The 113024-nt window shown below is 71.9% G+C and carries 108 protein-coding genes and 1 riboswitch (1 of these 109 running past the window's edge); of the genes, 59 read left to right on the top strand and 49 right to left on the bottom strand.

The window, feature by feature from the left end; translation table 11 throughout:
- Window positions 1–660, bottom strand: the 5' portion of a protein-coding gene (locus ACGFW6_RS34050) for a LysR substrate-binding domain-containing protein (protein WP_393518749.1). The gene continues 192 nt to the left of window position 1, outside the view; 660 of the gene's 852 nt are visible here — the first part of the coding sequence; its start codon is at window positions 658–660; its stop codon lies beyond the left edge, outside the window.
- An 82-nt stretch (window positions 661–742) separates the two neighbouring features.
- On the opposite strand from ACGFW6_RS34050, the gene ACGFW6_RS34045 reads away from it, so the two are divergent.
- Window positions 743–1681, top strand: coding sequence for an MBL fold metallo-hydrolase (locus ACGFW6_RS34045; RefSeq protein ID WP_393518746.1), 939 nt, complete (start codon window positions 743–745; stop codon window positions 1679–1681).
- Between the two features lie 113 nt (window positions 1682–1794).
- Entirely contained in the window at window positions 1795–2679 is an 885-nt protein-coding gene (locus ACGFW6_RS34040) for an endo alpha-1,4 polygalactosaminidase (RefSeq protein WP_393518743.1), read from the top strand.
- Window positions 2680–2697: 18 nt separating this feature from the next.
- Here the strand turns inward: ACGFW6_RS34040 and ACGFW6_RS34035 are convergent, their stop codons facing one another.
- Complete coding sequence (locus tag ACGFW6_RS34035) at window positions 2698–3105, bottom strand: RidA family protein (protein WP_393518740.1); 408 nt, start codon at window positions 3103–3105, stop codon at window positions 2698–2700.
- A gap of 131 nt (window positions 3106–3236) precedes the next feature.
- Here ACGFW6_RS34035 and ACGFW6_RS34030 point away from each other — a divergent pair, with 131 nt between their 5' ends.
- The 9 genes from ACGFW6_RS34030 to ACGFW6_RS33990 all read left to right on the top strand — a co-directional run bounded on the left by ACGFW6_RS34030 (window position 3237) and on the right by ACGFW6_RS33990 (window position 10038).
- Window positions 3237–3626 (top strand): winged helix-turn-helix transcriptional regulator, encoded by a 390-nt coding sequence (locus ACGFW6_RS34030; protein WP_393518737.1) that lies wholly within the window; start codon window positions 3237–3239, stop codon window positions 3624–3626.
- Between the two features lie 83 nt (window positions 3627–3709).
- Window positions 3710–4030 (top strand): DMT family transporter, encoded by a 321-nt coding sequence (locus ACGFW6_RS34025; RefSeq protein ID WP_393518735.1) that lies wholly within the window; start codon window positions 3710–3712, stop codon window positions 4028–4030.
- Window positions 4030–4566, top strand: a complete 537-nt coding sequence (locus ACGFW6_RS34020; protein WP_393518732.1) for a TetR/AcrR family transcriptional regulator — start codon at window positions 4030–4032, stop codon at window positions 4564–4566. Before ACGFW6_RS34025 ends, ACGFW6_RS34020 begins: the two co-directional genes overlap by 1 nt.
- 145 nt (window positions 4567–4711) lie before the next feature.
- The gene (locus tag ACGFW6_RS34015) at window positions 4712–5305 is read left to right on the top strand and encodes an RNA polymerase sigma factor (protein WP_393518729.1); all 594 of its coding nucleotides are present in this window, start codon (window positions 4712–4714) and stop codon (window positions 5303–5305) included.
- Complete coding sequence (locus tag ACGFW6_RS34010; RefSeq protein ID WP_393518726.1) at window positions 5302–6276, top strand: CU044_5270 family protein; 975 nt, start codon at window positions 5302–5304, stop codon at window positions 6274–6276. Before ACGFW6_RS34015 ends, ACGFW6_RS34010 begins: the two co-directional genes overlap by 4 nt.
- Window positions 6277–6650: 374 nt before the next feature.
- Complete coding sequence (gene dapD, locus ACGFW6_RS34005; RefSeq protein ID WP_393518723.1) at window positions 6651–7640, top strand: 2,3,4,5-tetrahydropyridine-2,6-dicarboxylate N-succinyltransferase; 990 nt, start codon at window positions 6651–6653, stop codon at window positions 7638–7640.
- Window positions 7641–7845: 205 nt separating this feature from the next.
- Window positions 7846–8085, top strand: coding sequence for a hypothetical protein (locus ACGFW6_RS34000; protein ID WP_393518720.1), 240 nt, complete (start codon window positions 7846–7848; stop codon window positions 8083–8085).
- Between the two features lie 178 nt (window positions 8086–8263).
- Complete coding sequence (locus tag ACGFW6_RS33995) at window positions 8264–8827, top strand: SigE family RNA polymerase sigma factor (RefSeq protein ID WP_393518717.1); 564 nt, start codon at window positions 8264–8266, stop codon at window positions 8825–8827.
- On the top strand, window positions 8824–10038 hold the full coding sequence (locus ACGFW6_RS33990) for a WD40 repeat domain-containing protein (RefSeq protein WP_393518714.1): 1215 nt from the start codon (window positions 8824–8826) through the stop codon (window positions 10036–10038). The genes ACGFW6_RS33995 and ACGFW6_RS33990 overlap by 4 nt, the downstream gene beginning before the upstream one ends.
- Before the next feature lie 15 nt (window positions 10039–10053).
- Here the strand turns inward: ACGFW6_RS33990 and dapA are convergent, their stop codons facing one another.
- On the bottom strand, window positions 10054–10962 hold the full coding sequence (gene dapA / locus ACGFW6_RS33985; RefSeq protein ID WP_393518712.1) for a 4-hydroxy-tetrahydrodipicolinate synthase: 909 nt from the start codon (window positions 10960–10962) through the stop codon (window positions 10054–10056).
- Window positions 10963–11037: 75 nt separating this feature from the next.
- Between dapA and lipB the strand changes: the two genes are divergently transcribed.
- The 8 genes from lipB (at window position 11038) to ACGFW6_RS33945 (ending at window position 16189) form a co-directional block, all read left to right on the top strand.
- The gene (lipB, locus tag ACGFW6_RS33980; protein WP_393518709.1) at window positions 11038–11682 is read left to right on the top strand and encodes a lipoyl(octanoyl) transferase LipB; all 645 of its coding nucleotides are present in this window, start codon (window positions 11038–11040) and stop codon (window positions 11680–11682) included.
- A gap of 85 nt (window positions 11683–11767) precedes the next feature.
- Window positions 11768–11908, top strand: a complete 141-nt coding sequence (locus ACGFW6_RS33975) for a hypothetical protein (RefSeq protein WP_393518707.1) — start codon at window positions 11768–11770, stop codon at window positions 11906–11908.
- Entirely contained in the window at window positions 11905–12597 is a 693-nt protein-coding gene (locus ACGFW6_RS33970; RefSeq protein WP_393518704.1) for a hypothetical protein, read from the top strand. Before ACGFW6_RS33975 ends, ACGFW6_RS33970 begins: the two co-directional genes overlap by 4 nt.
- A 53-nt stretch (window positions 12598–12650) precedes the next feature.
- Window positions 12651–13070 carry a phage holin family protein gene (locus tag ACGFW6_RS33965; RefSeq protein ID WP_393518701.1) on the top strand — a complete coding sequence of 140 codons (420 nt, stop codon included), beginning with the start codon at window positions 12651–12653 and terminating at the stop codon, window positions 13068–13070.
- On the top strand, window positions 13067–13579 hold the full coding sequence (locus ACGFW6_RS33960) for a DUF3618 domain-containing protein (protein ID WP_393518698.1): 513 nt from the start codon (window positions 13067–13069) through the stop codon (window positions 13577–13579). The genes ACGFW6_RS33965 and ACGFW6_RS33960 overlap by 4 nt, the downstream gene beginning before the upstream one ends.
- A 440-nt stretch (window positions 13580–14019) precedes the next feature.
- A complete protein-coding gene (locus ACGFW6_RS33955) occupies window positions 14020–14721 on the top strand; it encodes an antibiotic biosynthesis monooxygenase (protein ID WP_393518695.1) in 702 nt (233 codons plus the stop codon).
- Between the two features lie 78 nt (window positions 14722–14799).
- Window positions 14800–15429 (top strand): ArsR/SmtB family transcription factor, encoded by a 630-nt coding sequence (locus tag ACGFW6_RS33950; RefSeq protein ID WP_393518692.1) that lies wholly within the window; start codon window positions 14800–14802, stop codon window positions 15427–15429.
- 16 nt (window positions 15430–15445) lie between these two features.
- Window positions 15446–16189, top strand: a complete 744-nt coding sequence (locus tag ACGFW6_RS33945; RefSeq protein ID WP_393518689.1) for an SRPBCC domain-containing protein — start codon at window positions 15446–15448, stop codon at window positions 16187–16189.
- A 13-nt stretch (window positions 16190–16202) separates the two neighbouring features.
- Here the strand turns inward: ACGFW6_RS33945 and ACGFW6_RS33940 are convergent, their stop codons facing one another.
- On the bottom strand, window positions 16203–18029 hold the full coding sequence (locus ACGFW6_RS33940) for an endonuclease/exonuclease/phosphatase family protein (RefSeq protein ID WP_393518686.1): 1827 nt from the start codon (window positions 18027–18029) through the stop codon (window positions 16203–16205).
- Window positions 18030–18350: 321 nt separating this feature from the next.
- On the opposite strand from ACGFW6_RS33940, the gene ACGFW6_RS33935 reads away from it, so the two are divergent.
- The 6 genes from ACGFW6_RS33935 (at window position 18351) to ACGFW6_RS33910 (ending at window position 26341) form a co-directional block, all read left to right on the top strand.
- A complete protein-coding gene (locus tag ACGFW6_RS33935; RefSeq protein WP_393518684.1) occupies window positions 18351–19784 on the top strand; it encodes a hypothetical protein in 1434 nt (477 codons plus the stop codon).
- Between the two features lie 178 nt (window positions 19785–19962).
- Entirely contained in the window at window positions 19963–21408 is a 1446-nt protein-coding gene (locus ACGFW6_RS33930) for an alkaline phosphatase PhoX (RefSeq protein WP_393518682.1), read from the top strand.
- Between the two features lie 360 nt (window positions 21409–21768).
- Window positions 21769–23352, top strand: coding sequence for a TROVE domain-containing protein (locus tag ACGFW6_RS33925; RefSeq protein WP_393518680.1), 1584 nt, complete (start codon window positions 21769–21771; stop codon window positions 23350–23352).
- A gap of 114 nt (window positions 23353–23466) precedes the next feature.
- Window positions 23467–24129, top strand: a complete 663-nt coding sequence (locus ACGFW6_RS33920) for a GntR family transcriptional regulator (RefSeq protein WP_393518678.1) — start codon at window positions 23467–23469, stop codon at window positions 24127–24129.
- A 13-nt stretch (window positions 24130–24142) separates the two neighbouring features.
- Complete coding sequence (locus ACGFW6_RS33915; RefSeq protein WP_393518676.1) at window positions 24143–25159, top strand: 1-aminocyclopropane-1-carboxylate deaminase; 1017 nt, start codon at window positions 24143–24145, stop codon at window positions 25157–25159.
- Between the two features lie 144 nt (window positions 25160–25303).
- On the top strand, window positions 25304–26341 hold the full coding sequence (locus ACGFW6_RS33910) for a LacI family DNA-binding transcriptional regulator (protein WP_393518674.1): 1038 nt from the start codon (window positions 25304–25306) through the stop codon (window positions 26339–26341).
- Window positions 26342–26439: 98 nt separating this feature from the next.
- On the opposite strand, the gene ACGFW6_RS33905 is transcribed toward ACGFW6_RS33910, so the two are convergent.
- The 7 genes from ACGFW6_RS33905 to ACGFW6_RS33875 form a co-directional block, all read right to left on the bottom strand.
- Complete coding sequence (locus ACGFW6_RS33905) at window positions 26440–27648, bottom strand: TerD family protein (protein ID WP_393518850.1); 1209 nt, start codon at window positions 27646–27648, stop codon at window positions 26440–26442.
- Between the two features lie 91 nt (window positions 27649–27739).
- Window positions 27740–28729, bottom strand: a complete 990-nt coding sequence (locus ACGFW6_RS33900; RefSeq protein WP_393518671.1) for a zinc-dependent alcohol dehydrogenase family protein — start codon at window positions 28727–28729, stop codon at window positions 27740–27742.
- Complete coding sequence (locus ACGFW6_RS33895) at window positions 28726–29574, bottom strand: carbohydrate ABC transporter permease (RefSeq protein WP_393518669.1); 849 nt, start codon at window positions 29572–29574, stop codon at window positions 28726–28728. The genes ACGFW6_RS33900 and ACGFW6_RS33895 overlap by 4 nt, the downstream gene beginning before the upstream one ends.
- The gene (locus tag ACGFW6_RS33890) at window positions 29571–30509 is read right to left on the bottom strand and encodes a carbohydrate ABC transporter permease (RefSeq protein ID WP_393518667.1); all 939 of its coding nucleotides are present in this window, start codon (window positions 30507–30509) and stop codon (window positions 29571–29573) included. The genes ACGFW6_RS33895 and ACGFW6_RS33890 overlap by 4 nt, the downstream gene beginning before the upstream one ends.
- Complete coding sequence (locus ACGFW6_RS33885; RefSeq protein WP_393518664.1) at window positions 30506–31876, bottom strand: ABC transporter substrate-binding protein; 1371 nt, start codon at window positions 31874–31876, stop codon at window positions 30506–30508. Before ACGFW6_RS33885 ends, ACGFW6_RS33890 begins: the two co-directional genes overlap by 4 nt.
- Before the next feature lie 118 nt (window positions 31877–31994).
- On the bottom strand, window positions 31995–32765 hold the full coding sequence (locus ACGFW6_RS33880; RefSeq protein ID WP_393518662.1) for a DeoR/GlpR family DNA-binding transcription regulator: 771 nt from the start codon (window positions 32763–32765) through the stop codon (window positions 31995–31997).
- Window positions 32766–33026: 261 nt separating this feature from the next.
- Window positions 33027–33836 (bottom strand): NAD-dependent epimerase/dehydratase family protein, encoded by an 810-nt coding sequence (locus ACGFW6_RS33875; RefSeq protein WP_393518660.1) that lies wholly within the window; start codon window positions 33834–33836, stop codon window positions 33027–33029.
- Between the two features lie 174 nt (window positions 33837–34010).
- Between ACGFW6_RS33875 and ACGFW6_RS33870 the strand changes: the two genes are divergently transcribed.
- Together ACGFW6_RS33870 and ACGFW6_RS33865 are read left to right on the top strand one after the other, a co-directional pair.
- Window positions 34011–34964, top strand: a complete 954-nt coding sequence (locus ACGFW6_RS33870) for a 5-dehydro-4-deoxyglucarate dehydratase (protein WP_393518657.1) — start codon at window positions 34011–34013, stop codon at window positions 34962–34964.
- A complete protein-coding gene (locus ACGFW6_RS33865; protein WP_393518654.1) occupies window positions 34961–36124 on the top strand; it encodes a hypothetical protein in 1164 nt (387 codons plus the stop codon). The genes ACGFW6_RS33870 and ACGFW6_RS33865 overlap by 4 nt, the downstream gene beginning before the upstream one ends.
- On the opposite strand, the gene ACGFW6_RS33860 is transcribed toward ACGFW6_RS33865, so the two are convergent.
- Window positions 36061–37302: an MFS transporter gene (locus tag ACGFW6_RS33860; protein ID WP_393518651.1), complete on the bottom strand. Its 1242-nt coding sequence runs from the start codon at window positions 37300–37302 to the stop codon at window positions 36061–36063. The two genes, ACGFW6_RS33865 and ACGFW6_RS33860, sit on opposite strands and share 64 nt — an antisense overlap.
- Window positions 37303–37519: 217 nt before the next feature.
- Between ACGFW6_RS33860 and ACGFW6_RS33855 the strand changes: the two genes are divergently transcribed.
- The 16 genes from ACGFW6_RS33855 (at window position 37520) to ACGFW6_RS33780 (ending at window position 55411) form a co-directional block, all read left to right on the top strand.
- Window positions 37520–37987, top strand: a complete 468-nt coding sequence (locus ACGFW6_RS33855) for a DUF6010 family protein (protein ID WP_393518648.1) — start codon at window positions 37520–37522, stop codon at window positions 37985–37987.
- 114 nt (window positions 37988–38101) lie between these two features.
- Window positions 38102–38695: a TIGR03086 family metal-binding protein gene (locus tag ACGFW6_RS33850; protein ID WP_393518645.1), complete on the top strand. Its 594-nt coding sequence runs from the start codon at window positions 38102–38104 to the stop codon at window positions 38693–38695.
- A gap of 575 nt (window positions 38696–39270) precedes the next feature.
- Window positions 39271–39939 (top strand): GntR family transcriptional regulator, encoded by a 669-nt coding sequence (locus tag ACGFW6_RS33845; RefSeq protein ID WP_393518642.1) that lies wholly within the window; start codon window positions 39271–39273, stop codon window positions 39937–39939.
- Window positions 39936–40844: a dihydrodipicolinate synthase family protein gene (locus ACGFW6_RS33840; protein WP_393518639.1), complete on the top strand. Its 909-nt coding sequence runs from the start codon at window positions 39936–39938 to the stop codon at window positions 40842–40844. The genes ACGFW6_RS33845 and ACGFW6_RS33840 overlap by 4 nt, the downstream gene beginning before the upstream one ends.
- Window positions 40841–42571: an L-arabinonate dehydratase gene (araD, locus tag ACGFW6_RS33835; RefSeq protein WP_393518636.1), complete on the top strand. Its 1731-nt coding sequence runs from the start codon at window positions 40841–40843 to the stop codon at window positions 42569–42571. The genes ACGFW6_RS33840 and araD overlap by 4 nt, the downstream gene beginning before the upstream one ends.
- A 128-nt stretch (window positions 42572–42699) precedes the next feature.
- The gene (locus ACGFW6_RS33830; protein ID WP_393518633.1) at window positions 42700–43635 is read left to right on the top strand and encodes a carbohydrate ABC transporter permease; all 936 of its coding nucleotides are present in this window, start codon (window positions 42700–42702) and stop codon (window positions 43633–43635) included.
- Window positions 43632–44528 carry a carbohydrate ABC transporter permease gene (locus tag ACGFW6_RS33825; protein ID WP_393518630.1) on the top strand — a complete coding sequence of 299 codons (897 nt, stop codon included), beginning with the start codon at window positions 43632–43634 and terminating at the stop codon, window positions 44526–44528. Before ACGFW6_RS33830 ends, ACGFW6_RS33825 begins: the two co-directional genes overlap by 4 nt.
- 127 nt (window positions 44529–44655) lie before the next feature.
- Window positions 44656–45813 (top strand): Gfo/Idh/MocA family protein, encoded by a 1158-nt coding sequence (locus ACGFW6_RS33820; RefSeq protein WP_393518627.1) that lies wholly within the window; start codon window positions 44656–44658, stop codon window positions 45811–45813.
- Entirely contained in the window at window positions 45813–46658 is an 846-nt protein-coding gene (locus tag ACGFW6_RS33815; protein ID WP_393518624.1) for a PmoA family protein, read from the top strand. Before ACGFW6_RS33820 ends, ACGFW6_RS33815 begins: the two co-directional genes overlap by 1 nt.
- Window positions 46655–48163 (top strand): family 43 glycosylhydrolase, encoded by a 1509-nt coding sequence (locus ACGFW6_RS33810; protein ID WP_393518621.1) that lies wholly within the window; start codon window positions 46655–46657, stop codon window positions 48161–48163. The genes ACGFW6_RS33815 and ACGFW6_RS33810 overlap by 4 nt, the downstream gene beginning before the upstream one ends.
- 42 nt (window positions 48164–48205) lie before the next feature.
- The gene (locus ACGFW6_RS33805; protein ID WP_393518618.1) at window positions 48206–49288 is read left to right on the top strand and encodes a polysaccharide lyase family 1 protein; all 1083 of its coding nucleotides are present in this window, start codon (window positions 48206–48208) and stop codon (window positions 49286–49288) included.
- Window positions 49289–49340: 52 nt separating this feature from the next.
- Window positions 49341–50690 (top strand): ABC transporter substrate-binding protein, encoded by a 1350-nt coding sequence (locus ACGFW6_RS33800; RefSeq protein WP_393518615.1) that lies wholly within the window; start codon window positions 49341–49343, stop codon window positions 50688–50690.
- 132 nt (window positions 50691–50822) lie between these two features.
- The gene (locus ACGFW6_RS33795) at window positions 50823–51617 is read left to right on the top strand and encodes a rhamnogalacturonan acetylesterase (protein ID WP_393518612.1); all 795 of its coding nucleotides are present in this window, start codon (window positions 50823–50825) and stop codon (window positions 51615–51617) included.
- Between the two features lie 27 nt (window positions 51618–51644).
- Window positions 51645–52958 carry a polysaccharide lyase family 1 protein gene (locus tag ACGFW6_RS33790; RefSeq protein ID WP_393518609.1) on the top strand — a complete coding sequence of 438 codons (1314 nt, stop codon included), beginning with the start codon at window positions 51645–51647 and terminating at the stop codon, window positions 52956–52958.
- Between the two features lie 88 nt (window positions 52959–53046).
- Window positions 53047–54180 (top strand): pectinesterase family protein, encoded by a 1134-nt coding sequence (locus tag ACGFW6_RS33785; protein ID WP_393518606.1) that lies wholly within the window; start codon window positions 53047–53049, stop codon window positions 54178–54180.
- 115 nt (window positions 54181–54295) lie between these two features.
- Window positions 54296–55411, top strand: coding sequence for a dienelactone hydrolase family protein (locus ACGFW6_RS33780; RefSeq protein WP_393518603.1), 1116 nt, complete (start codon window positions 54296–54298; stop codon window positions 55409–55411).
- 73 nt (window positions 55412–55484) lie between these two features.
- On the opposite strand, the gene ACGFW6_RS33775 is transcribed toward ACGFW6_RS33780, so the two are convergent.
- From ACGFW6_RS33775 to ACGFW6_RS33750, 6 genes are all read right to left on the bottom strand, one after another.
- A complete protein-coding gene (locus tag ACGFW6_RS33775; protein WP_393518600.1) occupies window positions 55485–57752 on the bottom strand; it encodes an ABC transporter permease in 2268 nt (755 codons plus the stop codon).
- Complete coding sequence (locus ACGFW6_RS33770) at window positions 57749–58411, bottom strand: ABC transporter ATP-binding protein (protein WP_393518597.1); 663 nt, start codon at window positions 58409–58411, stop codon at window positions 57749–57751. Before ACGFW6_RS33770 ends, ACGFW6_RS33775 begins: the two co-directional genes overlap by 4 nt.
- A 122-nt stretch (window positions 58412–58533) precedes the next feature.
- Window positions 58534–58932: a hypothetical protein gene (locus ACGFW6_RS33765; protein WP_393518595.1), complete on the bottom strand. Its 399-nt coding sequence runs from the start codon at window positions 58930–58932 to the stop codon at window positions 58534–58536.
- Between the two features lie 311 nt (window positions 58933–59243).
- Window positions 59244–60080 carry a pectate lyase gene (locus ACGFW6_RS33760; protein ID WP_393518592.1) on the bottom strand — a complete coding sequence of 279 codons (837 nt, stop codon included), beginning with the start codon at window positions 60078–60080 and terminating at the stop codon, window positions 59244–59246.
- 86 nt (window positions 60081–60166) lie between these two features.
- Window positions 60167–61024, bottom strand: a complete 858-nt coding sequence (locus ACGFW6_RS33755) for a hypothetical protein (RefSeq protein WP_393518589.1) — start codon at window positions 61022–61024, stop codon at window positions 60167–60169.
- On the bottom strand, window positions 61021–61590 hold the full coding sequence (locus ACGFW6_RS33750) for a SigE family RNA polymerase sigma factor (RefSeq protein WP_393518586.1): 570 nt from the start codon (window positions 61588–61590) through the stop codon (window positions 61021–61023). The genes ACGFW6_RS33755 and ACGFW6_RS33750 overlap by 4 nt, the downstream gene beginning before the upstream one ends.
- A 259-nt stretch (window positions 61591–61849) precedes the next feature.
- Between ACGFW6_RS33750 and ACGFW6_RS33745 the strand changes: the two genes are divergently transcribed.
- On the top strand, window positions 61850–63301 hold the full coding sequence (locus ACGFW6_RS33745) for an NCS2 family permease (protein ID WP_393518583.1): 1452 nt from the start codon (window positions 61850–61852) through the stop codon (window positions 63299–63301).
- Between the two features lie 41 nt (window positions 63302–63342).
- Here ACGFW6_RS33745 and ACGFW6_RS33740 read toward each other — a convergent pair whose 3' ends face one another.
- The 6 genes from ACGFW6_RS33740 to ACGFW6_RS33715 all read right to left on the bottom strand — a co-directional run bounded on the left by ACGFW6_RS33740 (window position 63343) and on the right by ACGFW6_RS33715 (window position 69098).
- Window positions 63343–64788 (bottom strand): peptidoglycan D,D-transpeptidase FtsI family protein, encoded by a 1446-nt coding sequence (locus ACGFW6_RS33740; RefSeq protein ID WP_393518580.1) that lies wholly within the window; start codon window positions 64786–64788, stop codon window positions 63343–63345.
- Window positions 64789–64843: 55 nt separating this feature from the next.
- On the bottom strand, window positions 64844–65506 hold the full coding sequence (locus ACGFW6_RS33735; RefSeq protein WP_393518577.1) for a response regulator: 663 nt from the start codon (window positions 65504–65506) through the stop codon (window positions 64844–64846).
- Window positions 65503–66759 carry a sensor histidine kinase gene (locus ACGFW6_RS33730; RefSeq protein WP_393518574.1) on the bottom strand — a complete coding sequence of 419 codons (1257 nt, stop codon included), beginning with the start codon at window positions 66757–66759 and terminating at the stop codon, window positions 65503–65505. The genes ACGFW6_RS33735 and ACGFW6_RS33730 overlap by 4 nt, the downstream gene beginning before the upstream one ends.
- The gene (locus ACGFW6_RS33725) at window positions 66756–67769 is read right to left on the bottom strand and encodes a hypothetical protein (protein ID WP_393518571.1); all 1014 of its coding nucleotides are present in this window, start codon (window positions 67767–67769) and stop codon (window positions 66756–66758) included. The genes ACGFW6_RS33730 and ACGFW6_RS33725 overlap by 4 nt, the downstream gene beginning before the upstream one ends.
- An 80-nt stretch (window positions 67770–67849) precedes the next feature.
- On the bottom strand, window positions 67850–68320 hold the full coding sequence (locus tag ACGFW6_RS33720; RefSeq protein ID WP_393518568.1) for a GNAT family N-acetyltransferase: 471 nt from the start codon (window positions 68318–68320) through the stop codon (window positions 67850–67852).
- 4 nt (window positions 68321–68324) lie between these two features.
- Window positions 68325–69098 carry an IclR family transcriptional regulator gene (locus ACGFW6_RS33715; protein ID WP_030956770.1) on the bottom strand — a complete coding sequence of 258 codons (774 nt, stop codon included), beginning with the start codon at window positions 69096–69098 and terminating at the stop codon, window positions 68325–68327.
- A gap of 131 nt (window positions 69099–69229) precedes the next feature.
- On the opposite strand from ACGFW6_RS33715, the gene ACGFW6_RS33710 reads away from it, so the two are divergent.
- The gene (locus ACGFW6_RS33710) at window positions 69230–70759 is read left to right on the top strand and encodes an aldehyde dehydrogenase (NADP(+)) (RefSeq protein ID WP_393518564.1); all 1530 of its coding nucleotides are present in this window, start codon (window positions 69230–69232) and stop codon (window positions 70757–70759) included.
- A 169-nt stretch (window positions 70760–70928) separates the two neighbouring features.
- Here the strand turns inward: ACGFW6_RS33710 and ACGFW6_RS33705 are convergent, their stop codons facing one another.
- Window positions 70929–71591 carry a response regulator gene (locus ACGFW6_RS33705; RefSeq protein ID WP_393518561.1) on the bottom strand — a complete coding sequence of 221 codons (663 nt, stop codon included), beginning with the start codon at window positions 71589–71591 and terminating at the stop codon, window positions 70929–70931.
- Window positions 71592–71683: 92 nt separating this feature from the next.
- Window positions 71684–73408 carry a sensor histidine kinase gene (locus ACGFW6_RS33700; protein WP_393518558.1) on the bottom strand — a complete coding sequence of 575 codons (1725 nt, stop codon included), beginning with the start codon at window positions 73406–73408 and terminating at the stop codon, window positions 71684–71686.
- Between the two features lie 219 nt (window positions 73409–73627).
- On the opposite strand from ACGFW6_RS33700, the gene ACGFW6_RS33695 reads away from it, so the two are divergent.
- Both ACGFW6_RS33695 and ACGFW6_RS33690 read left to right on the top strand, forming a co-directional pair.
- Window positions 73628–74224 carry a hypothetical protein gene (locus ACGFW6_RS33695; protein ID WP_393518556.1) on the top strand — a complete coding sequence of 199 codons (597 nt, stop codon included), beginning with the start codon at window positions 73628–73630 and terminating at the stop codon, window positions 74222–74224.
- Window positions 74225–74277: 53 nt separating this feature from the next.
- Window positions 74278–74889 (top strand): DUF1349 domain-containing protein, encoded by a 612-nt coding sequence (locus ACGFW6_RS33690; protein ID WP_393518554.1) that lies wholly within the window; start codon window positions 74278–74280, stop codon window positions 74887–74889.
- On the opposite strand, the gene ACGFW6_RS33685 is transcribed toward ACGFW6_RS33690, so the two are convergent.
- Complete coding sequence (locus tag ACGFW6_RS33685; protein ID WP_393518552.1) at window positions 74849–76252, bottom strand: MFS transporter; 1404 nt, start codon at window positions 76250–76252, stop codon at window positions 74849–74851. The two genes, ACGFW6_RS33690 and ACGFW6_RS33685, sit on opposite strands and share 41 nt — an antisense overlap.
- 70 nt (window positions 76253–76322) lie before the next feature.
- On the opposite strand from ACGFW6_RS33685, the gene ACGFW6_RS33680 reads away from it, so the two are divergent.
- The 6 genes from ACGFW6_RS33680 to ACGFW6_RS33655 all read left to right on the top strand — a co-directional run bounded on the left by ACGFW6_RS33680 (window position 76323) and on the right by ACGFW6_RS33655 (window position 81491).
- A complete protein-coding gene (locus ACGFW6_RS33680) occupies window positions 76323–77318 on the top strand; it encodes a GlxA family transcriptional regulator (protein WP_393518549.1) in 996 nt (331 codons plus the stop codon).
- A complete protein-coding gene (locus ACGFW6_RS33675; RefSeq protein ID WP_393518546.1) occupies window positions 77315–77824 on the top strand; it encodes a GNAT family N-acetyltransferase in 510 nt (169 codons plus the stop codon). The genes ACGFW6_RS33680 and ACGFW6_RS33675 overlap by 4 nt, the downstream gene beginning before the upstream one ends.
- 85 nt (window positions 77825–77909) lie before the next feature.
- Window positions 77910–78626 (top strand): DsbA family oxidoreductase, encoded by a 717-nt coding sequence (locus tag ACGFW6_RS33670; RefSeq protein ID WP_393518543.1) that lies wholly within the window; start codon window positions 77910–77912, stop codon window positions 78624–78626.
- A gap of 95 nt (window positions 78627–78721) precedes the next feature.
- The gene (locus ACGFW6_RS33665; protein WP_393518540.1) at window positions 78722–79771 is read left to right on the top strand and encodes an aminotransferase class V-fold PLP-dependent enzyme; all 1050 of its coding nucleotides are present in this window, start codon (window positions 78722–78724) and stop codon (window positions 79769–79771) included.
- A gap of 40 nt (window positions 79772–79811) precedes the next feature.
- Window positions 79812–80417 (top strand): RNA polymerase sigma factor, encoded by a 606-nt coding sequence (locus ACGFW6_RS33660; RefSeq protein WP_393518537.1) that lies wholly within the window; start codon window positions 79812–79814, stop codon window positions 80415–80417.
- A 72-nt stretch (window positions 80418–80489) separates the two neighbouring features.
- Window positions 80490–81491 carry a maleylpyruvate isomerase family mycothiol-dependent enzyme gene (locus tag ACGFW6_RS33655; RefSeq protein ID WP_393518534.1) on the top strand — a complete coding sequence of 334 codons (1002 nt, stop codon included), beginning with the start codon at window positions 80490–80492 and terminating at the stop codon, window positions 81489–81491.
- A gap of 18 nt (window positions 81492–81509) precedes the next feature.
- Here the strand turns inward: ACGFW6_RS33655 and thpD are convergent, their stop codons facing one another.
- The 6 genes from thpD to ACGFW6_RS33625 all read right to left on the bottom strand — a co-directional run bounded on the left by thpD (window position 81510) and on the right by ACGFW6_RS33625 (window position 86890).
- Window positions 81510–82412, bottom strand: coding sequence for an ectoine hydroxylase (gene thpD / locus ACGFW6_RS33650; protein ID WP_393518531.1), 903 nt, complete (start codon window positions 82410–82412; stop codon window positions 81510–81512).
- 7 nt (window positions 82413–82419) lie between these two features.
- Window positions 82420–82824 carry an ectoine synthase gene (locus ACGFW6_RS33645; RefSeq protein ID WP_393518528.1) on the bottom strand — a complete coding sequence of 135 codons (405 nt, stop codon included), beginning with the start codon at window positions 82822–82824 and terminating at the stop codon, window positions 82420–82422.
- A 100-nt stretch (window positions 82825–82924) separates the two neighbouring features.
- Window positions 82925–84196: a diaminobutyrate--2-oxoglutarate transaminase gene (gene ectB, locus ACGFW6_RS33640; protein ID WP_393518525.1), complete on the bottom strand. Its 1272-nt coding sequence runs from the start codon at window positions 84194–84196 to the stop codon at window positions 82925–82927.
- Between the two features lie 30 nt (window positions 84197–84226).
- A complete protein-coding gene (ectA, locus tag ACGFW6_RS33635; protein ID WP_393518523.1) occupies window positions 84227–84733 on the bottom strand; it encodes a diaminobutyrate acetyltransferase in 507 nt (168 codons plus the stop codon).
- Between the two features lie 306 nt (window positions 84734–85039).
- A complete protein-coding gene (locus tag ACGFW6_RS33630; protein ID WP_393518520.1) occupies window positions 85040–85573 on the bottom strand; it encodes a DinB family protein in 534 nt (177 codons plus the stop codon).
- A 213-nt stretch (window positions 85574–85786) separates the two neighbouring features.
- A complete protein-coding gene (locus ACGFW6_RS33625; RefSeq protein WP_393518517.1) occupies window positions 85787–86890 on the bottom strand; it encodes a pyridoxal-phosphate-dependent aminotransferase family protein in 1104 nt (367 codons plus the stop codon).
- A gap of 205 nt (window positions 86891–87095) precedes the next feature.
- Between ACGFW6_RS33625 and ACGFW6_RS33620 the strand changes: the two genes are divergently transcribed.
- From ACGFW6_RS33620 to ACGFW6_RS33600, 5 genes are all read left to right on the top strand, one after another.
- The gene (locus tag ACGFW6_RS33620) at window positions 87096–87944 is read left to right on the top strand and encodes an ABC transporter substrate-binding protein (protein ID WP_393518514.1); all 849 of its coding nucleotides are present in this window, start codon (window positions 87096–87098) and stop codon (window positions 87942–87944) included.
- Between the two features lie 5 nt (window positions 87945–87949).
- A complete protein-coding gene (locus ACGFW6_RS33615; protein WP_381576351.1) occupies window positions 87950–88783 on the top strand; it encodes an amino acid ABC transporter permease in 834 nt (277 codons plus the stop codon).
- Window positions 88780–89589 carry an amino acid ABC transporter ATP-binding protein gene (locus tag ACGFW6_RS33610; protein ID WP_393518511.1) on the top strand — a complete coding sequence of 270 codons (810 nt, stop codon included), beginning with the start codon at window positions 88780–88782 and terminating at the stop codon, window positions 89587–89589. The genes ACGFW6_RS33615 and ACGFW6_RS33610 overlap by 4 nt, the downstream gene beginning before the upstream one ends.
- A 21-nt stretch (window positions 89590–89610) precedes the next feature.
- A complete protein-coding gene (locus ACGFW6_RS33605; RefSeq protein ID WP_393518508.1) occupies window positions 89611–90702 on the top strand; it encodes an amidohydrolase family protein in 1092 nt (363 codons plus the stop codon).
- A gap of 255 nt (window positions 90703–90957) precedes the next feature.
- A complete protein-coding gene (locus ACGFW6_RS33600) occupies window positions 90958–91866 on the top strand; it encodes an SCO1860 family LAETG-anchored protein (protein ID WP_393518505.1) in 909 nt (302 codons plus the stop codon).
- A gap of 34 nt (window positions 91867–91900) precedes the next feature.
- Here the strand turns inward: ACGFW6_RS33600 and cobC are convergent, their stop codons facing one another.
- The 16 genes from cobC to ACGFW6_RS33520 form a co-directional block, all read right to left on the bottom strand.
- Window positions 91901–92962 (bottom strand): Rv2231c family pyridoxal phosphate-dependent protein CobC, encoded by a 1062-nt coding sequence (cobC, locus tag ACGFW6_RS33595; RefSeq protein WP_393518502.1) that lies wholly within the window; start codon window positions 92960–92962, stop codon window positions 91901–91903.
- Window positions 92952–93884, bottom strand: coding sequence for a sirohydrochlorin chelatase (locus ACGFW6_RS33590; RefSeq protein WP_393518499.1), 933 nt, complete (start codon window positions 93882–93884; stop codon window positions 92952–92954). Before ACGFW6_RS33590 ends, cobC begins: the two co-directional genes overlap by 11 nt.
- Window positions 93881–94471 (bottom strand): precorrin-8X methylmutase, encoded by a 591-nt coding sequence (locus ACGFW6_RS33585; RefSeq protein WP_393518496.1) that lies wholly within the window; start codon window positions 94469–94471, stop codon window positions 93881–93883. The genes ACGFW6_RS33590 and ACGFW6_RS33585 overlap by 4 nt, the downstream gene beginning before the upstream one ends.
- Window positions 94468–96168 carry a precorrin-3B C(17)-methyltransferase gene (gene cobJ / locus ACGFW6_RS33580; RefSeq protein ID WP_393518493.1) on the bottom strand — a complete coding sequence of 567 codons (1701 nt, stop codon included), beginning with the start codon at window positions 96166–96168 and terminating at the stop codon, window positions 94468–94470. Before cobJ ends, ACGFW6_RS33585 begins: the two co-directional genes overlap by 4 nt.
- Window positions 96165–97403 (bottom strand): precorrin-6y C5,15-methyltransferase (decarboxylating) subunit CbiE, encoded by a 1239-nt coding sequence (gene cbiE, locus ACGFW6_RS33575; protein WP_393518490.1) that lies wholly within the window; start codon window positions 97401–97403, stop codon window positions 96165–96167. The genes cobJ and cbiE overlap by 4 nt, the downstream gene beginning before the upstream one ends.
- Window positions 97400–98218, bottom strand: a complete 819-nt coding sequence (cobM, locus tag ACGFW6_RS33570) for a precorrin-4 C(11)-methyltransferase (protein ID WP_393518488.1) — start codon at window positions 98216–98218, stop codon at window positions 97400–97402. The genes cbiE and cobM overlap by 4 nt, the downstream gene beginning before the upstream one ends.
- A gap of 62 nt (window positions 98219–98280) precedes the next feature.
- Complete coding sequence (gene cobI / locus ACGFW6_RS33565; RefSeq protein ID WP_393518485.1) at window positions 98281–99012, bottom strand: precorrin-2 C(20)-methyltransferase; 732 nt, start codon at window positions 99010–99012, stop codon at window positions 98281–98283.
- Entirely contained in the window at window positions 99009–100508 is a 1500-nt protein-coding gene (locus tag ACGFW6_RS33560) for a cobyrinate a,c-diamide synthase (RefSeq protein ID WP_393518482.1), read from the bottom strand. The genes cobI and ACGFW6_RS33560 overlap by 4 nt, the downstream gene beginning before the upstream one ends.
- Complete coding sequence (cobO, locus tag ACGFW6_RS33555) at window positions 100508–101116, bottom strand: cob(I)yrinic acid a,c-diamide adenosyltransferase (RefSeq protein WP_393518479.1); 609 nt, start codon at window positions 101114–101116, stop codon at window positions 100508–100510. Before cobO ends, ACGFW6_RS33560 begins: the two co-directional genes overlap by 1 nt.
- A complete protein-coding gene (locus ACGFW6_RS33550; RefSeq protein WP_393518476.1) occupies window positions 101116–103125 on the bottom strand; it encodes a putative cobaltochelatase in 2010 nt (669 codons plus the stop codon). The genes cobO and ACGFW6_RS33550 overlap by 1 nt, the downstream gene beginning before the upstream one ends.
- The gene (cobN, locus tag ACGFW6_RS33545; protein ID WP_393518473.1) at window positions 103122–106778 is read right to left on the bottom strand and encodes a cobaltochelatase subunit CobN; all 3657 of its coding nucleotides are present in this window, start codon (window positions 106776–106778) and stop codon (window positions 103122–103124) included. The genes ACGFW6_RS33550 and cobN overlap by 4 nt, the downstream gene beginning before the upstream one ends.
- Window positions 106775–108286 (bottom strand): cobyric acid synthase, encoded by a 1512-nt coding sequence (locus ACGFW6_RS33540; RefSeq protein ID WP_393518470.1) that lies wholly within the window; start codon window positions 108284–108286, stop codon window positions 106775–106777. The genes cobN and ACGFW6_RS33540 overlap by 4 nt, the downstream gene beginning before the upstream one ends.
- Entirely contained in the window at window positions 108283–109224 is a 942-nt protein-coding gene (locus tag ACGFW6_RS33535; protein ID WP_393518467.1) for a cobalamin biosynthesis protein, read from the bottom strand. The genes ACGFW6_RS33540 and ACGFW6_RS33535 overlap by 4 nt, the downstream gene beginning before the upstream one ends.
- A gap of 100 nt (window positions 109225–109324) precedes the next feature.
- Window positions 109325–109467: riboswitch (cobalamin riboswitch) on the bottom strand.
- Between the two features lie 200 nt (window positions 109468–109667).
- Complete coding sequence (locus ACGFW6_RS33530) at window positions 109668–109889, bottom strand: hypothetical protein (protein WP_393518465.1); 222 nt, start codon at window positions 109887–109889, stop codon at window positions 109668–109670.
- Between the two features lie 36 nt (window positions 109890–109925).
- Window positions 109926–111158, bottom strand: a complete 1233-nt coding sequence (locus tag ACGFW6_RS33525; RefSeq protein ID WP_393518462.1) for an anion permease — start codon at window positions 111156–111158, stop codon at window positions 109926–109928.
- Between the two features lie 153 nt (window positions 111159–111311).
- Window positions 111312–112058, bottom strand: a complete 747-nt coding sequence (locus ACGFW6_RS33520) for a lysozyme (protein ID WP_393518459.1) — start codon at window positions 112056–112058, stop codon at window positions 111312–111314.
- A 208-nt stretch (window positions 112059–112266) separates the two neighbouring features.
- Here ACGFW6_RS33520 and ACGFW6_RS33515 point away from each other — a divergent pair.
- The coding region (locus ACGFW6_RS33515) for a class II aldolase/adducin family protein (protein WP_393518456.1) at window positions 112267–113024 on the top strand (758 nt) is incomplete at its 3' end.

Raw genomic sequence — 113024 nt, 5'->3', positions numbered from 1 at the left:
CTCCTGGACCCCGCGCACCACGGGACCCTCGCGGCGCTCACCACCGTTCCAGTACGCGTGCCAGAGCGGGTCGGTGTCCGCCGGGAACCGGAACCAGCGCCGCCCGGCCAGGTCGGCCAGCGTCAGCCGGTCGCGGCGGGCCAGCGGATCGTCGGCGCGCAGCACGGCGCCCACCGGGTCGGCGCGCAACTCGCGCACCGTCAGGCCCCTCTCCTCGAACGGGCCGCGGGTCAGGGCGACATCGACGAGACCGGCGCGCAGTCCGCAGGTCGGGTCGGTCAGGTCGCTCTCGCGGACACGGACCTCCACCTCGGGGTGACGCTCGCGGTACGCGGCTGCCAGCCGCCGCGCGCCCCGGTCGGTGCTGTCGCCCAGGAAGCCGACGGTGAGGGTGGTGGCGCCGGCCGCCGTCGCCACGCGTACCCGCACCCGGTCGGCCCGGTCGAGCAGGGCGCGCGCCTCCTCCAGCAGCGCCGCGCCGGCCGGGGTGAGGGTGACGCCCGTGGGGGAGCGGTGCAGCAGGGTGGCGCCGACGTCGGACTCCAGTTGCTTGATCGCCCGGCTCAGCGGCGGCTGGCTCATGTGCAGACGGGCGGCGGCCCGGCCGAAGTGGAGTTCCTCGGCGACGGCCACGAAATAGCGCAGGGTGCGCAGCTCCATGAACAGCGACGATACCCGTCCGGTATCGAGCGCGCCGCATTGGTCTTGGACGGTCCGGGCACCCCGGCGGTGGACTGTGGGCATGGCTGACGCACCGATGTCCGACAACCCCGTGCCCGACGGCTTCCTCTCCGGCGAGCCCTTGCCCGACCCCGCAGTGCGCCCCGCGGGTGCCGAGGAGATCGCCCCCGACCTGCTGGTGATCCCGAACCGCGGGGTCCCGCTGGTGCCCAACATCGGCATCATCGGCGGCACCCGGGCCGTGCTGGTCGTCGAGACGGGCATCGGCACCGCCAACGCCGAGCAGGTGCTCGCGTTCGCCGCCGAGGTCGCCAAGGGCCGGAAGCTGTATCTGACCACGACCCACTTCCATCCCGAACACGCCTTCGGCGCCCACGTCTTCGCCGACGACGCCACCTATGTGGTCAACCGCGCCCAGGCCGACGACCTCAGAACCAAGGGGCCGAGCTACCTGGAGATGTTCCGGAGCTTCGGCGGGGCGATCGCCCGCCGCCTCGAAGGCGTCCGGCCACCCACCCCCGACCTGATCCACGACGGCGGTCACGACCTGGACCTCGGCGGCCGGACGGTCCGGCTGCGGGCCACCGGCCGCGGCCATACGAAGGGCGACCAGGTGGTCGAAGTGCCGGACGCCGGGGTGCTGTTCACCGGGGACCTGGCCGAGACCGGGCAGTTCGCCATCTTCCCCTGGTTCCCGCCGTACGACACCGATGTCTCCGGCGTGCGCTGGCTGACGGTGCTGGACCGGCTGGCGGGGGGCCGACCCAGAGTGGTGGTCCCGGGCCACGGCGAGGTCGGCGGGCCGGCGGTGCTCACCGACGTCCGCGACTATCTGCGCGAGCTGCGCGACGAGACCTGGCGGCGGCGGGACTCCGCGATGGGCGAGGACGTGATCGCCGCCGAGGTCGGGGCGCTGCTGATCGAGCGGCATCCGGAGTGGGAGGGGCGGGAGTGGATCGAGCGGGGCGTGGGGTGCCTGTGCGCCGAGCACAGCGCGTGAGTCTCGGAGTGCGCGGGGCGTCGTAGGACGGACGCGTGCGGGACCGGGTCCCGGAGCAGGGCATCATGGCCGGGCAGCACCGTAGTTCACGCACCGACAGGAGTCCCCGGATCATGGTCCACCGCGTCCCCCGTGCCCTTCGCCGAGTGCCGGCGGTCGCGGCTCTGTGCGGTGCGCTCGCCCTCGCCGTCGTCGGCTGCACCGCGTCCGGCGGCGAGGACGGCGCGGCACCGGACCGCTCCACCGCCCCCTCGGCCGAGGAGCCGGGCGCTGAGCGGAAGGTGGAACTGCCCGAGCCCGGCATCGACTTCGACTACCAGATCGGCGGCGCCTACCGGCCGCCGAGCGGCGTGGAAGCGGTCTCCCGCGATCGCACCGCGAAGCCCGCTCCCGGCCTCTACAACGTCTGCTACGTCAACGCCTTCCAGGCCCAGCCGGACGCCGCCGACTGGTGGGAGGAACACGCCCCCGACCTGCTGCTGCGCGACGGCGACGGCACGCCGGTCGTGGACCGGGACTGGGACGAGATCCTGCTGGACATCTCCACGGCCGCCAGGCGCGAGCGGCTCGCCGGGATCGTGGGCCGGTGGATCGACGGCTGCGCGGAGGCCGGCTACCAGGCCGTCGAGGCGGACAACCTCGACTCCAACGAGCGGTCCGACGGGCTGCTGACCGCCGCCGACAACGTGGCCTTCGGCAAGCTGCTCGCCGCCCGCGCACACGCCGCCGGTCTGGCGATCGGCCAGAAGAACGCCGCCTCCCTGGCCCGGCAAGGTCGCGAGGTCGGCTTCGACTTCGCGGTCGCCGAGGAGTGCGGCCAGTACGACGAGTGCGGCGCCTACGCGGACGCCTACGACGACCGGGTCTTCGTCATCGAGTACCGCGCGGACGGCCTCGCCGCCGCCTGCGAGGAGTGGGGCGACAAGCTGTCGGTGGTGCTGCGTGACCTGGACGTCGTACCGGCGGGGGAGGCCGGCTACCGCCGCCGGACCTGCTGACCGCGCTCGGCGGCCGGGTCAGTCGAGTACGGCCGTGGCCTCGAGCTCGACCAGGTGCTCCGGCACGTCGAGGGCCGCGACGCCCAGCAGCGTGGCCGGCGGCACGGGCGCGATCCCCAGCCTGGCCGCGGCCCGGGTGATGCCCTCCATCAGCAGGGGCATCTTGTCGGGGGTCCAGTCGACGACATGGACGTTCAGCTTCGCCACGTCCTCGAAGGTGGCACCGGCCGCGGCCAGGGCGATGCCGACGTTGACGTAGCACTGCTCGACCTGTGCGGCGAGGTCGTCCACGCCGACCGTGACGCCGTCCGCGTCCCAGGCGACCTGACCGGCCACGAAGACCAGCTTCGAGCCGCCGGCGATCGCCACCTGACGGTAGGCGTCGACCTCCACGAGTCCGGCCGGGTTCAGCAGGGTGATGGCCATGGTGTCCGCTCCTTGCGTGCCGGGCCCGAGCACCGTGCTCCGGGCCCCGTAGTCACTTGTGGTTACTCAGGAACCGTAGGAGAGTGTGGGCTGACATGGAAGAACGCACTTTTCAGTGACTGGGGAACCTCATGGGTACCAAGCAGGTCAGCGGTTCGGCCGACCCGGCGGACGTGACACGGGCCGATTCCCTGGCCCGGGAGATCTTCACGGACATCGCCAACAAGTGGGCGCTGCTGATCATCGAGGCGATCGGGGACGAGACCCTGCGCTTCAGTGCCTTGCGCGACGAGGTCGACGGCATCAGCCACAAGATGCTCACCCAGAACCTGCGCATGCTGGAGCGCAACGGCCTGATCGAGCGCACCGTGCACCCCACGGTGCCGCCGCGCGTCGAGTACACCCTCACCGAACCGGGCCAGGCCCTGCGGGTGACCATCGACGGCATGTGCGACTGGACCCACCGCTACATCGGGCACATCGAGCAGGCCCGCGACCGCTTCGAGGCGGACAGGCCGTAGCGGACAGGCCGGCGCCCGCCCACCGGATCGTCCGACGGACGGTTTGTGTACGCCCGTACGCATCGCTGTGTACGCTTGTACATATGGGATACCTGCTGCTCGCCGGAGCCATAGCGGCCGAGGTGGCCGCCACGACCGCGATGAAGTACAGCGAGGGCTTCAGCCGGCTCCTGCCCTCGCTGCTGACCGCTTTCGGTTACCTGCTCTCCTTCGCGCTGCTCGCCCAGACGCTGAAGACCGTCTCGGTGGGCACGGCCTACGCGATCTGGGCCGGCGTCGGCACCGCGGCCATCGCCACCATCGGGATCCTGTTCATGGGGGAGGGGATGACGGCCACCAAGGCCGCCGGCATCGCACTGATCATCGTCGGCGTGGTCGTGCTGAACCTGGGCGGAGCGCACTGATGGCCCGGCGCTACGACCCCGAGCGGCGTCAGCGCATCATCGACGCCGCGATCCGGGTCGTCGGGGCGAAGGGCATCGCCGGACTGAGCCACCGCACCGCCGCCGCCGAGGCGGACGTACCGCTCGGCTCGACGACGTACCACTTCAAGACCCTCGACGACCTGCTCGTGGCCGCGCTGCGCCAGGCGAACGAGGGCTTCGCCAAGGTCATCGCCTCCCGCGGCGGCCTGGAGGACCCGGAGACCGACCTGGCCGCCGAACTGGCCGGCTGGATGGGCGAGTGGCTCGCCGGCGACCGCACGGGCGTGGAGCTGGAGTACGAGCTGTACCTGGCCGCCCTGCGCCGCCCCGCCCTGCGCCCGGTCGCCGCCGAATGGGCCCTCGACCTCGCCGACCGCCTGTCCCACCGCACCGACCCCGTCACGGCACGGGCGCTGGCGGCGCTGATGGACGGCATCTGCTTGCAGGTACTGCTCACGGAGACGCCGTACGACGAGGAGTACGCGCGGGATGTGCTGCGCCGTGTGATTCCCTGATGTGCCGTGCGGGAGACGGTTTCTGACTGCGTGTCATGCCGATCGCCCGGGCCCGCGTCCGCCTCCTCGGCCTGCCGTGAACTCTTTGCCGCCCCTCGGGGAACAGGGGGTGACACGCTCCGTACGAACGACAGGGGGAGGCCTTGTGAGCGGACCACCGCCGCCGACGGCAAGTGCGGTCAACGACGCCGAGGTCGTGGCCGGATCGCTGGAGCAGCCCGAGCTGTTCGCCCGGCTCTACGACCGCTACGCGCCCGACATCCACCGGTACGCGGCACGGCGACTCGGGGAGACGGCCGCCGACGACATCACGGCCGACACCTTCCTGACCGCCTTCCGCATCCGCGGCCGCTACGACCGCACCCGCCCCAGCGCACGGCCCTGGCTCTACGGCATCGCCGCCAACCTCATCGGCAAGCAGCGCCGCGCCGAGGTACGGGCACTGCGGGCACTGGCCCGCACGGGGCACGACCCGGTCGCCGCCTCCTGGGTGGAGGACACCGACAGCCGCGTCTCCGCGCAGGGGCCGCTCGCCGACGCCCTCGCCTCCCTCTCGGCGGGCGACCGGCATGTGCTGCTCCTGGTGGCCTGGGCGGACCTGACCTACCAGGAGGTCGCCGAGGCGCTGGACCTCCCGGTGGGGACGGTCCGCTCCCGGCTCAACAGAGCCCGACGCAAGGTACGTGCGGCGCTGGGCGCCGATCCGGCATTCGTGAGTGACACGGCGGAGGTGGCGTGACCGTGGACGAGATGACCCAGGTGCGAGAACTGCGCGCCGACGCCCCCGTGGCCGACCGGGCGCGGCTGGCGCCGGGACGGGCCCGGCTGGTCGAGACGGCACTGACGGCGAAGCGGAGCCGGGTGATCTGGGGGCGGCGGAGCCCGCTGCTGGTCGCCGCGGTCTTCGTCGCCGTGACGGCGGTCGTCGGCACCGCGACGCTGCTGGTCAACGGGCAGCGGGCGGGCCGCGAGGCCACACCCGCCACGGCGCCGGGACTCGATCTGAAGAGGATGAGTGTGGAGGAGCTGCTGGAGTTCGCGGCGCGGACGGTGGAGGAGCAGCCGCCGCTCTCCGAACCGCGCGCCGATCAGTGGATCTACGCCAAGGAGACGCAGGAGGGGGACGACGACGCGGACTTCGAGCTGGAGAAATGGCTCCGCTACGACGGCGCCGAGCTCGCCTCCTACCCCAGGCCCGGGGCGGACGACCCGGGCGAACTCGAGACGACCGAGCTGAACCTCGAAGGGCTCGGCGACGAGTACGACGACCGTTCGCCCCGCCAGATGTACCGCTTCCTGGCCACCCTGCCGGCCGACGGCGAGGGCACGCTCAAGGCGCTGCGCGAGGAGAACGCCCTGGTCGACGACAAGAGCCTGACCCAGGCAGGCAACGACTACACCGAGATCTCGGTCCTGCTCGACGCCTACGTCCAGCCCCCCAAGGGGCTCGCGGGCCTGTACCGCGCGCTGGCCACGATGCCGGGCGGCGAGCTGGTCGACCACCTGGTCCAGGACGAGGCCGGCCAGTACGCCGTCGCCGTCAGGTTCCCCGAACCCGGCCGCGAGAGCGAGAAGCACGCCGACGAGTGGCTGCTGGACCCCGTGACCTTCGAGGTCGTAGGTGAGCGCGTGATCGAGGACGGCGAGGTCGTCGGCGGCAACGCGTACGTGGTGAAGGCCGTGGTGGACAAGGCGGGCCGGCGACCCTGACACCCGACGCCGCACCGGGCCGGCCCGCGCCACGAGTGGAGCGCGGGCCGGCCCGGTCGGACAAGGGCCCGGCACCGGGGTCTCCACGAGCACGACGGGTCCGGCGCAGGGGGCACGGCGAACGCGACGGGTCCGGCGCAGGGGCGCATGGCGAACGCGACGAGGCCCCGGCGGTCGTTCGCGTACCCGTCCGGCGCCGGGGCTCTGCGAGCATGACCGGACCTCGGCGGTCGTGCGCGTACCCGTCCGGCGCCGGGGCTCTGCGGACATGACCGGACCCGGCGGCCGTGCGCCCACCCGTCCGGCGGCTCGCACCCTGAGACGCCCCCTGTCCGAGTTCGCCCCGACGCGCCCCGGCCGGTTAGGTTGCCCTCATGACCGACACGACTGCTCCTCGCACCACCGGCGCCGTGGCCGCCGGCCTTGCCACGATCGCCGCCGACGGCACTGTTCTCGACACCTGGTTCCCCGCGCCCGAGCTCGTCACCGAGCCGGGCCCCTCCGGCAGCGAGCGGCTGTCCGCCGAGAAGGCCGTCGAGCTGCTCGGCGAAGGCGCCGCCAAGGCGATCGGTCCGGACGCCCGCCGTGGCGTCGAGGTCGTGGCGGTCCGTACGGTCATCGCCTCCATCGACGACAAGCCGATCGACGCGCACGACGTCTACCTGCGCCTGCACCTGCTCTCCCACCGCCTGGTCAAGCCGCACGGCCTGAGCCTGGAGGGCCAGTTCGGCTTCCTCGCCAACGTGGCCTGGACCTCGCTCGGCCCGGTCGCCGTCGACGACGTCGAGAAGGTCCGGCTGAACGCCCGCGCCGAGGGCCTGCACCTCCAGGTGACGTCGGTCGACAAGTTCCCGCGCATGACGGACTACGTGGCACCCAAGGGCGTCCGCATCGCCGACGCCGACCGGGTCCGCCTGGGCGCGCACCTCGCCGAGGGCACCACGGTCATGCACGAGGGCTTCGTCAACTTCAACGCCGGCACCCTGGGCACCTCCATGGTCGAGGGCCGCATCTCCGCGGGCGTCGTGGTCGGCAACGGCTCCGACATCGGTGGCGGCGCCTCGACCATGGGCACGCTGTCCGGCGGCGGCAACGTGATCATCGCCATCGGCGAGCGGTGCCTGATCGGCGCCGAGGCCGGCGTCGGCATCGCGCTGGGCGACGAGTGCGTGGTGGAGGCGGGCCTGTACGTCACGGCGGGCACCCGCGTGACGATGCCCGACGGCCAGATCGTCAAGGCCCGCGAGCTGTCCGGCGCGTCCAACATCCTCTTCCGCCGCAACTCGGTCACCGGCACCGTCGAGGCCCGCCCGAACAACGCGGTCTGGGGCGGCCTGAACGAGATCCTCCACAGCCACAACTGACCGACACCGACGGCCGGTCATCGCCGCGCGCCCTCCCAGGACCCGAACACGTCCGCGGGAGGGCGCTCGCACGAGCGTCGGTCCTCCGGCGCGCCACGCTCACGTACGGGTTACTCCTCGTGACCTCCCGACGGTCCAGGCAGATGAACGGGTGGACGCAGTTTCCGATCACACGCCGAAACGACGAGATGAGGGCCGAGGGCTGATGACGGGTCGAGTGGACACGAGCGAGCGGGGCCGGGCCGTGCTGCGACTGGTGGTCGGGGTGCTGGCCGCGGGGGCGGCCTGCTGGCTGCCGGCCGGGACCGCGCACGCCGACGAGACCAACACGGGCTCCCACAACGGGCCGCGGATCGGCCTGGTCAACGTCGGGCAGGTGGACGACCCCATGGAGGACGTGCTGGAGCACTTCCTGCTCGTCGGCGACGGGTACACCTGGGGCTGAGCGCCCGCCGGGCGGCACGGAGCAGGACCGGGGCCGGGACGTATCGCCGGGGGACGCGGTACGGGCCCGGCCCTTTCGTGATTTCTCGGGGGAGCAGGCATAGCGGCGGCGACCCGCACGCGTCACATGGGGCAGGAGCGGCGGGCATCCGGCCCGTCCGGGGGTGGAGAAGGTGACGATGGATGCCGAAGCGCAGGACAGCTTTCGGGAGTTCGTGGAGAACCGGTCGTCCGCGCTGCTGAAGACCGCCGTCCTGCTGGTCGGCGGCGACCGGCACGCGGCCGAGGACCTCCTCCAGAACGCGCTCATGAAGGCGGCCGACCGCTGGCATCGCATCGACGAGCCGGAGGCGTACGTACGGCGGATCCTGTACCGGCAGCAGATCAGCCGCTGGCGGCTGAAGTGGCGGCGGCGTGAGCTGAGCGTCGCCGAGCCCCCGGAGGCCGCAGCCGCAGCCGGAGCAGATGGCACCGCCGCCGCCGAGCTGCGGCTGCTGATGCGCGGCGCGCTCGCCCGGCTGACCGCGCGGCAGCGCACCGTGCTGGTGCTGCGCTACTTCGAGGACCTGCCCGAGGCCGACGTGGCCCGGATCCTCGGCTGCACCGTCGGCACCGTACGGTCCACCACCCACCGCTCACTGGCCCGGCTGCGCTCCCTCGCGCCGGAGCTGGGCGCGCTGGGCCCGGCCGAGACCGAGTCGCGGCTGCCCCGTGATCACTCGCCCGTGGAGGTACGGCCGTGAACGTCGAGGAACTCGTGCGTGACTCCCTGCGGGAGCAGGCCGCGGAACAGACGTCGGCCGGGCCGGACTTCGCCGACCGGGTCCTGGCGGCCCGCCGGCGCCGAGGGGTCCGCAGGCTGGCCTGCGCCGCCGCAGCCACCGCCGCCGTGGTGGGCGTAGCCGTGGTGGTGCCCCTGCTGGACTCCGGGAAGGACGACATCCGGCCCGCGGACGTCGTGCAGCGGGACAGCGTCAACGCGCGCACGGACCAGTCGCCGCCGCGTGACGTGGTGTCGGTCGCCGACACGGTGATGGCCGCCTACTACGTGCCCAGGACCGTCAAGCACTCGGCGGACCAGGCCGAACGCGTCCGTGACTACTGGCTGCTCGACCCGAAGACCGAGAAGTACGTGAAGGCCACCAAGTGGTCCTACGTCGCCGTCGCCCCGGGCCTGAAGATCGCCGCCGTACTGGAGCGGGACCTGCCCGCCTCACGGATCGGCATGCTCGACCTGGCCACCGGCAAGATCCAGCGGTGGATCCAGGTCGACCACGACGTCGCCGGCCTCGCGTTCTCGCGGGACGGACTCAAGCTGGTCGCGACGACCTACAGCGAGAACCCCGACCGACTCGTGAAGTTGCAGGGGTCGGACACCTGGGAGCAGAAGCAGCCGACGAGCCGCACCGGTTTCTACGTCCTCGACGTGGCCTCCGGGCAGGGCGCCTGGAGCGAGGTGGAGATCGAGACCGACCCGAACGACCCCCTCGGCGGCTTCATCAACTCCCGCCAGGACTTCGCCATGAGCTCCGACGGCAGGCATGTCTGGGCGGGGACCCCCGAGGAGATCGGTAAGCAGTTCTACGACCTGAAGGGCACCGGGGTCGCCGTACCGGCGAATCAGAAGTACCTGGAGTGGTACGTCGACGCGGGCGTGTCGCCCAGTGGCACCCTCGTCGCCGGTCAGTTCGCGGGCGAGAAGTGGAAGACGTCGTCCTGGGTCCTCGACAGCCTCACCGGTGCGAAGACCGAGGTGCGCGGCCAGCAGCTGCTCGCCTGGGTCGGCGACACGTCACTGATCGCCTGGGACATCGCGAAGGACAGCTCGAGCGAGTTCCACCAGCAGCTGGTCAAGGTCACCATCGGCAGCGACAAGACCGTTCCCCTCAGCGGCTTCCGCAAGGGCAAGGACGGGGACGCGGGTCGCTGGGAGCCCGTCTTCGCCCAGCGCTGAGCCAGCCGGTGCCGATCAGCCGGTGACGAGCTCCTCGTACACCGTCAGCAGCCCGTCGACCGTCTCGCGGTCGGCGGGCCGCAGTGGTGCGCGGACGGGGCCCGCGGGCAGACCGAGTCCGCCCAGGAGGGCCTTGGCGGTGACCGCGCCGGGCAGGCCGGCCGACATCATCGCCTCGATCAGGGGCGTCGCGCGCTGCTGGAGCCGGGCCGCGCCCGCGGTGTCGCCCGCGTCGAACGCGTCGAGTGCGGCACGGAGTTGACGGGGAATCACATTGGCGACCGTGCTGACGTACCCCGTCCCGCCCACCGCGTACAGCGCGAGGTTGTGCTCGTCGCAGCCCGCGTAGTACGCCAGCCCCGTGCGGGCCAGCACCTTCTGGGCACCGAGGAAGTCGTAGGAACAGTCCTTCACGGCGACGATCCTGGGATGCTCGGCGAGTCGGATCAGCGTCTCGGGCTCGACGCGGGTGCCGGTGCGGCCCGGGATGTCGTACAGCGCGAGGGGCAGGCCGGCCGCGTCGGCGATCTCGCGGAAGTGTGCCTCGACGGCGTCCTGCGGGGGCTTGCTGTAGTACGGGGCGACCACCAACAGGCCGTCGGCGCCCGCCTTCTCGGCCGCCAGGGCAAGCTCCACGGTGTGCCGGGTGTCGAAGGTGCCCACGCCCGCGACGATCGACGCCCGCTCGCCCACCGCCTCCCGCACGGCCCGGATCAGCTCCGACTTCTCCGCGTCCGTCGTGGTCGGCGACTCGCCCGTCGTGCCGGAGAGCACCAGCCCGTCGCAGCCCTCGTCCACCAGCCGGGCGGCGAGCCGCCGCGCGCCGTCGAGGTCCACCGACCCCGCCTCCGTGAAGGGCGTGATCATGGCGCACAGGGCGCGGCCGAACGGAAGGGGTGCGGCGGAGGCGTCGGCAGTCGTCATGGGAGTAGTCTCGGCAGGACGATCGCTTAGCTCCACTTAATTCTCCTACGAGGTATTGGTAAGGAGTCCTGCGGTATGAGGGCTGTTGAGTGCGTCGAACGCGTCGACCTCGGCGAAGTTCCCTACGAGGACGCCGTACGGGACATGGCCGACTGGGTCGGCCGGCGCCGCACCGGGGACATCCCGGACCGGCTCGCGCTCCTCAGCCACCCGCCCGTCATCACCTACGGCTCCCGCACCCCGCCCGCCGAGCTCCCCGCCGACCTGACGGTCCCGCTCGTCCCCGTCGACCGCGGCGGCCAGGCCACCTACCACGGCCCCGGCCAGCTCATCGGGTACCTCGTGCTGAATCTGCGCGAGCGCGGCCCCGGCGACATCGTGCGCTGGGTGGAGAACGGTCTGATCGCAGCCTGCGCCGACCTCGGCTTCGAGACGGTGCGACGGGACACTCCGCCCGGCGCCCGGTCGCTGGTGGGGGTCTGGACGCCGGACGGGCGCAAGCTGGTGTCGATCGGCATGCGGATCAGGGGCGGCGTGACCAGCCACGGCTTCGCGCTCAACGTCACCTCCGACCTGGTCGAGTTCACGAGATTCGTCGCGTGCGGACTGCCCGGTGTCGCGATGACCTCGCTCGCCGAACTCGCCGCCGAACAGGGCCGCCCGGCACCCTCCGAGGAGGCCGTCAGGGACGCGGTGGCGCGGGCGCTGGGAGCGCGATAGGCGGTCGTAGGCCCTATGTCCAAATCCGGGCGACATGGGTCACCATGGCCAGGACGGTCAACGACCCCTGGTCATGGGAGGCGTCATGAAGCTCGGCAAGGCACTCGCCACCGGCGTCGCTGAAGAGCGGCCGCAGACCCACGACGACGACATCGAACTCGCCGACAGGATCAAGGACATCGAGACGCCCGCGTCCGACTCCGAAGAGGTCCCGGCCGTCCGATGAGGCTGCGGCTGCCGGAGGAACACCCGGCGGAGCCGCCGACCGGATACAAGATCGCCCACCCGATGCTGTCCCAGGACGGCACCCGGGCCGGGTTCACCGGTGTGTCGCTGGGCGGCGCGCTGCCGTACGGGGTCCTGGCCGACGCGTCCTGCGTCTACGGCCTGCGGCACCGGGCGCCCAGCCGCCGCTGCGACTGCGGCTTCCACTGCGTGCACGACCGCACCACGGCCGAGGCCCTGCTGTGCACGGCCGAACACCGGGCGGCCGTACTGCTCGAAGTGACCGTGCTCAGCCGCTACATCCGCTTCGAACGCGGCTTCCGGTACGCCCGGCAACGGGTGCGCACCGTCACGGTCGGCCCGTGCGCCTGCGGCACCGTCGCCACGGCCCTGGCCGACACCGGCTGGGGCCGCCCCGGCTGGCGGGCGCTCGCCCCGTCCTGCGGGGGCTGTCTGCGCGGCCGCACCTCCGTCTCGCTCGTGGGGTTCGCCCGGCTGGCGGGGGAGGGGCTGCGGGTGGTGGCGGGCAAGACGGTGTCCGTGGCGCCCGGCGACCTCGGGACGCCCGGGGAACTCGGCGTGCCCGAACTCACCGCGGAGGCGGCGCTGTTGCAGGCCCGCCTCGACTGGTTCCAGGCCCAGCTGGCCCGGTTGGGCGAGCGCGGACCGGGTGGCGGACGGGAGGGATAGCGAGGGCGGGACCGGGTACCCGGCAGTTCCGAACCGAGAGGAGGCGGAACACCGTGACCGGGACCATGGCCCCCGAACCGGTGCGCGAGGAGCACCACTCCGTGGGCGAACTCGTCGCACAGGCAGGCGAACAGCTCTCCCGACTCGTACGACAGGAAGTCGCCCTCGCCAAGGAGGAGCTGGCCGAGAAGGGCCGGCGGGCCGGTCGTGGCGGCGGCCTGCTGGGTGCGGCGGGCGCCGTCGCGTACGCCGGGCTGCTCTTCCTGGCCGGCGCCGCCACCGCCGCCCTCTCGCTGACGCTGTCCCTGTGGGCCGCCGCGCTCATCGTGACCGGGGTGCTGTTCGCGATCGCGGCTGTGCTGGCGGCGACGGGCCGCGCGCAGTTGCGCCGGGCCGCGCCTCCCACGCCGGAGGAGGCTCTCGGCAGCGTCAGGACGGATGTCGAGGAGATCAAGGGAAGGGCGCACCGATGACGGACAGGACTTCGGGGGACGTAAGCGGCACGGCCGCGAAAGCCGCCGACGGGGCCGAGGAACTGCGTGACCAGATCGAGCGGACGCGCGGAGAACTCGGCGACACCGTGGCCGAGTTGATGGAGAAGGCGGACCTGAAGGGACGCGCCATGGCCCGCGCCGCCGACCTGAAGGACAAGGCGGGCGCGATGACCGTGCAACTGCGCAGCAGCGCCGCCCAGGCCGGGCACGTGATGCAGGACCGCGCGACCCGTGCGGGGCACGTCGTCCAGGACAAGGCGACCAAGGCCGGCCACACGGTCCAGGACAAGGCGACCAGGGCCGGTCACACGGTCCAGGACAAGGCGACCGAGGCGGGCCACACGGTGGAGCACGGCGCACCGCGCCCCGTCCGCATGGTCGTCCAGGCCGGCCTGCGGCACCCCCGGCCGGTGCTGCTGGCCGGCGCGGCGGTCGGAGCGCTGGTCGCGGCCTCGGTGCTGCGGCGCCGGCGCGGCGGACGCCGCTGAGACAGCGACCCCGCCGGGTCCGGTTGGGACGCCGGCCCGACGGGGTCGCGGGACGTGGGGGGGGGGCCGGGGGACGTGGTGCGGGAGCGGTGGCACGCGGCAGGGCCACCACTCCCGCACCGCTGTGTGTGGCGGCCGCGGCACGGCCCTGCGCCCACATCCCGATGTGCGGCGGCCGCGGCAGGGGTACTGCTCCGAGATCGCCGGCACGCCGTAGGACCACTACTCCGCTCCGCTCAGCACAAGAGCCGCCGCAGGGCCACCGATCCGCACCGCCGTGTCGACCCGCCGGCCGGCCCCGTGCACTCTCCCAACCCGCCTCCCGTTCGGCCCACTTGACCTCAAGTCCGCTTGAGGTCGAAAGGTGATCGATGCACGCATCGACCACGTGTGCGCATCGACCGCGTGCACGCATCGACCGCCGAGCCCTGGAGGCCGCCATGACCCGCCGCACCGACGCCCACCCCGACCTCACCCGCCCCGAGGCCGGTGCCCCCTTCTTCAGTACCTGGAGCGTGGGCACCCCGCTGCGTCAGCGGCAGACCGTCGAGGCGATCGGCGCCACCTGGGAGCGCCGGCCCTGGCCCTCCGACGGGCTGCTCGGCTACTACGTCTACACCGGCGAGGACGCCTCCACCCTCCTCCATCACTCGCAGTGGCGCAGCGAGCAGGCCTACGAGGCCTTCGTGAAGACGCACCGGCAGGAGCGCGTCGACGAGATCGACACCGCCGTGCCGGGCATCGAGCGGCTCCGGCTCGACCGGTACCGCCACTACCGCAGCGTCCGCCGCCCGGACGACACCCGTGTTCCGGGCTGCATCGTGATCGTCGAGATCGAGTTCGAGGAATCCGCCGCCGACAGCCGCCGCGCCTGGGTGGACGCCGTCATCGAGGCGCTGGAGTCCGAGCCCGACCCCCACCCCGGCGGCATCTCTGGTCACTTCCACCTCGGCACCGACGGCAGCCGGGTCCTCAACTACGCCGAGTGGGAGAGCGCCCAGGCCCACATCGACGCCCTCGCCGCCCCGGGCGACGGGATCGGCTCGGCGCGGGAGCAGTGGAAGCGGGTGCAGACCTGGCCGGGGCTGAAGAGCAGCACGGTCAGCCGGTACGACTACGCCCTCGGGCTGATCCCCGACTGAACCAGTCCCTGAGCGAACCCCTCCACCGAAAACTTCAACCTCCTGGACAAAAAAACTTTTCGGTGAGACCGTGGATGCATGCTGGACGTCACCGTGATCGAGGACCCCGAGGCCGCAGCCGTCTCCCTGGACCCCATAAGGGCCCGGCTGCTCGCCGAACTGGCGGCCGGCCCCGCGTCGGCCGCCATGCTGGCCGGCAAGGTCGGGCTGCCCAGGCAGAAGGTGAACTACCACCTCAAGGCCCTGGAGCGGCACGGCCTGGTCGAGCTGGCCGGTGAGCGCCGCAAGGGCAACGTCACCGAGCGGCTGATGCGGGCGACCGCCGCGTCGTACGTGATCTCACCGCTCGCGCTCGCCTCGGTGCAGCCGGACCCGGACCGCTTCCGCGACCAGCTCTCGGCCCGCTGGCTGCTCGCGCTCGGCGCCCGCCTCGTGCGGGACGTCGGGTCGCTGATCACCGGCGCGGCCAAGGCCCGCAAGCGGCTGGCGACGTACGCGCTGGACGGCGAGGTCCGCTTCGCTTCGGCCGCCGAACGAGCGGCGTTCATCGAGGAGTTGACGGCCGGAGTGAGCGCGCTGATCCGCAAGTACGACGCCCCCGGCGCCGAGAGCGGCCGCGATCACCGGATCGTCGTCGCCGTCCACCCCACGGTCAAACCCCCGTCGGCCGCCTCGGAGACGACGGAAAACCAGGAACTCAACCCGTAATACCCAGGAGCCCACCATGTCCAAGGAATTCGAGATCGTCGGCGAGTTCGAGGTCGATGCCACACCGCAGGAGGTGTGGGAAGCCGTCACCGCCGGCACCGGAGGCTGGCTGTGGCCGATGGAGGCACCCGAGCCGCGCGTCGGCGGCAAGGGCCCCTTCGGCTCCGAGGTGACCGCCTGGGACCCGCCGCACCACTACACCAACCGCGTCGAGGACGTCGAGGGCATCTCCGAGCAGACCCTCAACCAGCTCGACTACACCATCGAGCCCCGCGACGAGGGCCGCCGTGCCTGGGTGCGGTACGTGCACAGCGGCATCTTCGTCGACGACTGGGACAACCAGTACGACGGCGCCAACCGGCACACCGAGTTCTATCTGCACACCCTGCGCCAGTACCTCACCCGCTTCCGGGGCCGCCCGGTCACCGCCTTCGCCACCTTCGACGGACCCGAGGCGTCCAAGGCGCCCGACGCGTTCGTCACCGTGGGCCGCGCGCTCGGCCTCGCCGACGACACCGAAGAGGGCGCGAGCGTGCAGGTGCGCGGTCCGAAGGGGCAGCTGCTGGACGCCGTCGTCGACTTCCGCAACCCCTACTTCCTCGGGCTGCGCACGGACGACGCTCTCATCCGTTTCTTCGGCCGCAACCACTGGGGCTACATGGTCGGCATGTCGGTGCACGACTTCGCGCCCGGCGCCGACGCCGCGGCGGACGAGGAGATGTGGAAGGGCTGGCTGAACGGCGTGTTCAGCCAGCCCTGAGCGACGCCGGAGGTTACGGGCGGAAGCGCAGCACCTGCGGGTCGTGGTCGCTGATCTGGTCGTTGAACTCCGAGTTGATGTGCACGCTGTCGTACTCGAAGTCGCAGCCGCGCCGGATCGACGGGCTGACGAGGATCTGGTCCAGCGTCTGGGCGTTGCCCTGGTAGACGTAGGAGTAACGCTCGCTCTTCGGCAGCGACTTGATCGCCGACCACAGCTCGCCGTCGCCCTCGAGGATCTTCACGGTGTCGGAGAACTCGAAGTCGTTGATGTCGCCGAGGGCGATGACGTCCGCGTTCTTCTGCGTGTCGAGGATGTCCTTGACGAACGAGTGGATCGCCGTGGCCTGCGCGTGGCGCTGGACCTCGGAGCTGCGGCTCGGCGGCTGGTACTGCGCGGTCAGACCCTGGTCGCCACCCTTGGAGTTGAGGTGGTTGGCGATCACGAAGACGGTCTTGCCGCGGAAGACGAACTCGCCGGCCAGCGGCTTGCGGCTGTTGCCGAAGGCCGCGTTCGCCGGGTCGATCCGGCCGGGGGAGAGAGTCAGGGCGGCCTTGCCGCGCACCTTCGTCACACCGGCGGCGGTCGTGGCGTCGCCGCCCGCGCGGTCGGTGAAGGAGACCCGCTCCGGGTTGAACAGGAACACCTGACGGATGTTGCCGCCCGGCTCGCCGCCGTCGGCGTTGTTCACCGGGTCGATCGAGCGCCAGTCGTACTTCGGGCCGCCCGCGGCGACGATCGCGTCGGTCAGCTTGGTCATCGTCTGGTCGGCGGCGACCGTGCCGTCGTTCGTCGCGCCGTTGTTGTCCTGGATCTCCTCCAGGGACACGATGTCGGGCGACTGCAGGTGGTTCACGATCGCGGACGCGTGCTCGGCGAACGTGGCGTCGGACGGGTCCAGGTTCTCCACGTTGTACGTGGCGACCGCGAGCTCGCCGCGCGACTGCTTCTGCGTGGTCTCCTTCTGCAGCCCGGCGCTCTTCAGCGTGCCGAGCTGGTTGGCGACCAGGGTGTAGCCACCGAACTGGTTGTAGTCAAGCGGGCCCGAGGTGGCGCCCTGAAGGACGTCACCGACGTTCGCGGTGGGGAAGTCGGCGGTCTTGCCCAGGGACTGGATCTGGAGCCGGCCGGTGTTCTGGGAGTCGTAGGTGCCGTAGACCGTGCCGCCGCGGCGGTTGCGGTTCTCCCACGGCTTCACCGTGACCCACAGCTCGGTGTACGGGTCGGTGGCGCCGACCACGCGGGTATCGGCGACCTGGACGTTCTCGCCCTCCAGGGACTCGTAGTAGTCCAGGGCGTACTTCTCCGGCTCCAGGGTCAGGCCGTTGACGGAGCCGCCCGCGGCGGTGTCGCCCTCCGGGGTGTACGCGGCCGGGACCGACTTCGCGTCGATCACCTTGGCGGCGGGGACGGCGTTGCCGCTGGAGACGACGGTGATCACCGGCTTGGTGATCTCGGTCAGCGCCTGGTTGCCGGAGGAGGCGCCGCCCGGGACGTACTCCGAGACCGTGCCCGAGACCAGGACCGAGTCGCCGACGGCGACCTTCGGGGTGGAGCTGGTGAAGACGAAGACGCCCTCGCTGGTGGCCGGGTTGTCGTCCGGGGTCGGGTCCTGGATCCAGAAGCCTCTGGACGACCCGTAGGTGCGTACGCCGGTGACGATTCCGGCCACGTCCGTGACCTGCTTGCCGGCGTACGGGGATATTCGGGTACTGCCCTGGACGTCATGGATGCGCAGGGAGTCGGCGTGCGCCGGCGCGGTGATGACGACGGTGGACGCCGCGGAACAGACGGCGGCGACGGTGAGCGCGGCGAGACGCGCGGACTTCTTGCTCGGCAACGGGATCCCTCCGGGGACATACGTGGGTGCCGGGACGAGGTGAAAACGCGGGGTGGTGCAGGGGACCGGTCGGTCGCGGCCGGTGGGGCGGCAACGCGCGTAGAAAATACAGTGAACAGATGTCCGCCAAACTTCTACGCGCGTAATCTCCTGCGTGGTCACGCCACTTGTCAAGGTTTCGGCCATGTACACCGGCCGACAGCGAGATGAACCGGGCGGCATGGGTCGAAATCCGTCTAGGCTGAGCAACCGAGCCGCGGTGTGCAGCGGCTGATGAGCCGTGCCGCGTACGGCCGTGCAAGCGACTGGGAGAACCATCCGATGTCAGACAGCGCCCCCCTGCCGCCGGTACGGCTGCACCCCGAAGCGGAGCTGGCGCGGGACGCGCTGTCCACGCCGTTGCTCGCCCGCGCCGCACGGCTGGCCCGCTGGGCCGGGCCCGACACCCGCATCGACGCCGGGGGCGGCCTGGTCGACGAGCAGGTGCCGGCCGCCGTCGAGGAACTCGGACTGAGCGGGGACGACGCCGCCGCGTACGCGAGCGAGGCCTGGCGGGTCGCCGTCGACACCGGCCTGGTCGAGATCGTCGACGAGGAGAAGGGCACCGTCGCGGCCGGCGCGGACCTGGCGCTGCTGACCGGCGGTGCGCCCCATGACGTGCTCGCCGTCTGGCTCGGCGCGCTGGAGACGGTGCTCGCCGACGCGAGCGTGCCCGACCTCGACGACCTGGTCGACGCCATGGACGAGGGCGGCGAGGTCGACCTCTCCCGGCTGGACTGGGACCCGGAGGCCGAGGCGGAGTTCCTGGACGGCGTGCTCGGCAACCTGTATCTGCTGACGATCAGTGAGGACGGTCCGGGCGAGGGGCCCGTGCCGCTGCCGGCCCTCGCCGCGTCGATGATCGTGCCCAGCGACATGGGCGAGCCCACCAACGACGTACTGGAGCAGGTCTCCGACGCGATGATGCGCCTGGACGACCAGTTCCGGCTGCTGGACCCGGTCGGCCTGGTCGAGTACCAGCCCGTCGACGAGGCGCTGATGGCGGACGCCGAAACCGCCGAGGAACTGCCGGGCGGCGTCGACGACACCGACGTCTCGCGCTACGGCATGGTGCGGCTGACCCCGCTCGGGCTGTACGGGATGCGGGCGCGGCTGCTGGAGGCAGGGTTCGAGGCGCCCGCGGTCGGCGACCTCGCGGACAAGGGCGCCGACGCGCTGCTCGACGGGACGGCCCTGTTCCCGCAGACCGCCGCGCGGACCGAGACCGAGCAGTGGCTGGCCCGGCGTGAATCCCTCGCCGCGGCACGGGAGTTGCTGGCGGCGGCACGCGGCGCGGACGCCGGGGCGTCGCTGCGGCGGCTGCGCTGCCAGCAGGCGCTGTCGCTGGTGGGCCCGGAGGCCGAGCCGGCGCTGCGGGAGGTCCTCGACGATCCGGAACTGGGCGGGCTGGCACGGGTGTGGCTGACCGAGGCCGGGTTCACGGACGTGCCCGCGCCCTCCCAGGACCTGGTGTTCTGGCTGACCGTCGACACGGTGGCCGCGCAGCTCGCGGCCGAGGGGAACTCCGAGGAGCTCCAGGCACTGGTGGAGGGCCTGGCCGCCCAGCACAGCGGGTTCTTCGCGGCGGCCTGGCGGGTGGACCATCCGGCGACCGCGGACGTGCTGGAGGCGATGGGGCGGCTGCATCCGGACAAGAAGGTCGCCAAGGAGGCGCGCAAGGCCGCCTTCAAGGCCCGGTCGCAGCAGGGGGGTTGACACCGGTCGCGGGGTGCGGGGCGATGAGTCTTGTCGCGCCCGCGCGGCGGAGCCGCATATCGGCAGAGTCCCGCGCGCCTTAGCGCGTAGTTCAACTGGTGTTAAGGCGTGCGCGGAATTGTGGCGGCGTCGCGCAGTCCGCCACCCTCCACGGCACCCCTCTGTCACAGGAGACACCATGTCGCTCACCCGCAGGGACTTCGCCAGAACATCCGCGGTCACCGGTGTCGCGCTGGCAGGCAGCGCAGGCGTCCTCGCCACCGCGCCGAACGCGCTCGCCTCCACCGAGTCCGAGATCGCGAGCGAGGAGTCCGCGGACGCCCACGGTGGCGGGGTCGGCTACGGACCGCTCGTCCCGGACCCCAAGGGCCTCCTCGCGCTGCCCGCCGGCTTCAAGTACCGCGTCATCACCTACAGCGGGAAGACCAAGCTGGAGTCGGGTGAGTTCACCCCCTCCAACCACGACGGCACGGCCGCCTTCGACGGGCCGCGCGGCACCACCCTCCTGGTCAACAACCACGAGCTCGGCGGCCCTCGCGCCCAGTGGCCGTACCCGGTGCCGCTGACCGAGGGTCTCGTCTACGACCCGGCCGCCTCCGGCGGCTGCACCGTCGTCGAGGTTCGCCCCGACGGGCGCGTGGCCGAGTGGGTCGGCATCGCGGGCACCGCCACCAACTGCGCGGGCGGCAGCACCCCTTGGGACACCTGGCTCACCTGCGAGGAGACCGAGGACAAGGCCGGCGCCAACGGCATGACCAAGGACCACGGCTACGTCTTCGAGGTCGACCCCGCCGACCACCGCGCCAACAAGAACCCCAAGCCCATCAAGGCGTTCGGCCGCTACGCCCACGAGGCCGTCGTCATCGACCCCAAGCGCGGCCACGCCTTCCTCACCGAGGACGCCTCCAACCCCAACGGCCTGCTCTTCCGCTGGACCCCGCCCGAGCACTTCCACCACGGCCGCGGCAAGCTGCGCACCCTCGCCGACGACGCGGGCAAGCTGCAGGCGTTCAAGTGCTTCGACTCCGGTGGCAAGTTCGTCGACGACCTCTCCCGCGCCACGAAGATCGGCACGGTGTACGGCGTGGACTGGGTCGACGTGCCCGACCGTGACGCGCGCACGACCTCCGTGCGCAAGCAGTTCACCACCGGACAGGTCACCCGCGCCCGCAAGCTCGAAGGCATGTGGTGGGGCGACGGCGGCGTGTACATCGTCTCCTCCTACGCCCGCGCCGAGAGCCCCGGCCAGCCGCACGACGGCTCGGTCTGGTTCTACGACCCCAAGCGCCGCACCCTGACCCTGAAGGTCCTGATCGGCGTCAACCCCGATCCCTCCAAGGACGGCGCCTTCGACGGCCCCGACAACATCACCGTCTCCCCGTACGGCGGCCTCGTCATCGCCGAGGACGGCGAGGGGATCCAGCACCTGTTCGGGGCCACCGACAGCGGCCGCACCTACCCGATCGCCCGCAACGAACTGAACATCGGCACCGCGGAGGAGCCGGAGTACAGCGAGTTCACCGGCGTCACCTTCTCCTGCGACGGCCGCACCCTCTACGCCAACATCCAGTCGCCCGGAATCATGCTCGCCATCACCGGACCCTGGAAGCGCCAGCGGCGCTGAAACCCGCCTGCACCGGGAATTAATTCGTTCGCCCGGCCGGAGCTGCGCCTCCTACAGTGAGATCACAACGTCACGCACCTCCCGGTGCGATGGCAGCGGCTACTTCTTTGCAAGAGAATCCCTTGCCGCCGCCGACTTGATCTCGGGAGGCGCAGCTCATGGTGGGTGCCCGGTGCGCAGGCAACGGTTACTTCATTGGATCTGGCGGTTGCGGGTTCGAATCCCGTCATCGACCTCGGGTCGGTGTAGCTCAATTTGGTAGAGCACCAGGCTAAAGTCCGTCGCCGACTTCTGATCTCGGGCACCCATCTTCTGCTGCGCCTTCCTCCGAAACACGAACGAATTCGGGGGGAATTCACCATGGCGCGATTCAACACGCGCGCCGCCAAGGCGCGTGGGACCTCGCGGGTCACCTCGACGGGGCGCGTGCTGCGCACCTACGAGGGCGGCCGCGGCCGTGAGCGCGACGCGCGCTCCGAGCTCTTCCTGCTCGCCGTCTCCAACTTCGTGTCCCAGCAGACCTTCTACGAGACCGGCGCCGACCGCGACGACCGCTTCGCGCGGCTCGTGCGCGAACTCGCCGTGACCGACCCGCAGTGGACGGCCGGCCTGCTCGGCTGGCTGCGCGGCGAGGGCAACCTCCGTACGGCCTCCGTCGTGGGCGCCGCCGAGTACGTCAAGGCCCGCCTGGACGCCGGCGCCACCGACGGCCCGTCGAACCGGCAGGTCGTCGCCTCGGTGCTCCAGCGGCCGGACGAGCCCGGCGAGCTGCTCGCGTACTGGACGGCGCTGCATGGCCGTAACGTCCCCAAGCCCGTCAAGCGCGGTGTCGCGGACGCCGTACGGCGTCTGTACAGCGGCAAGTCGCTGCTGAAGTACGACACCGCGTCCAGGGGCTACCGCTTCGGCGACATCCTCAACCTGGTGCACGCGGCCCCGGACCCGGACAAGCCGTGGCAGGGCGAGCTCTTCCGGTACGCCCTCGACCGCCGGCACAACCCGGACACCGCGCAGCCGCCCGCGTCGAGCACCGTCCTCACCGCACACCGCGAGCTGATGGCGCTGCCGGTCGAGGAGCGCCGGGAGGTCGTCACGTCGGCGGACGGCGCCGAGCGGCTGGCGGCGGCCGGTATGACGTGGGAGGCGCTGGCGGGCTGGCTCCAGGGGCCGATGGACAAGGACGCCTGGGAGGCCGTGATTCCGTCCATGGGCGCCATGGCGCTGGTACGGAACCTGCGCAACTTCGACGAGGCCGGTGTGTCCGACGAGGTCGCGGCCCAGGTCGCCGCGCGGATCAGCGACCCGGCTCAGGTCGCGCGTTCGCGGCAGTTCCCCTTCCGCTACCTCGCCGCGTACCAGCACGCGCCCTCGCTGCGCTGGGCGTACCCGCTGGAGCAGGCGCTCGGCCACTCGCTGGCCAACGTGCCCCGGCTGCCGGGCCGCACGCTGGTGCTCGTCGACCGCTCGGGATCGATGTTCTGGTCGCGGCTGTCCGACCGCTCGCAGCTCACCCGGGCCGACGCGGCGGCGATCTTCGGTACGGCGCTCGCGCTGCGGGCGGCGGACGCCGACCTCGTGCAGTTCGGCTCCGACAGCCGCGAGGTCGTCTTCCGTAAGGGCGAGTCGGTGCTGAGGATCCTGGAGCGCTTCGGGGACCTCGGCGGCACGGACACCACCGAGGCCGTGCGCCGGCACTACCGCAGGCACGACCGGGTGCTGATCGTCACCGACGAGCAGTACGCGCCCAGCCACCACGGCGACCCGACCGAGCAGGTCCCCGCCGACGTGCCGGTCTACACGTGGAACCTCGCCGGGTACCGGGCGGGCCACGGCCCGTCGGGCACGGGGAACAGGCACACCTTCGGCGGTCTGTCCGACGCGGCCTTCCGGATGGTGCCGCTGCTGGAGGCCGCCCGGAACGCCGACTGGCCCTGGGCGGCCTGAGGCGGAACACCTCGAACGGGAGTGGCCCGCACCACGTGGGGAGTGCGGGCCACTCCGCTGTTCCGGTCCGCCGCGTCTTGCCGCGTCGCTGACTGACATCTAACATTTCAGTTCGTGGAGGCGATACGACCCGTCGGCCGGACCCTGCTCAGGGACCGGGCCTACGCAGCGATCCGGGACGCCATCGTCGCCGGGGACCTCGAGCCCGGCGCGGTGGTGCGGGACGCCGATCTCGCCGAGCGGCTGGGACTGTCCCGGGCGCCGGTGCGCGAGGCGTTCGCACGGCTCGTGGACGAGGGGCTGCTGGAGAGCAAGCCGCAGAGCTACACCCGGGTGACCCCGGTCGTCGCCGCCGACGTACGGGACGCGGCCGCCGTGGTCGGCGCCATGCACGAGCTGGTGACCAGGGCCGCCGTGCCCCGGCTCACCACCGCGGACCTGGACGTCATGCGCACCGCCAACGAGCGCTTCTCCGCCGCCGTCACCGCCGGCGAGGTGGACCTCGCGCTGCGGGCCGACGACGAGGTGCACGACGTACTGGTGCGCGTCAGCGGCAACCGCGCCGCCGCCGCCACCGTCGCGCGCTACACCCCGCTGATCCGCCGACTGGAGCGCCGTCGCTTCGGGGAGGGCGGCAACTGCCGTTCGGCCGGACTGCACGAGCGGCTCATCGCGGCCTGCGCGTCCGGTGACACGGACACCGCGGTCGGCGTCACGGCGGAGATCTGGCGCAGCCTCGCCGACCTGGTGGACCAGGACCTGGCCGACGACGACTGACCCGGGAGGACCCATGTCCCTTTCCTCGTACGACCGTTACCCCCTGCTCTTCGGTCCCTCACCCGTCCACCCCCTGGAGCGCCTGACCGCCCGCCTCGGCGGCGCCTCCCTCTGGGCGAAGCGTGAGGACTGCAACTCCGGTGTCGCGTACGGCGGCAACAAGACCCGCAAGCTGGAGTACCTGGTCGCCGACGCGCTCGCGCAGGGCTGCGACACGCTCGTCTCGATCGGCGGGGTGCAGTCCAACCACACCCGCCAGGTCGCCGCCGTCGCCGCCCGCGCCGGCCTCAAGTGCGTGCTGATCCAGGAGAGTTGGGTGGACTGGCCCGACTCCGTCTACGACAAGGTCGGCAACATCCTCCTCAGTCGCCTCGCCGGGGCCGACGTACGGCTCGTACGGGCCGGGTTCGGGATCGGCTTCAAGGAGAGCTGGGAGCAGGCGCTGCGGGAGGTCGAGGAGTCGGGCGGCAAGCCGTACGCCATCCCGGCCGGCGCCTCCGACCACCCGCTCGGCGGGCTCGGCTTCGCCGGATGGGCGTACGAGGTCGCCGCACAGGAACGGGAGTCGGGTGTCTTCTTCGACACGGTGATCGTCTGCTCGGTCACCGGATCCACCCAGGCCGGCATGGTCGCCGGCTTCGCCGCCCTGGAGGAGGCGGGCGGCCGGCCACGCCGGGTACTGGGCATCGACGCCTCCGCCAAGCCCGCCACCACCCGTGAACAGATCGCCCGGATCGCCCACCACACCGGACAACTCATAGGAGTGAAGCGTGAGTTGACCGAGGCGGATGTCGAACTCGACGAGCGCTATCACGCGGGCGTCTACGGCGTCCCCGACGAGACGACCCTGGAGGCGATGCGTCTGGCGGCCCGGACGGAGGGGATGGTGACGGACCCCGTCTACGAGGGCAAGTCGATGGCCGGGATGATCGACCTGGTCGAACGGGGGGAGATCGACCGGGACTCCACGGTGCTCTACGCCCACCTGGGCGGCCAGCCGGCACTGAACGCGTACAGCGCACTCTTCTAGGGTGACAGCTGGAGAGCACCCTCTTCGCAGGGGCGCGGGGAACCGCGCGGCCAGCCCCCACGACGCCGCAGCCGACGAACCGGCAAGCACGGCACCCCCGTAGTCGCACACTCCGGTTCCCCCGGCAGGGATAGGGTGCACAGCGTGTTGGCGGACGATCAGCAGCGGGAGCCGAGTGCCGACCGCACCGGCGATGCCCGGCGGCGGGCCACGATCCACGACGTCGCCAAGCTCGCCGGGGTGTCACGCCAGACGGTCTCGCGTGCGGTGAACGACAAGGGCGAGATCGACCCGGGAACCAAGGAGCGCGTCCTGGAGGCGGCGCGGCTGCTGGACTACCGGCCCAGCCGGTTCGCGCGCGGCCTGGTGCGCAAGGGGACCGTGACGGCCGGGCTGGTGATACCGGACCTGATGAACCCCTTCTTCCCGGAGGTGGCCGCCGGGGTGCTGGAGGCCGCCGAGCAGCGCGGCTGGCAGGTGGTCGTGTGGGACTCGCGTACCGACGAGGCCCGGGAACGGGAGGCGCTCGACGTGCTCTCGCACCAGGCGGACGCGGTGATGGGCTACTTCAGGAGCCCGGACGAGGAACTGGCCCGCCACCTCGGCGGGGTACCGCTGGTGCTGCTGGAACGCGGTCCGCAGCAGACCCGGTTCGCGGCCGTCGGCATCGACGCCGCGGCGGGCCTGGAGCAGGGCATGGCCCATCTGGTCGCCGCGGGGCATCGCCGTATCGGCATGCTGGACGGTGTGCACGGTCCCGTCCCCAGGCGCCATGCGTTCCTCGCGGAGGCCCGGCGGCACGGCCTGCCCGTGGACGACGGCTGGATCGCCATGTGCCCCGAGCACAGTGTGGCGGGCGGTGAGGAGGGCATGGGGCGCCTGCTGGACGCACGGCCCGACCTCACGGCGGTGTTCGGCTTCAACGACCTGATCGCGGTCGGCGCGATGCGTGCGGCCCGGCGCCGGGGCCGTCGGGTGCCGGACGAACTGGCCGTGGTGGGCTTCGACGGGCTGTCGCTGGGCGAGCTGGTCGACCCCGGTCTCACCACCCTGCACATCGACAAGCGCCGGCTGGGCCGGCTGGCCGTGGAGCAGGTGGCGCGGCTGCGGGCGGGGGAGGAGCCGATGAACGGCACCGACGCCTGGGTGGTCCCCGAACTGGTGGTCCGGGCCTCGGCGTGACGCGCCCGGCCGGGCCGGCCCGCTCGACGGGCGCGGCGAAGACGTGACGGCGCCGGGCGCCCCTCGCGGAAGGGGCGCCCCGCACGTCGTACGGTCGGCTACAGCGCCTGTGCCGCCGGCTTCACCATCCCGCGCACGGTCCGGGACTTCACGAAGTCGCCCATCGCCGTCATCTCCCACTCGCCGGAGAACTGGCGGATCATCTTCGCCATCAGCACGCCCGTCTGCGGCTCGGCGCTGGTGAGGTCGAAGCGGACGAGTTCCTCGCCGCTCTGGGCGTCGATCAGCCGGCAGTAGGCCTTGGCGACCTCGGTGAACTTCTGGCCGGAGAAGGAGTTCACCGTGAAGACCAGGCCGGTGACGTCCTGGGGCAGCCGGCCGAGGTCGACCGTGATGACCTCGTCGTCCCCGCCGCCCTCGCCGGTGAGGTTGTCGCCGGAGTGGCGGATGGCGCCGTTCACGATCTGGAGCTTGCCGAAGTAGCAGCTGTCGATGTGGTTGCGCTGCGGGCCGTAGGCGATGACCGAGGCGTCCAGGTCGATGTCCTTGCCGCGGTACGCCGGCTCCCAGCCGAGACCCATCTGGACCTGCGAGAGCAGCGGCCGGCCGCCCTTCATCAGGGAGACGGTCTGGTTCTTCTGGAGGCTGACGCGGCCCTTGTCGAGGTTGATCTTGCCGGCGCCGGGCGCGGGCGGGGCGGGAGGCGCCGCGGGGGCCGGGGGAGCGGCGGGAGCGGACACCGGCGGGGCCGGCGGTGCGACCGGGGGCTGCATGGTCGGCTGCGGCGGGGCCACGGGGGCGGCGGCCGGGGCCGGCTCCTCGACCGTGACGCCGAAGTCGGTGGCGATGCCGGCCAGGCCGTTCGCATAGCCCTGGCCCACCGCGCGGGCCTTCCAGGCGCCGTTGCGCAGATAGATCTCGACGACCACCAGTGCCGTCTCGGCGCCGAGCTGCGGGGGTGTGAAGGTGGCCAGGACGCTGTTGTCGTCGGCGCTGCGGATGGTCGCCGTCGGTTCGATGCCCTGGAAGGTCTGGCCGGCGGCGTCGGGGCTGGCGGTGACGACGATCTTCTCGATGCCCGGGGGCACGGCCGACGTGTCGACCGTGATCGCGTCGGGGGAGGTGCCGCCGCCCGACCGGTACGTCACGCCCGGGCCGCTGGGCTGGTTGTAGAAGATGAAGTCGTCGTCGGAGCGCACTTTGCCGTCGGCGGTGAGCAGCAGGCCCGATACGTCGAGCCGCACCGGGGCGGCGACGTCCACCGTCACGCGCGCGGTGGAGAGAGGGATGTTCGAGCCGGGGGTCATAGCTGTCATGCCCCGTGAACGAGCGGAGGCGCTTTACCGTTCCCTTACCCGGCAATCGGGTGGCACGGGTGCGGCGCCCCCGCCCGCCGGCCTACGGCACGACCACGATCTTGCGGCCCACACCCGACGCGAACTGCTCCAGCGCCTGCGGATACCGCTCCAGCGGGATGCGGTCGCTGATGAAGATCTCCGGGTCGAGGACACCGCCCGCGAACAGCTCCGCCGCCCGCTCGAAGCTGTGCAGGACGGCCATCGAGCCGGTGATGGTGATCTCCTGGTTGTAGATGCGGTACGGGTCGATGGTCACCCGCGTCGCGTAGTCCGCGACACCGAACTGGAGGAACGTGCCGGCCTTCGCCACCCGGTCCAGGCCGTCCTGGATGGCCGCCGCGTTGCCGGTCGCGTCGACGACCAGGTCCCAGCCCTGCGGACGGTCCAGTTCGTCGGGGTTCGCCGCCGACGCCGAGACGCCGAGGCGGCGGGCCGTCTCCAGGCGCTGCGGGTTGACGTCCACGACGTCGACGCTGGCCGCGCCGGTCCGCTTCGCGAGCTCCAGCATCATCAGGCCCATCGTGCCGGAGCCGTAGATCAGCACGTGCGCGCCGAGGCGGGACTGCAGGACGTCGTAGCCGCGCACCGCGCAGGACAGGGGCTCCACCAGGGCCGCGTCCTGGGTGCGGACGTGCTCGGGGAGCTTCACGCAGTTCGCCACGGGGGCGACGGCGAACTGTGCCGCGCCGCCGGCCGTGGTGACGCCGATCGCCGCCCAGCGTTCGCAGAGGTTGTTGTGGCCGGTACGGCAGTAGCGGCACTCGAAGCAGTACAGGGACGGGTCGACCGCGACCCGGTCGCCGACCGCCACCTCGGTGACCTGGGTGCCGACCCCGACCACCTCGCCGGCGAACTCGTGCCCGGGCACGATCGGCAGCTTCGGCGCGAACTCGCCCTGGAGGATGTGCAGATCGGTGCCGCACAGCCCGCAGGCCGCCACCTCGACGACGACCTCGCGCGGCCCTGGCGTCGGGTCCGGGACCTCGGCGACGACGGCCTTGCCCACGGACTCGATGACGGCGGCCTTCATTTCACGGCTCCCAACGACAGGCCCTGGACCAGCTTGTCCTGGGCGGCGAACCCCGCGGCGAGCACCGGCAGGGAGATGACGAGCGACGCGGCGCACACCTTCGCCAGGAACAGGCCCTGGCTGGTGATGAAGCCGGTCAGGAAGACGGGCGCGGTCTCGGCCACCACGCCCGTCAGGACTCGGGCGAACAACAGCTCGTTCCAGCTGAAGATGAAGCAGATGAGGGAGGTGGCGGCGATGCCGGGGAGCGCGATGGGGGCCACCACGCGCGTGAGGATCGTCGGCAGCCTCGCCCCGTCCACCCGTGCCGCCTCGATGATCGCGACCGGTATCTCGGCGAGGAAGGAGTGCATCATCCACACCGCGATCGGCAGGTTCATGGAGGTGTAGAGGATGACCAGCAGCCAGATGTTGTCGAGCATGTCCGTGTTCTTCGCGAACAGGTACAGCGGCAGCAGGCCCGCCACGGCCGGCAGCATCTTCGTCGAGAGGAAGAAGAACAGGACGTCGGTCCACTTCTTCACCGGGCGGATCGACAGCGCGTAGGCCGCCGGCAGGGCGAGGACCAGGACGAACAGCGTCGAGGCCACCGACGCCACCGTCGAGTTGATCAGTGCCGGCCAGGGGCTGGCGCCGCCGCCCGCGCCGAAGAACTCGCGGTAGCCGTCCAGCGTCAGCGACGCGGCGAACGACGGCGGGTTGGTCGCCGCGTCCTGCTCGGAGTGGAAGGACGTCAGCGCCATCCACGCGATGGGCAGGAAGAACACGATGCCGAGCAGCCAGGCCACCAGGCCGAGGCCGGCTCCCTTGCGGCGGCTGCGAAGTCGTACGGCCACGGCACTCATGCGCGCGACACCTCCTCGCGGAACAGGGACGACACCACGCGCAGCGCGAAGGTCGCGATGATGATCGAGCCGATGACCACCAGGACGCCGGCCGCCGAGGCGAGGCCGTTCTCGTGGGCCTGGTAGAAGCTCTGGTAGACGGTGTAGGGGAGGTTGGCGGTGCCGAGGCCCCCGGACGTGATCGTGAAGACCGCGTCGAAGTTCTGGACGATGTAGATCGAGCCGAGCAGGGCGCCGAGTTCGAGGTAGCGGCGCAGGTGCGGCAGCGTGAGGTGGCGGAAGATCTGCCAGTCGCTCGCGCCGTCGACGCGGGCCGCCTCGATCTGCTCGTGGTCACGGCTCTGCAGGCCGGCCAGCAGGATCAGCATCATGAACGGCGTCCACTGCCACACGAGGGAGGCCTCCACCGCGAGCAGCGGGGTGTTGGAGATCCAATCGGGCTGTGGGCCGCCCACATAGTGCAACAACCCATTGAACAGGCCGTATTCAGGGTTGTAGAGCACATGCTTCCAGAGCAGGGCCGCCGCCACCGGCACCACCAGGAACGGGGCGATCAGCAGCGTGCGGACCACTCCGCGGCCCTTGAACTTTCGGTCCAGCAGCAGGGCGAGCACCAGGCCGAGGACCAGGCTGGCCAGCACCACCGCGACCGTCAGGAGCACGGTCGTCCACACCGACTGGCGCAGGGCGGAGTCGGTGAGGACTTCCTGGTAGTTGTCCAGGCCGGCGAAGTGCCGGGCGTCCGGGTAGAGGGAGTTCCAGTCGAAGAACGAGATCACCAGCGTGGCCACGAACGGCAGCTGGGTCACCGCGATCATGAAGATCAGTGCGGGCAGCAGGGGTGCCCGGGTCGCCCAGGCGCGCAGCCGGGCGGAGGGCGGCCGGGTGGCCGGCACGGGAGTCGTGGCCACGGGGGCCGTTGTCGTCGCTGTCATCGCCCCTCGTACTCCTCGGAGATCTCGTCGGCGAGCTGCTGGGACTTCTTCAGGGCCGCGTCGACGGACTGGCGTCCGGCGATGGCCGCGCTGATCTCCTGGGAGACCTTGGTGCCGAGGTCGGTGAACTCGGGGATGCCGACGAACTGGATGCCGGGCGCCGGGCGGGCCTGTACGCCGGGGTCGTCCGGGCGGGCGCCCTCGATGGCCTCCTTCGTCATCTCCTGGAAGGCCGCCGCCTCCTCGCGGTAGGCGGGGTTGTCGTAGGTGGAGGCACGCTTGCCGGCCGGGACGTTGGACCAGCCGATCTCGTCGCCGACCAGCTGCTCGTACTGCTTGCCGGACGCCCAGGAGACGAACTGCCAGGCCTTGTCCGGGTTGCGGGACGCCTGCTGGATGCCCCAGGCCCAGGTGTAGAGCCAGCCGGAGGACTCCGTCTTCTCGACGGGGGCGGGGGCGTAGCCCACCTTGCCCTTGACCGGGCTCTTCGCCGCCTCCAGCGAACCGGCCGCGGAGGTGGCGTCGTACCACATGGCGACCTTGCCCTGGGTCATGTTGTTCAGGCACTCGGCGAAGCCGGACTGGGCGGCTCCGGACTCACCGTGCTCACGCACCAGGTCGACATAGAACTTCGTCGCCCTCTCCCACTCGGGGGAGTCCAGCCGCGCCTTCCAGCCCTTGTCGAACCAGGTGCCGCCGAAGGTGTTGACGACGGTGGTGAGCGGGGCCATCACCTCGCCCCAGCCGGGCAGGCCGCGCAGACAGATGCCCTTCATGCCCGGCTCGGCGCCGTCCGTCCGCGCCGCGAGGTCCGCCACCTGCTGCCAGGTGGGGTGGGCGGGCATTTCCAGGCCCTCCTTCTCGAAGATGTCCTTGCGGTACATCAGGAAGGACGACTCGCCGTAGAAGGGCTGGCCGTAGAGCTTGCCGTCGTCGCCGGTCAGGGACTGGCGCATCGGCTTGAGGATGTCCTGCTCGTCGTAGTCCGGGTCCTCGGCGACGTAGGAGTTCATCTCCTTCAGCCAGCCGTTGCGGGCGTAGATCGGTATCTCGTAGTTGGAGAGGGTGGCCACGTCGTACTGGCCCGCCTGGTTGGCGAAGTCCTGGCTGATCTTGTCGCGGACGTCGTTCTCGGGCAGGACGGTGAAGTTGACCTTGATGCCGGTCTCATCGGTGAAGCGGGGGGCGAGTTTCTGCAACTCGGTCATCTGGGGGTTGTTGACCATGAGGACGTTGATCGAGTTGCCGCCCGACCCCGCCCCGCCGGCGCCGACCCAGCAGCCGGAGAGCAGCGGGGCGAGCAGCGTCCCTGCGGCGGCCGTGGCGAGCGTGGCTCGCTTGGGCCGTCGACGGCTCTGGGTTCGCATGGATCGCTCCTGGACGTATGGGGGGATGGAGGAGAAGAGGGGACAGGGGAAGGGGATGTACATGGAGATAAAGGGCGAGCGAGGGCGTATGAGTGCCCCCGGGGAGTGGGTTCGCCGATCAGACGCGGATGACCTGGGGTCCCAGGAGTGAGTAGCGGTGCGCCTCGGCCGCCGGGAGCAGCGTGCTCGTCACGATCGTCTCCAGCGTGCCGATGTCCGCGAACCGGCAGAAGCTGACCGCGCCGAACTTGGTGTGCACGCCCGCGAACACCGTGCGGCGCGCGGCCCGGATGGCCTGCGCCTTGACCTCGCTGACGGCCGGGTCGGGGGTGGTCAGGCCGTGTTCGCGGGAGATGCCGTTGGCGCCGATGAACGCCAGGTCGATGACGAAGCCGGCCAGCATCTTCGTCGTCCAGTGGTCGACGGTGGCCAGGGTGCCGGACCGTACCCGGCCGCCGAGCAGCAGCACGGAGGCGTTCTCGGACTCGGCCAGCGCGCCCGCGACCGGCAGGGAGGCGGTGACCACGGTCAGCGGCCGGTCCAGCGGCAGGGCCTCGGCGATGAGCTGTGGGGTGAAGCCCTCGTCGACGAAGACCGTCTCGGCGTCCCCCAGCAACTCGGCCGCGGCGGTCGCGATCCGGCGCTTCTCGGGGACATGGCTGGTGGCGCGGAAGGCCAGCGTCGTCTCGAAGCCGGCGCTCTCCACGGGGTAGGCGCCGCCATGGGTACGGCGGAGCAGTCCGTGGTCCTCCAGGACGCGCAGATCCCGCCGTACGGTCTCCTTCGCCACGCCGAGCTCGTCGGCGAGCGCGGTGACGTCGACCGAGCCGTCACGGCGTGCGGCCAGCACGATCTCGCGTTGGCGTTCTTCCGCCGTCCTCGTGCTCATGCCGACACCTGCCTTCCGCTTCGCTGCCCGTTCGGGCCCGGTGGGACCCATGGGGGAAGTTCTACAGCGGGTGTCCGGCACTGACCAGCTCTGTTACAGGTTCGATGCTGCCCGGGTATGCCCGTTCGGCAGGCACCGTGACCGTCTCGGACCTGCGTGGTTGCGGTGTGACGGGTGAGATCGGGCGGGTACGGCGCCCGGATGCGCGTGTGGGCGGGCCCGTTCTGTGCCCGCCCGCGTTTTCGCGCCGTCCCGTTTCGGTCAGTACGGCCAGATCGGCGGGTCGCTCACGAAGTGCCCGCCCAGGTAGGCGTGTGCGATGTTCTCGGGGTCGAGCTCGCCCTGCTCGGCGATCAGCTTCTCGGCGTACGGCTCGGAGTCGTCCTGCGGGTCGTAGCCGAGGGAGCGGGCGGAGGTCAGGTCCCACCACAGGCGGGTGTTCGCGGAGGAGCCGTGGACGACCGTGTGCCCGACGTTCTGCGCGGTCAGGGCCGCGTGGAAGAGGCGGGCGCCGTCGGCCGGGCTCATCCACACCGAGAGCATGCGCACGCTGGTGGGCTCGGGGAAGCAGGAGCCGATGCGCACCGACACCGTCTCCAGGCCGTGCTTGTCCCAGTAGAACTGCGCGAGGTCCTCGCCGAAGGACTTGGACAGGCCGTAGAAGGTGTCGGGGCGGCGCGGGGTGTCGATGGGGATGAGGGGGTCGTCGCCCCGGGGGCGGGGCGTGAAGCCGACCGCGTGGTTGGACGAGGCGAAGACGATCCGCTCGACGCCCTCCTGGCGGGCGGCCTCGTACAGGTTGTACGTGCCCTCGATGTTCGCCCGCAGGATCTTCTCGAACGGGGCTTCCAGGGAGATGCCGGCGAGGTGGATGATCGCGTCGACGCCCCGCACGGCCTCGCGCAGCGCGTCCCGGTCGGCGAGGTCGGCGACGATCGCGTTCGGCGCGCCCTCGACGGGGCGCAGGTCGAGCAGGCGCAGCTCGTAGCCGTACGCCGGGAGCAGGTCGCGCATCAGGGTGCCGAGGCCGCCGGCGGCGCCGGTGAGCAGAACGGTGCGGGGGGCTGGCATCCTCGGTTCTCCTTGAGTCCAGGGCCGTATGCATGCGCGCACGGTATTCACATTCATGGACAAGCTAAGGATCAACGACCTTGCCCGTCAAGGGTGGTGCGGCTTGCGTTCATAAACGTAAACTCTGATCAGGATCCTGTATGTGGTCGTCCTCGTCCTATCTAGGGAGAGCCCGTGACGCCAGCCCCTCTCGCCGCACGCCTGAGCATCCCCGGCGGGCCGCTGTTCTTCCCCGTCACCGCCTACGGTCCCGACGGCTCGGTCGACCTCGACACCTACCGCACCCATGTGCGCCGCGGCGTCGAGGCCGGGGCCTCCGCCGTGTTCGCCTGCTGCGGCACCGGCGAGTTCCACGCCCTCACGCCCGAGGAGTACGAGGCGTGCGTGCGGGCGGCCGTCGAGGCGGCAGGGGGCCGGGTGCCGGTCGTCGCCGGCGCCGGGTACGGCACCGCCCTCGCCGTGCGCTACGCCCGCCTCGCCGAGGGCGCCGGCGCGGACGGGCTGCTCGCCATGCCGCCGTACCTCGTCGTCGCCGGGCAGGAGGGGCTGCTGCGGCACTACCGCGAGGTCGCCGCGGCGACCTCGCTCCCGGTGATCGTCTACCAGCGCGACAACGCCGTGTTCACCCCGGAGACCGTCGTCGAACTGGCCCGCACGGACGGCGTCATCGGCCTCAAGGACGGCCTCGGCGACCTGGACCTCATGCAGCGCGTCGTGAGCGCGGTACGCACCGACTTCCCCGGCGAGTTCCTGTACTTCAACGGACTGCCGACCGCCGAGCAGACCCAGCTCGCCTACCGCGCCCTCGGCGTCACGCTCTACTCCTCCGCGGTGTTCTGCTTCGCCCCGGAGATCGCCCTCGCCTTCTACCGGGCGCTGGAGGCGGGCGACGACACGACGGTCCACCGCCTCCTGGACGGCTTCTACCGGCCGTTCGTCGAACTGCGCGCCCAGGGCCGCGGCTACGCCGTCGCGCTGGTCAAGGCGGGCGTCCGGCTGCGCGGACTGGACGTCGGGGAGGTCCGGCCCCCGCTGCACGAGCCGGGCGAGGACCATGTCAAGCAGCTCGCCCAGGTGATCGAGCGCGGCTACGCGCTGCTGGAGCAGGACCCGGAGGAGACCAAGTGAAGGCGTCGGCATTCGTCTACCCCTGGGACGTCAACGGGGACCCCGAGGCGCCCGGGAGGATCGCCGACCTCGGCGTGCGCCAGGTGACGCTCGCCGCCGCCTACCACTCCACCCGCGCCCTCACCCCCCGCCACCCGCGCCACCGCATCGTCACCGCCGGGCACGCGGCCGTGCTGTACCCGGCGGACGACCGCTGGGAGGGCCGCGCACTGCGCCCGTACCCCGCCGGGGACTGGGCGCCCGGCGACGCCTTCGGCGAGGCCGCGGCCGCGCTCACGGACGCCGGTCTGGAGGTGCACACCTGGGTGGTCCTCGCGCACAACTCCCGCCTGGGCGCCGAGCATCCGGACACCTCCGTCGTCAACGCCTACGGCGACCGCTACCCGTGGGCCCCGTGCATCGCGCAGCCCGCCACGCGCGCGTATCTCGTCGACCTGGCCGCCGAGGCCGCGGTCCGGCCCGGGGCGCGCGGCACCGAACTGGAGTCCCTCGGCTGGTACGGGCTGCAGCATCTGCACGCCCACGACAAGACCGCCGGGGTCACGCTCGGCGACGCCGGGCACTACCTGATGGCGCTCTGCTTCTGCCCGGTCTGCAAGAAGGGCTACGGCGACCAGGGCCTGGACGCCGACGAGTTGGCGGCCGCCGTACGGGACGCCCTGGAGCCGCTGTGGCAGGGGGCACCGGACGACGCGGGCTGGGCCGGGGTCGAGAAGCTGCTGGGTGCGCGGACGGCGGCGGCCACGCGCGCGTGGCGGGACACGACCGCCCGCACGCTCCAGGAGACGGCCGTGCGCGCGGTCCGCGAGGCCGCACCCGACGGCTTCCAGGTCCTGCTGCACGCCGACCCCGTGACCTACCACGTGGGCGCCAACGTGGGCGTCGACCCCGCACACATCCTGTCCGTCGCGGACGGCGTGGTCGTGCCCTGCGCGGGCGGACCCGGTCTGCTCACGCCCTTCGCCGAGCAGGGGCGCGCGGGCGCGGTCCTCGCCGCCAACCTCGGTGTGGTCTCCGGGATGGGCGGCAGCCCGGGCACGCTCGCCGAGGACGCGGCACGCGCGCGTGAGCTGGGCGCCACGCAGATCCGGCTCTATCACGCGGGGTTGGCGTCGGACGGCGACCTGGAGGCGGTACGGGAGGGCCTCGGCGCGCTCTGAAGCAGCGGCACGGCGCTCGCCAGCCACAGCACACCCAGGACCGGCAGCACGAGTCGCGCGTCGAGCAGTTCGACCAGGGCGGACCCGGCCGCCAGCCCGATGACGTTCGGGGCGAACACGAGCGTGTTGGCCGTCGCCGCCGTACGCCCGAGCAGTGCGTCCGGCGTCTCGCGCTGCACGGCCGTGAGCGCGGCGATCAGGACGCAGGGCAGGCCCGCGCCGGCCGCCGCGCTGCAGGCCAGGGCCACCGGGTCGGACGGGATCGCGCGCAGGCCCGCGGCGACGGCCGTCAGGGCGATGCCGTACCCGGCGAACCGGCGCTCGCCGAAGCGGCGCAACGCCGGCCCCGACAGCAGCCCGATCGCCACCGAACCGGCGCCCTGGACGGCATACGGCACACCGGCGTACGCGGGGGCGTGCCCGAGGCTGTCGATGACGGCGTAGATCATCGCGCCGTTGAGGCCGGCGAACAGCATCGTGGTGCCGCCGGCCAGGACGAGCGGGCGCAGGCGGGGGTGCGTCCACAGGTGACGGGCGCCCTCGGCGGTCTGCTCGCGCCAGCCGCCCGCCGGGGGCTCCGGCCTGCTCTCGCGCACCCGCAGACCGGCGTACAGGCCGGTGGCGAGCACGAACGTGACCGCGTCGAGCAGGGCGACGCCCCCTCCGCCGTACGCCGCGTAGAGACCGGCGCCGGCCAGCGGGGCGAGTAGCTTCATGCCCTCGTTGGCGGTCATCCGCAGTCCGTTGAAGTCGCCGAGCAGCGGCGTCGGGACGGCGCTCGCGACCAGCGCGGACTCCGCGGCGTCATGGACGACGCCCGCGGCGCCGTAGACGAACAGCACGGCGAACACCAGCCAGACCCGGTCCGCCGAGTCCACGGCGAAGAGGGTCGGCAGCAGCGCGGCCAGGAGCAGGTTCACCCCGATCAACAGGGGCTTACGGCGGGCCCGGTCGGCCAGTGTGCCGAGAACCGGCCCGGCCAGGGTGGGCGCCCACATGGCGAGCATGCACAGCGCCGCCAGTCCGTCGGAGCCGGTGAGTTCCTTGACCCATACGCCGGAGACCAGCCACAACGCGGACGTACCGAAACCGGAGATCACAACACCGGCAAAATAGAAACCGGCGTTGCGATCGCGAAGAACACGGGGGAGGGCCCAGGGGATGGTGGGGGTCGTCATGAGTGGCCACTGTGCGGCTAAGGCGGGGGTGACGGGATCGGGCGTCCGCCCTAGTCGGCCGGCCGCCGCCGGACATGACGTAGGCGCATGATTCCCGGGGGTCGCCGCCCGTCGGCGAGAACCCGTTGGAAGCTGGCGGTTCAGGTGCTGGGGTGGGTGCGGGGGCGGTCATAGCGTGGTGAATCGTCCAAGTCGTCTGCTGGAAAAGGCACTTCCCATGCAATACGTCGCGCCCGTCGGCGTCGGTCTGCTCTACGCCCTTCTGATGTCCCTCGTCCGGGAACCGCACCGGCGGCGTTTCAACGCGGTCATGGTTGCCGGAGCGGGTGCCGCCTATCTGAGCGGGGGCGGTCTCGGCGGCTGGGAATTCGTGTTCACCGCGGTCGTCACCTATGTCGCCTATCGCGGCCTGGATTCCTGGGCCTTCATCGGCGTCGCCTGGCTGCTGCACACCGCGTGGGACATCGTCCACCACGTCAAGGGCAACCCGATCATTCCCTTCGCCCACAGCTCCTCGCTGGGGTGTGCGATCTGTGACCCGGTGATCGCGCTCTGGTGCTTCGCGGGTGGGAAGACGCCGAAGGAGCTGGTGGCGTGGGTGCGGGGGGCCAGGGAGCGCAAGGGTGCGGTGCCGGGGGAGAGGGGGCGGTCGGGGGAGACGTCGGCCGGGGTGGCCGGGGCGTAGGGCGGGTCCGGTCCGGCGCCCGGGCATGGGCGCCGGATCGTCCCTCCGGCGGCGATGACTTTCGCCGCCCGGGCCGGTCCACCTTCCAGGAACAGATCTGTGAGGAGCCTGCCCATGACCGACCCGACCATCGACCTCGGACCGCAGACCCGCGTCGTCGCCCGTCTCGCCGAGGCGGTCACCGACGAGCAGCTCTCGGCACCGACGCCCTGCCCCGAGATGGCTGTGCGCAATCTGCTGGGCCACCTGCTCGGCCTGTCCGTCGCCTTCCGTGACGCCGCCCGCAAGGACCTGGGACCCACCACCGACACCGACCCGGGCTCCGCCGTCCCGGACATCGGCCCGGGCTGGCGCGAGGAGCTGCCCAAGGTGCTCGACGAACTGGGCGAGGTGTGGCGCGCCCCGGACGCGTGGACCGGCATGACCCGCGCGGGCGGCATCGACCTGCCCGGTGCCGTCGCCGGCGCGGTCGCCGTGGACGAGCTCGTGATCCACGCCTGGGACCTCGCCGTCGCCACGGGCCAGCCGTACGACCCGGACCCGGCCGCCCTGCGGATGTCCCACGACTTCCTGCGCGCCTCGGCCGACGCCGGCGACGACGGCGGCGGTATCTTCGGCCCCGTCGTCCCGGTTCCGGCCGACGCGCCCCTGCTGCACCGCGCGGTGGGCCTGAGCGGGCGGGATCCGGGCTGGAAGCCGGCGTCGTAGGGCGCAGCGCGCACGCGACGACGAGTTGACGGGCCCCGCCGGCATCGGCCGCGCGAGGGCCCGATCGCGTGAGCCTCGGTCCCTGCCCCGGTCCCAGCGTCGGTGTCAGCCTCGGTCCCTGCCCCGGTCCCAGCGTCGGTGCCAGCCCCGGTGCCAGTCCCAGTCCCAGTCCCAGTCCCGGCCCCAGCCCCGGTGCCAGTACCAGTCCCGACCCGTACCGGCCCCAGTCCCGACTGGTGCCGGCCCCCGTCCCGGCACCCGCGGTTCCGCGTTCCGGTTACGCGTTCCGGGTTCGCGGTTCCGCGGGTTCGCGGGTTCCGCCTGACCCCGCATGCGCAGGCGTCTGACCTCGCATGCGCAGGCGCCTGACCAGCGCGGTCTCGGCCCCGAGCCGTTCGGTGCGCCCCCGACCCCCGTACCGTTTCCCGAACTTCCTTCGTCAGAAGCGTTGACGAATCATGCGCCCCCTCCTACTTTCATCGCGTCGTACTTCGTACGTCATATATGAGACGCGATACGTGAGATCCGATACGCGAGACCAGTCCCTGGGCCCCGCGAAGATCCGAGAGGCGCGCATGACCTCTGTGCCCACGCCGATCCCGTCCCGCACGCAGTACGTGCTGGAGGAGATCAAACGCCGCATCCTCACCGGGCAGTTGACGCCCGGTCAGGCCCTGGTGGAGACCGAGCTCGCCGCGCAGTTCGGGGTGTCGAAGACCCCCGTGCGGGAGGCGCTCAAGACGCTGGCCGGGACCGGGCTGGTCGTGATGAACCAGTACAAGGGCGTCACGGTGCGCATGGTGGACGCGGACATGGCGCGCGAGGTCTACGACGTACGGCTGCTGCTGGAGCCCGAGGCGCTCAAGCGGGCCGTCCGGCGCGGAGCCTCCCTCGACGCCGCCCGGGACGCGCTGACCCGCGCCGACGACGCCACCGACACCGCCGAACGCTCCCTCGCCAACCGGGAGTTCCACCGCGCCCTGTACCTGCCGTGCGGCAACCCGCTGCTCGGCCGGATGCTCGACGAGGTGCGCGACCAGGCCGCCCTCGTCTCCGCCGTCGCCTGGGCCGCCTCGCCCTCCTGGGAGCGCGAGGCCGGCGAGCACCGGGAGATCCTGCGGCTGGCGCTCGAAGGGGACGCGGACGGCGCCGCGCGCGCCCTGCACGCGCACATCGCGTCGTTCGTGCGACGGGCCTTCCCGGACGCGGGAGTCGAGGCCCAGGGAGAGGACGGTCCGGCATGACCACGACGTTCGAGCCGCAGCGGACGGCCCTGGCCGACGTGGTGGCGATCCCGGTGACCCCGTTCGCCGCGGACGGCCGCGTCGACGAGGACGCCCACCGGGCCCTGCTGCGTCGTCTGCTCGACGGGGGCATCACCACGCTCACGCCCAACGGCAACACCGGCGAGTTCTACACCCTCACCCCGGAGGAGCGCCGCCTGGTCACCGAGCTGACCGTCGACGAGGCCGGCGGGAGCGCCGACATCGTCGTCGGTGTCGGCCACGACGTGCCCACCGCCGTCGCCTCCGCGCGGCACGCCCGCGAACTCGGCGCCACGATGGTGATGGTCCACCAGCCCGTCCACCCGTACGTCTCGCAGGCCGGCTGGGTCGACTACCACCGGGCCATCGCCACGGCCGTCCCCGAGCTCGGCGTCGTCCCGTACATCCGCAACGCCCAGCTGACCGGCGCCCGCCTCGCCGAACTCGGCGACGCCTGCCCGAACGTCGTGGGCGTGAAGTACGCCGTCCCGGACGCGGCCAGGTTCGCCGCCTTCGCGCGGGACGCCGGACGCGACCGCTTCATATGGGTCGCCGGACTCGCCGAGCCCTACGCCCCCTCGTACTTCTCCGCGGGCGCCACCGGCTTCACCTCCGGGCTCGTGAACGTCGCGCCGTCCGTCTCGCGCGACATGCTGGAAGCGCTGCGGTCCGCTGACTACCCGGCCGCGATGAAGGTCTGGGAGCAGATCCGCCGCTTCGAGGAACTGCGCGCCGCGAACGGCTCCGCCAACAACGTCACCGTCGTCAAGGAGGCCCTGGCCTCCCTCGGCCTGTGCCGCCGCGACGTTCGCCCGCCCAGCCGGGAGCTGCCCGAGGACGAGCGCGCCGAGGTCGCCGCCATAGCCGCCGGGTGGTCCGTATGATCGACAGAAAGCGTCCCGAGGACCTCAGAAGCCACCAGTGGTACGGCACCGAGGGGCAGCTGCGCACCTGGTCGCACAACGCCCGCATGCGCCAGCTCGGCTATGAGTCGGAGGAGTACCGGGGCCGCCCGGTGATCGCCGTCCTCAACACCTGGTCCGACATCAACCCCTGCCACGTCCACCTGCGCGAGCGTGCCGAGGCGGTCAAGCGGGGGGTGTGGCAGGCGGGCGGCTTCCCGCTGGAGTTCCCGGTCGCCACGCTCTCGGAGACGTACCAGAAGCCGACCCCGATGCTGTACCGCAACCTGCTCGCGATGGAGACGGAGGAGCTGCTGCGGTCGTATCCGGTCGACGCGGCGGTGCTGCTCGGCGGCTGCGACAAATCGACGCCGGCGCTCCTCATGGGCGCGGCCTCGGCCGACGTTCCCTCGGTCTTCGTCCCCGCCGGGCCGATGCTGCCGGGGCACTGGCGCGGGGAGACCCTCGGGTCCGGCACCGACATGTGGAAGTACTGGGACGAGCACCGCGCGGGCAATCTCACGGACTGTGAACTGCGCGAGCTCCAGGGCGGGTTGGCGCGTTCGCCCGGTCACTGCATGACCATGGGCACCGCCTCCACGATGACCGCGGCGGCGGAAGCCCTCGGCATGACCCTGCCCGGCGCCTCCTCGATCCCCGCCGTCGACTCCGGGCACGAACGGATGGCCGCGGCCTCCGGGCGCCGGGCCGTGGACCTCGCGTGGAGCGGTCTCAAGCCGTCCGGGATCCTCACCCGCGAGGCATTCGAGGACGCCGTCGCCACGGTCCTCGGGCTCGGCGGCTCCACCAACGCGGTGATCCACCTGATCGCGATGGCCGGCCGGGCACACGTCGAGCTCACCCTCGACGACTTCGACCGCATCGCACGCACCGTGCCGGTGCTGGCGAACGTCCGGCCCGGCGGGCGGACGTACCTCATGGAGGACTTCTACTTCGCCGGCGGCCTGCCCGCGTTCCTCTCGCGGATCGCCGACCTGCTGCACCTGGACCGGCCGACGGTCAACGGCACCCTGAGGGAGCAGATCGACGGCGCCGTCGTCCACGACGACGACGTGATCCGCACCCGCGAGAACCCGGTCGCCGACGAGGGCGGGGTCGCCGTGCTGCGCGGCAACCTCTGCCCGGACGGCGCCGTCATCAAGCACGTCGCCGCCGAACGGCATCTGCTCAAGCACACCGGTCCGGCCGTGGTCTTCGACGACTACCGGACCATGCAGCGGACCATCGACGACCCGTCCCTCGGCATCACCGCCGACAGCGTGCTGGTGCTGCGCAACGCCGGGCCCAAGGGCGGTCCGGGCATGCCCGAGTACGGCATGCTGCCGCTGCCCGGCCATCTGCTGAAGCAGGGCGTGCGGGACATGGTGCGGATCTCCGACGCCCGGATGAGCGGCACGAGTTACGGAGCCTGTGTACTGCACGTGGCGCCCGAGTCGTACATCGGCGGACCGCTCGCCCTGGTCAGGACCGGCGACCCGATCACCCTCGACGTGGAGGCCCGCACCCTCCAGCTCAACGTGGACGACGCGGAACTTCAGCGCCGCCGGGCCGAGTGGACGCCGCCGCCCGAACGTTACGAGCGGGGCTACGGCGCGCTCTACAACGAACAGATCACCCAGGCCGACACCGGCTGCGACTTCGCGTTCCTCGCCCGGCCGGGCAAGGTCGCCGACCCCTACGCCGGCTGACCGGCGGCACGACCCCGCACCGCCCCGCACCGCCCCGTTCGGACAGAACGCACAGCCCTGCACAGCGAGAAAGCGCTTCCCGAACGACGTACGCACCCCCGCACGACGTACCAGAACGGAGACCAGTCATGGCCCAAGCCGCAGCCGTGGCGAAACCGCCCGCGCCACCCCGGCGACGCCGTGCCTCCGCCACGCCGCGCAGGCTTCCTTATCTGCTGATCGCCCCGGCGGTCCTGCTCATGCTGGGTTTCATCGCCTACCCGGTCATCAGCGTCTTCTACTACAGCCTTCAGGAGTACAACCCCACCAAGCCGTGGCGGAACGGCTTCGCGGGCCTGGACAACTTCGTCCACGCCTTCACCGACGACCCGCTGTTCTGGGACACCCTGGTCTTCAGCGCCAAGTGGGTGGTCGTCGAGGTCGGACTCCAGCTGCTGTTCGGGCTCGCGCTCGCGCTGATCGTCAACCAGACCTTCGCGGGCCGTGCGCTGGGCCGCGCGCTCGTGTTCTCCCCGTGGGCCGTCTCCGGCGTGCTGACCTCGGCGATCTGGGTGCTGCTCTACAACTCCCAGACGGGCATCACCCGTTACCTCGCCGACGCCGGCATCGGCTCCTACGGCACCAGCTGGCTGTCGGACACCTCGACCGTCTTCCCGGCGGCGATCGTCGCCGACCTGTGGCGCGGTGTGCCGTTCTTCGCGATCCTCATCCTCGCCGACCTCCAGTCCGTCTCCAAGGACCTCTACGAGGCCGCCGAGGTCGACGGGGCCGGCCGGATCAAGCAGTTCTGGTACATCACGCTGCCCCATCTGAAGGACGCGATCGTCCTGTCCACGCTGCTGCGCGCGGTGTGGGAGTTCAACAACGTCGACCTGCTCTACACGCTGACCGGCGGCGGCCCCGCGGGAGTGACCACGACCCTGCCGCTCTACATCGCCAACACCAGCGTCGACGCCCACAACTTCGGCTACGCGTCCGCCCTGACCACGGTCGCGTTCGTGATTCTGCTCTTCTGCTCGATCGTCTATCTGCGGCTGAGCAAGTTCGGAGGTGAGGACAAGTGAGCGTGAAGGAAGCCACCAAGGCCGCGCCGGCGCCCGTGCGCACCGCCCCCGAACCGCCGCGTCCGGCGAAGCGGAACCGCTCCTGGGACGAGGTCCCGCGCTGGCAGATCTACCTCCCGCTGTCGGTCTACCTCGTCTTCACCCTCATCCCCTTCTACTGGATCCTGCTGTTCTCGCTGCGCCCGTCCGGCTCGACCTCGCTCGTGCCCTGGCCGATGACCTTCGACCACTTCGAGAAGGTCTGGACGGAACGGGCCTTCGGCACCTACTTCCAGAACAGCGTGCTGGTCGGCGTCGTCACCCTGCTGATGACGACCCTCGTCGCCCTGGCCGGCGGCTACGCCCTCGCGCGCTTCAACTTCAAGATCAAGCGGGCGTTCATGCTCGCCCTGCTCTGCTCCCAGTTCGTGCCGGGCGCGCTGCTCCTGGTACCGCTGTTCGAGATCTTCGCCGAGCTCCGGATGATCAACTCCCTGGGCAGCGTCATCATCGCCGAGACGGTGTTCCAGCTGCCGCTGTCGATGATCCTGATCAGCAACTTCATCAAGAACGTGCCGTACTCCCTGGAGGAGGCGGCCTGGGTCGACGGCTGCAACCGGATGAGGGCCTTCAGGATCGTCGTCCTGCCCCTGCTGCGGCCCGGTCTGATCGCCGTCGGCTCCTTCGCCTTCGTGCACTCCTGGAACCACTTCCTGTTCGCCCTGATGTTCCTCAACAACCAGGAGAAGCAGACCATCCCGGTCGGCCTCAACACCCTGATGGGTGCGGACAGTGTGGACCTGGGCGCGCTCGCGGCCGGCGGCATCATCGCGGCCGTGCCGGTGGTGATCGTGTTCGCGTTCATCCAGAAGTGGCTGATCACCGGGTTCAGTGCGGGGGCGGTGAAGGGATGACACTCCGTCAGGCAACGACTCCCGGTACGTCCGCGGCACCGTGGTGGCCGGTTACGCGGTTCCCCGTGCCCCTCGGGGGAGCTGCCGCGGACGCCCCGCTCGGTGACATCGGCCGCGGGAGGATCCCATGAGCACGGCCGTACCCCTCGTGCTCGCGGGCGCGCGCGGCCACGGCCGGTGGCATCTGGACAACGTCCGCCGGCTCCAGGACAAGGGCATCGTGCGACTGGCGGGGATCTGCGAGCTGACTCCGCTGAGCCGGGACGAGCTGCCCGAGGGCCTGGGCTCGCCGGCGCAGTCCGCCGACTTCGGCGCCCTCCTCGATGCCACCGGTGCCCGGGTCGCGGTGATCTGCACGCCGATCCCGACCCACACCGACCTGGCGCTGACGGCGGCCCGCAGGGGCGTGCACCTGCTGCTGGAGAAGCCGCCCGCCCCGTCGTACGCCGAGTACCGGCGCATGGCGGACGGCGTCGCGGCGGCAGGGGTCGCCTGTCAGATCGGCTTCCAGTCCATGGGCTCGCACGCCCTGCCCGCGATCCGCACGCTGATGGCCGAGGGCGCGATCGGCGACATCACCGGCATCGGCGGGGCGGGCGCCTGGGCGCGGCCCGAGGCGTACTACCGGCGCGCGCCCTGGGCGGGCCGGCGCAGGCTCAACGGCGTCGACGTCGTCGACGGGGCACTCACCAACCCGCTCGCGCACGCCGTCGCCACCGCGCTCGCCCTGAACGGCACCGTGCGCGCCGGGGACGTCACCGCCATCGAGACCGAACTGCTGCGCGCCAACGACATCGAGTCCGACGACACCTCCTGCGTCCGCGTCAGCACCGCGCGGGGCCGGCCGGTCGTGGTCGCCGCGACGCTGTGCGCCGAGGACCCCGACGAGCCGTACGTCGTCGTCCATGGCAGCCGCGGCCGGATCACCTTCTGGTACAAGCAGGACCGCGTCCTGCTCCAGCGCGCCGGGCGTGGCCCCGAGGAGTCCGAGTACGGCCGCACCGACCTGCTGCAGAACCTCGTCGAGCACCTCGTCGACGGCACCGACCTGCTGGTCGCACCCGAGGTGACCGGCGCCTTCATGAAGGTCGTGGAGGCGATTCGACGGGCACCCGACCCGGCCCCGCTGCCCGACGGTGCCTGGCAGCTGCTCCCCGGCGAGCAGCGCCGTGTCGTGCCCGGCATCGACGGCCTGGTCGCGGCCGCCGCCGACACCCTCGCCCTCTACTCCGAGCTGGGCGCCCCCTGGGCCCGTCCGGCACGCACGAAAGAGGTGAGCACCTGATGACACCCCACGACACGGCGGTACTGCGCGTCGCGGGCCGACCCGTCGGCCGGTACGTCACCCGGCCCGAACTCCCCGCCCGGCTCGCCCCGCGCCCGTATCTGCACCCCGTCACCACCCTGGCCGGCACGGCGGTCACCGAGCTCGGCCCCGCCGACCACATCCACCACCTCGGCGTCGGTGTGGCCGTTCCCGACGTCGAGGGGTCCAACTTCTGGGGCGGGCGCACCTTCGTCCGCGACCGGGGGCCGACCGAGCTCGACAACCACGGCGCCCAGCGGCACGTCGCCTTCCAGCTGCGCGACCCCGACGGCTTCGTCGAGGAACTGCGCTGGGTGGCGGCCGGGGCGGAGCTGCTGCGCGAACGCCGTACGGTCGCCGCCACCGAACTCACCTCCTTCGCCTGGGCGCTGGACTTCACCTTCTCCCTGACCAACGTCACCCCCGGCCCGCTGTCCCTCGGCAGCCCCGCCACCAACGGCCGGCCCGGCGCGGCGTACGGAGGGTTCTTCTGGCGGGCCCGCAAGGAGGCGTCGGCGCCGGAGGTGTTCACCGTCGACCGCGCGGGCGAGGGCGAGATCCACGGGACGGTGGCGCCCTGGGTGGCCCTGACGGGCTCCACCTGGACGCTGATCTTCGCCGGTGCCACCGAACGGACCCGCCGCGACCCGTGGTTCGTGCGCGCCGAGGAGTACCCCGGCGTCGGCTCCTCGCTCGCCGTCGACGAGCGCCTGCCGGTCCCGCCCGGCGAGACCGTCGTGCGCCGGATCGTCACCGTCGTCGCCGACGGCCGTGTCAGCAGGCTGGAAGCGGCGTCCCTGGTCCGCAAGGCGGTGAGCCCGTGACCGCCGAGACGTACACCAACCCCGTCCTGAACGCCGACTGGTCCGACCCGGACGTCGTCCGCGTCGGCGACGACTTCTACCTCACCGCCTCCAGCTTCGGCCGCGCCCCGGGCCTGCCCCTGCTGCACTCCCGCGACCTGGTCCACTGGACCCTGGTCGGGCACGCCCTGGAACGCCTCGAACCGGCCGGGGAGTTCACCGGGCCCCGCCACGACTGCGGAGTCTGGGCCCCTTCCCTGCGCCACCACGACGACCGCTTCTGGATCTTCTGGGGCGACCCCGACCAGGGCGTCTTCCAGGTCAACGCCCCCGAGATCCGCGGCCCCTGGACCCGCCCGCACCTGGTGAAGGCCGGCAAGGGCCTGATCGACCCCTGCCCCCTGTGGGACGACGAGACCGGCGAGGCGTACCTCGTGCACGCGTGGGCCAAGTCCCGGTCCGGGGTGAAGAACCGGCTCACCGGCCACCGGATGCGCCCCGACGGCACCGACCTCCTCGACGAGGGCAAGACCGTCGTCGACGGCGACCGGATCCCCGGCTGGTTCACCCTCGAAGGACCCAAGCTCCACCGGCACGACGGCTGGTTCTGGATCCTCGCGCCCGCCGGGGGAGTGGAGACCGGCTGGCAGGGCGCCTTCCGCTCGCGCGGCTTCTTCGGGCCGTACGAGGAGAGGATCGTCCTCGAACAGCGGGACACCGACGTCAACGGGCCCCACCAGGGCGGCTGGGTGCGCACCCCGTCCGGCGAGGACTGGTTCCTGCACTTCCAGCAGCGCGGCGCGTACGGCAGGGTCGTCCACCTCCAGCCGATGCGCTGGGGCGCCGACGGCTGGCCGGTGCTCGGCGACGAGGGCGCGCCCGTCGCCGAGCACCGCAGGCCCGGCCTGCCGCCACAGCCGCCCGCCGCACCCGCCACCGACGACGACTTCCCCGGCGGACGGTTCGGACGGCAGTGGTCCTGGACGGCCAATCCGCAGGACGGCTGGGCCACCCAGCACTCCGGCGACGGTCTGAAGCTGGCCTGTGTGCGCTCGGCCGACGCCCACGACCTGCGCAGACTGCCGAGCGTTCTCACCCAGCGGCTGCCTGGCTCACCCTGCGCGGTGGAGGTGGAGCTGCGGCTGGACAGCCGTGAGCCGGGAGCGCGCGCGGGCCTCGCGGTGCTCGGGGACGCGTTCGGCTGGATCGGGCTGCAGCGGGGCACGGACGGAGCGGTGCATGTCGTGCACCGGTTCGCCGAGGCCGTCGCGGAGCGGGAAAGGGACGCCGATCACGCCCGGCTCGCGCCCGAGGGGCGGGTGCGGCTGCGGATCGAGATCGCGGCCGGGGCGCGCTGCCGGTTCTTCCACGACGTCGGGGACGGCCCGCGTGCCTCGGGGCCGGTGTTCGCCGCCACGCCCTGGCGGTGGGTCGGTGCCCTGCTGGGCCTGTTCGCGCTCGCTCCCGCCGGCCAGGGGCACGCGGGCGCGGCGACGTTCACCCGGTTCAGGATCAGCGCCCTGTAAGCCACCGCACTCGTAGGTCTGTCGAGCCTGTTGGGAGCCGCAATGACGCACCTCCGTAGCAAGCGCTTGCCGGGAGTCGCCGGCAGGGCCTCGGCCGCCGCCGTCGTGGCGCTGGTCGCGGCCCTGGGGCCGGGCACGCTCGGCGAGGCGAGGGCCGACGCCCCTGCGCACGGCGTCGGCGGCTGGTCCGACCGGGCGCACGGGTTCGCCTCCCTCGCCGGCGGCACGACCGGCGGGGCGGGCGGCAAGGTCGTCACCGTCACCGACCAGGCCGCGCTGGCGGCGTACGCGGCGGCGCCCGAGCCGTACGTCATCCGGGTCCTGGGCACCATCACCGCCCAGCCCTTCGGCGCGGACATCACCGTCGCCTCGGACAAGACGATCGTCGGGGTCGGCACGAGCGGGGAACTGGTCCAGGGCGAGTTCCATCTCGCACCCGGCACGCACGACGTGGTCATCCGCAACATGACGATCCGCGACTCGGCCGTCGAGGGCGACTGGGACTGCAAGGACACCGACTTCGACGGCATCCAGATGGACACCGTCCACCACGTGTGGGTCGACCACAACAGGTTCTCGAACATCTGCGACGGCCAGCTCGACGTCCGCAAGGACAGCGAGTACGTGACCGTCTCCTACAACCGGTTCGAGAACAACAACAAGACCTTCGGGCTGGGCTGGACGGCGAACGTCAGGACGCAGATCACGATCGACCACAACCTCTTCGCGAACACCAAGCAGCGCAACCCCTCGATCGACAACGCCGCCTACGCGCACCTCTACAACAACTACCTGACCGCGCAGGCGGACCCCGGCGACCCGGTGTGGACGTACGGCAACTGGTCGCGGGGCCGGACGAAGATGGTCATCGAGAACAGCTACTACCGCGACGTCCAGCACCCCTACCAGGCCGACGCCACGGCGGAGTTGATGGAGCGCGGGTCGATCCTGAAGAACGCGACGGGCCGGCGCGACGAGTGGGGCGCCGCCTTCGAACCCCGGGACTTCTACGCCTACCGGCTGGACCCCGCCGCCGCCGTGCCGGCCCTGGTGACCCGGTTCGCCGGGCCGCAGAAGGCCATCGGCGTGCCTGCGCACGGGCCCGCGATCACATCACGCCACTGACTCCCCCCACCCCTGCATGTCTCCGCTGGATCCAGAAGAAGAGAGCCGACCAATGAAGATCAGCATCAGCAGAAGCAGGCGAGCCGCGACGGCCGTCGCCCTCGGGTCCGTCCTCGCCCTGACCGCCACCGCCTGCGGCGACGACGGCAGCAGCGCCGGCGGCGACAAGGGCGCCGAGGGCAGCGGCACGGGAAAGATCGTCTTCTGGGACAACAACGGCGGTGTCCGCACCGACATCTGGAAGGAGATCATCGCCGACTTCGAGAAGGCGAACCCGGACATCAAGGTCGAGTACGTCGGGATCCCGTCGACCGACTACCAGTCCAAGGTCGACACGGCCATCCAGGGCGGCGGACTGCCGGACGTCGGCGGTGTCGGCGCGGCGATGCTCGCCGGGTTCGCCGCGCAGAACGCGCTGGAGCCGCTGGACGACCGGCTCGCCAAGTCGTCCCTGAACGGCAGGCTCAACGAGGACATGGTCACCTCGCTGACGGCCGCCGGCGGCGGCGACGGCAAGCTGTACTCGATTCCGACCTCCGCGAACAACGGTGTGCTGTACTACCGCACCGATCTGTTCGACAAGGCCGGTCTGGACGCGCCGACCACATGGGAGAAGTTCTACGAGGCGGCCGAGAAGCTGACCGACTCCGGCAAGAACGAGTTCGGTTACACCATCCGCGGTGGTGCCGGTTCGATCGCGCAGGCTTTGGACGCCATGTACGGGCAGTCCGGGATCACGTCCTTCTGGGACGCCTCCGGGGAGAAGACGACCGTCAACGACCCGAAGAACGTGGCCGCGCTGGAGAAGTACGCCGCGCTGTACAAGAAGGTCACTCCGGCCGCCGACCTCAACAACGACTTCACCAAGATGGTCGCCCAGTGGGATTCCGGCACGATCGGAATGCTGAACCACAACCTGGGGTCGTACCAGGACCATGTGAAGGCCCTCGGAACGGAGAAGTTCCGCGGTATTCCGCAGCCCACGCTCGCCGACGGCAAGCGGGTCCAGGTGTCCAACCCCGTCGACGGGATCGGGCTGTTCAAGAACTCCAAGAACAAGGACGCCGCCTGGAAGTTCATCGAGTTCGCCTCCTCGCACGCGGAGAGCTCGAAGTTCAACGAGTCGGCGGGCCAGGTGCCGGCGAACAACGACGCGGCCAAGGACGCGTGGATCTCGAAGGCCGAGCCCACGAAGCTGGCCGCGGCCGCGTTGACGGACGGGTCCACGACGATCGTGCAGCTGCCGTACTACCTGCCTGACTGGAACACGATCTCCAAGGCCGACAACGAGCCGAACTTCCAGAAGGTGCTGAACGGGGACATGAAGGCGAAGGAGTTCCTGGACAGCATGGCCGGTCAGCTGAACGAGGCTCAGACCGAGTGGAAGCAAAGGAACGGCTGAGAGCTCGGTTGCTTCTGTGCGCGGCCGGCTGCGGGTTCTCGGTGGCTGGTCGCGCCCGCGCGGCGGAGCCGTACATCGATACACCCCCGCGCCCCTGGGTGGGACAACTCGACCTTGCTGAAAGGCACCGCTGTGTCGCTTACCCGAAGACAGATCACTCTCGCGGGCCTCGCCGCCCTTCCTCTCGCCCTCTCGGGCATGGGTACCGCCGAAGCAACTCAGCGCCACCGCACCCTCTTCATCGCCGGTGACTCCACCGCCGCCCAGAAGTACGCCGACGCCGCCCCCGAGACCGGCTGGGGCATGGCGCTCCCCTTCTTTCTGCACAAGCGGCCGGCCGTCTCCAATCACGCCGTGAACGGGCGCAGTTCGAAGAGCTTCGTGGACGAAGGGCGGCTCGACGTCGTTCTTCAGGCCATTCGTCCCGGCGATCTCCTGCTGATCCAGTTCGCGCACAACGACGAGAAGGACACCGACCCGACGCGGTACACCGAGCCCTGGTCCACGTACCAGGACCATCTGCGGCTGTACGTCGACGGCGCCCGGGCGCGGGGCGCGCGGCCGGTGCTGGCGACCCCCGTCGAGCGGCGCCGGTTCGACGCGGGCGGCAACGCCGTGCCGACCCACGGCGACTATCCGGCGGCGATGCGGGCGCTCGCCCGCGAGGAGCGCGTCGCGCTGCTCGACATCCAGGCGCTGTCACTCGCGTTGTGGCAGGAACTCGGGGTCGAGGGGACGAAGACGTACTTCAACTGGACCGCCACCGAGCAGGACAACACGCACTTCAATCCGCCGGGTGCGATCGCCGTGGCACGGCTCGTCGCGCGCGAGCTGGTGCGCACCCGTGTGCTGGCCGCGCGGGACGTGCGCCGGCTGGACGACGGGATCCCGGAGTCCTGGATCACCTGGCCGCAGGCCACCGCGTAATCCCCGACAGTGAAAGAGAGCCGCACGATGAACGCACAGCTATGGCATGGGCATGCCACAAGGAGAGTCGCCGTCCTGGTCGGGTGCACCGCGCTGGTGCTCGGCCTGACCGGGACCGGAGCGGCGCGGGCCGGCGGCCGGGACCTCGGGCGCGAGGTCCTCCCCGCGGGGGACGGCTGGGCCTCGGAGGGGCCCGGCACGACCGGCGGTTCGGCCGCCGACGCCGCGCACGTGTACACCGTCACCACCTGGGCGGAGTTCCGGCAGGCACTCGACGACGGCGGCAGCGCGCCGAAGATCATCAAGGTCAAGGGCATGATCGACGCCGTGTCGGAGGGGTGCGACGCCTTCGCCGCCGAGGGGTACGACTTCCAGCGGTACCTCGCCGACTACGACCCGGCCGTGTGGGGGCACGACACCCCCGTCAGCGGTGCGCAGGAGGACCTGCGGGCCGCGTCCGCCGCCGCCCAGGACCAGGCCATCAAGGCGAACGTGCCCGCCAACACCACCATCGTCGGGGTCGGCAGGGGCTCCGGCATCCTCGGCGGCAGCCTCCAGATCAAGGGCGTCGACAACGTCATCCTGCGCAACCTCACCGTCGAGGCGCCCCTCGACTGCTTCCCGCAGTGGGACCCGACGGACGACGACAAGACCGGCGCCTGGAACTCCGAGTACGACTCGGTGGTGGTGTACGGCTCCACCCATGTGTGGATCGACCACAACACCCTCACCGACGGCCGCTACCCCGACAGCGCCCTGCCGTCGTACTTCGGCAAGGTCTACCAGCAGCACGACGGACTCCTCGACGTCGTGCGCGGCGCCGACCACGTGACCGTGTCCTGGAACTCCTTCCAGGACCACGACAAGACCATGCTGATCGGCAACAGCGACAGCGCCGGCGCCACCGACTCCGGCAGGCTCAGGGTCACCCTGCACCACAACCGCTTCGAGGGCATCGTCGAGCGGGCACCGCGCGTGCGGTTCGGGCAGGTCGACTCGTACAACAACCACTTCGTCGTCACCGAGGGCCAGAACTACGGGTACGTCTTCGGCATCGGCGCGTCCTCGCGGCTGTACGCCACGCACAACGCCCTGTCGCTGGCCCCCGGCGTGAGCGTCGGCAAGGCGCTGAAGAAGTGGAACGAGGCACCGCTGACCGCCGAGAACAACTACGTCAACGGCAGGCTGACGGACCTCATCGCCGTCCACAACGCCGAGATCCCCGGCGAGACCCTCCAGTCCGGCGCCGGGTGGACGCCGACCCTGCGCACGAAGGTGGACCACCCCAGGGCCGTACCCGGGATCGTCGACCACCGCGCGGGCGCCGGCCGCCTGCGCTGACCCACCCGACCGGGGGAGGGGCGCACGGCGGACACCGCCCGCCCCTCCCCGGCAACCCAGCGGATCCGTCCCGCGAAGGAGCACCCGCATGCCCTCGCACCACCGCGTTCGACCGCCCCTGTCCAGAAGGGGATTCCTCACGGCGGCCACCGCCGCGGCAGCAGCCCTCGCGTCGGAACCGGCGTGGGCCACGACCGGATCCGGGCCCCGGCCCTTCGGCCGCCACGGCTCACCCACCGCCCGCCTCACCCCGAAGACCCTGTACGTCCATCCCGCCGGCCGCGGCGACTTCACCTCCGTCCAGGCCGCGGTGACCGCCGTGGACGGGGGCGGCTGGACGCTGGTCATCGCGCCGGGGACCTACCGGGAGACGGTCGCCGTCAACACCACCCGCACCGACATGACCTGGATCGGGGCCGGCGACGACCCGCGCGCCGTCGTCATCGTGTACGACAACGCCGCCGGCACCCCCAAGCCAGGCGGCGGCACCTACGGCACCACCGGCTCCGCCACCACCCTCGTCCAGGCCGACGGATTCACCGCACACCGCGTCACGTTCGCCAACGACTGGCTGCGCGCCGACCACCCGGGCGTCAGCGGCACGCAGGCCGTCGCCCTCAAGGTGCAGGGCGACCGGTCCGCGTTCCACCACTGCCGGTTCCTCGGCCACCAGGACACCCTGTACGCCGACACGATGGCCCTCGGCGTCTTCGCCCGCCAGTACTTCGCGCACTGCCATGTGGAGGGCGACGTCGACTTCGTCTTCGGGCGTGCCACCGCCGTCTACGAGCACTGCCACTTCCGGACCCTGACCCGGACCGACCTGGCCTCGGCCCCGTACGGCTTCGTCTTCGCCCCCTCGACGGCCGGTACAAACCCGCGCGGCTACCTGGTGACCCGCGGCCGTGTCACCAGCGAGGCCCCGGACGCCTTCTACAAGCTGGCCCGCCCCTGGGTGCCCAGCTCCGACCCCACCGCGCACCCGTCGCTCACCGTCCGCGACACCCACCTCGGCCCCGGCATCGACGCGGTCGCGCCCTACACCAATATGTCGGACAGCTTCCCGTGGCAGGACCAGCGGTTCGCCGAGTACCGCAACACCGGACCCGGCGCGGTCGTCACCGTCCCCGGCAACCGGCCCCAACTGACCGCCGAACAGGCCGCGTCGGCAACCCGTACGGCGTACCTGGGCGACTGGAGGCCGTGGAAGCGGGGCGATTGACCTGCGCCTCGCCGCTGGGAGAGCGACCGGTGCGGCGAAGGGGTCCGGTGCGGAAACAGGTGGGGCGGAGGGGCAGGTGGCGTGGAGGGAGGGCCACCGGTCGTGGAGAGGGCGGGTGGCGCGGAGGGGCCAAGGGTGCGGAGGGGCAGGGGTGGTGGAGAGGACGGGGGTCGTGGAAGGGCCGTTGCCCGGTTTTCACGCCGCGCTGAAGGACGAGCTGACGTTTCCACTGGCCTGGGGGCGGTCCCCGATCCGTGACTTCCACGCCTGGCGGCGGGCCGCCCGCGCCAAGGTCGAGGAACTGCTGCTCGTCGACCGGGACGAGCGGACGCCGTACGCCCCGGAGTTCGGTGAGCGGGCGGACGCCGACGGATACACGAGGGAGTCGGTGTCCCTCGCCCTCACCCGTCACGAACGCGTCCGCGGCGCCCTGCTCACTCCGCACGGGCGGGGCCCCTTCCCGGCCGTCCTGCTGCTGCACGACCACGGCGCCCGGTTCGACATCGGCAAGGAGAAACTGGTCAGGCCCTGGTCCGACGACGCGCGGGCGGCGTCCGCGCAGGGCTGGGCGGACACGTACTTCGACGGCCGTTTCGTCGGCGACGAACTGGCCCGGCGCGGCCATGTCGTGCTGTGCCTGGACGCGCTCGGCTGGGGCGACCGCGGTCCGCTCACCTACGACCAGCAGCAGGCGCTGGCCGCCACCTTCTACCACCTCGGCTCCTCGCTCGCCGGTCTGATGGCCCGCGAGGACGCCCGGGCCGCCGGCTTCCTGGCGGGGCTCGATCGCGTGGACGCCGGGCGGATCGCGGCCGTCGGCTTCTCCATGGGCGCCTTCCGGGCCTGGCAGACGGCCGCGCTCAGCGATCACGTGGCGGCCGCGGCGAGCGTCTGCTGGATGACAGGGCTGAAGGAAACGCTGGTGCCCGGCAGCAACACCCTGCGCGGGCAGTCGGCGTACTACATGCTGCACCCCGGGCTGCCCCGGTTCCTCGACCTCCCCGACGTGGCGAGCATCGCCGCGCCCAGGCCGATGCTCTTCCTCCACGGCGCGCTCGACCCGCTGTTCCCCGCCGACGGGGTCCGCGCGGCCCACGCCAGGCTGCGCGCCGTCTGGCGTTCCCGCCACGCCGAGGAGCGGCTGCGGCTGACGACCTGGCCCAACGTCGGCCATGTGTTCACCGCGCCCATGCAGGACGAGGTCTTCACCTGGCTCGACGCCGTCCTGTGAACGGACACGCGAAGCGGGCCGGAGGATTCATGTGTCCTCCGGCCCGCTGAAGGTGTCGGTGCGGTACGTCCCGTCAGTCCCGGCGGATCAGTTCGGGGTCGATACGGCGGCCCACCAGGGGGAGGGTGCCCGCGATCGCCACGGCGACGACCCCTAGGGCGGAGGCCAGAAGGACGGGTACGCCCGCGCCGTCCCAGAAGATCTCACCGCCGCCGGTGACCAGATAGGCGGTCTCGGCCAGCTTGCCCGAGACCAGGGCCAGCAGCAGGCCGATCGCGAGCGGCAGGACGACCTGGAGACACTGCACGGCGCGCAGGGTGCCGGCCCGGGCTCCGATGAGAGCGAGGGCGGTGACCTGGGACCGGCGTTCCACGGCCCGGTCGGTGACCGACACCAGGAACGCGGCGACGCCGATGACCAAGCCCATCACCATGCCCAGCAGCAGGAGCGTCTTGATCACCGTGAGCTGTTGCAGGGCCTCGACATTGATGCCGGTCGGATCCACATCCGCGGTCGGGGCGATCGCGCCGATCCGGTCCAGGACCGCGCGCACCGTCGCCGGGTCGGAGGAGGAGGCGAGGACCAGTGTGGCGGACACCGGGACGGCGCCGGGCGGCAGCTTGCCGGGAGGGACGAGGAGGTAGGCGCTCGTCAGATTCGTGACTCCCTGGCCCGAGTACAGCACGACATCCTTCGGCACCGGGACGTGCAGGGTGGTGCGCCTGCCGTCCTTCTCCAGGGTGTACGTGGAGGTTCTGAAGGGCTCGTCCCCGGTGTTCGGGTCCGACAGGCGCATCACCTTCCCGTCCACACAGCCCTCGACCCGGCGGGCGAGCGCGGTGAGCTCGGCGCAGGTGGCGATCAGCGCGGCGGCCTGGTCGTCGTCGGCGTCGCTCTGGAGGTCGTTGTCGAAGTCCATGACGACGGCGGACACGTCCACACCGGGAATCCCGCGCAGCCGCTGCTGCTGGTCCCGGCTCAGCTGGGACAGCTGAAGGCCGTACTCCTGGGTGGGTGAGGTGTTGCGCGAGACCTGGCTCAGCTCTACCAGGACGCCCTGGGCGAGGGACGCCGAGAACACCAGCAGAACCAGGCCGGTGACCACGCGCATCGCGCTGCCCGGTTCGACCTCGTTGCGGCGCATGGCCAGGTTCAGCGCGAGGTTGCCGGAACGCGCGAGCCGCTTGGCCAGCAGGTACGACAGCAACGGCAGCGTCAGGACCAGGCCGAGGCCGGTCAGCAGCACCCCGGCCGGCACCAGCAGGGCGTTGATGCCGTCGCTGTGCGCGGGGTGGTCGGTCAGACCGGTGGCGCTGAAGCCGATGATGATGCCCAGGCCGGCGACGAGCAGCAGGGCACCCCAGACGCGAGGTGCCCTGGGGGCGGCCGCACGGCGGGTGGCGAGCGGGTTCCGGGCTGCGGCGCGGGCACTCGCCCGGCCGACGAACCAGGCCAGTAGCGGGCACCCGAGCAGGCAAACAGCCCATGTCTGCCCGGACACCGCGCCGTCGCCGGCGTACCACTTCAGGCCGGGCAGGCCGGTCCTGGCGACGATCTGGTTGAGCAGCCAGAACTCCGCGAGACCGAGAGCCGCACCGAGCAGGGCCGCCACAACGGTCTCGGCGGCGTTGACCCGCTGGGTGCCCTTGGCGCTGAGGCCGAGCAGACGCAGCGCCGCGAGCCTTCGGTTGCGGCTGGCAGCGGAGAGCTTGGCGCACACCGACAGGAAGACGCCGAGCGGCAGCAGCACCAGGGTGGCCAGGGTGAAGCGGAGGATCTCCAAGGTGGAGGGGTCGACGGCCCACGTGGGCGGGTACTCACTGCCGAAGCTCTTCAACGCCCGTGCGCTGGAGCCGAGTTGGGCGGGAGTGGTGCCGACGTAGGCGTAGAGCTCGTCGGGGTCGGTCAGCCCTGCCGCGCCGATCAGACCCTTCTCGGTGCCGGGCAGCAGGCCCCTGAGGCCGGGCTCGCGTCGGAGTTGGTCGTGCAGAGCGGGGGAGACGTACACCTCGCCCGGGCCGGGCAGCCCGCTCAGGCCGGGCGGCGGGGCGGGCGTGTCCTGGGTGCCCAGGGCGATGAAGACACGGCCGAACGGCCTGGAGCCGTGCGGATCCCGGAACTCCTGCACCAGGCTCCGCTGACCGGTGGGCCGGCCGGCGTAGACCTGTGGGTCACGGTCGGCCGCCCGCCCGTCGTGGGCGTCGAGGATCGCCGGGATCGTCAGGACGAGGGCGAGACAGCAGACGCCGAGCGACCCACCCAGGGTCATCAGCAGAAAGCGTGCGCGGTTCCCCCGGCCGGAACCGAACAGCAGCCGCAGGCCGAGCAGGAACTCCCTCATCCGGCGACTCCCATGGGGGTGAGCACCCCGTCGGCCATGGTGTAGCGGCTGTCGGCGCGGGCCGCCACCGTCGCATCGTGGGTCACCAGCAGCACGGCCGTGCCCTGCGAACGGGCCAGGTCCAGGAACTCCTTGAGGACGGCATCGGCGTTGGCGCTGTCCAGCGCGCCGGTCGGTTCGTCGGCGAAGACCACGGCCGGCCTGTGCACCAGGGCCCGGGCGACGGCGACGCGCTGGCTCTGTCCGCCGGACACCTGGGAAGGACGCCGCTCGCGCAACTCACCGATCCCCAGCCGGTCGAGTACCTGCGCGGCGGCCTCAAGGGCGGGGCGCTTGCGCTGACCGGCGAGGCGCAGGGGCAGAGCGGTGTTCTCCTCGATGGTCAGCTCGGGGAGCAACTCGCCGTACTGGAAGACGAACCCGAACCGCTCCCGGCGCAGTGCGCTGATCTCCTCGTCGTCCAGCTCGGCGAACGTCTGCCCCTCGAAACTGATCCGGCCGCGCGACGGAGGCAGTACCCCTGCCAGGCAGTAGAGCAGCGACGACTTCCCGGAACCGCTGGCCCCCATGATCGCCGCGACCTCGCCCCGGGCGAGCGCGAGATGGGCGTCGCGCACGGCCGGGGTGGAGCCGTAGGAGAGCTCGACACCGCTCGCCATAAGGATGTGTGACGTGTCTGACGTAGTGGTACTGATCGTGTCCCCCGAGGCCGGAGAGGGCCCCGGCGGTCGACCGGGGCCCAAGGGTTGTGGCATGACCGACGGTCACCCGTCGGTCCCTCCTAGCGGTGGTAGCTCTTGGTCACCGAGCAGTTGTCCGGGTGGAGAGAGCCCCGGTCACGGCAGGCCCGGATCGAGGCGTCATCGGTGTGCAGCGCGGCACCGTCGTAGCTCAGCTTGTCCAGCCAGACGGTCTTCTTCTGCTTGCCGTTGAACCGGCCCCAGCCGTAGCCCTCGACGCGGACCTGCATGTAGACGTTGTGCCCGTCACCGTGGTCGGCGTCCCGGAGGTTGCCCTTCCAGTGGAAGGCCCCCTTGTTGACGTGCGAAGGCTCGAACTTGTACTTGGCGTCCTTGAACTGGACGCCCCCGCTGTTCAGCGTGGGGATGCCCTTCCACGCGGCGCGGGCCTCGGCGGCACCGGTCGTGCCACCGCTTGCCGTAGCGAACGCTGTCCCCATGCCTGTCAGAAAGAGCCCGGTCGCGAGCACACTGACAGCCAGCTTTCGATTCACTTGTTTTCCTCCCGTTTTCCCGACACCAAACCTTGATCATCGGGCGTTCGGAACGTTAACACCCCCTGACCGCAAGGTGATCAACTTTTCGATCGTGAGCTTCTTCGCATCAAGCGGAGGGAACGCGAACCCCGCTTTTCGCATCCGGGACGGCGGGCTGTGCCGAGCGCGAACGCCCCCGCAGGTCGTCACCTGCGGGGGCGTTCCACTGCTGACCGAAGGGGGGCTCAGGTCAGCAGGTATGGGGGGCGGCGTGCTCACTCGTACGTGATGTCAGATGACGAGAACCTGCAGGAGGTTCCGTCCGCGCCGGTGCCGAGTTCCTTGGGTTCCTTGCCGGTGCTGTTGCCCTCGAAGCGGGTGCAGGTCTTGATCTTCTCGGCGCTGTCGCCGTGGACACGGATCTTGCGCAGCGCCGCCGTGTCGCCGTAGTTGGAGTTGATGCCGACGATCGACTTGCCCGGCGCGGTGACGTCCACGTCGTTGATGATGATCGTGCGCTTGTACTGCGTGGAGCAGTTGCCGCAACTGCGCACCAGCTTGCCGAAGTTCTCGACCTGGAACCTGGTCACGACCAGCTTGCCGGCGCCGTTGAACTGGAGGACCTTGTCGTCGGCGTTCCTCGCGCCACCGCCGTGGACCGTGTACACGGCCGACGACGACTTGCCCTTGAAGGTGGCCGCGTCCTCGCCCACGTCCAGCCACCACACGTTCTGCAGCGTGCAGGAGCCCTTGCAGTGGACGCCGTCGGCGGCCGGGCTGCCGATGATGACGTTCTTGAGGACCGCGCCGTCGGCCAGCTCGAAGATCGGGTCCTGGCCCTCGTCCTGGCCGCTGCCGCCGAGGTCTCCGGTGCCGTAGAACCTCGCCAGCCCGCCGTCGTAGGTGCCCGACACGGGGATCGTCCTCGACACCGGCTTGCTGCCGTTCTCGGTCGGCCAGGCGGACGTGGCCGCGCCGGCGGTCGACAGGAGCGAGCCGGTGGCGAAGACGGCCGCGCCGGTGATGCCCAGCGCGGAGACGCCGGCGATCACGGCCCGCCGCCCGGTGACCTTGCGGCGGTGCCGGACGCGCTGTTCGGTCTGTGCAGTCATGAACGGGTTTTCCTTGCGTGGAGGGGATCCTTGCGTCTCCTGGTCGCCACGCGCGCGGGAAGGGTTGCCGGTCCGGCGCACCTTCTTCACGAATCCCCGTCCGCTGTCGAGCCGTTGTCGTCGTGCCCCGCGAATCCACCCGCCACGGACAGCTGCTCGCCGCCCGCCGTGGCCGTCATGGTGTAGCGGTCGTCCTTCGCGTCCCGGCCGCCGCGCTCATGGTCGTACTGCCCCGCGAACACCCACTCGCCGGCGCGGACCGTACGGCCCTCCTTGAGCACCCAGGTGTGGACGAGGAAGCCGTCCTTCTCCTCGACCGTCAGCGTGAAGTCGTCCTCCGGCAGCGAGCGCCAGGCGCCGGTCGAGGTGACCCCGCCGGTCTGCGCGACCTTCAACCGGACGGTGAGCGCGGTGAGTTCCTCGCCGGTGCGCAGGGTCAGATTGCTCTGCGCCCAGAAGTCGTTGCTGTGCGGGTCCACCGAGCCGTCCGACCACAGCGGGCCGTCCCGCTCGCCCTCGGCGGCGGGCGTCCCGGGTGTGGCGGTGGGCTGCCCGGTCGGTGCCCCGGCCGTCTCGTGGGACGTGGGCGGCTTCCGCGTGGCCGGGTCCGCCGAAGGGGCGGGCGGGACCGGGGCGCGGCTCGTGGCGTCCGGGGACGGGGCGGGCGTCGGTGACGTGGCCACCGTCTGCCGCGGGCGGTCCTCCTTCACCGCGGACGCGACGGCGTAGCCGCCGACCGCGAGAACCCCCGCGACCCCGGCCGTGGCGGTCGCCACCCGGAACCAGCCGTACGCCGGCGGACGGGTCGCCGGGCGGTCGGGGCGGGTCTGCTCGGCCATGCCGCGCTCGATCCGGGCCAGGATCCGCTCGCGGTCGGGCTCGTGGGCCTCGGCCGCCCCGTGCAGCCGGGCACGCAGTTCGTCGTGCACGTCCCGCCGCATCATCGGTCCCTTCCTCCGGCGTCCCCGGCACGGGCCATCGCCGCCGCACGCATCTCGAGCGGTGCGCCCCGCGTCCCGAGCAGCCGCTGGAGTTCCGCCATCCCCTTCGAGGTCTGGCTCTTCACCGTACCGACGGAGATGCCCAGGGCGAGCGCCGTGTCCTTCTCGGACAGGTCGAACGCGTGCCGCAGCACCACACAGGCGCGTTTGCGGAACGGGAGCCGGCGCAACGCCTCCTGGACGTCGACGACACCCGCGACGTCCGGGTTCTCCGCCCTCTCCTCCCGCTGCGACCAGAACAGCGCCACCCGCCGGCGCTCCCGGACCGCGCTGCGGATCCTGGTGCGGGCCAGGTTGGCCACGACCCCACGGGCGTACGCCACCGGATGGTCGGCAGCGCGCACCCGGTCCCAGCGGTGCCACAGCGCGAGCAGCGCGTCCGCCGCGAGGTCGTCCGCGGCGTCCGCCTCACCCGTCAACAGATGTGCCAGGCGCGACAGTTCGGCGTAGTGGTGCTCGAAGAAGGCGTGGAACTCCACGGAGGCGGCGTCGTCGACGACCGTGCCCACGGGCGACCCCTCCTGCCTGCGAGTGGCGTGTGGACGGCGTGTGATCGTCCGGCGATCGTTTCGCGATCATCCGGTCGGGATCCGGAAGCGTAGCAGCGCTCGAACGCCGTTCTTGTGCGGGGTGTCGAACGACGTATGGATCCTCGCACGTGAGCAGCGCTGATTCCGTAACACGGAGAAAACCTGAAACCCGTTCAACGCGGGAACAATCCAGCCAGCATCCGCACACCGATCCGTCAGGCAACAAGGAGTTACCGCCATGTCCGAACCGCAGAAGGTGGCCGACCGGTCAAGTGCCCCACCGCCAGGCGCGAACAGCGTCGACCGGTACTTCAGGATCTCCGAACGGGGGTCCACCTTCGCCCGTGAGATACGGGGCGGCTTCGCCACGTTCTTCACGATGGCCTACATCCTTGTCCTGAATCCCATCATCCTCGGCAGCGCGAAGGACAAGTTCGGCCACCAGCTCGACGCGGTCCAACTCACCACCGCCACCGCCCTGGTGGCCGCCGTCATGACGATCATCATGGGCATCGCCGGCAACCTGCCGCTCGCGCTCGCCGCCGGGCTCGGCCTGAACGCCGTCGTCGCGTTCCAGATCGCCCCGCTCATGGCGTGGGACGACGCGATGGGCCTGATCGTCCTCGAGGGCCTGCTGATCTGTGTGCTGGTGGTGACCGGGCTGCGCGAGGCCGTCATGCACGCCATCCCCCAGCCGCTCAAGCAGGCGATCAGCGTGGGCATCGGCCTGTTCATCGCGTTCATCGGCTTCGTCGACGCCGGGTTCGTCAGCCGGATCCCGGACGCCGCCAACACCACCGTGCCGGTCCAGTTGGGCGGCACCGGTCAGCTCACCGGGTGGCCGATCCTGGTGTTCTGCCTCGGCATCCTGCTGACGATCGCGCTGCTCGCCCGCAAGGTGAAGGGCGCGATCCTGATCAGCATCGTCACGATGACCGTCGTCGCGATGATCATCAACTCGATCGCCGACATCAAGGCCTGGGGTCTGACCACGCCCGCGTGGCCCGACAAGCTGGTCGACACCCCGGACTTCGGACTCCTCGGCGACTTCAGCCTGTTCGGGGCGTTCGGCGAGACCACCGCCCTCACCGTCGTCCTGCTGATCTTCACCCTGGTGCTGTCCGACTTCTTCGACACCATGGGCACGGTCGTCGGCGTCAGCGCGGAGGCCGGTCTCCTCGACGAGGAGGGCAAGGTACCGGGCCTGGGCCGGGTGCTGCTGATCGACGGTGCCGCCGCGGCGGCGGGTGGCGCGGCGTCGGCCTCCTCGGCCACGTCCTACATCGAGTCGGCGGCAGGCGTCGGCGAGGGCGCCCGCACGGGCTTCTCCAACCTGATCACCGGCGGCCTGTTCGCCCTCGCCCTGTTCCTCACCCCGCTGCTCACCATCGTGCCCCTCCAGGCCGCCGCCCCCGCCCTGGTCGCCGTGGGCTTTCTGATGATGACGCAGGTCAAGCACATCGACTGGGACAAGTACGAGATCGCCATCCCGGCGTTCCTGACCATCGCCGTCATGCCGTTCACGTACTCGATAACCAATGGCATCGGCGCCGGCTTCGTCGCCTACGTGCTCATCAAGACGGTGCTGGGGAAGGCCAAGGACGTCCACTGGCTGATGTGGGGGACCTCGGCGCTGTTCCTGGTGTACTTCGCGATCGACCCGATCGAGCAGATCCTCGGGGTGAAGTAGCGCCGGTGAGGGCGCGCCCCGAAAGGGGCGCGCAGCCCACCTCACTTCTTCAGCGCCGCCTCCATCACGGCCTTCGCCACCGGCGCGGCCAGCCCGTTGCCGCTGACCTCCGAGCGGGCCGCGTCCGACTGCTCGACCAGGACCGCGACGGCGACCTCCTTGCCGTCGGCCTTGCCGTAGGACGTGAACCAGGCGTACGGCGTCTTGCTGTTGTTCTCGCCGTGCTGGGCGGTGCCCGTCTTGCCGCCGACCGTCGCGCCCGAGATCTGCGCGTTGGTGCCGGTGCCGTCCTCGACGACCGTCTGCATCGCCGACTGGAGCTGCTCGGCGGTCGAGGAGCTGACGATCTCCGTCGTGTCGGCCGAGTCGTCGTAGTTCTCCAGCGTGTTGCCGCTGCTGTCGGTGATCTGCGACACCATGTGCGGCGAGACCAGCTTGCCGTCGTTGGCGATGGCGGCGGACACCATGGCCATCTGCAGCGGCGTCGCGGTGACGTCGAACTGGCCGATGCCGGACAGCGCGGTCTGCGCCTTGTCCATGTCCTTGGGGTAGACGCTCTCGTACGCCCGCACCGGCACGTCCTGGGTCGCGTCGTTGAAGCCGAACTTCTCGGCCATCGCCCGCACCTTGTCCTGGCCGAGGTCGACGGCCAGGCTGCCGAAGACGTTGTTGCAGGAGTACTGCAGGGCGACCCGGATCGAGGCGTCCTCGCAGGGGGCGGACGGGTTCTCGTTCGTCAGCTTGCTGCTGGAGCCCGCCAGCGGATACGGGTCCGGGCTGTCCGTCTTCTCGTCCACCGACGAGTACAGCCCGTCCTCCAGCGCGGCGGCCGCCACGACCAGCTTGAACGTCGAGCCCGGCGGCAGCGGCTGGCGCAGCGCGCGGTTCGTCATCGGCTTGTCGGCGTCCTTGGTCAGCTGCTTCCAGGCGTCCGAGTCCCCGGTGGTGATCCGCGAGGGGTCGTACGACGGGGTCGAGACGACCGCCAGGATCTTCCCGGTGGCCGGGTCGATCGCGACGGCGGCGCCCTTCTTGTCGCCGAGTGCGTCGGAAGCGGCCTTCTGCACGGCCGGGTCGATCGTCGTGATCACGTTGCCCGGATCGGACCGCTTGTTGGTGACCGTGTCCAGCACGCCCTTGAGCCGGGTGTCGGTGCCGTCGAGCAGGTCCCGGTAGATGCCCTCCAGCTGGGTGGCGCCGAACGCCTGCGAGCTGTAGCCGGTCACGGCGGCGTACAGCGAGCCGTCCGTGTACGTGCGCTTGTACGCGAGGTCACCGCTCTTCGTGCGGGCCGAGCCGGTGATCGACTTTCCGCCCACGACGATGTTGCCGAGCGGCTCGCTGTACAGCGCGATCGTGTTCCGTCGGTTGTCCTTGTCGTCCGCGAGTGCCTTGCCGTCGTAGAACTGCACCCAGGTCGCCCTGACCAGCAGAGCGAACACCAGCAGCAGCGTGAAGACGGACGCCCGCCTGATCGTCTTGTTCATCCCACTCCCAAGGACGATCAGGTTGGGGGCAATCGTTCCCTTGCGCCCCGTTTTCTCATCGGGCGTTCATGAAGCCCGCCTCGTACGCGGCGATCACCGCCTGGGTGCGGTCGCGAGTGCCGGTCTTCGCCAGGACCGCCGCCACGTGCGATTTCACGGTCGCCGGACCCACCTCCATCCGCCGTGCGATCTCCGCGTTGGTCAGGCCCTGCGCCATCAGCCGCAGCACGTCGCTCTCCCGTCCCGTGAGCCGCGCCACCCAGGGCGGCGGCGCGGCGTACGCGCGCGCGTGCTCGGCGGCGAGGGCGCGCACGGCCGCCGGGAACAGCAGGGTGTCGGTGTGCGAGACCAGCCGTACGGCCTGGACGAGCGCGTCGGCGTCCGCCCGCTTCAGCAGGAACCCGGCGGCTCCGGCGCGCAGGGCGTCGTACACGTAGGAGTCGTTCTCGAAGGTGGTGACGACGACGATGCGGGGCGGGTCTTCGAGGGTGGCCAGGATCTGCTCGGTGGCGCGGATGCCGTCGATCTCGGGCATCCGGACGTCCATGAGGACGACGTCGGGCCGCAGCTCCCGCACCACCGACACCGCCTCGGCCCCGGTCGACGCCTCGCCGACCACCTCCAGGTCCGGCTCGGCGGACAGGATGGCGCGCAGGGCACTGCGCACCATGCGTTCGTCGTCGGCGAGGACGATCCGGACGGGCGGGCTGGTCGTCATGCGGGTCCCTTCATGGGCAGTCGTACGTGCAGCCGCCACGCCCCCTCGACGGGCCCGGCCTCGGTCGTCCCGCCCAGCAGCCGGGCCCGGTCGGCGATGCCGCGCAGACCGTGACCGCCGCCGGGACGGCAGGACGGGGCCCGCTCCAGCGGGTTCTCGACGGCGATCTCCAGCCGGCCGTCGGTGATCTCGATCCGCAGGGTCACACTCGTGCCGTCGCCGGCGTGCTTGAGGGCATTGCTGAGCCCCTCCTGCACGATGCGGTACGCCTCACGGGAGAGGACCGGCGGCAGGGCCTCCGGGTCGATGCCGACGGCGGCGCTCACTCGCAGCCCGCACGCGCGCGTGCGCCGCAGCAGACCGGAGAGGTCACCGGCGAGCGTCGGCGCGGGGGCCGTACCGGGCGCGTCGCCGTCCCTCAGCACGCCGAGCACGGCGTCGAGCTCGCCGACCGTGCGCCGGGTCGTGTCCTCGATCGCGGCGAGCGCCTCACGGACGAACTCCGGGTCGGTGTCGAGCACCCGGCGGGCCGCGCTCGCCTGCAGGGTGACTGCGCTCAGCGCGTGGCCCACGGAGTCGTGCAGTTCGCGCGCGAGCCGGTTGCGCACGGCGAGGTCGGCGGCGCGCGCCTCGGCCGCCGCGAGCCGGTCCTCCGGCGCCGGACCGAGCAGCGCCGGCGCCCAGCGGGCCAGGAGCGTGCCGGAGACCGCCGCGCAGCCGACCAGCGCCAGCATCGTCGCCACGCCCGCGAGCGGCGCCAGCGCCAGTACCCAGGTGTGGTCGAGGGGCCCGGGCAGCTCGACGAGGGTGTCCCCGCCCAGCCACACCAGCAGCGGCAGCGCGGTCAGGAACCCGGCGAACGGCGGCACCGCCAGCGACATCCCCGAGATGATCCCGCCGAACCCCAGATGCAGCGTGAACCAGGCCGCCGCCCGCCCCTTCGCCGCCCAGGTCCGCGCGGGGCCGTGGGCGAGCCGGTCCGCCTCCAGCCCGCACAGCGACCGCACGGCACCCGACTCCAGGGGCCGGGTCAGCGGGAACACGGCGGCGGTCAGGGCGGCCAGGGGCAACCCGACGGCGAAGGACAGGAGTTGCAGGGGCAGGTCGTTGAAGACGTACCGGGAGTCCATGGCGGGGCCCACGATCAACTGGCCCACGAAGACGTACGGCATGGCGAGCGCGCCGCCGAGGATCAGATGGATCCAGCGCAGCCGCGCCCGCCGGCCGAACAGCAGCCGGACGAAGTCGTTCACGGCGTACGGCACTTGACCCTCGCCGAGCGCTCCGCGAGGAAGTGGACGCCGAGTCCGGCGACGAGGATGCCGACGATCATCTGGCCAGCGTAGGTGAGGTTCATCAGCTGCGTCGGGCGGTCGGCGATGTCGTCGACCCCGCCCAGCGAGGCCAGCGACAGCCAGCCGCCCCAGCAGGCGACGGCGGCCGAGCCGACCCAGGCGAGCGCGAGCGGCACCAGGACGGGCAGGGCGCGCCCCCGGCGGAAGGCGAGTTGCCAGGCGCCCACGACGGCGGTGGCGAGGAAGAGGACGTACATGACCTCGAGGATCCGGAAGTCGGCGGTCGCCTCGTCCGCGCGGCCCTCGCTGAGCCCGGCCGTCCCGCCGCAGGCCCACAGCAGATGCACGGTGAGCGGGAACAGCGCGAGGAGGCCGGCGGCGACCGCCGTCACCCGCTGGGCCGGACCGAGGACACCGACCGGCAGCTCCCACACCCGTCCCCGCCACAGCCGAGCCCACCGGTCCCGGCCGTACAGGGCGAACAGCGCGCCCAGGGCGAGCCCCTGCACGATGAACCCGCTGTACACGACGGCGAACACCCACTCGTCGAGGAAGGGCTCGCCCGCGGGGCCGCGGTGTCCGCCCGCGCCGAACACGCGTGCGAGGAGCTGGAGCGGGAACCCGGTCATGATCGGCGCGAGCAGCCCGGTGGCCACCCAGGCGGGCAGGACGAGCAGCCACGCGGGCACCCGCAGCCCCCACGGCCGGGTCAGCACCAGCGCGAGCACGATCACGGCACTGTCCAGCAGCACGGAGATGCCGTTGGCCACCGCCATGGACAGCCGGTGCTCCAGCAGCGGGCTGCCGTCCGGGATCCCGAGGTGACTCCCCGCGATCCAGGCGGCCTTGAGCCCGAGATACGGCACGCACGAGACGATGGCGACGGCCCGCAGGATCCGGCGGGGCCGACTGGGACCGACGGCGCCTGCGCGGTCGGTGTCCGGGGCGGGAGCGAGCGTCTGCGTCATGCCTCCACGCTCCCGCGCGACGGCACGGGTCCACCTCCTGCGCGACGGTGATCCGTCTCCGCCGCGCGGGGGAGGCCCGCTCAGCCCACCAGCGCCAGGACCAGTTCGTCGATCTCCTCGCCCCGGGCGTTCGCGAACCCCCGGGCCCTGGCCCTGACCTCGAAGCCGCACTTCGTCAGCACCCGCAGCGAGCCCTCGTTGTCCGCCGCCGTCCGTGCGTACAGCGGGCGTTCGGGCACCACCGCGAGCAGCCCGCGCAGGGCGGCCGTGGCCACCCCGCGGCCCCAGTACGCGCGGTCGACCCAGTAGGTGACCTCGCGCTCGCCGGGCTCCCCGTACACCGCCGCGCTGCCCACCACGTCACCGTCGGCCAGGATCGTGCGGAGCACGTCCGCGGAGGAGCGGATCCGGCTCCAGTGCGCGTCGAACGCGTCCCGGTCGGCCGGGTCCTTGGGGGTGAAGGCCGCCATGCGCAGCGCCTCGGGGTCGTTCATCTGCCGGTAGAAGACCGGCAGATCGCTGTCGTGCACCTCGCGCAGTTCCACATCCATGGGGTCAGAGCCTACGAGTGGCCAGTGTCAGCCGGTCACGCGCGTCGAACAGCGCGTCCTTCACCATCTGTTCGTGCGCGGGCGTCAGCCGGGCCACCGGCACCGAGCAGCTGATCGCGTCGCGGGCGGGCGTGCGGTAGGGGATCGCGACGCCGAAGCAGCGCAGGCCCAGGGTGTTCTCCTCGCGGTCCACGGCGAAGCCCTGCTCGCGGACCTGGTGGAGCTCCTCGATGAGCTTCTCGCGGTCGGTGATCGTGTTCTCGGTCAGCGCGGGCAGCGTCTCCGGGAGCATCTTGCGGACCTGCTCGTCCGAGTAGGTGCTCAGCAGCGCCTTGCCGAGGGACGTCGAGTGCGCGGGCAGCCGGCGGCCGACCCGGGTGAAGGGGCGCAGGTAGTGCTGGGACTGGCGGGTGGCGAGGTAGACGACGTTCGTGCCGTCCAGACGCGCCAGGTGGATGGTCTCCGTGGTGTCGTCCGACAGCCGGTCCAGGGTCGGGCGGGCCGCCGCGACCACCTCGTCGCCGTCGATGTACGACGTGCCGACCAGCAGCGCGCGTACGCCGATGCCGTAGCGGGTGCCGGTCGCGTCCGTCTCCACCCAGCCCAGCTCGACGAGCGTGCGCAGCAGCATGTAGAGGCTGGACTTGGGGTATCCGACGGCCTCCTGGACCGCCGCGAGGGAGTGCATGCCGGGGCGCCCGGCGAAGTATTCGAGCAGTTCAACCGTCCGTACCGCGGACTTGACCTGCGCCCCGCCGCCCGTCTCGCCTGCCGACATCGCCCTTGACCCCTTCGTTGGACGGGAAATAGTCTCCGACAGCGTATTCATCATCAGAGACAGTGTTCAGTATATCGAACACCCCTGGTGGATGACCCAGTACTGCGGCATTACATGTGGAGGGACCCGCGGTGGCAGCAGCACCAGTCTGGAGTGTCGACCCCCGAACCGGGAAGCAGCGTGAACAGGTTGCGGTGGAGGCCACAGCCCAGGAGGTGGACACCGCCGTCCGCGCCGCGCACGACGCCCGCGCCTCCCTCGCCGACCGCGCGGTCCGCTCCGCGTTCCTGCGCACCGCCGCCGACAAGCTCCAGGCGGCCAGGGAAGGGCTCGTCGAGACCGCCGACGCCGAGACCGCGCTCGGCCCGGTCCGCCTCACCGGCGAACTCGCCCGCACCTGCTACCAGCTGAGGGCGTTCGCGGACATCGTCGACGAGGGCGCCTTCCTGGACGTCGTCATCAACCACCCCGACGACACCGCGACCCCGCCCGTCCCGGACCTGCGCCGCTACAAGGTGTCCCTCGGCGTCGTCGCCGTCTACTCGGCGTCCAACTTCCCCTTCGCCTTCTCCGTGGCCGGCGGTGACACCGCCAGTGCGCTGGCCGCGGGCTGCCCGGTCGTCGTCAAGGCGCACCCCGACCACCCGGCGCTGTCCGAGCTGGTCGCCAAGGTGCTGCGGATGGCCGCCGCCGAGCACGGCATCCCGGCCGGCGTCGTCGGTCTGGTGCACGGCTTCGAGGCCGGTATCGAGCTGATCAAGCACCCGCTGGTCGCCGCGGCCGGCTTCACCGGTTCCGTACGCGGGGGCCGCGCCCTCTTCGACGCGGCCGCCGCCCGCCCGGTCCCGATCCCCTTCCACGGCGAGCTGGGCTCCCTGAACCCGGTCGTCGTCACCGAGGCGGCCGCGACCGAGCGCGGCGAGGAGATCGGCACGGGCCTGGCCGGATCCATGACGCTGGGCGTCGGACAGTTCTGTGTGAAGCCGGGCCTGGTGCTGGTGCCGTCCGGCGCCGCCGGCGACGGCCTGCTGAAGTCGCTGACGGACGCCGTCAGCGACACCGACGCCGGGGTCCTGCTCGACCACCGGATGCGCGACAACTTCATCGCCGGGGTCGCCGAGCGCACCGCACTGCCCGACGTGCAGTCGCCGGTGACGCCGGGCGCGGGCGGCGAGCACACGGTCAGCGCCGGGTTCCTGACGGTGGCGGCCGACAGGCTCGCCGGCGAGGGCGCGTACGACCTGCTCCTGGAGGAGTGCTTCGGCCCGGTCACCGTGGTGGCCCGCTACGACGACGACGCGCAGGCGCGGACCGTGCTGTCCCGGCTGCCGGGCAACCTCACCGCGACGGTCCACCTGTCCAGCGAGGAGGCGGCGGGCGAGGGACGCGGCGCGGAGATCCTCGCGGAGCTGACGCCGCTCGCCGGGCGGGTGCTGGTCAATGGCTGGCCGACGGGTGTCGCCGTGGCACCGGCGCAGCATCACGGTGGTCCGTACCCGGCGACGACCTCGACCTCCACGTCGGTGGGCGGCACGGCGATCGAGCGGTGGCTGCGGCCGGTCGTCTATCAGGGGGCGCCCGCGGCGCTGCTTCCCGCGGAGCTTCGGGACGAGAATCCGCTGGGGCTGCCGCGACGGTTCAACGGCACGCTGGAGCGCTGAGCGCTTCGCCGGGCGGGCCGGGTGATTCGGCCGTCGCCGGTCCGCGGCGCCGTCGTGGCCGGTCGCGCAGTTCCCCGCGCCCCTGACGGCGTTGCGGGCTGCCGGGGTCGGAACGCGGCCACCTGGCCCGCGTCGCACGGGGCGGTGCGGGCCGTCGGCGTTCTGCGGGTCAGTTCGTGTTCGGTTCCAGGCCCGCGTCTCGGGCCAGGAGGGCGGCCTGGACCCGGTTCTCGCAGTCGAGCTTGGTCAGGATGCGGCTGACGTACGTCTTCACCGTCGCCTCGCTCATGTGCAGGCGGGCGCCCGCGTCCGCGTTGGACAGGCCCTCGCCCAGCAGGGCCAGGACCTCGCGTTCGCGGGCGGTCAGGCCGGCCAGCCGGCGGCGTGCCTCCTCGCCGCGCGCGGTGGCGGCGGGGGAGGCGAGGGTGTCCACGACGTGCCGGGTGGCGGCCGGGGAGAGATAGGCGTTGCCGGCCGCCGCCGCACGGACCGCGTGGATCAGTTCCTGCGGCGCGGAGTCCTTCAGCAGGAAGCCCGCACCGCCGTGACCGAGGGCCCGCAGCACGTTCTCGCGCTCGCCGAACGTGGTCAGGATCAGCACGCGCACGCCCGGCGCGGCCCGGCCCATCTCGGCCAGCGCCGTCAGCCCGTCCATCACCGGCATCTGGATGTCCAGCAGGGCCACGTCGACCGCGGTGCTCCGGGCGGTCCGGACCGCCTCCCGCCCGTCCGCCGCCTCGGCGACGACGTCGATGTCGTCCGCCGACGTGAGGATCATCCTGATGCCGGCCCTGATGAGCGGCTCGTCGTCGGCGACGAGGACCCGGATCACGCGGCCTCCTGCGCGGTGTCGGTGCGATGAACGGATGGCGGAGCCCCGTCATCATGCCCGATCCGGTCACAGGGGCGACCACGTGCCGCCGGTCAGAGCTTGTCCTTGAAGCTCTCCTTCGCGACCAGCTTCCCGTCCCGGAAGCAGAAGCGGTAGACGATGTCCTCGTCGAGGTCCAGGTAGTGACGGCACTTCGCGCCCTCGGGCAGCGGCGGGCCCTGCTTCTCCTGGCCGTCGGTGAGCAGCGAACTGCCCTCGGGCAGCTCGGCCTTCACGTCCGCCTCCGCGTCGCCGATCTTCGCGGACTCGTAGACGTCGGCCGATATCGTGCCGCTCTCCATCTCGTCCCACAGCGCCTTGAACCCCCAGGCGCCGAGGGCGACGACGCCCACGACGAGAACGACGGCGGTGACGGCGCAGCCGAGGGCGACCTTCTTCTTGCTGCTCATGATGGCGGCGAACTCCCCTTGCGGATCGGAACGGTCGATGACCGCACCACCGTCGCCCGCCGCACCCCCGCCGGGCTGCCGCCGAAAGTCGTCACCCGCCGAGACGGAGGTCGCGCCCTCGGGAGGGGGCAGGGTCTCCCCACCGCCGTACGGCAGCACCGCGGCGAGCCGGAAACCGCCGTCGGGCGTGGGACCGGTGTGCACCATGCCGCCGACCAGCCGCGCCCGCTCCCGCAGACCCGCCAGGCCCTGACCGCCGCTCACCGCGGGCGGGGACGCGGGAACCCCGGCCGGCACGGGCCCGTTGGACACCTCGACCACCAGGCTGTCGGGTTCGTAGCGCAGCGCCACCGCGATCGGGGCGCCCGGCGCGTGCTTGTGCGCGTTGGTCAGGCCCTCCTGGGCGATGCGGTACGCGGCGTGGTCGGCGGCGGGCGCGAGAGGCCGTACGTCCCCCGAACGGTGCAGCTCCACGGCCGCGCCCGCCGCTCGGGACGACTCGACCAGGCCGTCGACGGCCGCCGCCACCCGGGCCGCCGGGGTTTCGGCGTCGGACCCGTCCGGCTGCCGCCCGGCAGGCGCGCCCGCGTCGTCCCGCAGGATGCCCACCGCCTCCCGCAGCTCCCGCATCGCCGTGCGCGACGCCTCCCGCAGGATGCCGACCCCTTCGCGGTGGCGGTCGCCCAGCTCCGGGTCCACCTCCAGCGCGCCGGCGTGCACCGCGATCAGGGCGAGCTGGTGGCCGAGGCTGTCGTGCATGTCCTGGGCGATCCGCTGACGCTCCAGGAGCCGGGCCTGTCGTGCCACCATCGCCTGTTCGCGCACCAGTTGGGCGTTGTGCCGCCGCAGGGCGTCGAGCAGCGCGTGGCGCTGGGCGCGATAGCGGGAGGCGAGGCCGGGCACGATGACCAGCGCCAGGAACGAGCCCGCCGCCAGCGAGCCCGTGACGATCACCGAAAGCCGGACCTCCTCGTCGCGCGCCGCGCCGATGCCGACCACGGTGTACAGCACGAACGCGGCGGCGTACGCGGCCAGCGCGCGTGAGGGGCGCATGATCCGGCTGCCCGCCGACCAGCTCGCGTACATCAGCAGCGGTACCGCGCCGCTCGCCACTCCGGCCATGGCCGAGGCGAGGATCAGCACCGCCGCCGGCAGCGAGCGGCGGGCCAGTGACAGTACGGCGGCGGACAGGGCCACGACGACGGTCCACGCGCCGAAACCGGGACGGTCGTCGAAGAGGCCCGCCAGTGCGGCGAACACGACGACGAGAACGCTCTCGCCGATGATCCGCTTGCGGGGCCAGGGAGAGGCGGCGAGGAGCCGGGAGCGGAGCGGCCGGTCCGTACGGGGTGTCTGTGCTGCGTCCACCGCGCAGACGATAGCCAGCCGCCCGGGGCCGCCCGCATCCGCCCTTCGGCGCGGTCCGCAGCGACGAAAGTCGACACCCGCCACCCGCCGGGCCCGTCATCTTTGGTCGCTGCGGACGTCGACTTACGAGGACTGACCCGGGCCGGGACCCGCGGTGAGGATGGATCCGCCGGACGAGGACGCCGGCGGCCACCCACCACCGGCACGGAGAGTGAAGCGATGGACAGCGCGCGACCGCAGGCGAACGAGCGGTTCACCATCCGGCAGAAGACCACCTTCATGATCAACCGGTACGTCGTGACCGAGACGCTGCCGGACGGCTCCGACGGCAAGGTCGTCGCCTTCGCCGAGCAGAAGCGGATGGCGCTCAAGGAGCAGATGACCTTCTACACCGACGAGTCCAAGGGCCGTGTGCTGTTCACCGCCAAGGCCCGCCAGGTCCTGGACGTCGGCGCCGCCTACGACGTGTGCGACGCGCTGGGCAACCCCGTCGGCACGTTCCGCAAGAAGTTCGCCGCCTCCCTGCTGCGCTCGACGTGGGAACTGGAGCAGCCGGGCTCCGTCAGCGCCGTCGGGACCGAGCGCAACCGGTTCGTGGCCGTGCTGCGCCGGGTCTGGGAACTGCTGCCGCTGGACTTCGTACCGTTCGCGTGGCCGTACCACTTCGACTTCGCCTCGGACGGGAAGCCGGTGATGAAGGTCGACAAGAAGATGGGGCTGCGCGACCGCTATCTGCTCGACGTGGCCTCGCCCGACCTCGACCTGCGCCTCGCCATCGCCCAGGCCGTCGCCCTGGACGCCCTCCAGTCCCGCTGACGGGGACCCCCCTCGGGCGAGCGGGACGGGGGACGGCCTGGAAGAATCCCGCCATGGACCTGGAAATCCCCGAACTCCCCTTCCCGCTGCGCACCTACGGCCCCGACGGCCACTGGTCCTACGAGGACGACGGCATCCTCTCCGGATGGGCCGGCCCCCGGCAGGACCGTTTCGTGCCGCCCACCGGCGAGGCCCTGGACGCCGCCTCCGACGCGCCCCGGCTGCTCGGCGCGCCCGAGGGCGACTTCCAGCTGATCGCCCGCGTCACCGTCGGCTTCGCGGCCGCCTTCGACGCGGGCGTCCTCCACGTCCACGTCGGCGAACGGGCCTGGGCCAAGCTGTGCCTGGAGTACTCCCCGGACGTGCCCACCGTCTGCACGGTCGTCACCCGGGGCCACTCCGACGACGCCAACTCCTTCACGGTCGAGGGCAGCTCGGTGTGGCTGCGGGTGAGCCGCACCGGCCGCGCCTTCGCCTTCCACGCCTCCCGCGACGGCGAGCGCTGGACCTTCGTCCGGCTGTTCACGCTCGGCGACGAGAAGGAGACCGGTGCGGCCCTGGTCGGCTTCATGACGCAGTCGCCGCTGGGGGAGGGGTGCGTGGTGACCTACGACCACCTGGAGTTCAGGCCGCACTGGCCGAAGGACCTGCGAGACGGAAGCTGAGCAGGCCCGTCACCGCGAGCAGCGCCGCGCTGATCACCAGGCTCAGCCGCATCCCGGCCACGAAGCCGTCGGAGATCAGCGCCCCGAAGACGGCGATGCCCAGCGCCCCGGCCATCTGCCGGGCCGCGTTGAGGACACCGGCGGCGAGGCCCGCCCGCTCCGCCGGCACGGCGTCCATCATCGCCGCCGTCAGCGGCGGCACCGTCAGCGCGCAGCCCAGCGCCATCGGGAGGAGGAGCAGCGCCACCACGACCGGGGGCGTGCCGGCGTCGACGAACAGCATCACCAGCAGCCCCACCACGGCGATGCCCTGGCCCAACGCCATCGGCAGCCGGGCGCCGTACCGTCCGGCGAGCTTGCCCGCCACCACGTTCGTCACCGCGATCAGGCCCGTCATCGGCAGGAACATCAGCCCGGCCTGGAGCGCGGAACGCCCCTGGACCTGCTGGAAGAAGAGCGAGAAGACGAACACCATGCTGTAGAAGGCGACGCTGACGGCCGCTCCCGTCGCGACCGTCACCGCGACGGTCCGGTCGCGGAACAGCCCGAGCGGGACGACCGGGTGCGGCCGGCGCGCCTCGACACGGAGGAACGCGGCCGCCGCGACCACGGCCACCGCGAGCGCCGCCCAGCCCGCGGTGCCGCCCTCGATCACCGCGAACGTCAGCGCGGTGAGCGCGACCACCGCCGTCACCTGGCCGGGCAGGTCCAGCGGCGCCGGGCGACGCCGCGAGCGCGGGGCCCGAACCAGCAGCGCGAGGATCAGGGCGCCCACCGGAAGGTTGACGAAGAAGATCCCGCGCCAGTCCCAGGCCGTGGTCAGCACACCGCCCACCACAGGGCCCAGCGCCACCGCCGCCGAACCGCCCGCCGCCCACACGGCCACCGCCCGCGCCCGCCGCGCCGGGTCCGTGTACGCCTGCCGCACCAGCGCCAGCGAGGCGGGCAGTACGACGGCCGCCGCGACGCCCTGCACGACCCGCGCGCCGATGAGGGAGGGCAGGTTCGGCGCCAGGCCGCAGGCCGCCGAGGCGAGCGTGAAGAGGCCGGCGCCCAGCGCGTACGCCCGGGTCGCCCCCGCCCGGTCCGAGAACGCCCCGGTGGACAGCATCAGCGCGGCGAACGCCAGCGTGTAGGCGTCCACCACCCACTGCAGGCCGGTCATCCCGCCGCCGAGGGAGTCGCCCATCGCGGGCAGGGCCACGTTCACGATGGACGCGTCCAGGCAGACCAGCGCGAAGCCGAGGAGACCGGCGGTGAGGGTGAGAGCGGCGGAGGGAGATCCGGGTTCCTTGCGCTTCGACATCAACTCGCCCCGGCTGTGGGCGAGTTGACTGTTTTCGCGCGTCACGTTCGTCGACATGCCTCCATCCTGCGGATCGCCGCCGACGTACAGTAGTGGCCAAAATGCCATGCAGCCGGAGGTTCTGGCCATGTCCCCGTCGTTCGCCCCGCACCGCATCGCGGTCGTCGCGCCCTCGCCCGTGTCCATGTTCAACCTCGCCATTCCGGAGATGCTGTTCGGCAAGGTCGAGGTCGACGGACGCCCCGGCTACGAGGTGGTCATCTGCGCGGCCGAGCCGGGACCGGTGCCCACGAGCGGCGGACTCGACCTGTACGTACGGCACGGGCTCGACGTCGTCGGGGCCGCGGACACCCTGCTCGTCGCCGGGACCGGGGAGCCCTTCGAGCCGGACGGGCGGATCGTGGCCGCCGTGCGCGAGGCGGCCGCCGCCGGCAAGCGCATCGCCTCCCTGTGCACCGGCGCCTTCCAGCTCGCCGAAGCGGGCCTGCTGCACGGCCGCAGAGCCACCACGTACTGGGCGCACGCCGAGGAGCTGCGCCGCCGCTACCCGCAGGTCGACCTGCGCGGAGACGTGCTGTACGTCCAGGACGGGCCCTACGTCACCTCCTCCGGCTACGCCGCCGGCATCGACCTGTGCCTGCACGTCATCCGGACCGACTACGGCGCCGCCGTCGCCAACGAGGTCGCCCGGCGCGCCCTGGTCGCACCCGTGAGGCCGGGCGGCCAGACCCAGTTCACCCAGACCCCGTTGCCGCCCGAACGCGGCAACGCCTGCTCCGACACCCGCGGCTGGGCCATGCGCAACCTCGACAAGCCGCTCACCCTCACCGACCTGGCCCGCCATGCCGGCGTCAGCGTGCGCACCCTCACCCGCCGCTTCCACGCCGAGAGCGGGGTGAGCCCCTTGCAGTGGCTGCTGCACCAGCGCATCGAGCGCGCCAAGGAACTCCTGGAGGCCACGGACCTGCCGATGGACCAGGTGGCCCGCGCCGCCGGCCTGGGCACGGCCGACTCGCTGCGCGGGCATCTGGTCCGCCGCACGGGTCTGACGCCGAGCGCCTACCGGGCGCAGTTCAGCCGGCTCGGAACCGGGGCGGCCGGGGCCACGTCCTCCGTTGCATGATCAGTGACCGAGTGACCGCGCACCGGATGATCCGTACCGTCGTGCCCGCCGAGGCGGAGACGGTCGCCGCCCTGCACGCGCGTGCCAGGGCGACGTACTACCCGGACGGCCTCCCCGACGACGGCACCGACTGGTCCGCCGCCTGGCGCGGCGCCATCGAGCGGCCCGACGGGCATGTGCTGTGCGTGGTGGAGAACGGCCGGATCGTCGGACTCGCGTCCTTCCGCCGGCCCGAGGGCGGCCCCGCCGGCACGGTCAAGCTGTTCCAGTTCCACGTCGACCCCGACCACTGGGGCCGTGGCGTCGGTACGGCCCTGCACGCGGCCTGCGTCGAGGAGTGGCGGGCGGACGGCATGCGCACGGCCGTGCTCGACGTCCACGTGGACAACCGTCGGGCGCAGAGCTTCTACGCCGGCCGGGGCTGGCAGCCGGACCCGGAGAACCCGCCCGCCGAAGGCGACCACCACCTGTACCTCAGTTTCTCCGTGCCGGGCGACGCCACCTGACCGGGAATGAAGCCCGCTGCTTGAACGTTCATCCAGTCTGCGGAGGGTGTCTCCGTATCCGTCCGAGCTGGAGAGAGCCGTAGACATGCGCGTCGAGATCTGGAGCGACATCGCCTGCCCCTGGTGCTACGTGGGCAAGGCCCGCTTCGAGAAGGCGCTCGAAGCCTTCCCGCACCGCGACCAGGTCGAGGTCGTGCACCGCTCCTTCGAGCTGGACCCCGGGCGCGCCAAGGGCGACACCCAGCCGGTGATCACCATGCTCACCAAGAAGTACGGCATGAGCGCCGCACAGGCACAGGCCGGCGAGGAGAACCTCGGCGCGCAGGCCGCCGCGGAGGGCCTCGCCTACCGCACCGAGGGCCGCGACCACGGCAACACCTTCGACATGCACCGGCTGCTGCACTTCGCCAAGGAACAGGGCCGCCAGGACGAACTGATCCAGGGCCTGTACAAGGCGAACTTCGCCGAGGAGCGGTCCGTGTTCTCCGAGGGCGACGAGCGCCTCGTGGAGCTGGCCGCCGCCGCTGGACTCGACGCCGAGGCCGCCCGCAAGGTCCTCGCCGACCCGGACGCCTACGCCGACGACGTCCGCGCCGACGAGCGCGAGGCCGCCGAGCTCGGTGCCAACGGAGTGCCCTTCTTCGTCCTCGACCGCAAGTACGGCGTCTCCGGCGCCCAGCCCGCCGAGGTCTTCCAGCAGGCCCTGACCCAGGCATGGGGCGAGCGGTCGCCGCTTCGGCTCATCGACCAGGGTGACGCGGACGCGTGCGGCCCCGACGGGTGCGCGGTACCGCAGAACTAAAAGCGCAGGTGACGGCGGATCTATAAGGGCTGCTTGGCGAAGCCACGCAAAAACAGGCAATGGACTATGAGGTCTCCCGGGCCCACAGTGGAGCCATGGAGACCTTCGAGAGCCTCGTCCGTACCGAGTTCGCGCCGAAGAACACCTACCTGAACACGGCCAGCACCGGCCTGCTGCCGGCCCGTACCGTCACCGCCATGCGGACCGCGGTGGAGGCCGCGGCGGCCGGGCGGCCGACCGACATGTTCTCCGACGTCGAGGCGAGCCGCGCCTGCTTCGCGCGGCTCGTCTCCGTGCCCGAGCGCCGGGTGGCGGCCGGGGCCTCCGTCGCGGTCTACAGCGGCCTGATCGCCGCCTCCCTCCCGGACGGCGCCGAAGTCCTCACCGCCGAGGGCGACTTCAGCTCCGTCGTGAACCCCTTCCACGTCCGCACCGACCTCAAGGTGCGCACCGTGCCGCTGGAGCGGGTCGCCGAGTCGGTGCGGCCCGGTACCGCCCTGGTCGCGGTCAGCGCCGCGCAGTCCGCGGACGGCCGGGTGGCCGACCTGCCCGCGATCCGGGAGGCGGCGCGCCGGCACGGGGCGCGTACGTACATCGACGCGTCCCAGGCCGCCGGATGGCTGGACTTCGACGCGGACGCCCACGACTACTCCGCCTCCGTCGCCTTCAAGTGGCTCGTCTGCCCCCGGGGCGTGGCCTTCCTGGTCGTCCCGGAGGACCTCGGCGGGCTCACCCCGCTGTTCGCCGGCTGGGTCGCGGGGGAGCGCCCCTGGGACGCCTGCTACGGCCCCATCGACGAACTCGCCCACTCCGCACGGCGGTTCGACGAGAGCCCCGCCCTCTTCTCCTACGCCGGCGCCCGCCGCTCCCTCGAACTGCTGGAGGAACTCGGCGTGGACGCCGTGCGCGCCCACGACCTCGCCCTCGCCGACCGCTTCCGGGCGGGCCTGGCCTCCCTCGGCCACGAACCCGTCCCCGCACCCGGCTCGCCGATCGTCTCCGTGCCCGGACTCGGCAGCCGCCAGGGCGACTTGAGCGGCGCCGGAGTGGAGGTCTCCGACCGCGCCGGCAATCTGCGCGCGGCCTTCCATCTCTACAACACGCCCGCCGATGTCGACCGTCTGCTCGACGTCCTCTCCGCCTGAACCACTGGCGCGGGCCCTGCCGGGACGCTAGGAAGGGCACGTGGAGTCCACGGGCGGTACCTCCGCACCGCCGCCTGCCGACGCGGAGGTGCACCGGCGGCTGGTGTACGGCGACGAGTCCGCGCTGGCCGAGGTGTACGCGGCGTACGGCGGGCTGGTGCGGCGGGTCGCCGTGCGCGTCACACGCTCGCCGGCCGCCGCCGAGGACGTGGCGCAGGAGGTCTTCGCCCACCTGTGGAGCCGGCCCTACACCTTCGACACGCGCCGTGGCTCGCTGCGCACCTGGCTGTCCGTGCTCGCCCACCGGCGGGCCGTGGACTGGGTGCGCAGCGAGGCCCGGCACCGCAAGGCCGCCGGCGCCGACGACTCGGTGCTCCAGGCCATCCCCGACACCGGTCCCGGTCCCGACGAGACGGTCGTCGACCGCGAGCGCTCCCTGCTGCTGCACACCGCCCTCGCCGAACTCCCGCAGCCGCAGCGCGAGGTCGTGCACCTCGCCTACTTCGCCGGCCGCACCTACCGGCAGGCCGCCGTGGAGCTGGGCATACCCGAGGGCACGGCCAAGACCCGGCTGCGCAGCGCCCTGCGCGCCTTGGCGGAAACTTTGGCCGACCCACCGGACCCGGCGCTCGAAAGGGGCGCATGATGGCGAGAGGGGTACCCGCGGGAAAGGCGGGCGAGGTTCTCGCCGGCAACGGGGACGGAGAGGAGGCGCGCGATGACCGACGGACACGGATCCGTCCCTGATCTGCTGGCCGCCTGGGCCTTCGGCGCCCTCGACCAGGCCGACACGCGGACGGTCTCGGCGCACCTGGCCGGGTGCGAGAGCTGCGCCGCGGAGGCGGCGAGGCTGAAGGAGACGGTACGGCTGCTCGACGGGTCGCCGCTCACCGCTCCCACCCCCTCGCCCGACGGTGTCCTCTCCCTCGCCCTGCGCACCCGGCCCTCCGTCGCCGGTGTCGCCGGGCACGCCGCGCCCTACGCCGCCGCGGTCGCCGGGCTGAAGGGACTGCTGCCCGAGCTGGCGGGCCGCTGGACCACGCCGGTCGTGCACGACTGGGACGCGCACGCCACCGTCGCCCACCTGCTGGCCGCCGACGAGCACCTGTCCGGCCGGCTCGGCGTCGACGCGCGGGTGCCGCCCTCACGGATCGAGGAGGGCACGCACTGGGAGGACGCCTGGAACCGGCGCAGCGCCGATGTCATCGCCCACGAGCACGGCCGTACGCCGGAGGAGACCGTGGCCGACTGGGCCGCGCAGGCCGACGAGCTGCTCGGCACGCCCGAGGCCCACGACGACGAACTCGCCGCGCGGGCCGTGACACTGATGGGGATGCGGCTGCCGGTCGCCGACCACTTCCTGGTGCGCGGCTTCGAGACGTGGATCCACACCGACGACATCGGCCGCGCGCTCGGCCTCGCCGTCCCGCTGCCGCCGCCGGAGCACCTGGATCGGCTGGTCCGCCTCGCGGTGCGTGTCCTCGGGGCGGCCCTGGGACCCACCGCGCCCCCGGTGCTGTTCTCGGTCACCGGGGGCGAGGAATGGGTGCTGGGTTCCGCGGACGAGCCCGTACGGGCCGAACTCAGTCTCGATCCGTACGACTTCTGCCTGCTCGTCGGCGGACGGTACGCCCCTGAGGCGGTGCCCCGGGGCGCCACGGGCGACGCGGCCGCCGTACGGAACGTACTGGAGCGGGCCGCGTCGCTGGCGTGGCTGTGAAACCCGCCCGGGCGAGGCTCACTTCACCGGGGTGAAGTCCCGCGCACCGATGAACTCCGGGCGCCGGATCGGAGCCGCGAAGGGATCCACGGCCGCGTTGTCCACGCTGTTGAACACGATGAACACGTTGCTGCGCGGGAACGGCGTGATGTTGTCGCCGGAGCCGTGCATGCAGTTGCAGTCGAACCAGGTCGCCGAACCGGCCTTGCCCGTGAAGAGCTTGATGCCGTACTCGGAGGCCATCTCCGTCAGCGCCTCGTCCGACGGCGTGCCCGCGTCCTGCATCTGGAGCGACTTCTTGTAGTTGTCCTTCGGCGTGGCCCCCGCGCACCCGAGGAAGGTCCGGTGCGAACCGGGCATGATCATCAGCCCGCCGTTGGTGTCGTGGTTCTCGGTCAGCGCGATCGAGACGGACACCGTCCGCATGTTCGGCAGGCCGTCCTCGGCGTGCCAGGTCTCGAAGTCCGAGTGCCAGTAGAAGCCACTGGCCCCGAAGCCCGGCTTGACGTTGATCCGCGACTGGTGGACGTACACGTCCGAGCCGAGGATCTGCCGCGCCCGGCCGACGACGCGCTCGTCGCGCACCAGCGCGGCGAACACCTCGCTGAGCTTGTGCACCTCGAAGACGGAGCGGATCTCCTTGGACTTCGGCTCGATGATCGACCGCTCGTCCGCGCGGATCGCCGGGTCGGCGATCAGCCGCTCCAGCTCGCGGTGGTAGACGTCCACCTCGTCCGCGCCGATCAGCTGGTCGATGGCGAGGAAGCCGTCACGCTCGAACGACTGGAGGTCGCCGGCCGTGATCGGGCCCGGCGTGTCGGGTGCGCCCCACACGACGGGGTCCTTGCGCGGCGTCGACACCTCGGTGGCGCCGCGGCTGGGGTAGAGATCGGTGACGTTTCCGGTCATGGCGGTGGTCATGGGTTTCTCACACCTCCTCGGGCTCGGTGAGCAGCGGGTACACCCCGTTCTCGTCGTGGTCCTCGCGGCCGGTCACGGGCGGGTTGAAGACACAGAGGCAGCGGAAGTCCTCCTTCACCCGCAGCGTGTGCCTCTCGTGGCCGTCCAGGAGGTACATGGTCCCGGGCGTGATCACGTGCGTCAGCCCGGTCTCGTGGTCGGTCAGCTCGGCCTCGCCCTCGACGCAGACGACGGCCTCGATGTGGTTCGCGTACCACATCGACGTCTCCGTACCCGCGTACAGGATCGTCTCGTGCAGCGAGAAGCCGACCTTCTCCTTCGCGAGGACGATGCGCTTGCTCTCCCAGGTGCCGGACGCCGATTTCACATGGCGGTCGGTGCCTTCGATGTCCTTGAACGAACGGACGATCACGGTGCTGCGATGCCTCCTAGGTGGGGGTGTACTCGGTGCTCCCGGCGGGACGGACGGGCCGGGGCGGCCCGTCCGTCGGCCGGGGGTCTTTCGGCGCCCGTCAGGCGGTCTCGGTGACGGCGCGGGCCAGGACGCGGAGCCCCTCGTCGAGCTCGTCCGGGGTGATGGTGAGGGCGGGCAGCAGTTTGATGACCTCGCTCTCGGGACCGGACGTCTCCACGAGCAGTCCGAGCTCGAAGGCGCGGCGCGCGACCCGGCCGGCCCGCTCCTTGTCGTGGAACTCCATGCCCCACACCAGGCCGCGGCCCCGGTACTCCTTCACATCGGGAAGGTTCTCCTCGCAGATGGCGATCAGGCCCTGCTCGACCTGCTCACCGCGCGCCCGGGTCTGCTTCTCCATCGCGCTGCCGTCGGCCCAGTACGACTCCAGGGCGGCGGTGGCGGTGACGAAGGCGGGGTTGTTGCCGCGGAAGGTGCCGTTGTGCTCGCCCGGCTCCCAGATGTCCAGCTCCGGCTTGAACAGGCAGAGCGACATGGGCAGTCCGTAGCCGCTGATGGACTTGGACACCGTGACGATGTCCGGGGTGATGCCGGCCTCCTCGAAGGAGAAGAAGGCCCCGGTACGGCCGCACCCCATCTGGATGTCGTCGACGATGAGCAGCATGTCCTGCCGCTCGCACAGCTCGGCGAGCGCCCGCAGCCACTCCGGACGGGCGACATTGATGCCGCCCTCGCCCTGCACGGTCTCCACGATCACGGCGGCGGGCTTGTTGAGGCCGGAACCCTGGTCCTCCAGGAGCCGCTCGAACCACAGGAAGTCCTCGACCGCGCCGTCGAAGTAGTTGTCGAACGGCATGGGGGTGCCGTGCACCAGCGGGATGCCGGCGCCGGCCCGCTTGAAGGCGTTGCCGGTGACGGCCAGCGAGCCCAGGGACATGCCGTGGAAGGCGTTGGTGAAGGACACGATGGCCTCGCGGCCCTTCACCTTGCGCGCCAGCTTCAGCGCGGACTCCACGGCGTTGGTGCCGGTCGGGCCCGGGAACATGACCTTGTACGGCAGGTCGCGCGGCCGCAGGACCAGGTCCTGGAAGGTCTGCAGGAAGGCCCGCTTGGCGCTGGTGGACATGTCGAGCCCGTGCGTGACGCCGTCACGCTCCAGGTAGTCGATCAGCGCCCGTTTCAGGACGGGGTTGTTGTGCCCGTAGTTCAGCGAACCCGCGCCGGCGAAGAAGTCCAGGTACTCGTGGCCGTCCTCGTCGTACATACGGCTGCCCCGCGCGCGGTCGAAGACTGTGGGCCAGCCGCGGCAGTAGCTGCGCACCTCGGACTCGAGGGTCTCGAAGACGCTGAGGTCGGGCTGGGTGATGGTCACGACGAATCGCTCCTCGTTGCGTGGGGGGTGTCAGAGGGAGAGGGGGCCGATGCGGTACAGCACTTCGGGGTCGTGCGGTCCGTCCGGGAACAGGCTGGTGGGGAAGAGCACCTCCCGCTCCAGGGCGGCGCCGTGCCGCTCGGCGAAGGAGTCGAACAGCCGATCGGATGCGGTGTTGCCGGGCGTGATGGTGGTCTCGATGCTCGTGATGCCGTACTCGCCACTGACCCGCGCGACGAGTCCGTCGAGCAGTGCGGCGGCGATGCCGCGGCCGCGGTAGGCGTCGTCCACGGCCACCTGCCAGACGAGCAGGGTGCGCGGACGGTCCGGGCGCACGTACCCGGTCACGAAGCCGACCGGTTCGCCGTGCTCGTCGCGCGCCACGGCCGAGGTGCTCGCGAAGTCGCGGCACCACAGCAGATAGCTGTACGACGAGTTGAGGTCGAGGGCTTTGGAGTCTTTGGCAATACGCCACAGCGCGGCCCCGTCGGCCACCGCCGGACGGTCGATTTGCAGGTCTGCTTGTGCGGCAGTCATGCGAATTGAATTTACCGAGGGAAATTCGAAATTGCATGGCCGCGAGGGGTTACGTGTGGCGCCCGGTTGTGTTATCACGCGGGCGTGAGGGAACCCCTCGATGGCCTGCGATACGCCCCAGTTTGCCCCCGTAATACCACACAAATCGGACGCGGTGTGTAACGCGTCACAGGCATGTAACTCTCACGAGACCTGCCCGAATTAGTCTGGTTGGTGTTCGCGGAATCTTTGCGTTTAAGGTCGAAGAAAGCGGGCAGAAGAGTATGGGGAGCTACCCTGGAAAAGAATTCCAGAATTACGCCGAATTCAGGCTCCCGTAACGCCGTCGAGGCGCTCTCGCAAAATGTCGGCGTGGCCGTTGTGGCGCGCGTACTCCTCGATCATGTGAATGAGCACCCAGCGCAGACTCACCGCCACCCCGGCCATCGGCCCGTCGCCGATCCGCCCCGTGCTCTCCAGCGACCGCCCGGCACACACCTCACGCCCCCGGGCGACCTCCCGCCGCCACACGTCCAGCGCCTCACGGATCCCCCTCCCGGGTTCGAGTCCGTAGCCGCTCTCGTTCCCCCGCCCGTACACCGGCGGAAGATCGAGACCGCCCGCCACTCGCTGGAACCAGTTCCGCTCACACTCCGCGAGATGCTGCACCAGCCCGAGCAGCGTGAGCTCCGACGGCCGGGCGGGCGCACGGCGCACCTGCGCGTCGTCCAGTCCCTCGCACTTCAGCTCCAGCGTGGCGCGATGAAAGTCGAGCCAGCTCTCCAGCATGGGCCGCTCGGCGCCGGTCATGAGGGGGATGGGCCGGCCGTCGGGGAGGGTCTGGGGGGCGTCGGTGGTCATGGGCCGAGCGTGGCACAGCGCGACCGGATACGGCCCGGCCGGCGGTCGATTCCAGCCCGCCCGGCGGAAGGGCACAAGCCGGTGCGCCTCCTTCGGCCCGTCGGCCGGCGGGTGCGGCGCGGTCCGCGCCCCTCAGTCCGCCCGGCGTTTGAGGGCGAGGCCGTGCAGGCCGATGGGGGCAGGGGGTGGAGCCCCTGGTGGGGTGGGACGTGGCTAGTGTCGGGCGCTGTCGGCGACCGTCCGGAGTGCTCCCTCCACGTCCACGTCCAGCCCCTGCTCCGCCAGCGCGGAGCCCAGCGCGGCCAGGGAGCCCCGGACGGCGCCCACGGTCGCATCGGCCCCGTAGTGATTGACCCGGATCATCTCCTTGGCCAGCGCCCCACCCCCCGCGGCCAGCGGCAGCGCCGGATCCGACGTCAGCGCCCGAGCCACCACCTCCGACGCCACCACTCCGGCCGGCACCCTCAGCGTCGTCGCGACAGGAGCCGCGTCCCGCGCGTCGTACACGTACGGCTCCAGCCCGCCGCCCAGAGCCACCGCACCCGCCCGCGTGGACAGCGCCGCGGTCCGATGGCGGCCCATCACCGCCTCCAGCCCGTCCCCCTCGATCCGCTCCACGCACGCCTCCAGCGCGAGCATCTCCAACTGCGCGGGAGCGTGCGGCAGCGCGGTGCGCCCGCCGTCGATCCAGCGGGCCTTCCAGTCGAGCAGCGACAGGTACGACCGCCGCGGAGCCCGCGGATTCGCCGCCATCCGGGCCCACGCCCGCTCGCTCACCGACACCGCCGACACCCCGGCCGGCCCGCCCATCGCCTTCTGCGCCCCGATGACGCACAGGTCCACGCCCCACGCGTCCGGCAGCACCGGCTCGGCCCCGATGGACGCCACCGCGTCCAGGTAGAGCAGCGCCCCGTGCGCCCGCACGACCTCGCCGATCTCCGCGACGGGATTGGTGTTGCCGGTGGCCGCCTCCGCGTGCACCAGGGACACGAAGTCGATCTCCGGGTGCTCGGCGAGGGCCGCACGGATCTGGTCCGCCGTGACCGCCGTGTGGAAGGGCACCGCCAGGTCGATCACGGTCGCGCCGCAGTCCCGCAGCCAGTCCCCGAAGGTCTGCCCGTACGGGCCCGTGATCACGTTCAGCGCGGTCGTGCCCGGCCCCGCCGTGCCGCGGATCGCCCCCTCCAGCGGCAGCAGCGCCTCACCCTGCATGATCACGACGTCCTGACGTGTCCCGAGCAGCCGTGCCACCCGGTCCTCGATGGCCGCGAATCGGGCGGCGCTCAGCGGTGCCAGGTCCAGGAAGGGGTGGGTCACGACGGGACTCTCTTCGCTCAGGGGTCGACGCCACGAGCGTAACCGGGCGGTAACCGGGCATCCCGACACCCCGCCCCGGGCGCCATACAGGGCATCCCGCACCCGACTTCTTAGGTCGAACGGCCACAGAGCCATCGGTTTGGTTTGAGGAGCCCAAACCTTTCCTTATAATCGGAACCCAAAGTTCCCTCACAGGAGGCCCCCCGTGAAGACGACCCTCGGGCGCCGGACCCGCATTCTGGCCGCCACCACCGCGACGGCCGGGCTGGTGCTCGTGGCCGGCTGCTCCTCCGACGGCGACGGCGGCAGCGGCACGAAGACCGCGGCCGGCGGTGTCGAGCTCGTCAAGGCGGGCCAGCTCACCACCTGCACCCACCTGCCGTACCCGCCCTTCCAGTCGGAGATCGACGGCAAGGTGCAGGGCTTCGACGTCGCCCTCATCGACCTGGTCGCCAAGGACCTGGGCGTGAAGCAGGAGATCCTCGACACGCCCTTCGAGAACTTCAAGACCGGCGCCTTCCTCAACTCCGGGGAGTGCGACCTCGCCGCCGCCGGCATGACCATCACCGACGAGCGCAAGAAGAACGTCGACTTCTCCGACCCGTACTTCGAGGCCACCCAGGCCGTCCTGGTCGACAAGAAGAGCGGCATCTCCTCCTTCGCGGACCTCAAGGGCAAGAAGGTCGGCGCCCAGGCGCAGACCACCGGCGAGGACTACGCCAAGAGCAAGGGCCTGGACCCGGTCTCCTTCGAGTCCTCCGACGCCGTCCTCAACGGCCTGCGCACCGGCCAGGTCGAGGCCGTCGTCATCGACTACCCGGTCGTCCAGGGCTGGCTGAAGGACAAGGCCAACGCGGCCGCCTTCGAGGTCGCCGAGCAGGTCAACACCGGTGAGCAGTACGGCGTCACGGTGAAGAAGGGCAACGACAAGCTCCGCGAGGCCATCAACAAGGCGATCAAGGACGCGAAGGCCGACGGCACGTACAAGAAGCTGTACGAGCAGTGGATCGGCCCGTACGACGAGTCCGCCGCCTCTCCGTCGCCCGCCGCCTGACCCCGATGAGCGGCGCAGAGGTACCACTCCAGCCGAAGAAGAAGGGCCTGACCCGGCGCCAGAAGCGCAGCCTGTCGCGCGGCGTCCAGTACGTCGTCTTCGTCGCGGCCGTGATCGCCTTCGCGGTCGCGGCCGACTGGGGCCGGCTGAAGAACCAGTTCGCGCAAGGGTCGATCGCCCGGGAGATGTTCCCGGACGTCATCACCCTGGCGCTGAAGAACACCGTGCTGTACACCGTGTCCGGCTTCGTCGTCGGACTGGTCCTCGGCATGGTGATCGCGCTGATGCGGCTGTCGTCCGTCGGCCCGTACCGCTGGCTCGCCGGCATCTACATCGAGATCTTCCGCGGTCTGCCCGCCCTGCTGATCTTCATCTTCATCGGCGTGGCCGTACCGCTGGCCTTCCCGGGCACGGAGATCCCGGGCGGCACCTACGGCAAGGTGGCCCTGGCCCTCGGCCTGGTCGCCGCCGCGTACATGGCGGAGACGATCCGCGCCGGCATCCAGGCGGTGCCCAAGGGCCAGATGGAGGCGGCGCGTTCGCTCGGCTTCTCGCCGGCCCGGGCCATGATCTCGATCATCATCCCGCAGGCGTTCCGGATCATCCTGCCGCCGCTCACCAACGAACTCGTCCTGCTCTTCAAGGACTCCTCGCTGGTGCTGTTCCTCGGTGTCACGCTGGAGGAGCGCGAGCTGTCCAAGTTCGGCCGTGACCTGGCCAGCCAGACCGCCAACTCCACGCCGATCCTGGTCGCCGGCCTGTGCTATCTGCTGGTGACGATCCCGCTCGGCTTCGTCGTACGCCGTATGGAGGCGAAGGCCCAGGAGGCCGTGAAATGAGCGAGAGCCCCACCGTGGCCGGCCCGGAGATCGAGGTCCGCGGCCTGCACAAGTCCTTCGGCGACAACGAGGTGCTGCGCGGCATCGACCTGGAGATCCGCCCGGGCGAGGTCGTGTGCGTCATCGGCCCGTCCGGCTCGGGCAAGTCGACGCTGCTGCGGTGCGTCAACCTGCTGGAGGAGCCCACCAAGGGCCAGGTCTTCGTCGGCGGCACCGAGCTCACCGACCCCGACGTCGACATCGACGCCGTACGCCGGCGTATCGGCATGGTCTTCCAGCAGTTCAACCTGTTCCCGCACCTCACGGTGACCGAGAACCTCACGCTGCCGCAGCGCCGGGTCCTCGGCCGCGACAAGGCCGCCGCGGCCAAGGTCGCCGCCGAGAACCTGGAGCGGGTCGGCCTGTCCGAGAAGGCGACCGCGTACCCGGCGTCCCTCTCCGGCGGCCAGCAGCAGCGTGTCGCCATCGCCCGCGCCCTCGCCATGGGGCCGCAGGTGATGCTCTTCGACGAGCCGACCTCCGCGCTCGACCCCGAGCTGGTGGGGGACGTCCTGGCGGTCATGCGCATGCTCGCGAACGAGGGCATGACCATGATGGTCGTCACGCACGAGATGACCTTCGCGCGCGAGGTCGCCGACCGGGTCGTCTTCATGGACGGCGGAGTGGTCGTCGAGGACGGCGCCCCGGCCCAGGTCATCGGCAACCCGACGCACGAGCGGACCCGCCACTTCCTGTCCCGGCTGCTGGACCCCGCGATGGCCGACGTCGAGGAGGAGACCTCCGACCAGGTGGGCAAGGGCGAGTAGCCGCTCACTAAGGTGCAGGGCATGAGCGAACGCGCGGTGCTGCACGTGAAGGGCCGGGTCCTCGTCGGTGCGGACGACGTCCGGGACGAGCTGTGGGTCGTCGACGGCCGGATCTCCTACGACCGTCCCGTCGGCGCCCGCGACATCCGGACCGTCGAGGGCTGGACCCTGCCCGGCCTCGTCGACGCGCACTGCCACGTCGGCCTCGGCGCGCACGGCCCGGTCGAGGACGACGTCGCCGAGAAGCAGGCGCTGACCGACCGCGAGGCCGGCACCCTGCTGATCCGCGACGCCGGCTCACCCTCCGACACCCGCTGGGTCGACGACCGCGACGACCTGCCGAAGATCATCAGGGCGGGCCGGCACATCGCCCGCACCCGCCGCTACATCCGCGGCTACGCCCACGAGATCGAGCCGGAGGACCTGGTCGCCTACGTCGCCCAGGAGGCCCGGCGCGGCGACGGCTGGGTCAAGCTGGTCGGCGACTGGATCGACCGCGACCTCGGTGACCTCGCGCCCACCTGGCCGCGCGACGCGGTCGAGGCGGGCATCGCTGAGGCCCACCGGCTGGGTGCCCGGGTCACCGCGCACTGCTTCGCCGAGAGCTCCCTGAGGGACCTGGTCGAGGCGGGCATCAACTGCATCGAGCACGCGACGGGCCTGACGGACGACCTGATCCCGCTGTTCGCCGAGCGTGGGGTGGCCATCGTCCCCACCCTGGTCAACATCGCGACCTTCCCGAACCTGGCCGACGGCGGTCAGTCCAAGTACCCGCGCTGGTCCGACCACATGCGCCGGCTGTACGACCGCCGCTACGACACGGTCCGCGCCGCCCACGACGCCGGGATCCCCGTCTTCGTCGGCACCGACGCCGGCGGCACCCTGCCGCACGGGCTCGTGGCGGCCGAGGTGGCGGAGCTGGTCACCGCCGGTATCCCCGCGGTGGAGGCCCTCGCCGCGACGACCTGGGGGGCTCGGGCCTGGCTCGGCCGGCCGGGCCTTGAGGAGGGCGCGGCCGCGGACCTCGTGGTGTACGAGAGCGACCCCCGCGCGGACGTCCGCGTCCTTGCGGCACCCCGGCGGATCGTGCTCAACGGACGGGTCGTCGGCTAGCCACCCGTTCACTCAGCGTGACAAGCGTCGGCCCGCGTTGTTGCGCAGCCTCCCTGGCGTGCGCCGATGCCGCCACACGCGCGCTCGCACAGGAGGGGGTACGGCGGCGACTTCGAGGAACATCCGTGCCCGGGAATTCGAAAAGGTTCACGGGAAAGTCACGTTGGAGTGAAGTAGCGCCGGAATGCTGACTGTTCACTCTCAGTGCGCAATTCTTGCCGGGTCCCGAGCAAGTCTCCTCTGGGGGTCCCCACCTTGAACGGCAAGAACTTCCGCCTGCCCGCACGCCGTCTCGCCACTGTCGCGACGGCCACCGCCCTGACCGCGGCCCCCGTGGTCATGGGCGTCGCGGGCCCCGCGCACGCGACCGGCGACGAGGGTCGCGCGAGCGCCGTCGTGCTCCGTACGGGGCTCGACGTCTCCCTGCTCAACAAGACCGTGAACGTCCCGCTCGCGGTCTCCCTGAACGAGGTCCAGGCGCCGCGGAGCGCCGAGAAGGCCACCCTGACGGCCGAGTTGAACGGCGTCGACGGCGGCCGGCCCTTCAGCGTCCTGAACGCCGAGGTCGCCCAGTCCAGGGCGACCGTCGAGGACGGCAGGGCCGAGGGGTACGCCAACCTCGCCCACGCCAAGGTCCACGTCCCCGGTCTGCCGCTGCTGTCGCTCATCGAGGTCGGCCAGGTCACCTCCAAGGCGACCTGCGAGGCCGGCAAGGAGCCGACCGCCTCCTCCAACCTGCTCGGCGACGTCACCGTGCTGGGCAAGGAGGTCACGCTGACCGCCGGCGGCACCACGAACGTCGAGGTGCCCGGCGTCGGCGAGGTGCGGCTCGACTACTCCAGGACGGAGCAGACCACGCGCACCGCAGCCGCGACCGCGCTCGAACTCAAGGTCTCCGTCAACCCGCTGAAGCTGAACGTCGCCGAGGTCGAGGGCACCCTGACCCTGGCGAAGGCGACCTGCGAGACCCCGGCCGAGCCCGAGCAGCAGGCCGAGCCGAGCACGGAACCGGCCGGGGACGTGAAGCCCCAGGGCGAGCCCGCCGACGAGGGCCTCGCCGAGACCGGCGGCAACTCCATGACGCCGTACATCGCGGGCGGCGCGGTGGCTCTGCTCCTCGCGGGCGGCGGCGCGGTGGCCTTCGCCCGACGCGGCCGCAACTGACCGCGAGCGGCGGGGAAGTGGACGGCGCGCCGGCTCAGCGCGCCGTCGACGTCAGCGCACGCTCCAGCGCCCGCAGGAACCCGCTGACCGTCCCCCGGTCCCGCACGGCCAGCCGCAGCCACTCCTCGTCGAGCCCGGGGAAGGTGTCCCCGCGCCGGACCGCGTACCCGAGGTCGCGCAGGCGCCGGCGCACCGCGGCCGCTCCCGGCAGCCGTACGAGGACGAAGGGCCCCTCGGCCGGTTCGACGACCCGCAGTCCCACGGGTGCGAACCCGGCCAGGCCCGTGACGAGATGGGCCCGGTCGGCGGCGATGCGGTGGGCCGCGTGGGCCGCCTCCGCCAGCGCCCGCGACGACACACAGGCCTCGGCGGCGGCCAGCGCCGGTGTGGACACCGGCCACAGGGGCTGGGCGCGTTCCAGGTCGGCGACCGTCTCCGGGGCGGCCAGGACGTAGCCGATCCGCAGCCCGGCCAGGCCCCAGGTCTTGGTCAGGCTGCGCAGCACCACCAGACCCGGTACGTCCCTGCGCCCGGCGAGCGCCTCCCGCTCGCCCGGCACCGCGTCCATGAACGCCTCGTCCACCACCAACGTCCGCCCGGGACGGGCGAGTTCGGCGACGGTCGCGGCCGGATGCAGGACCGACGTCGGGTTGGTCGGGTTGCCGATCACGACCAGGTCGGCGTCCTCGGGGACGGCCGCCGGATCCAGCCGGAACCCGTCCTCCGCCCGCAGCAGCACCCGGTCGACGGTGTGCCCGGCATCCCGCAGCGCCGCCTCCGGCTCCGTGAACTGCGGATGCACGACGACCGGCCGGCGCACCTTCAGGGCACGGGCCAGCAGCACGAACGCCTCCGCCGCCCCGGCGGTCAGCAGCACCCGCTCCGTCGGCAGCCCGTGCCGCGCCGCCACCGCCGCCCGCGCGGCCCGCCCGTCCGGGTAGGCCGCGAGCGAGCCCAGCGACCCCGCGACGCGCTCACGCAGCCACGCGGGCGGCGTGTCCGCGCGGACGTTCACGGCGAGGTCGACGAGCGCCGAGCCGTCGTCGCGGACCTCGGCGTCGCCGTGATGACGCAGGTCGTGCGCCTCAGTGGGCATGGGTGTGGGCGCCGTGGTGGTGATGACCGTGCCCGTGGTGGTGGTCGTCGTCGTCCGGGTGGAAGTGCGGCTGCTGCGGCATGCCGACCTTGTCCTCGAAGCCGGGCAGCGCGATGCGGTAGACGCACGAGTCGCAGTTCATCCGCAGGTCGCCCTTCACCGCCTCCTCGTAGCGCTCCATCACCAGGTCGAGCAGCTCCGGCTCCGGGCCGATGACGTCCGCCGAGCGCACGTCGATCTCCGGGTGGGCGGCCGCCCAGCCCTCCGTCTGGTGGCGCACCCGGTCCGGCAGGATGCCGGTGAACAGGAAGTAGGGCAGCACGACGATCTTCCGCGCGCCGAGCCGCACGCACCGGTCGAGTCCGCTCGGCACGTCCGGCGCCGCCAGCGACACGAACGCCGTCTCCACGCCCGCGTAACCGCGTCCCTCCCACAGCAGCCGCGCCGCCTTGTGCACCTCGGCGTTGGCGTCCGGGTCGGTCGAGCCGCGTCCCACCAGCAGTACGGTGACGTCGGCCCGGTCGCCGGGCGTGCGGCCGCCCTCGGCGCCGAGGGCCTCGTCCAGCCGTCGCTCCAGCACCGACAGCAGCGACGGGTGCGGGCCCAGCGGGCGGCCGTAGGTGTAGGAGATCCCGGGGTGGCGCTCCTTCTCGCGGGACAGCGCGGCCGGGATGTCGCCCTTGGCGTGCCCGGCCGACACCAGCATCAGCGGTACCGCGGCGAACCGCCGCACACCCCGCTCGACCAGTTCGGTGACGGCCTCGCCCAGCGGCGGCGGGGACAGCTCGATGAAGCCGCCCGCGACGGGCAGTTCGGGGTGGCGGCGGCCCAGCTCCCGGACGAAGTCGCGGAACGCCTCGGCTCCGGCGTCGTCCCGGGTGCCATGACCGGCGATGAGCAGGGCGGGCGGCGGGGTGGTCACGATTTCTCCTCGGAGTGCGAAACGGGGTGGTACAGCAGGGCGTTGAGCGCGGCGGAGGCCACGGCCGAGCCGCCCTTCTCGGACACGTTGCTCACGGCGGGCAGTCCGCTCTCGCGCAACGCGGCCTTGGACTCGACCGCGCCGACGAAGCCGACCGGCAGGCCGATGACGAGCGCGGGGGAGACACCGAGGGCCAGCAGCTCCTCCAGGGCGGTCGGCGCGTTGCCGATCACCCAGAGCGCCCCGGGACCGACCTGCTCGAACGCGAGCCGGATCGCGTGCGCCGAACGGGTCAGCCCCGGACCGGCCACGGCGTCCCGGAGCCGGCAGACCGTCTCCCGGCGGGTGATCCCGGCGGCCACCATCTCGACGTCGGTGACCACCGGCGCCCCGGCGTGCAGTGCCGCGTGCGCCTTCTCCAAGTCGCCCTCGTCCATGACGAGATCGGTCGCGTAGTCGAGGTCGGCGGCGGAGTGGATGACCCGCTCCACCACCGCCCGGGTCAGCGGCGGGAAGTGCGAGGTGTCCAGGCGGGCGCGCAGCCGCCGGTAGGACTCCTCCTCGATCGGATGGACGACGCGGTTCACTGCGCTCCCTCCCGTGATGCCTGCCAGCGGTAGCCGCGCGGCGTCACCATGCGCCCCGCGATGTCCCGGGTCGCCGTGTTGCCCACGGTCACGACCGTCATCATGTCGACCGTCGCCGGGTCGAGGGCGCCCAGTGTCGTGACCCGACTGGACTCGTCCGGCCGCGACGCGTTCCGTACGACACCGACCGGCGTCGTCGGCTTCCGGTGCTCGGCGAGGATCGCGAGGGCCTTGGGCAGCTGCCAGTCACGGCCCCGGGAGCGGGGGTTGTAGAAGGTGACCACGATGTCCGCCTCGGCCGCCGCCCGCACCCGCCGCTCGATGACCTCCCACGGCGTGTGCAGGTCGGACAGGCTGATCGACACATGGTCGTGGCCCAGCGGGGCGCCGAGGATCGCGGCGGCGGCGAGCGCGGCCGTCACCCCCGGTACGCCGATCACGTCGATGTCGTCGGACGCCTCCGCGAGCGCGGGGGAGGCCATGGCGTACACGCCCGCGTCCCCGCTGCCGATCAGCGCGACGGCCCGCCCCTCGCGGGCCTCCTCGACCGCCGTGCGGGCCCGTTCCTCCTCGGCGCCGAGCCCCGACTCCAGGATCCGGGTGCCGGGGCGCAGCAGATCGCGGATCTGGTCGACGTACTGGTCGAGCCCGACCAGCACCGACGCCCGCCGCAACTCCGCCTTCGCACGCGGGGTCAGCAGATCACGGGCACCGGGCCCGAGCCCGACGACCGCGAGCCGTCCGCGCCCGGGCCGGCGTACGACGGCACAGGTCGCCATCGCCGGGCGCCCGTCGGCACGTTCGGACTTCCGCTTCGGTACGAGGAGTTCACCGCCGGCCACGAGCGCGGCCGCCTCGGCGACCGAGGGGGTGCCCACGGCGGCCAGCGGCGCTTCGGAGGGGTTGGGGACCTCCACCGCGGCCAGTTCGTCGGCGGAGTGGGTGACCAGGGGGACCCCGAGGCGCTCGGCGGCCTCGACGATCCCCGGCTCGGCGGCCTTGGCATCGACGGTGGCGAGCTCGGCCAGGGACGCGCGGGAGAGGCCGGCGTCCCGCAGCGCGCTCTCCACCAGCCCGAGCACCTCGTCGGCCGGCGCGCCCCTGGACGCGCCGACGCCGACGACGAGCGACGGCGGACGCAGCACGACCTCGCGCTCGACGGGCTCCACCAGCCGGTCCGTCACACGGATCGTGTACGCGCCCTCGGCGCCGGCCCGCAACGGCGGCAGCGGCCAGGCCACCTCGGCCCGCAGGGCCACCGGCTCCCCGTCGAGCAGCGCCCGCGAGACCCCGGCGACATCGCCCTCGGACGGCAGCCCGAGGGTGTCCAGACCGGGCACCCCCACGGCATCGGTCGCCGTCGTCACGACCGGCTCGGCGCCCAGCAACTCGCCGACCTCGCAGGCGAGTTCATTGGCGCCGCCGCCGTGCCCGCCGACCAGCGACACGGCGAACCGCCCGCCCTCGTCGACGCACACCACACCCGGGTCGGTGGCCTTGTCGCCCAGCAGCGGGGCGACCAGCCGGACGACCGCGCCGGTCGCCAGGAAACACACGAGCTGCTCGCACTCCGCGAACGCCCGCCGCACGGCGTCCCCGACGGGCCCGTCGTACACGCGCACCCGGTCCGGCCACGCCGCGGCCAGCCGGTCCCGCGCCGCCGCCCCCGCCGCGGTGGCGGAAATGAGGCCGATCACTGAGCAACTCCCTCACGGTCCAGGGGCTTTCTGACACCCCACAACAGGAACACCGGGTTCGTCGACGCGAGCCGCGTCACATCACCCGGCAGCGGCGCGAGCCGCGAGGAGTGCAGCAGCACCCCGTCGCAGTCGAACCCGGCACCGGCCAGCGCCTCGCGGGCGGCCGGCACCCGGTCCAGCGCCGCCATCGCGACGACGACGGCACGCCGGGCGCGCCGCGCGCACGCGGTGACGATGGCCGGCAGGTCACGCCCTCCGCCGCCGATGAACACGGCGTCCGGATCGTCCAGGACGGACAGGACGGTGGGCGCCGCCCCGTGCACGACATGGACGTCGACGCCGTGCGCGACGGCGTTGGCGCGGATGCGCTCGACCCCGTCCCGGGTCTTCTCGACCGCGGTGACGGCCGCGCCGAGCCGCGCGCACTCCACCGCCACCGACCCGGAGCCCGCACCGACGTCCCACACGAGTTCGCCGAGCCGCGGCCCGAGGCGGGCCAGCGCGAGCGCCCTCACCTCGAACTTGGTGATCATCGAGTCGCGGTGCGCGAACCCGTCCTCGTCCAGCGCCCACCCGGTCGGCCCGGCGCCCGCCCCGGCGACCGTACGCACACCGCCCAGCGCACGCGTCGGGTCCAGGCACAGCACCACACTCACCGACGTGCCCCAGTCACGGGCGGCCGCCTCGACAGGCGTCACCCGCTCCACGCGCTCGTCCTCGGAACCCAGCGCCGAGGCGACGACCAGCACGCGGGCGTCGGCCCTGCGGGCGAGCGCGGCGCCCAGTTCGGCCGGCCCGGAACCCGGACCGGTCAGCACGGCCACCTTCGGACGCGCCCGGCAGACGTTCACGGCCGTGCGCAGCTCCCGCCCGTGCGCGCTGACGACGACCGCGTCGTCCCAGGGCAGCCCGATCCGGGCGAACGCGGCGGCGACGGAGGACACCCCCGGCAGCACCCGCAGCCGCTCCGCGCCGAACCGCTCCGCCAGCGCCCGCACGATCCCGAAGAACCCCGGGTCGCCGGAGGCCAGCACGACCACGCGCCGGTCCTTCTCGACGTACTCCGCGACGGTGTCGAGCGCCGGGGCCAGCGCCCCGAGCACGATCCGCTCCACGTCGTCGGGCAGACCGGCGGCGTCCAGATGCCGCCGCCCGCCGACGACCAGTTCGGCCCCCGCGACGACGCCGGCGGGCAGCGGCTCGCCCGTCCCCGTGCCGACGACGATGATCACGTGCCGGCTCCCCGCTCGCGCAGGGCCTTGCGCGCCTCGGGGTCCGCCTTGCGGTACCCGTGGAAGTGACCGGGGTGGTACAGGTGCGAGCGCGTGCCGTGGGCGTCCAGGGCCGGGCCGACCAGGAACAGCGTGTGCTTCCAGAGCTTGTGCTCCTTGACCGTCTCCTCCAGCGTCCCGATCGTGCACCGCACCACCAGCTCCTCCGGCCAGGTCGCCTGGTAGGCGACGACGACCGGCGTGGACGTCGGATAGCCGCCCTCCAGCAGCTCCCGCACGAGCTGCCCGCTGCGGGCGGCCGACAGGAAGATCGCCATCGTCGTGCCGTGCTTGGCGAACTCCCGCACCTCCTCGCCGGGCGGCATCGGCGTCTTGCCGCCGCCGAGCCGGGTGAGCACCACGGACTGGGCGACCTCCGGGATCGTCAGCTCCCGCTGGGCGAGCGCGGCGACGGCGGAGAAGGCGGAGACGCCCGGCACGATCTCGGTGGCGATGCCGATCGAGGCACACCGGTCGAGCTGCTCCTGCGTGCCGCCCCACAGCGCCGGGTCGCCCGAGTGGATCCGGGCGACCTTGAGGTTCTCGGCCCACGCCCGCTCGTACACGCCGACCACGTCCTCCAGGGACATGGTCGCCGAGTCGAGGATCTCGGCGCCCTCGCGCGCGTGCTGGAGAACTTCCGCCTGGACCAGGCTGGCCGCCCAGATCACGATGTCGGCCTCGGCGATCGCGCGCGCGGCACGGAACGTCAGCAGGTCGGCGGCGCCGGGGCCGGCACCGACGAAGGTCACTTTGCCGGCGGGGGCATCGGCCATGGGGATCGGTCCTCTCCTACAGGTACGGGGGTTGCGGGGGGTGGTGCGTGCGGGGAGCGGTGTCAGAGCTTGCCGCCCCGGCCGCCGTCGCGCCGGGCGGGCGCGATGAGGGTCGAGAGATAGGGCAGCGGGGAGTCGTCGAGGTCGGCGGCCGGCCGGATCGACTGCTCCGCGAGACCCAGCGCCGACCCCCACACCGCGTCGTCGAGCCGCCCGGTCTCCCGCAGCACCTCGGCGACCTCGGCCGCCTGCCGCCCGAACTTGTAGGCGACGACGGTGCCGGGCCCGGCGAGCGCGTCCTTCAGCACCGCCGATCCGGCGGTGACGGGCACCAGCGTCAGCGGCTCCGTCCCCTCCGTGAGGACCGCGCCGGAACGCGCCGCGAGGTCCTGCATGGCGGTGATGCCGGGCACGGTCTCCACGACGGTGCCGGGCACCAGCTCGGCGATGGTCTGGGCGAGATACGTGAACGTCGAGTACACGTTGGGGTCGCCGATGGTCGCGAAGGCGACGGACCGGTGCTCCTTCAGCAGCCCGGCGACCCGCTCGCCCGCCGCGTCCCAGGCGGCTTCGCGCCGCGCCCGGTCGGTGCGCTCGTTCAGCGCGAACACGACCCGTACGACCTTCTCCTCGGGCACGTAGTGCAGCACGGTCGCCTCGGCCCGCCCCCGCTCCCCGCTGTCCATGACGGGTACGACGACGACATCGGCGGCACGCAGCGCGTTGACGCCCTTCACGGTCACCAGCTCCGGATCACCGGGACCGACCCCGACTCCGATCAACCTGCTGCTCATGACGTCCGGCACCTCTCCACGAACCGACGGGCGACACCGGGCCGCGCGGCCCAGTGCGTGTGCAGATAACTCGCGTGCACGCCCTGCTGTACGAAACCCTCGACCCGGCGCCGAGGAGACCTGACCCCCCAGGCGGGCGCCGCCCCCGAGCCGGGCTCGACGACCGTCCGATGAAACTCGTGCGCCCGCATCCGCGTCCCCGCGACCGCGAGCGAGCTGTCGCCGACGGCCACGGCGTCCCGGTACCCGAGCGTGAGCCGCTCGCTCATCCGCGCGCTCGCGTCGAGCACCCCGCACATGGGCAGCCCGTCCAGCTCACGGCACAGATACAGCAGCCCCGCGCACTCGGCGGCCACCGGAGCGCCGCTCTGCGCGAGCGCGGCGACCGCCTTGCGCAGCGGCTCGTTGGCGGACAGCTCCGCCGCGTACACCTCGGGAAAGCCGCCCCCGATGACCAACCCGGCCGTCCCATCGGGCAGTTGCTCGTCCCGAAGAGGATCGAAGGCCACGACCTCGGCGCCGGCGGCGGTGAGCAACTCGGCCTGCTCGGCATAGGAGAAGGTGAAGGCGGAGCCACCGGCAACGGCGACGCGCACACGCCGCTGCCCATCACCCAGCCCGTCCCGCGTACCACCCAGCCCGTCCCGCGTACCACCCAGCCCGTCCGGCGTCTGAGGACGAGGCCCTTCGGGCCGAAAGCGGGGGTCCGGGGGCGCGGCCCCCGGGGTCGGGACGGGAAGGGGCGGCGGGGGCGAGGAAGCCAGGACCTCAGCGGCATCCCAAGCCGCACACGCCAACGCACCCGCACTCCGCGCCAGCTCCAGCAACGCCTCGATGTCGCACCCGTCGGAGACCTGCGCCCCCATCGCCGCCACCGCGTCCACCGCCTCCGCCCGCCGCTCGGCGACCGGCACCAACCCCAGATGCCGCGACGGCGTGTCCACCTGCGCGGCCCGCCGCAGCACCCCCAGCACCGGCACCCCGGCCGAGTCCAGGGCCTCCCGCAGCAGTTCCTCGTGCCGGTCCGACGCGACCTTGTTCAGGATCACGCCCCCGACCCGCACCTGCGGATCCCAGGAGGCGAACCCGTGCACCAGCGCCGCCACGGACCGCGACTGCGACGAGGCGTCCACGACGAGCACGACCGGCGCCCGCAGCAGCTTCGCCACATGGGCCGTGGACGCCAGCTCACCCTCCCCGGCGGCCCCGTCGTACAGCCCCATCACACCCTCGACGACGGCGATGTCACACCCGCGCGCCCCGTGCAGGAACAACGGCCCGACCAGCTCCGGCCCGCACAGGTACGCGTCGAGATTCCGCCCCACCCGCCCGCTCGCGAGCATGTGGTACCCGGGGTCGATGTAGTCCGGTCCGACCTTGTGCGGGGACACGGCGAGCCCCCGCGCGGCGAACGCGGCCATCAACCCCGTGGCGACGGTGGTCTTGCCGCTGCCGGAGGACGGCGCGGCGATGACCAGCCGAGGGACGGAAGGCATCACCACTCGATGCCTCTCTGGCCCTTCTGGCCCGCGTCCATCGGGTGCTTGACCTTCGACATGTCGGTCACCAGATCGGCGAACCCGACCAGCTTCTCCGGCGCGTTCCGCCCGGTGATCACGACATGCTGGGTCCCCGGCCGGTCGCGCAGCACGTCGACGACCTCGTCGGTGTCGATCCAGCCCCAGTGCATCGGGTACGCGAACTCGTCCAGCACGTACAGCTTGTACGTCTCGGCGGCCAGGTCCCGCTTGACCTGCTCCCAGCCCTCCCGGGCCTTCTCCTCGTTGGTCGAGTTGTCACCCTGGATGTCCCGCTGGACCCAGGACCAGCCCTCGCCCATCTTGTGCCAGTCGACGGTGCCGCCCTCGCCGGAGGCGCCGAGCACCCGCAGGGCGTTCTCCTCGCCGACCTTCCACTTCGCGGACTTGACGAACTGGAACACCCCGATGGGCCACCCCTGGTTCCAGGCGCGCAGGGCGAGCCCGAACGCCGCGGTCGACTTGCCCTTCCCGATGCCGGTGTGCACGACCACCAGCGGCCGATTACGCCGCTGACGCGTCGTCAGACCGTCCTCCGGCACCACACTCGGCTGCCCCTGCGGCATTACGCGGCCCTCCTCTTCGTCCCACCCTGAACATCCCTGACCAGCCCGGCGATCGAGTCCGCCCGCAACTCGTCCAGCGTCACCGCCGTACCGCCCAGCTCACCCGCGAGCTGCCCCGCGAGCCCCAGCCGCACCGGCCCCGACTCGCAGTCCACGACGACGGAGGCGACCTGGTCGGCCGCGAACAGCCGGGCCGCGCGCCCCGCGAGCGCCACCGGCTCCGGGCCGCCCGTGGCCCGGCCGTCGGTCACCAGGACCACCAGCGCCCGCCGCGCCGGGTCCCGCAGCCGCTCGACCCGCAGCACCTCGTGCGCCCTCAGCAGCCCCGCCGCGAGCGGCGTACGCCCGCCGGTCGGGAGCGACTCCAGCCGGGCCGCGGCCGCGTCCACGGACGAGGTCGGCGGCAGCGCCACATCGGCGGCCGACCCCCGGAACGTCACCAGGCCCACCTTGTCCCGCCGCTGATACGCGTCCAGCAGCAGCGACAGCACGGCGCCCTTCACCGCGCCCATCCGCTGCCGCGCGGCCATCGACCCGGAGGCGTCCACCACGAACAGCACGAGATTCCCCTCGCGCCCCTCGCGCACGGCCTGCCGCAGATCGTCCCGGCGCACCACGAGGCCGCGCCCCGACCGTCCCCGGGCCCGCTGATGCGGCGCCGCCGCCTGCACGGTGGCCGCCAGGTGCAGCTTCGTCAGCGTCCCCCGGGGCCGTCGGGCCCCCGTGGTCCGCCCGTGCTCGGTCCGCGCCCGCGAACGCCGCCCGGCGGCACCGCCCTCACCGACACCCGGCACGCTCAGCGCCTTCGTACGAAAGGGTTCGGAGGCCCGTGCGGGAGTCTGCTCCCCGGCCCCCGAGCCCTGCGGCTCGCCGTCCTCACCGGCCTCGGGACGCGCGGCCGTGTCACCGCCCCGGGGTCCGTCGTCGGACGGCGGCGGCTGCCCGCCACCCCCACCGGGCCCGTCGGGGTCGGGATCCTCGTCGCCCCCACCGTCACCGGAGAACTCCTCCAGCGTCTCGTCGAGCTTGTCCTCGTCGAGTCCCGGCGCGTCGAAGGGGTTGCGGCGCCTGCGGTGCGGCAGCGCCAGCAGCGCCGCCTGCCGGACGTCCTCGGCGAGCACATCGGTCCGCCCGGCCCACGCGGCCAGCGCGGTGGCCGTACGCGCCATCACGATGTCGGCCCGCATGCCGTCCACCTCGAACGCGGCACAGGTCGCCGCGATCTGCCGCAGCGCCCCGTCCCCCAGCCGCACCGACGGCAGCAACTCCCGTGCGGCGACGATGCGTCGACGTACGGCACGCTCCTCATCGGCCCACCGGGCCGCGAAGGCACCCGGGTCGTCGTCGTACGCGAGACGCCGCCGCACGACCTCCACCCGCTGGTCGGGCTCGCGCGAGGCGGCGACCTCGACGGTCAGCCCGAACCGGTCGAGCAACTGCGGCCGCAGCTCGCCCTCCTCGGGGTTCATGGTCCCGACGAGGAGGAAACGCGCGGCGTGCCGGACCGAGACGCCCTCGCGTTCGACGTACGACGCGCCCATCGCCGCCGCGTCGAGCAGCAGGTCGACCAGGTGGTCGTGGAGGAGGTTGACCTCGTCGACGTACAGGATGCCGCGGTGGGCGTCGGCGAGGAGGCCCGGTTCGAACGCCTTGACGCCCTCGGCGAGCGCGCGCTCGATGTCCAGGGCGCCGACGAGCCGGTCCTCGGAGGCGCCGACGGGCAGTTCGACCATGCGGGCGGGCCGTCGCGTGCCCGCGCCCGCCTCGTCGTGCGGCCCGTCCGGGCACGCCGGGTCGGGGGCGCCCGGGTCGCAGGAGAAGCGGCAGCCGGGGACGACGGGGACCTCGGGCATCAGCGCCGACAGTGCGCGTACGGCCGTCGACTTGGCGGTGCCCTTCTCGCCGCGCACCAGCACACCGCCGACCGCCGGCGACACGGCGTTCAGCAGCAGCGCGAGCCGCAGGTCGTCCTGGCCGACAACGGCCGTAAAGGGGAAGGGGGTGGTCACTTCTCGTCGCCCTCCAAGTCGCCTTCCAGCTCCAGGTACGTGGCGCGCAGCCGCTCCAGCGTGTCGGCGTCCGGCTCGGCCCACAGCCCGCGGTCCGCGGCCTCCAGGAGCCGCTCGGTGATGCCGCGCAGCGCCCACGGGTTGGACTTCTTCATGAAGTCACGGTTCTCGGCGTCGAAGACGTACTCCGCGCTGAGCTTCTCGTACATCCAGTCGTCGACCACGCCCGCGGTGGCGTCGTAGCCGAACAGGTAGTCCACGGTCGCCGCCATCTCGAAGGCGCCCTTGTAGCCGTGCCGCCGCATGGCCGCCATCCAGCGCGGGTTGACCACGCGGGCCCGGAAGACACGGTGGGTCTCCTCGCCGAGCGTCCGCGTCTTCACCTGGTCGGGAGTGGCGCTGTCGCCCACGTACGCCTCGGGGTTGGCGCCCGTCAGGTGCCGCACCATGGCGACCATGCCGCCGTGGTACTGGAAGTAGTCGTCGGCGTCCACGAGGTCGTGCTCGCGGGTGTCGACGTTCTTCGCGGCGACGTTGATCCGCTTGAACGCGGTCTCCATGTCGCCGCGCGCCGCCCGCCCGTCGAGCCCGCGCCCGTAGGCGTAGCCGCCCCAGACGGCGTACACCTCGGCCAGGTCGGCGTCCGAGCGCCAGTTGCGGGCGTCGATCAGCGGCAGCAGACCGGCCCCGTACGCGCCCGGCTTGGAGCCGAAGATACGGGCCGTGGCCCTGCGCCGGTCGCCGTGCTCGGCGGTGTCCTCGTCGGCGTGCGCCTTCACGAAGTTGCGGTCGGCGGGCTCGTCCAGCTCGGCGACCTTGCGGACGGCGTCGTCGATCAGACCGACGACGTGCGGGAACGCGTCCCGGAAGAAGCCGGAGATACGGACGGTGACGTCGATGCGCGGCCGCCCGAGCTCCTCCAGACCGATGATCTCGAACCCGGTCACGCGGCGCGAGGCGTCGTCCCACACCGGACGGCAGCCCAGCAGCGCCAGGATCTCGGCGATGTCGTCGCCCTGGGTGCGCATGGCCGAGGTGCCCCACACCGTCAGGCCGACGGACTTCGGGTACTCGCCCGTGTCCTGCAGGTAGCGCTGCACCAGCGAGTCGGCGAGCGACTGCCCGACCTCCCAGCTCAGCCTGGACGGAATGGCCTTGGGGTCGACGGAGTAGAAGTTCCGGCCCGTCGGCAGCACATTGACCAGACCGCGCGTCGGCGAACCGGACGGACCCGCCGGGACGTAACCGCCGTCGAGCGCCTTGAGGATGTGGCCGATCTCGTCGGTGGTCCGGGCGAGCCGCGGAACGACCTCGTTGCAGGCGAACTCCAGCACGGCCACGGCCTCGGGGAGTTCGGTGCCGAGGACGTCACGCACCAGGACGGGGGCCTCGGACACCGTCCAGCCGTTGGATTCCATCCCCTCCGCGACCCGCCGGCACAGCTGCTCCAGCAGGTCGATCGCGTCGGCGGCCGTACGGGAGGGGCCCTCGACCAGGTCGCTCAGCTCGACCGGAACCTTCACCGGAGCACCCGGCTCGGCGAGCAGCTCCTTCTCCACCAGGCCGAAGTGCTCGGCCAGCGAAGCCCGCAGCCCCGGCAGGGCGTTCGCCTGCCCGCCCCACACCTGCGAGGCACGCAGCACCGCGAGGACCAGGTTCACGCGCGGCTCGCCGACCGGGCCGCCGCCCAGGATGTGCAGGCCGTCACGGATCTGCACGTCCTTGATCTCGCACAGATAGCCGTCGATGTGCATGACGAACTCGTCGAAGTCGTCGTCGCCCGGCTGCTCGTCGACATGCAGGTCGTGGTGGAGCTCGGCCGCCTTGACCAGCGTCCAGATCTGGGCCCGCACGGCAGGCGCCTTCGTCGGGTCCAGGTCCGAGACGAGCGCGTACTCGTCGAGCAGCTGCTCCAGCTTGGCCAGGTCGCCGTAGGTGTCCGCGCGGGCCATCGGCGGCACGAGGTGGTCGACGACGGTGGCGTGACCGCGGCGCTTGGCCTGGGTGCCCTCGCCGGGGTCGTTGACGATGAACGGGTAGATCAGCGGCAGGTCCCCGAGGACCGCGTCCGGGGCGCAGCCGCCGCTCAGCCCGAGGCCCTTGCCCGGCAGCCACTCCATCGTGCCGTGCTTGCCCATGTGCACGACCGCGTCGGCGCCGAACGAGTTCTCCAGCCACCGGTACGCCGCCATGTAGTGGTGCGACGGCGGCATGTCCGGGTCGTGGTAGATCGCGATGGGGTTCTCGCCGAAGCCGCGCGGCGGCTGGATCATCACGACGACGTTCCCGAACTGCAGGGACGCCAGCACGATGTCGTCCCCGTCGACGTACAGCGAGCCCGGCGGCTCGCCCCACGCCTCGGTCATCGCGTCCTTGAGTTCCGGGTCGAGCTTGTCGAACCACGACCGGTAGTCGGCGAGCGGTACCCGCGCGGGCGCCGACGCCAGCTGGTCCTCGGTCAGCCACTCGACGTCGTGTCCGCCCGCCTCGATGAGCCGGTGGATCAACTCGTCGCCGTTGTCCGGGTACTCGGTCACCCCGTACCCGGCCTGCTTGAGCGCGTCCAGGACCCGCACCGCGGAGGCGGGCGTGTCCAGGCCGACCGCGTTGCCGACGCGCGAGTGCTTGGTCGGGTAGGCGGTGAAGACGAGCGCGAGCTTCTTGTCGGCGTTCGGCTTGTGCCGCAACCGGGCGTGCCGTACGGCGATCCCGGCGACCCGTCCGGCCCGCTCGGGGTCGGCCACGTACACGGGCACGTCGTCCGGGCCCTGCTCCTTGAAGGAGAACGGGACGGTGATCAGCCGGCCGTCGAACTCCGGGATCGCGACCTGCATCGCCGCGTCCATCGGGGAGAGCGCGGCGTCGGACTCCTCCCAGGCGCTCTTCGACGACGTCAGGCACAGCCCCTGCAGCACGGGGACGTTCAGCTCGGCCAGCCTGCCGATGTCCCATGCCTCCTCGTCACCGCCCGCCGACGCCTGCGAGGCATGCGTGCCCCCGGCCGCGAGGACGGTGGCGACGAGGGCGTCGGCCTTCCCGAGGAGCTCGTACAGCTCGGGATCCGCGCCGCGCAGCGAACCGCAGTACACCGGCAGCGCGTTGGCGCCCCGAGCCTCGATCGCGTCGCACAGGGTGTCCACGAACGCGGTGTTGCCGCTCAGTTCATGGGCCCGGTAGAAGAGCACGCCCACGGTCGGACGGCCCTCCTGGAACGGACGGTCGCCATGGACGCCGTACTCCGGCATCTTCTGCGGCTCGTCGAACCCCTCGCCCGTCAGCAGCACGGTGTCGGACAGGAACCGGGCGAGCTCGGTGAGGTTGGCGGGGCCGCCCTCGACGAGGTACTTCAGCGCCTCGGCGACCACACCGGCCGGGACGGACGACTCGGCCATCAGCTCCGCGTCCGGCACGGCCTCGCCGCCCAGCAGCACGGTCGGCACACCGGACGCCTTCAGCTTCGCGAGCCCGTCCTCCCAGGCCCGCTTGCCGCCCAGCAGCCGCACGACGGCGAGGTCCGCGCCGTCGAGCAGCGCGGGCAGCTCGGTCTCGACGTCCACGCGGGTCGGGTTGCCGATCCGGTAGTCGGCACCGGAGGCGGCCCTGGCCGCCAGCAGATCCGTGTCGGCGGTCGACAACAACAACACTGTGCTCATGCGGGCGCTCCCGGTGGAATGAAAGGCAGTCCTTGCGGCGCGCCGGACTCGATGAGCCGCCACAGCGCGTCCGTGTCCGCGTGCTGTTCGATCAGATCGCCGAGCCGGTCGAGCTGCTCCTCGCGCAGCGCGGCGAACGAGGTGTCCGGCGCCGGCACGAACCGGCGGCCCGCGGCGGCCGCCACCTCGCGCAGGAACGCCCGTCGGAAACCGTCCGACTCCAGCGAGCCGTGCCAGTGCGTGCCCCAGGTCTGACCGACCCGGCAGCCGTCCAGGAAGGGTTCGCCCCCGGTCACCTCGGCGACCCCGTGATGGATCTCGTACCCCTCGACCCGCTCCCCGAGGGCCTCGCCGACCGGCCGGGTGAGGGTCTTCTCCCGGGCGAACCGCACCCGGACGGGCAGGACGCCGAGCCCCTCGACCCGGCCGCGCCGGCTCTCGACGTCGTCCTCGATGTGCTCGCCGAGGACCTGGAAGCCACCGCAGACGCCGAGGATCGGCCGCCCTTCGGCGGCCCTGCGGACGAGGGCGTCCGCGAGCCCCCGCTCCCGCAGCCACTCCAGTGCCCGGACCGTCCCCCGGGTCCCGGGGACGATGACGAGATCCGCGTCGGCCAGCTCCTCCGGGCGGTCCACGAACCGCACGACGACGCCCGGTTCGGCGGCCAGCGCGTCGACGTCCGTGAAGTTGGACATCAGCGGCACGGCACACACCGCGACCCGCAGCACGTCCTCGCCGACGGGGGAGGAGACCTGGGACTCCCGGACGGCTCCGCGCAGCGACACCCGCAGCCCGTCCTCCTCGTCGATGCCGAGCCCGTGCCGGAAGGGCAGGACGCCGTAGGTGTGCCGCCCGGTGAGGTCGTGCAGCATGTCGAGGCCCGGTTCGAGGAGCGAGACGTCGCCGCGGAACTTGTTGACGAGGAACCCGGCGATCAGCTCCTGGTCCTGACGGGACAGCAGGGCGACGGTCCCGAAGAAGGAGGCGAAGACGCCGCCGCGGTCGATGTCGCCGACGACGAGCACCGGGAGCCCGGCATTGCGGGCGATGCCCATGTTGACGATGTCGGTCCGCCGCAGATTGATCTCGGCCGGAGAGCCGGCCCCCTCACAGATCACCGCGTCATACGTGCCCCGCAACTCGGCGAGGCACTCCAGCACCGTCCCCAGCAACTGCTGCTGCCGTCCGCCGTGGTACCCGCGCGCACTCAGCTCGCCCACCGGCCTGCCCAGCAGCACGACCTGGCTGCTCTGCTCGCCGCCCGGCTTGAGCAGCACGGGGTTCATCAGCGCGGTCGGCTCGACGCGGCACGCCTGGGCCTGCATGGCCTGAGCGCGCCCGATCTCGGCGCCCTCGCGCGTCACGAACGAGTTCAGGGACATGTTCTGCGCCTTGAACGGCGCGACCTTCACCCCCTGCCGCACCAGCCACCGGCAGATCCCGGCGGTGACGACGCTCTTGCCGGCGTCGGAGGTGGTGCCGGCGACAAGAAGGCCACCGCCCGTCATGAGGTACGCCCCTTCGTGATACGGCGCGCGGCGACACACACGCCGAGCGCCAGCCAACCGACGCGCCTGGACAGCCGTACGGCGCGTTCGACGTCGTGGGTGCCCACGGCCCGTCCGTTCCCGTTGAGCACGGGACGGTGCTCGACCCGGCCGCCGTAGGAGAGGGTCCCGCCGAGCCGTACCCCGAGGGCTCCCGCGAACGACGCCTCCACAGGACCGGCGTTGGGGCTCGGGTGCGCGTCGGCGTCGGCACGCCAGGCCCGCACCGCCCCGCGGGGATCGCCGCCGGCGACGGTGGCGAGTACGGCCGTCAGGCGCGCCCCGGGCCAGCCGGCGAGGTCGTCGAGCCGGGCCGAAGCCCAGCCGTAGCGCCGGTACTTGGGTGATTTGTGCCCGACCATCGCGTCGAGCGTGTTCACGGCCCGGAAGCCGAGCAGTCCGGGGACACCGCCGACGGCACCCCACACCAGGGCCCCCACGACCGCGTCGGAGGTGTTCTCGGCGACGGACTCGACGACCGCCCGCGCGATCCCGTCCGCGTCCAGCGCCTGCGGATCCCGCCCGCACAGGTGCGGTAGCCGCGCCCGCGCCGCCTCGACGTCCCCTGCCTCCAGGGCACGTCCGATGGCCCGGGCCTCCCGGGCGAGCGAGGTGCCTCCGACGACGGCCCAGGTGGCGGCGCCGGTCAGCGCGAGCGAGGCGGCCGGGGAGGTACGGACGGCGCGGGCGGCGAGGGCACCCAGCGCCACGGCGCCACCGGCGCACACGACGGTGTGCACCGCGCCGCGTGCGCGGTCGTCGCGCCACAACACCCGTTCCACGGCGGCCGCGGCCCGTCCGAACGCGGCGACCGGATGCCCCCGGCGGGGGTCGCCGAGCAGCAGATCACCGAGGAGCCCGGCGGCGGCGCCGTACGCGAAGACGCGATCGGCTCGCATCGGGGTCAGCCGACCGTGAGGTCAGACGTGGGTCTGGTACTGCGTGTCGATCGGCAGGCGAGCATCGCGTTGTGTCCTCACTCAGGGTGTCCGCGCCCTGGTTCGACGAGACCGACGGCGAGAGTTCCTGGCTCCCGGGGATTGCTACCCCGGTGACAGTGGCGGGACCGCGCCGGATTCTCACCGGCTTCCTCTTCTGCCGTCGTACTTGGCCCCGGCAGTCCACCACGGGGTTCCGAGAGGCGTCAACTTGCCGTTGACCTGCGACGGGAGAGTGTGCGAAGGCCCACACGACGGCGAGGTGCGGGACGGTCGTCCGTCCCGCACCTCGGGTGTTTCGCGTGTGGTGGGTCAGGCCACGAAGGGCCTGTGGGTCAGGCCACGAAGGGCCTGTGGGTCAGGCCACGAAGGGCCTGTGGGTCAGGCCACGAAGGGCCTGTGGGTCAGGCCACGATCAGAGAGATCCCGTAGGCCACGGCGGCCGCGCAGGCCGCGAAGCAGGCGTAGGCGCCGGTGACCGCGAGCGCGGCCGAGTCGCCCTGGGCCACGGCCCGTTCGCGGCGCGACAGACCCGCGACGCCGAGGGTGAACAGGCCCACCAGGGCCACGGTGACCACGAGACTGACGCCGAAGACGGAGCCGAGAGCCGCCCAGTCGATCTTCATGCTTCTACTTTCCTGTTAGCCGGGTTGCGGGGCGGGTCAGACGGTGGCCTGCGAGGGCGCGGGCTCGGAGGACGGGGCCGGGATCGTGGCCGTGAGGTCCTCGGCCGGCGTGCCCGCCGGGGGCGGGGTCACGGCGGCCATGGCGGTGGTGACCACGCCGGGCGCCTCGTCGGTCGCGTTGACGTTCGTGTGGTCGACGACCTCGCGGCGGGAGATCTTCCAGATCGCGGCGCTGGAGCCGACCAGGAAGACGGCGACCACGGCCGTGCCCCAGGTGCCGAAGCCCGTCACGTACTCGGCGAGCGCGCCGACCAGGGCGGCGGCCGGCAGGGTCAGGCCCCAGGCGACGAACATGCGGGTGGCCGTCGACCAGCGGACGACGCCGCCCTTGCGGCCGAGGCCGGCACCCATCACCGAGCCGGAGACGGAGTGCGTGGTGGAGAGGGAGAAGCCGAGGTGGGAGGAGGCCAGGATGACGGTGGCCGCGCTGGTCTGGGCGGCGAAGCCCTGCTGCGGCTGAAGGTCGGTCAGGCCCTTGCCCATGGTGCGGATGATGCGCCAGCCGCCGAGGTAGGTGCCGAGCGCGATGGCCAGGCCCGCGGAGAGGATGACCCACATGGGCGGGTCGGAGTCGGGGGCGACGGCACCGCCGGCGACCAGGGCGAGGGTGATGATGCCCATGGTCTTCTGCGCGTCGTTGGTGCCGTGGGCGAGGGAGACCAGGCCGGCGGAGGCGATCTGGCCGGTGCGGTAGCCCTTGGCGGCGGCCTTGCCGTCGGCCTTCTTGCCGAGGGTGTAGGTCAGGCGGGTGGCCAGCAGCGCGGCGATGCCCGCGACCAGCGGGGCGGCGATCGCCGGGATCAGCACCTTGGTGACGAGCGCGTCGCCGTGGACGGCGCCGACGCCGGCGGAGGCGATGGTCGCGCCGATCAGACCGCCCATCAGGGCGTGCGAGGAACTGCTGGGCAGGCCCACCAGCCACGTGAGCAGGTTCCAGAGGATCGCGCCGACCAACGCGGCGAAGATGACCTCGGGGCGGATGCCGGTCTCGTCGACGAGACCTTTGGAGATCGTGTTGGCGACCTCCACGGAGAGGAAGGCGCCGACAAGGTTCAGCACGGCGGACATGGCCACCGCGACCTTGGGCTTGAGCGCACCGGTCGAGATGGTGGTGGCCATCGCGTTGGCGGTGTCGTGGAAACCGTTCGTGAAATCGAACGCGAGTGCGGTTACCACCACAATCGCGAGGATCAGCGAGAAGTTTTCCATTTACCCAGGCAATCGTTCGAGGTCATTGGCTGGATGAACGTAGGTAACCTGGGTGAACGAGAGATGAACTGGGGTGGGCCGCATGGTGTCCGGGAAGGCCGGATGAGGCAACCTCGGTCCGGCCGGTCGCCTCGCGGCCCGGGCGCCGCCGGGCTAGTAGCCCCGGGCGAACTTCCTCAGCTGGGTCATGGACCCGTTGAAGAGATTTTGGTCACCCGGCAGGCTGCCGGCGTTGTCGTACTGCCAGAAGGTCCAGAACTGCCATCCGCCCGGCATCGAACCGGCCGTCGAGGAGTTGTAGCGGGCTATCCACAGGGCGTGGTTCGAGGCGAAGGCGCGGCTGGTGCCGGTGCAGGTGTTCCACCAGTGGGTCGTGGTGTAGATCACCGGACGGCGGCCGGTCAGCCGCTTCACCTCGTTGCTGAAGGACTGGATCCAGTTGACCATCTTCGCCTTGCTCAGCCCGTAGCACTTCTGCCTGCCGTACGGGTTGTACTCGATGTCCAGGGCGGGCGGCAGAGTCCAGCCGTCCGACCGCCAGGCGCCGCCGTTGCGGACGAAGAACGCGGCCTGCGTCCTGCCCGACGACTTGTTCGGCAGCGCGAAGTGGTAGGCGCCGCGGACCAGGCCCGCGCTGCGTGAGCCGTTGTACTGCTGGCTGAAGTACGGGTTGCGGTAGGTGTGGGACTCGGTCGCCTTGACGTAGACGAACCTGGCGCCCTTCGCCTTCGAGTTCTGCCAGTCGACGTTCTTCTGGTGGGAAGAGACGTCGTGCCCCTTGGGCTTGCTCGCGGCCGCCGCCGGGATCTCGGCGAGGGCGGTTCCGCTGAGGGTGAGGGCCGCCACGGATATCGCCATGAGGCGGGAGCGGTGACGGGACGGTTTGTGATCACGGGCCATATTTCCCCCCGGAATGGCGACGTGTGCGACAAATCTCCCAGAGGCTACTGGAAGATCGTTGAAAGTCGATCGATCTCAGGCCAAGACGGGGGCGGGGGTGGTGTATCGCCGTGTGCGCCCTGCCGGAGGCCGGGGTTCCCCCTTAAAGTGCGCCGGTTCGGCGGCGACTTGACGCCGTGTCGACGGGGTGGCTGGCAGGATCGGCCGCATGGTCGAGGAGCGGCGGGATCAGCGGGACGGGCGGGGTGCGCGGGCTGCGCGGGAAGGCGCACAGGGAGTGGGGGAGGCGTGGGGCAGGAGTGTGCGCCCTGAGGAGGCGGAGGCGTGGGAGGACCTTGTCGCGACGGCGCGGCGGACGGTCTCCGAAGGGCTCGTCGTCGGTACGTCGGGCAATGTCTCGGTGCGGGTCGGGGAGACGGTGCTGGTCACGCCGTCGGGGGTGCCCTACGACCGGCTGTCGCCGGAGGATGTGACGGGGGTCGACCTGGAGGGGAACCGGGTGCTGGGGGCGTTGGTGCCGACCAGTGAGCTGCCGATGCATCTGGCGATCTACCGCGCCACGGACGCGGGTGCCGTCGTCCACACGCATGCGGTCCATGCGACGGCGGTCTCGACGCTGGTGCCGGAGCTTCCGCTGATCCACTACATGGCCGCCGCCCTGGGGGGTCCGGTGCGGGTCGCCCCATATGCGACGTATGGCACCGCGGAGTTGGCCGAGAACATGCTGCAGGCGCTGGGCGGCCGGACCGCCTGCCTGCTGCAGAACCACGGCACGATCGCCTTCGGCGCGACGCTGGACCAGGCGTACGACCGCACCGCCCAGCTGGAGTGGATGTGCCGCGTCTGGCTCACCCCGAACGTCTACCTCGGCAACCCGAGCGCCGCCCTCGGCCTCGACCACGCCGACGTCGACATCCCCGGTGAACTCGGCTCCCTGCCCCCCTGGTTCGTCCCCGGCGCCCGGGA

Source organism: Streptomyces sp. Y7, from assembly GCF_043195415.1.
GTDB lineage: Bacteria > Actinomycetota > Actinomycetes > Streptomycetales > Streptomycetaceae > Streptomyces.
The sequence above is the reverse complement of the archived record's forward strand: the minus strand, read 5'-3'. Positions and strand labels throughout refer to the sequence as shown.

What these genes read in the sequence shown, in the direction of transcription:
- cobI (WP_393518485.1), bottom strand. Translation starts at nt 99,012, where the DNA reads ATGAGCAGCAGGTTGATCGGAGTCGGGGTCGGTCCCGGTGATCCGGAG.
- ACGFW6_RS33720 (WP_393518568.1), bottom strand. Translation starts at nt 68,320, where the DNA reads ATGGATGTGGAACTGCGCGAGGTGCACGACAGCGATCTGCCGGTCTTC.
- ACGFW6_RS33735 (WP_393518577.1), bottom strand. Translation starts at nt 65,506, where the DNA reads ATGACGACCAGCCCGCCCGTCCGGATCGTCCTCGCCGACGACGAACGC.
- ACGFW6_RS33760 (WP_393518592.1), bottom strand. Translation starts at nt 60,080, where the DNA reads ATGACTGCACAGACCGAACAGCGCGTCCGGCACCGCCGCAAGGTCACC.
- ACGFW6_RS33915 (WP_393518676.1), top strand. Translation starts at nt 24,143, where the DNA reads ATGTCCCTTTCCTCGTACGACCGTTACCCCCTGCTCTTCGGTCCCTCA.
- ACGFW6_RS33800 (WP_393518615.1), top strand. Translation starts at nt 49,341, where the DNA reads ATGAAGATCAGCATCAGCAGAAGCAGGCGAGCCGCGACGGCCGTCGCC.
- ACGFW6_RS33745 (WP_393518583.1), top strand. Translation starts at nt 61,850, where the DNA reads ATGTCCGAACCGCAGAAGGTGGCCGACCGGTCAAGTGCCCCACCGCCA.
- ACGFW6_RS33925 (WP_393518680.1), top strand. Translation starts at nt 21,769, where the DNA reads ATGGCGCGATTCAACACGCGCGCCGCCAAGGCGCGTGGGACCTCGCGG.
- ACGFW6_RS34035 (WP_393518740.1), bottom strand. Translation starts at nt 3,105, where the DNA reads ATGGCCATCACCCTGCTGAACCCGGCCGGACTCGTGGAGGTCGACGCC.
- cobC (WP_393518502.1), bottom strand. Translation starts at nt 92,962, where the DNA reads ATGCCCACTGAGGCGCACGACCTGCGTCATCACGGCGACGCCGAGGTC.
- dapD (WP_393518723.1), top strand. Translation starts at nt 6,651, where the DNA reads ATGACCGACACGACTGCTCCTCGCACCACCGGCGCCGTGGCCGCCGGC.
- ACGFW6_RS33900 (WP_393518671.1), bottom strand. Translation starts at nt 28,729, where the DNA reads ATGAAGGCCGCCGTCATCGAGTCCGTGGGCAAGGCCGTCGTCGCCGAG.
- ACGFW6_RS33880 (WP_393518662.1), bottom strand. Translation starts at nt 32,765, where the DNA reads ATGAGCACGAGGACGGCGGAAGAACGCCAACGCGAGATCGTGCTGGCC.
- ACGFW6_RS33850 (WP_393518645.1), top strand. Translation starts at nt 38,102, where the DNA reads ATGACCGACCCGACCATCGACCTCGGACCGCAGACCCGCGTCGTCGCC.
- ACGFW6_RS33560 (WP_393518482.1), bottom strand. Translation starts at nt 100,508, where the DNA reads ATGCCTTCCGTCCCTCGGCTGGTCATCGCCGCGCCGTCCTCCGGCAGC.
- ACGFW6_RS33530 (WP_393518465.1), bottom strand. Translation starts at nt 109,889, where the DNA reads ATGAAGATCGACTGGGCGGCTCTCGGCTCCGTCTTCGGCGTCAGTCTC.
- ACGFW6_RS33605 (WP_393518508.1), top strand. Translation starts at nt 89,611, where the DNA reads ATGAGCGAACGCGCGGTGCTGCACGTGAAGGGCCGGGTCCTCGTCGGT.
- ACGFW6_RS33740 (WP_393518580.1), bottom strand. Translation starts at nt 64,788, where the DNA reads ATGAACAAGACGATCAGGCGGGCGTCCGTCTTCACGCTGCTGCTGGTG.
- ACGFW6_RS33785 (WP_393518606.1), top strand. Translation starts at nt 53,047, where the DNA reads ATGCCCTCGCACCACCGCGTTCGACCGCCCCTGTCCAGAAGGGGATTC.
- ACGFW6_RS33520 (WP_393518459.1), bottom strand. Translation starts at nt 112,058, where the DNA reads ATGGCCCGTGATCACAAACCGTCCCGTCACCGCTCCCGCCTCATGGCG.
- ACGFW6_RS33535 (WP_393518467.1), bottom strand. Translation starts at nt 109,224, where the DNA reads ATGCGAGCCGATCGCGTCTTCGCGTACGGCGCCGCCGCCGGGCTCCTC.
- dapA (WP_393518712.1), bottom strand. Translation starts at nt 10,962, where the DNA reads ATGACGACTGCCGACGCCTCCGCCGCACCCCTTCCGTTCGGCCGCGCC.
- ACGFW6_RS33930 (WP_393518682.1), top strand. Translation starts at nt 19,963, where the DNA reads ATGTCGCTCACCCGCAGGGACTTCGCCAGAACATCCGCGGTCACCGGT.
- ACGFW6_RS34025 (WP_393518735.1), top strand. Translation starts at nt 3,710, where the DNA reads ATGGGATACCTGCTGCTCGCCGGAGCCATAGCGGCCGAGGTGGCCGCC.
- ectA (WP_393518523.1), bottom strand. Translation starts at nt 84,733, where the DNA reads ATGACTGCCGCACAAGCAGACCTGCAAATCGACCGTCCGGCGGTGGCC.
- ACGFW6_RS34030 (WP_393518737.1), top strand. Translation starts at nt 3,237, where the DNA reads ATGGGTACCAAGCAGGTCAGCGGTTCGGCCGACCCGGCGGACGTGACA.
- ACGFW6_RS33525 (WP_393518462.1), bottom strand. Translation starts at nt 111,158, where the DNA reads ATGGAAAACTTCTCGCTGATCCTCGCGATTGTGGTGGTAACCGCACTC.
- ACGFW6_RS33820 (WP_393518627.1), top strand. Translation starts at nt 44,656, where the DNA reads ATGAGCACGGCCGTACCCCTCGTGCTCGCGGGCGCGCGCGGCCACGGC.
- ACGFW6_RS33690 (WP_393518554.1), top strand. Translation starts at nt 74,278, where the DNA reads ATGGACCTGGAAATCCCCGAACTCCCCTTCCCGCTGCGCACCTACGGC.
- ACGFW6_RS33655 (WP_393518534.1), top strand. Translation starts at nt 80,490, where the DNA reads ATGACCGACGGACACGGATCCGTCCCTGATCTGCTGGCCGCCTGGGCC.
- ACGFW6_RS33680 (WP_393518549.1), top strand. Translation starts at nt 76,323, where the DNA reads ATGTCCCCGTCGTTCGCCCCGCACCGCATCGCGGTCGTCGCGCCCTCG.
- ACGFW6_RS33840 (WP_393518639.1), top strand. Translation starts at nt 39,936, where the DNA reads ATGACCACGACGTTCGAGCCGCAGCGGACGGCCCTGGCCGACGTGGTG.
- ACGFW6_RS33885 (WP_393518664.1), bottom strand. Translation starts at nt 31,876, where the DNA reads ATGCGAACCCAGAGCCGTCGACGGCCCAAGCGAGCCACGCTCGCCACG.
- ACGFW6_RS34045 (WP_393518746.1), top strand. Translation starts at nt 743, where the DNA reads ATGGCTGACGCACCGATGTCCGACAACCCCGTGCCCGACGGCTTCCTC.
- ACGFW6_RS33895 (WP_393518669.1), bottom strand. Translation starts at nt 29,574, where the DNA reads ATGAGTGCCGTGGCCGTACGACTTCGCAGCCGCCGCAAGGGAGCCGGC.
- ACGFW6_RS33615 (WP_381576351.1), top strand. Translation starts at nt 87,950, where the DNA reads ATGAGCGGCGCAGAGGTACCACTCCAGCCGAAGAAGAAGGGCCTGACC.
- ACGFW6_RS34000 (WP_393518720.1), top strand. Translation starts at nt 7,846, where the DNA reads ATGACGGGTCGAGTGGACACGAGCGAGCGGGGCCGGGCCGTGCTGCGA.
- ACGFW6_RS33670 (WP_393518543.1), top strand. Translation starts at nt 77,910, where the DNA reads ATGCGCGTCGAGATCTGGAGCGACATCGCCTGCCCCTGGTGCTACGTG.
- cobO (WP_393518479.1), bottom strand. Translation starts at nt 101,116, where the DNA reads ATGCCGCAGGGGCAGCCGAGTGTGGTGCCGGAGGACGGTCTGACGACG.
- ACGFW6_RS33755 (WP_393518589.1), bottom strand. Translation starts at nt 61,024, where the DNA reads ATGATGCGGCGGGACGTGCACGACGAACTGCGTGCCCGGCTGCACGGG.
- ACGFW6_RS33775 (WP_393518600.1), bottom strand. Translation starts at nt 57,752, where the DNA reads ATGAGGGAGTTCCTGCTCGGCCTGCGGCTGCTGTTCGGTTCCGGCCGG.
- ACGFW6_RS33815 (WP_393518624.1), top strand. Translation starts at nt 45,813, where the DNA reads ATGACACCCCACGACACGGCGGTACTGCGCGTCGCGGGCCGACCCGTC.
- ACGFW6_RS33665 (WP_393518540.1), top strand. Translation starts at nt 78,722, where the DNA reads ATGGAGACCTTCGAGAGCCTCGTCCGTACCGAGTTCGCGCCGAAGAAC.
- ACGFW6_RS34020 (WP_393518732.1), top strand. Translation starts at nt 4,030, where the DNA reads ATGGCCCGGCGCTACGACCCCGAGCGGCGTCAGCGCATCATCGACGCC.
- ACGFW6_RS33765 (WP_393518595.1), bottom strand. Translation starts at nt 58,932, where the DNA reads ATGGGGACAGCGTTCGCTACGGCAAGCGGTGGCACGACCGGTGCCGCC.
- ACGFW6_RS33905 (WP_393518850.1), bottom strand. Translation starts at nt 27,648, where the DNA reads ATGACCCCCGGCTCGAACATCCCTCTCTCCACCGCGCGCGTGACGGTG.
- ACGFW6_RS33830 (WP_393518633.1), top strand. Translation starts at nt 42,700, where the DNA reads ATGGCCCAAGCCGCAGCCGTGGCGAAACCGCCCGCGCCACCCCGGCGA.
- ACGFW6_RS33695 (WP_393518556.1), top strand. Translation starts at nt 73,628, where the DNA reads ATGGACAGCGCGCGACCGCAGGCGAACGAGCGGTTCACCATCCGGCAG.
- ACGFW6_RS33805 (WP_393518618.1), top strand. Translation starts at nt 48,206, where the DNA reads ATGACGCACCTCCGTAGCAAGCGCTTGCCGGGAGTCGCCGGCAGGGCC.
- thpD (WP_393518531.1), bottom strand. Translation starts at nt 82,412, where the DNA reads ATGACCACCGCCATGACCGGAAACGTCACCGATCTCTACCCCAGCCGC.
- ACGFW6_RS33630 (WP_393518520.1), bottom strand. Translation starts at nt 85,573, where the DNA reads ATGACCACCGACGCCCCCCAGACCCTCCCCGACGGCCGGCCCATCCCC.
- ACGFW6_RS33770 (WP_393518597.1), bottom strand. Translation starts at nt 58,411, where the DNA reads ATGGCGAGCGGTGTCGAGCTCTCCTACGGCTCCACCCCGGCCGTGCGC.
- lipB (WP_393518709.1), top strand. Translation starts at nt 11,038, where the DNA reads ATGAGGGCTGTTGAGTGCGTCGAACGCGTCGACCTCGGCGAAGTTCCC.
- ACGFW6_RS33875 (WP_393518660.1), bottom strand. Translation starts at nt 33,836, where the DNA reads ATGCCAGCCCCCCGCACCGTTCTGCTCACCGGCGCCGCCGGCGGCCTC.
- cobN (WP_393518473.1), bottom strand. Translation starts at nt 106,778, where the DNA reads ATGAGCACAGTGTTGTTGTTGTCGACCGCCGACACGGATCTGCTGGCG.
- ACGFW6_RS33935 (WP_393518684.1), top strand. Translation starts at nt 18,351, where the DNA reads ATGTCAGACAGCGCCCCCCTGCCGCCGGTACGGCTGCACCCCGAAGCG.
- ACGFW6_RS33860 (WP_393518651.1), bottom strand. Translation starts at nt 37,302, where the DNA reads ATGACGACCCCCACCATCCCCTGGGCCCTCCCCCGTGTTCTTCGCGAT.
- ACGFW6_RS33960 (WP_393518698.1), top strand. Translation starts at nt 13,067, where the DNA reads ATGACGGACAGGACTTCGGGGGACGTAAGCGGCACGGCCGCGAAAGCC.
- ACGFW6_RS33685 (WP_393518552.1), bottom strand. Translation starts at nt 76,252, where the DNA reads ATGTCGACGAACGTGACGCGCGAAAACAGTCAACTCGCCCACAGCCGG.
- ACGFW6_RS33970 (WP_393518704.1), top strand. Translation starts at nt 11,905, where the DNA reads ATGAGGCTGCGGCTGCCGGAGGAACACCCGGCGGAGCCGCCGACCGGA.
- ACGFW6_RS33790 (WP_393518609.1), top strand. Translation starts at nt 51,645, where the DNA reads ATGAACGCACAGCTATGGCATGGGCATGCCACAAGGAGAGTCGCCGTC.
- ACGFW6_RS33950 (WP_393518692.1), top strand. Translation starts at nt 14,800, where the DNA reads ATGCTGGACGTCACCGTGATCGAGGACCCCGAGGCCGCAGCCGTCTCC.
- ACGFW6_RS33975 (WP_393518707.1), top strand. Translation starts at nt 11,768, where the DNA reads ATGAAGCTCGGCAAGGCACTCGCCACCGGCGTCGCTGAAGAGCGGCCG.
- araD (WP_393518636.1), top strand. Translation starts at nt 40,841, where the DNA reads ATGATCGACAGAAAGCGTCCCGAGGACCTCAGAAGCCACCAGTGGTAC.
- ACGFW6_RS33955 (WP_393518695.1), top strand. Translation starts at nt 14,020, where the DNA reads ATGACCCGCCGCACCGACGCCCACCCCGACCTCACCCGCCCCGAGGCC.
- ACGFW6_RS33945 (WP_393518689.1), top strand. Translation starts at nt 15,446, where the DNA reads ATGTCCAAGGAATTCGAGATCGTCGGCGAGTTCGAGGTCGATGCCACA.
- ACGFW6_RS33540 (WP_393518470.1), bottom strand. Translation starts at nt 108,286, where the DNA reads ATGACGGGCGGTGGCCTTCTTGTCGCCGGCACCACCTCCGACGCCGGC.
- ACGFW6_RS33610 (WP_393518511.1), top strand. Translation starts at nt 88,780, where the DNA reads ATGAGCGAGAGCCCCACCGTGGCCGGCCCGGAGATCGAGGTCCGCGGC.
- ACGFW6_RS33890 (WP_393518667.1), bottom strand. Translation starts at nt 30,509, where the DNA reads ATGACAGCGACGACAACGGCCCCCGTGGCCACGACTCCCGTGCCGGCC.
- ACGFW6_RS34040 (WP_393518743.1), top strand. Translation starts at nt 1,795, where the DNA reads ATGGTCCACCGCGTCCCCCGTGCCCTTCGCCGAGTGCCGGCGGTCGCG.
- cobM (WP_393518488.1), bottom strand. Translation starts at nt 98,218, where the DNA reads ATGGCCGATGCCCCCGCCGGCAAAGTGACCTTCGTCGGTGCCGGCCCC.
- ACGFW6_RS33995 (WP_393518717.1), top strand. Translation starts at nt 8,264, where the DNA reads ATGGATGCCGAAGCGCAGGACAGCTTTCGGGAGTTCGTGGAGAACCGG.
- ACGFW6_RS33845 (WP_393518642.1), top strand. Translation starts at nt 39,271, where the DNA reads ATGACCTCTGTGCCCACGCCGATCCCGTCCCGCACGCAGTACGTGCTG.
- ACGFW6_RS33675 (WP_393518546.1), top strand. Translation starts at nt 77,315, where the DNA reads ATGATCAGTGACCGAGTGACCGCGCACCGGATGATCCGTACCGTCGTG.
- ACGFW6_RS33855 (WP_393518648.1), top strand. Translation starts at nt 37,520, where the DNA reads ATGCAATACGTCGCGCCCGTCGGCGTCGGTCTGCTCTACGCCCTTCTG.
- ACGFW6_RS33715 (WP_030956770.1), bottom strand. Translation starts at nt 69,098, where the DNA reads ATGTCGGCAGGCGAGACGGGCGGCGGGGCGCAGGTCAAGTCCGCGGTA.
- ACGFW6_RS33725 (WP_393518571.1), bottom strand. Translation starts at nt 67,769, where the DNA reads ATGACGCAGACGCTCGCTCCCGCCCCGGACACCGACCGCGCAGGCGCC.